The organism is Streptomyces sp. NPDC002133 (assembly GCF_040296405.1).
GTDB lineage: Bacteria > Actinomycetota > Actinomycetes > Streptomycetales > Streptomycetaceae > Streptomyces.
On the sequence record NZ_JBEOXF010000010.1, the window covers coordinates 57,360 to 167,792 of the forward strand.

At 71.7% G+C, this 110,433-nt stretch carries 101 protein-coding genes, 2 tRNA genes and 10 pseudogenes (2 of these 113 running past the window's edge); 53 read left to right on the forward strand and 60 right to left on the reverse strand.

Translation table 11 applies throughout. The annotated features are described in order from the left end of the window. A protein-coding gene (locus ABT078_RS13925) for an alpha-mannosidase (protein WP_351227225.1) crosses the window boundary here: on the forward strand, window positions 1-1,866 show its 3' portion. 1,242 nt of this gene lie to the left of the window's left edge; 1,866 of the gene's 3,108 nt are visible here — the last part of the coding sequence; its start codon lies beyond the left edge, outside the window; the stop codon is at window positions 1,864-1,866. Window positions 1,867-2,282: 416 nt separating this feature from the next. Here the strand turns inward: ABT078_RS13925 and ABT078_RS13930 are convergent, their stop codons facing one another. Next, complete coding sequence (locus ABT078_RS13930; RefSeq protein ID WP_351227227.1) at window positions 2,283-3,248, reverse strand: pirin family protein; 966 nt, start codon at window positions 3,246-3,248, stop codon at window positions 2,283-2,285. Between the two features lie 248 nt (window positions 3,249-3,496). On the opposite strand from ABT078_RS13930, the gene ABT078_RS13935 reads away from it, so the two are divergent. The 4 genes and pseudogenes from ABT078_RS13935 to ABT078_RS13945 form a co-directional block, all read left to right on the forward strand. Then, the gene (locus ABT078_RS13935; RefSeq protein ID WP_351227229.1) at window positions 3,497-3,712 is read left to right on the forward strand and encodes a hypothetical protein; all 216 of its coding nucleotides are present in this window, start codon (window positions 3,497-3,499) and stop codon (window positions 3,710-3,712) included. 247 nt (window positions 3,713-3,959) lie between these two features. After that, a complete protein-coding gene (locus tag ABT078_RS13940; protein ID WP_351227231.1) occupies window positions 3,960-4,310 on the forward strand; it encodes a tetratricopeptide repeat protein in 351 nt (116 codons plus the stop codon). 65 nt (window positions 4,311-4,375) lie between these two features. Then, window positions 4,376-4,541, forward strand: a pseudogene (locus tag ABT078_RS42680) (MFS transporter); the annotation flags it as partial. Further along, window positions 4,539-4,847 (forward strand): annotated as a pseudogene (locus ABT078_RS13945) (anhydro-N-acetylmuramic acid kinase); the annotation flags it as partial. The pseudogenes ABT078_RS42680 and ABT078_RS13945, both read left to right, overlap by 3 nt. On the opposite strand, the gene ABT078_RS13950 reads toward ABT078_RS13945, so the two are convergent. Both ABT078_RS13950 and ABT078_RS13960 read right to left on the reverse strand, forming a co-directional pair. Next, the gene (locus ABT078_RS13950) at window positions 4,824-6,260 is read right to left on the reverse strand and encodes a hypothetical protein (protein ID WP_351227232.1); all 1,437 of its coding nucleotides are present in this window, start codon (window positions 6,258-6,260) and stop codon (window positions 4,824-4,826) included. The pseudogene ABT078_RS13945 and the gene ABT078_RS13950 overlap by 24 nt on opposite strands. Window positions 6,261-6,725: 465 nt before the next feature. Then, the gene (locus tag ABT078_RS13960) at window positions 6,726-8,156 is read right to left on the reverse strand and encodes a dihydrolipoyl dehydrogenase family protein (RefSeq protein ID WP_351227234.1); all 1,431 of its coding nucleotides are present in this window, start codon (window positions 8,154-8,156) and stop codon (window positions 6,726-6,728) included. Between the two features lie 116 nt (window positions 8,157-8,272). Between ABT078_RS13960 and trxA the strand changes: the two genes are divergently transcribed. Beyond that, entirely contained in the window at window positions 8,273-8,686 is a 414-nt protein-coding gene (gene trxA / locus ABT078_RS13965; protein WP_351227236.1) for a thioredoxin, read from the forward strand. A gap of 172 nt (window positions 8,687-8,858) precedes the next feature. Here the strand turns inward: trxA and ABT078_RS13970 are convergent, their stop codons facing one another. The 3 genes from ABT078_RS13970 to ABT078_RS13980 form a co-directional block, all read right to left on the reverse strand. Continuing rightward, on the reverse strand, window positions 8,859-10,295 hold the full coding sequence (locus tag ABT078_RS13970; protein ID WP_351227238.1) for an aldehyde dehydrogenase family protein: 1,437 nt from the start codon (window positions 10,293-10,295) through the stop codon (window positions 8,859-8,861). A gap of 170 nt (window positions 10,296-10,465) precedes the next feature. Then, the gene (locus ABT078_RS13975; RefSeq protein ID WP_351227240.1) at window positions 10,466-10,735 is read right to left on the reverse strand and encodes a hypothetical protein; all 270 of its coding nucleotides are present in this window, start codon (window positions 10,733-10,735) and stop codon (window positions 10,466-10,468) included. A 36-nt stretch (window positions 10,736-10,771) separates the two neighbouring features. Then, window positions 10,772-11,794, reverse strand: coding sequence for a LacI family DNA-binding transcriptional regulator (locus ABT078_RS13980; protein WP_351227242.1), 1,023 nt, complete (start codon window positions 11,792-11,794; stop codon window positions 10,772-10,774). A 735-nt stretch (window positions 11,795-12,529) separates the two neighbouring features. Here ABT078_RS13980 and ABT078_RS13985 point away from each other — a divergent pair. Beyond that, complete coding sequence (locus ABT078_RS13985; RefSeq protein WP_351227452.1) at window positions 12,530-13,231, forward strand: alpha/beta fold hydrolase; 702 nt, start codon at window positions 12,530-12,532, stop codon at window positions 13,229-13,231. 80 nt (window positions 13,232-13,311) lie between these two features. Here ABT078_RS13985 and ABT078_RS13990 read toward each other — a convergent pair whose 3' ends face one another. From ABT078_RS13990 to ABT078_RS14000, 3 genes are all read right to left on the reverse strand, one after another. Then, window positions 13,312-14,643, reverse strand: a complete 1,332-nt coding sequence (locus ABT078_RS13990; RefSeq protein WP_351227244.1) for an MFS transporter — start codon at window positions 14,641-14,643, stop codon at window positions 13,312-13,314. Next, window positions 14,640-15,371, reverse strand: coding sequence for a helix-turn-helix domain-containing protein (locus tag ABT078_RS13995; RefSeq protein ID WP_351227246.1), 732 nt, complete (start codon window positions 15,369-15,371; stop codon window positions 14,640-14,642). The genes ABT078_RS13990 and ABT078_RS13995 overlap by 4 nt, the downstream gene beginning before the upstream one ends. Before the next feature lie 108 nt (window positions 15,372-15,479). Next, window positions 15,480-16,301 carry a TIGR02452 family protein gene (locus ABT078_RS14000; RefSeq protein ID WP_351227248.1) on the reverse strand — a complete coding sequence of 274 codons (822 nt, stop codon included), beginning with the start codon at window positions 16,299-16,301 and terminating at the stop codon, window positions 15,480-15,482. A gap of 136 nt (window positions 16,302-16,437) precedes the next feature. Here ABT078_RS14000 and egtA point away from each other — a divergent pair, with 136 nt between their 5' ends. From egtA to egtD, 4 genes are read left to right on the forward strand one after another with little or no spacing between them, the layout of a single operon-like run. Beyond that, on the forward strand, window positions 16,438-17,688 hold the full coding sequence (egtA, locus tag ABT078_RS14005; RefSeq protein WP_351227250.1) for an ergothioneine biosynthesis glutamate--cysteine ligase EgtA: 1,251 nt from the start codon (window positions 16,438-16,440) through the stop codon (window positions 17,686-17,688). Between the two features lie 16 nt (window positions 17,689-17,704). Then, window positions 17,705-19,018, forward strand: a complete 1,314-nt coding sequence (gene egtB, locus ABT078_RS14010; RefSeq protein ID WP_351227252.1) for an ergothioneine biosynthesis protein EgtB — start codon at window positions 17,705-17,707, stop codon at window positions 19,016-19,018. Then, window positions 19,018-19,773 (forward strand): ergothioneine biosynthesis protein EgtC, encoded by a 756-nt coding sequence (gene egtC, locus ABT078_RS14015; RefSeq protein ID WP_351227254.1) that lies wholly within the window; start codon window positions 19,018-19,020, stop codon window positions 19,771-19,773. The genes egtB and egtC overlap by 1 nt, the downstream gene beginning before the upstream one ends. Then, entirely contained in the window at window positions 19,770-20,732 is a 963-nt protein-coding gene (gene egtD, locus ABT078_RS14020) for an L-histidine N(alpha)-methyltransferase (RefSeq protein ID WP_351227256.1), read from the forward strand. Before egtC ends, egtD begins: the two co-directional genes overlap by 4 nt. Here egtD and ABT078_RS14025 read toward each other — a convergent pair. The 3 genes from ABT078_RS14025 to ABT078_RS14035 all read right to left on the reverse strand — a co-directional run bounded on the left by ABT078_RS14025 (window position 20,627) and on the right by ABT078_RS14035 (window position 23,960). After that, window positions 20,627-21,595: a lysophospholipid acyltransferase family protein gene (locus ABT078_RS14025; RefSeq protein WP_351227258.1), complete on the reverse strand. Its 969-nt coding sequence runs from the start codon at window positions 21,593-21,595 to the stop codon at window positions 20,627-20,629. The two genes, egtD and ABT078_RS14025, sit on opposite strands and share 106 nt — an antisense overlap. Further along, on the reverse strand, window positions 21,592-22,368 hold the full coding sequence (locus ABT078_RS14030; RefSeq protein WP_351227260.1) for a GNAT family N-acetyltransferase: 777 nt from the start codon (window positions 22,366-22,368) through the stop codon (window positions 21,592-21,594). Before ABT078_RS14030 ends, ABT078_RS14025 begins: the two co-directional genes overlap by 4 nt. Before the next feature lie 341 nt (window positions 22,369-22,709). Then, entirely contained in the window at window positions 22,710-23,960 is a 1,251-nt protein-coding gene (locus ABT078_RS14035) for an extracellular solute-binding protein (RefSeq protein WP_351227262.1), read from the reverse strand. Window positions 23,961-24,219: 259 nt separating this feature from the next. On the opposite strand from ABT078_RS14035, the gene ABT078_RS14040 reads away from it, so the two are divergent. After that, on the forward strand, window positions 24,220-24,432 hold the full coding sequence (locus tag ABT078_RS14040; RefSeq protein WP_351227454.1) for a dodecin: 213 nt from the start codon (window positions 24,220-24,222) through the stop codon (window positions 24,430-24,432). Window positions 24,433-24,544: 112 nt separating this feature from the next. Here ABT078_RS14040 and ABT078_RS14045 read toward each other — a convergent pair whose 3' ends face one another. Beyond that, window positions 24,545-25,033: a phosphatase domain-containing protein gene (locus ABT078_RS14045; RefSeq protein WP_351227264.1), complete on the reverse strand. Its 489-nt coding sequence runs from the start codon at window positions 25,031-25,033 to the stop codon at window positions 24,545-24,547. Between the two features lie 41 nt (window positions 25,034-25,074). Between ABT078_RS14045 and ABT078_RS14050 the strand changes: the two are divergent. The 3 genes and pseudogenes from ABT078_RS14050 to ABT078_RS14060 form a co-directional block, all read left to right on the forward strand. Continuing rightward, window positions 25,075-25,320 (forward strand): annotated as a pseudogene (locus ABT078_RS14050) (hypothetical protein); the annotation flags it as partial. Beyond that, on the forward strand, window positions 25,227-27,596 hold the full coding sequence (locus ABT078_RS14055) for an ATP-binding cassette domain-containing protein (RefSeq protein ID WP_351227266.1): 2,370 nt from the start codon (window positions 25,227-25,229) through the stop codon (window positions 27,594-27,596). The pseudogene ABT078_RS14050 and the gene ABT078_RS14055, both read left to right, overlap by 94 nt. Before the next feature lie 133 nt (window positions 27,597-27,729). Next, the gene (locus ABT078_RS14060) at window positions 27,730-28,371 is read left to right on the forward strand and encodes a cysteine hydrolase family protein (RefSeq protein ID WP_351227268.1); all 642 of its coding nucleotides are present in this window, start codon (window positions 27,730-27,732) and stop codon (window positions 28,369-28,371) included. Window positions 28,372-28,401: 30 nt separating this feature from the next. On the opposite strand, the gene ABT078_RS14065 is transcribed toward ABT078_RS14060, so the two are convergent. The 3 genes from ABT078_RS14065 to ABT078_RS14075 are packed head-to-tail and all read right to left on the reverse strand — an operon-like array spanning window position 28,402 to window position 31,797. Further along, window positions 28,402-29,148: a succinate dehydrogenase/fumarate reductase iron-sulfur subunit gene (locus ABT078_RS14065; protein WP_351227270.1), complete on the reverse strand. Its 747-nt coding sequence runs from the start codon at window positions 29,146-29,148 to the stop codon at window positions 28,402-28,404. Beyond that, complete coding sequence (locus ABT078_RS14070; RefSeq protein ID WP_351227272.1) at window positions 29,145-31,091, reverse strand: fumarate reductase/succinate dehydrogenase flavoprotein subunit; 1,947 nt, start codon at window positions 31,089-31,091, stop codon at window positions 29,145-29,147. The genes ABT078_RS14065 and ABT078_RS14070 overlap by 4 nt, the downstream gene beginning before the upstream one ends. 1 nt (window position 31,092) lies before the next feature. Further along, on the reverse strand, window positions 31,093-31,797 hold the full coding sequence (locus ABT078_RS14075; protein WP_351227274.1) for a succinate dehydrogenase: 705 nt from the start codon (window positions 31,795-31,797) through the stop codon (window positions 31,093-31,095). Window positions 31,798-31,881: 84 nt separating this feature from the next. On the opposite strand from ABT078_RS14075, the gene ABT078_RS14080 reads away from it, so the two are divergent. Further along, on the forward strand, window positions 31,882-32,793 hold the full coding sequence (locus ABT078_RS14080) for a LysR family transcriptional regulator (RefSeq protein ID WP_351227276.1): 912 nt from the start codon (window positions 31,882-31,884) through the stop codon (window positions 32,791-32,793). Between the two features lie 165 nt (window positions 32,794-32,958). On the opposite strand, the gene ABT078_RS14085 is transcribed toward ABT078_RS14080, so the two are convergent. The 3 genes from ABT078_RS14085 to ABT078_RS14095 form a co-directional block, all read right to left on the reverse strand. Further along, entirely contained in the window at window positions 32,959-35,130 is a 2,172-nt protein-coding gene (locus tag ABT078_RS14085; protein ID WP_351227278.1) for a putative bifunctional diguanylate cyclase/phosphodiesterase, read from the reverse strand. Beyond that, a complete protein-coding gene (locus ABT078_RS14090; protein WP_351227280.1) occupies window positions 35,127-35,939 on the reverse strand; it encodes an SAM-dependent methyltransferase in 813 nt (270 codons plus the stop codon). Before ABT078_RS14090 ends, ABT078_RS14085 begins: the two co-directional genes overlap by 4 nt. Before the next feature lie 212 nt (window positions 35,940-36,151). Next, window positions 36,152-37,117, reverse strand: coding sequence for an SCO0930 family lipoprotein (locus ABT078_RS14095; protein ID WP_351227282.1), 966 nt, complete (start codon window positions 37,115-37,117; stop codon window positions 36,152-36,154). Window positions 37,118-37,829: 712 nt separating this feature from the next. On the opposite strand from ABT078_RS14095, the gene ABT078_RS14100 reads away from it, so the two are divergent. Both ABT078_RS14100 and ABT078_RS14105 read left to right on the forward strand, forming a co-directional pair. Further along, window positions 37,830-38,594: a bestrophin-like domain gene (locus ABT078_RS14100; protein WP_351227284.1), complete on the forward strand. Its 765-nt coding sequence runs from the start codon at window positions 37,830-37,832 to the stop codon at window positions 38,592-38,594. 193 nt (window positions 38,595-38,787) lie between these two features. Beyond that, entirely contained in the window at window positions 38,788-39,363 is a 576-nt protein-coding gene (locus ABT078_RS14105; protein WP_351227286.1) for a hypothetical protein, read from the forward strand. A gap of 123 nt (window positions 39,364-39,486) precedes the next feature. On the opposite strand, the pseudogene ABT078_RS14110 reads toward ABT078_RS14105, so the two are convergent. Next, a pseudogene (locus tag ABT078_RS14110) lies at window positions 39,487-39,762 on the reverse strand (hypothetical protein); the annotation flags it as partial. 1,309 nt (window positions 39,763-41,071) lie between these two features. Between ABT078_RS14110 and ABT078_RS14115 the strand changes: the two are divergent. Continuing rightward, entirely contained in the window at window positions 41,072-41,731 is a 660-nt protein-coding gene (locus ABT078_RS14115; RefSeq protein WP_351227288.1) for a class F sortase, read from the forward strand. An 89-nt stretch (window positions 41,732-41,820) separates the two neighbouring features. On the opposite strand, the gene ABT078_RS14120 is transcribed toward ABT078_RS14115, so the two are convergent. Further along, the gene (locus tag ABT078_RS14120) at window positions 41,821-42,690 is read right to left on the reverse strand and encodes a polysaccharide deacetylase family protein (RefSeq protein ID WP_351227290.1); all 870 of its coding nucleotides are present in this window, start codon (window positions 42,688-42,690) and stop codon (window positions 41,821-41,823) included. A gap of 115 nt (window positions 42,691-42,805) precedes the next feature. After that, on the reverse strand, window positions 42,806-46,114 hold the full coding sequence (gene lysX / locus ABT078_RS14125) for a bifunctional lysylphosphatidylglycerol synthetase/lysine--tRNA ligase LysX (RefSeq protein WP_351227292.1): 3,309 nt from the start codon (window positions 46,112-46,114) through the stop codon (window positions 42,806-42,808). A gap of 60 nt (window positions 46,115-46,174) precedes the next feature. On the opposite strand from lysX, the gene ABT078_RS14130 reads away from it, so the two are divergent. Beyond that, complete coding sequence (locus tag ABT078_RS14130) at window positions 46,175-46,633, forward strand: universal stress protein (RefSeq protein ID WP_351227294.1); 459 nt, start codon at window positions 46,175-46,177, stop codon at window positions 46,631-46,633. Window positions 46,634-46,741: 108 nt separating this feature from the next. After that, window positions 46,742-48,217, forward strand: coding sequence for an amino acid permease (locus tag ABT078_RS14135; protein WP_351227296.1), 1,476 nt, complete (start codon window positions 46,742-46,744; stop codon window positions 48,215-48,217). A gap of 49 nt (window positions 48,218-48,266) precedes the next feature. Here the strand turns inward: ABT078_RS14135 and ABT078_RS14140 are convergent, their stop codons facing one another. Next, on the reverse strand, window positions 48,267-49,496 hold the full coding sequence (locus ABT078_RS14140; RefSeq protein WP_351227298.1) for a CapA family protein: 1,230 nt from the start codon (window positions 49,494-49,496) through the stop codon (window positions 48,267-48,269). 256 nt (window positions 49,497-49,752) lie between these two features. On the opposite strand from ABT078_RS14140, the gene ABT078_RS14145 reads away from it, so the two are divergent. Together ABT078_RS14145 and ABT078_RS14150 are read left to right on the forward strand one after the other, a co-directional pair. Beyond that, entirely contained in the window at window positions 49,753-50,316 is a 564-nt protein-coding gene (locus ABT078_RS14145; protein WP_351227300.1) for a sigma-70 family RNA polymerase sigma factor, read from the forward strand. Between the two features lie 190 nt (window positions 50,317-50,506). Then, entirely contained in the window at window positions 50,507-51,028 is a 522-nt protein-coding gene (locus tag ABT078_RS14150) for a hypothetical protein (protein ID WP_351227302.1), read from the forward strand. An 18-nt stretch (window positions 51,029-51,046) separates the two neighbouring features. Here the strand turns inward: ABT078_RS14150 and ABT078_RS14155 are convergent, their stop codons facing one another. From ABT078_RS14155 to ABT078_RS14180, 6 genes are all read right to left on the reverse strand, one after another. After that, window positions 51,047-52,258, reverse strand: coding sequence for a sensor histidine kinase (locus tag ABT078_RS14155; RefSeq protein ID WP_351227304.1), 1,212 nt, complete (start codon window positions 52,256-52,258; stop codon window positions 51,047-51,049). Continuing rightward, window positions 52,255-53,988, reverse strand: a complete 1,734-nt coding sequence (locus ABT078_RS14160) for a sodium/solute symporter (protein WP_351227306.1) — start codon at window positions 53,986-53,988, stop codon at window positions 52,255-52,257. The genes ABT078_RS14155 and ABT078_RS14160 overlap by 4 nt, the downstream gene beginning before the upstream one ends. A 22-nt stretch (window positions 53,989-54,010) precedes the next feature. Further along, window positions 54,011-54,391 (reverse strand): hypothetical protein, encoded by a 381-nt coding sequence (locus ABT078_RS14165; RefSeq protein WP_351227308.1) that lies wholly within the window; start codon window positions 54,389-54,391, stop codon window positions 54,011-54,013. A gap of 170 nt (window positions 54,392-54,561) precedes the next feature. Beyond that, window positions 54,562-54,834, reverse strand: coding sequence for a hypothetical protein (locus ABT078_RS14170; protein WP_351227310.1), 273 nt, complete (start codon window positions 54,832-54,834; stop codon window positions 54,562-54,564). Between the two features lie 148 nt (window positions 54,835-54,982). Beyond that, on the reverse strand, window positions 54,983-55,801 hold the full coding sequence (locus tag ABT078_RS14175; RefSeq protein WP_351227312.1) for a LytR/AlgR family response regulator transcription factor: 819 nt from the start codon (window positions 55,799-55,801) through the stop codon (window positions 54,983-54,985). A 76-nt stretch (window positions 55,802-55,877) separates the two neighbouring features. Beyond that, complete coding sequence (locus ABT078_RS14180) at window positions 55,878-56,162, reverse strand: zf-HC2 domain-containing protein (RefSeq protein ID WP_351227314.1); 285 nt, start codon at window positions 56,160-56,162, stop codon at window positions 55,878-55,880. Between the two features lie 116 nt (window positions 56,163-56,278). Here ABT078_RS14180 and ABT078_RS14185 point away from each other — a divergent pair, with 116 nt between their 5' ends. Continuing rightward, window positions 56,279-56,974, forward strand: a complete 696-nt coding sequence (locus ABT078_RS14185) for a zf-HC2 domain-containing protein (RefSeq protein WP_351227316.1) — start codon at window positions 56,279-56,281, stop codon at window positions 56,972-56,974. A 43-nt stretch (window positions 56,975-57,017) separates the two neighbouring features. Here the strand turns inward: ABT078_RS14185 and ABT078_RS14190 are convergent, their stop codons facing one another. The 4 genes from ABT078_RS14190 to ABT078_RS14205 all read right to left on the reverse strand — a co-directional run bounded on the left by ABT078_RS14190 (window position 57,018) and on the right by ABT078_RS14205 (window position 63,137). Continuing rightward, entirely contained in the window at window positions 57,018-57,881 is an 864-nt protein-coding gene (locus ABT078_RS14190; RefSeq protein ID WP_351227318.1) for an Fpg/Nei family DNA glycosylase, read from the reverse strand. A 197-nt stretch (window positions 57,882-58,078) separates the two neighbouring features. Further along, window positions 58,079-59,449 carry a wax ester/triacylglycerol synthase family O-acyltransferase gene (locus ABT078_RS14195; RefSeq protein WP_351227320.1) on the reverse strand — a complete coding sequence of 457 codons (1,371 nt, stop codon included), beginning with the start codon at window positions 59,447-59,449 and terminating at the stop codon, window positions 58,079-58,081. Window positions 59,450-59,592: 143 nt separating this feature from the next. After that, window positions 59,593-61,704, reverse strand: a complete 2,112-nt coding sequence (locus ABT078_RS14200) for a SpoIIE family protein phosphatase (RefSeq protein WP_351227322.1) — start codon at window positions 61,702-61,704, stop codon at window positions 59,593-59,595. A 77-nt stretch (window positions 61,705-61,781) separates the two neighbouring features. Further along, window positions 61,782-63,137, reverse strand: a complete 1,356-nt coding sequence (locus ABT078_RS14205; RefSeq protein WP_351227324.1) for a DUF6777 domain-containing protein — start codon at window positions 63,135-63,137, stop codon at window positions 61,782-61,784. A gap of 149 nt (window positions 63,138-63,286) precedes the next feature. Here ABT078_RS14205 and ABT078_RS14210 point away from each other — a divergent pair, with 149 nt between their 5' ends. Genes ABT078_RS14210 through ABT078_RS14220 form a run of 3 tightly spaced genes read left to right on the forward strand, consistent with a single transcriptional unit; the run spans window position 63,287 to window position 66,077 of the window. Beyond that, entirely contained in the window at window positions 63,287-64,105 is an 819-nt protein-coding gene (locus tag ABT078_RS14210; protein ID WP_351227326.1) for a YndJ family protein, read from the forward strand. Continuing rightward, on the forward strand, window positions 64,102-64,677 hold the full coding sequence (locus ABT078_RS14215; protein ID WP_351227328.1) for a DUF1990 domain-containing protein: 576 nt from the start codon (window positions 64,102-64,104) through the stop codon (window positions 64,675-64,677). The genes ABT078_RS14210 and ABT078_RS14215 overlap by 4 nt, the downstream gene beginning before the upstream one ends. After that, the gene (locus tag ABT078_RS14220; RefSeq protein ID WP_351227330.1) at window positions 64,644-66,077 is read left to right on the forward strand and encodes a lipase maturation factor family protein; all 1,434 of its coding nucleotides are present in this window, start codon (window positions 64,644-64,646) and stop codon (window positions 66,075-66,077) included. Before ABT078_RS14215 ends, ABT078_RS14220 begins: the two co-directional genes overlap by 34 nt. A gap of 80 nt (window positions 66,078-66,157) precedes the next feature. Here ABT078_RS14220 and ABT078_RS14225 read toward each other — a convergent pair whose 3' ends face one another. Further along, window positions 66,158-66,328 carry a hypothetical protein gene (locus tag ABT078_RS14225; protein WP_351227332.1) on the reverse strand — a complete coding sequence of 57 codons (171 nt, stop codon included), beginning with the start codon at window positions 66,326-66,328 and terminating at the stop codon, window positions 66,158-66,160. 297 nt (window positions 66,329-66,625) lie between these two features. Beyond that, entirely contained in the window at window positions 66,626-68,125 is a 1,500-nt protein-coding gene (locus ABT078_RS14230) for an SDR family NAD(P)-dependent oxidoreductase (protein ID WP_351227334.1), read from the reverse strand. Between the two features lie 151 nt (window positions 68,126-68,276). Here ABT078_RS14230 and ABT078_RS14235 point away from each other — a divergent pair, with 151 nt between their 5' ends. Further along, entirely contained in the window at window positions 68,277-69,116 is an 840-nt protein-coding gene (locus ABT078_RS14235; protein WP_351227336.1) for a PP2C family protein-serine/threonine phosphatase, read from the forward strand. A 31-nt stretch (window positions 69,117-69,147) separates the two neighbouring features. Here the strand turns inward: ABT078_RS14235 and glgC are convergent, their stop codons facing one another. The 3 genes from glgC to ABT078_RS14250 are packed head-to-tail and all read right to left on the reverse strand — an operon-like array spanning window position 69,148 to window position 72,304. Then, window positions 69,148-70,365 carry a glucose-1-phosphate adenylyltransferase gene (glgC, locus tag ABT078_RS14240; RefSeq protein WP_351227338.1) on the reverse strand — a complete coding sequence of 406 codons (1,218 nt, stop codon included), beginning with the start codon at window positions 70,363-70,365 and terminating at the stop codon, window positions 69,148-69,150. Window positions 70,366-70,403: 38 nt separating this feature from the next. Further along, window positions 70,404-71,570 carry a glycogen synthase gene (glgA, locus tag ABT078_RS14245; protein WP_351227340.1) on the reverse strand — a complete coding sequence of 389 codons (1,167 nt, stop codon included), beginning with the start codon at window positions 71,568-71,570 and terminating at the stop codon, window positions 70,404-70,406. 14 nt (window positions 71,571-71,584) lie between these two features. Next, complete coding sequence (locus ABT078_RS14250) at window positions 71,585-72,304, reverse strand: (2Fe-2S)-binding protein (RefSeq protein ID WP_351227342.1); 720 nt, start codon at window positions 72,302-72,304, stop codon at window positions 71,585-71,587. Between the two features lie 312 nt (window positions 72,305-72,616). Here ABT078_RS14250 and ABT078_RS14255 point away from each other — a divergent pair, with 312 nt between their 5' ends. Continuing rightward, a complete protein-coding gene (locus ABT078_RS14255; RefSeq protein ID WP_351227344.1) occupies window positions 72,617-73,585 on the forward strand; it encodes a DMT family transporter in 969 nt (322 codons plus the stop codon). Here the strand turns inward: ABT078_RS14255 and ABT078_RS14260 are convergent. Then, a complete protein-coding gene (locus tag ABT078_RS14260) occupies window positions 73,466-74,731 on the reverse strand; it encodes a transglycosylase family protein (RefSeq protein WP_351227346.1) in 1,266 nt (421 codons plus the stop codon). The genes ABT078_RS14255 and ABT078_RS14260 overlap by 120 nt on opposite strands. A 260-nt stretch (window positions 74,732-74,991) precedes the next feature. On the opposite strand from ABT078_RS14260, the gene gnd reads away from it, so the two are divergent. After that, entirely contained in the window at window positions 74,992-76,434 is a 1,443-nt protein-coding gene (gene gnd / locus ABT078_RS14265) for an NADP-dependent phosphogluconate dehydrogenase (protein ID WP_351227348.1), read from the forward strand. A 224-nt stretch (window positions 76,435-76,658) separates the two neighbouring features. Here the strand turns inward: gnd and ABT078_RS14270 are convergent, their stop codons facing one another. After that, window positions 76,659-76,862: a hypothetical protein gene (locus tag ABT078_RS14270; protein WP_351227350.1), complete on the reverse strand. Its 204-nt coding sequence runs from the start codon at window positions 76,860-76,862 to the stop codon at window positions 76,659-76,661. Window positions 76,863-77,106: 244 nt separating this feature from the next. Continuing rightward, complete coding sequence (locus ABT078_RS14275; protein WP_351227352.1) at window positions 77,107-77,451, reverse strand: GNAT family N-acetyltransferase; 345 nt, start codon at window positions 77,449-77,451, stop codon at window positions 77,107-77,109. Between the two features lie 229 nt (window positions 77,452-77,680). On the opposite strand from ABT078_RS14275, the gene ABT078_RS14280 reads away from it, so the two are divergent. The 3 genes from ABT078_RS14280 to ABT078_RS14290 all read left to right on the forward strand — a co-directional run bounded on the left by ABT078_RS14280 (window position 77,681) and on the right by ABT078_RS14290 (window position 79,037). After that, on the forward strand, window positions 77,681-78,103 hold the full coding sequence (locus tag ABT078_RS14280; protein ID WP_351227354.1) for a DUF350 domain-containing protein: 423 nt from the start codon (window positions 77,681-77,683) through the stop codon (window positions 78,101-78,103). Window positions 78,104-78,281: 178 nt separating this feature from the next. After that, window positions 78,282-78,476 carry a hypothetical protein gene (locus tag ABT078_RS14285; RefSeq protein WP_351227356.1) on the forward strand — a complete coding sequence of 65 codons (195 nt, stop codon included), beginning with the start codon at window positions 78,282-78,284 and terminating at the stop codon, window positions 78,474-78,476. Between the two features lie 240 nt (window positions 78,477-78,716). Continuing rightward, window positions 78,717-79,037, forward strand: coding sequence for a DUF6381 family protein (locus ABT078_RS14290; protein ID WP_351227358.1), 321 nt, complete (start codon window positions 78,717-78,719; stop codon window positions 79,035-79,037). A gap of 9 nt (window positions 79,038-79,046) precedes the next feature. Here the strand turns inward: ABT078_RS14290 and ABT078_RS14295 are convergent, their stop codons facing one another. Together ABT078_RS14295 and ABT078_RS14300 are read right to left on the reverse strand one after the other, a co-directional pair. Then, complete coding sequence (locus ABT078_RS14295; RefSeq protein WP_351227360.1) at window positions 79,047-79,607, reverse strand: ATP-binding protein; 561 nt, start codon at window positions 79,605-79,607, stop codon at window positions 79,047-79,049. A 2-nt stretch (window positions 79,608-79,609) separates the two neighbouring features. Next, window positions 79,610-80,008: an STAS domain-containing protein gene (locus ABT078_RS14300; protein WP_351227362.1), complete on the reverse strand. Its 399-nt coding sequence runs from the start codon at window positions 80,006-80,008 to the stop codon at window positions 79,610-79,612. A gap of 160 nt (window positions 80,009-80,168) precedes the next feature. Between ABT078_RS14300 and ABT078_RS14305 the strand changes: the two genes are divergently transcribed. After that, a complete protein-coding gene (locus ABT078_RS14305; RefSeq protein ID WP_351227364.1) occupies window positions 80,169-80,609 on the forward strand; it encodes a rho GDP-dissociation inhibitor in 441 nt (146 codons plus the stop codon). Between the two features lie 49 nt (window positions 80,610-80,658). On the opposite strand, the gene ABT078_RS14310 is transcribed toward ABT078_RS14305, so the two are convergent. Further along, on the reverse strand, window positions 80,659-81,648 hold the full coding sequence (locus ABT078_RS14310) for a DMT family transporter (protein ID WP_351227366.1): 990 nt from the start codon (window positions 81,646-81,648) through the stop codon (window positions 80,659-80,661). A 149-nt stretch (window positions 81,649-81,797) separates the two neighbouring features. Here ABT078_RS14310 and ABT078_RS14315 point away from each other — a divergent pair, with 149 nt between their 5' ends. After that, a complete protein-coding gene (locus ABT078_RS14315) occupies window positions 81,798-82,694 on the forward strand; it encodes a LysR family transcriptional regulator (RefSeq protein WP_351227368.1) in 897 nt (298 codons plus the stop codon). A gap of 124 nt (window positions 82,695-82,818) precedes the next feature. Further along, a complete protein-coding gene (locus tag ABT078_RS14320) occupies window positions 82,819-83,277 on the forward strand; it encodes a Crp/Fnr family transcriptional regulator (protein ID WP_351227370.1) in 459 nt (152 codons plus the stop codon). A gap of 53 nt (window positions 83,278-83,330) precedes the next feature. Here the strand turns inward: ABT078_RS14320 and ABT078_RS14325 are convergent, their stop codons facing one another. The 5 genes from ABT078_RS14325 to ABT078_RS14345 form a co-directional block, all read right to left on the reverse strand. Continuing rightward, window positions 83,331-83,624 (reverse strand): DUF1876 domain-containing protein, encoded by a 294-nt coding sequence (locus tag ABT078_RS14325; protein WP_351227372.1) that lies wholly within the window; start codon window positions 83,622-83,624, stop codon window positions 83,331-83,333. Between the two features lie 101 nt (window positions 83,625-83,725). Continuing rightward, entirely contained in the window at window positions 83,726-85,393 is a 1,668-nt protein-coding gene (locus ABT078_RS14330) for an acyl-CoA dehydrogenase family protein (RefSeq protein ID WP_351227374.1), read from the reverse strand. Next, complete coding sequence (locus ABT078_RS14335; protein ID WP_351227376.1) at window positions 85,383-86,033, reverse strand: TetR/AcrR family transcriptional regulator; 651 nt, start codon at window positions 86,031-86,033, stop codon at window positions 85,383-85,385. Before ABT078_RS14335 ends, ABT078_RS14330 begins: the two co-directional genes overlap by 11 nt. A gap of 176 nt (window positions 86,034-86,209) precedes the next feature. Continuing rightward, complete coding sequence (locus ABT078_RS14340) at window positions 86,210-86,674, reverse strand: hypothetical protein (RefSeq protein ID WP_351227378.1); 465 nt, start codon at window positions 86,672-86,674, stop codon at window positions 86,210-86,212. Window positions 86,675-86,983: 309 nt separating this feature from the next. Then, a tRNA-Pro gene (locus ABT078_RS14345) sits at window positions 86,984-87,057 on the reverse strand. A 219-nt stretch (window positions 87,058-87,276) separates the two neighbouring features. Here ABT078_RS14345 and ABT078_RS14350 point away from each other — a divergent pair. After that, window positions 87,277-87,765, forward strand: coding sequence for a DUF309 domain-containing protein (locus tag ABT078_RS14350; protein ID WP_351227380.1), 489 nt, complete (start codon window positions 87,277-87,279; stop codon window positions 87,763-87,765). Here the strand turns inward: ABT078_RS14350 and ABT078_RS14355 are convergent. Continuing rightward, window positions 87,758-88,072 (reverse strand): annotated as a pseudogene (locus tag ABT078_RS14355) (LUD domain-containing protein); the annotation flags it as partial. The gene ABT078_RS14350 and the pseudogene ABT078_RS14355 sit on opposite strands and share 8 nt — an antisense overlap. A 317-nt stretch (window positions 88,073-88,389) precedes the next feature. Between ABT078_RS14355 and ABT078_RS14360 the strand changes: the two are divergent. From ABT078_RS14360 to ABT078_RS14370, 3 genes and pseudogenes are all read left to right on the forward strand, one after another. Next, entirely contained in the window at window positions 88,390-88,821 is a 432-nt protein-coding gene (locus ABT078_RS14360; RefSeq protein WP_351227382.1) for an SRPBCC domain-containing protein, read from the forward strand. A gap of 132 nt (window positions 88,822-88,953) precedes the next feature. After that, window positions 88,954-89,358 carry a YciI family protein gene (locus ABT078_RS14365; RefSeq protein WP_351227384.1) on the forward strand — a complete coding sequence of 135 codons (405 nt, stop codon included), beginning with the start codon at window positions 88,954-88,956 and terminating at the stop codon, window positions 89,356-89,358. Between the two features lie 91 nt (window positions 89,359-89,449). Then, window positions 89,450-90,702, forward strand: a pseudogene (locus ABT078_RS14370) (RNA polymerase sigma factor). Between the two features lie 154 nt (window positions 90,703-90,856). Here ABT078_RS14370 and ABT078_RS14375 read toward each other — a convergent pair. Next, window positions 90,857-92,086, reverse strand: coding sequence for an MFS transporter (locus tag ABT078_RS14375; protein ID WP_351227386.1), 1,230 nt, complete (start codon window positions 92,084-92,086; stop codon window positions 90,857-90,859). Window positions 92,087-92,146: 60 nt separating this feature from the next. On the opposite strand from ABT078_RS14375, the gene ABT078_RS14380 reads away from it, so the two are divergent. Next, the gene (locus ABT078_RS14380) at window positions 92,147-93,118 is read left to right on the forward strand and encodes an ArsR/SmtB family transcription factor (protein WP_351227388.1); all 972 of its coding nucleotides are present in this window, start codon (window positions 92,147-92,149) and stop codon (window positions 93,116-93,118) included. 6 nt (window positions 93,119-93,124) lie between these two features. Here ABT078_RS14380 and ABT078_RS14385 read toward each other — a convergent pair whose 3' ends face one another. Beyond that, window positions 93,125-93,583: a DoxX family protein gene (locus ABT078_RS14385; RefSeq protein ID WP_502981216.1), complete on the reverse strand. Its 459-nt coding sequence runs from the start codon at window positions 93,581-93,583 to the stop codon at window positions 93,125-93,127. Window positions 93,584-94,175: 592 nt separating this feature from the next. Here ABT078_RS14385 and ABT078_RS14390 point away from each other — a divergent pair. From ABT078_RS14390 to ABT078_RS14405, 4 genes are all read left to right on the forward strand, one after another. Beyond that, the gene (locus ABT078_RS14390; RefSeq protein WP_351227390.1) at window positions 94,176-95,975 is read left to right on the forward strand and encodes a S8 family peptidase; all 1,800 of its coding nucleotides are present in this window, start codon (window positions 94,176-94,178) and stop codon (window positions 95,973-95,975) included. Window positions 95,976-96,206: 231 nt separating this feature from the next. Further along, window positions 96,207-99,236, forward strand: a complete 3,030-nt coding sequence (locus ABT078_RS14395) for a helix-turn-helix transcriptional regulator (RefSeq protein ID WP_502981217.1) — start codon at window positions 96,207-96,209, stop codon at window positions 99,234-99,236. 116 nt (window positions 99,237-99,352) lie between these two features. Then, on the forward strand, window positions 99,353-100,447 hold the full coding sequence (locus tag ABT078_RS14400; RefSeq protein ID WP_351227394.1) for a baeRF2 domain-containing protein: 1,095 nt from the start codon (window positions 99,353-99,355) through the stop codon (window positions 100,445-100,447). Between the two features lie 49 nt (window positions 100,448-100,496). Then, on the forward strand, window positions 100,497-101,024 hold the full coding sequence (locus ABT078_RS14405; protein WP_351227396.1) for a nucleoside-triphosphatase: 528 nt from the start codon (window positions 100,497-100,499) through the stop codon (window positions 101,022-101,024). A 78-nt stretch (window positions 101,025-101,102) separates the two neighbouring features. Here ABT078_RS14405 and ABT078_RS14410 read toward each other — a convergent pair whose 3' ends face one another. After that, window positions 101,103-101,951, reverse strand: a complete 849-nt coding sequence (locus ABT078_RS14410; RefSeq protein ID WP_351227398.1) for an SDR family oxidoreductase — start codon at window positions 101,949-101,951, stop codon at window positions 101,103-101,105. A gap of 115 nt (window positions 101,952-102,066) precedes the next feature. On the opposite strand from ABT078_RS14410, the gene ABT078_RS14415 reads away from it, so the two are divergent. Continuing rightward, window positions 102,067-102,543 (forward strand): MarR family winged helix-turn-helix transcriptional regulator, encoded by a 477-nt coding sequence (locus ABT078_RS14415; protein ID WP_351227400.1) that lies wholly within the window; start codon window positions 102,067-102,069, stop codon window positions 102,541-102,543. Window positions 102,544-102,940: 397 nt separating this feature from the next. Here the strand turns inward: ABT078_RS14415 and ABT078_RS14420 are convergent, their stop codons facing one another. Then, entirely contained in the window at window positions 102,941-103,387 is a 447-nt protein-coding gene (locus tag ABT078_RS14420) for a MarR family winged helix-turn-helix transcriptional regulator (RefSeq protein WP_351227402.1), read from the reverse strand. A 268-nt stretch (window positions 103,388-103,655) separates the two neighbouring features. Then, window positions 103,656-104,369 (reverse strand): SDR family NAD(P)-dependent oxidoreductase, encoded by a 714-nt coding sequence (locus ABT078_RS14425; RefSeq protein WP_351227404.1) that lies wholly within the window; start codon window positions 104,367-104,369, stop codon window positions 103,656-103,658. Between the two features lie 251 nt (window positions 104,370-104,620). Between ABT078_RS14425 and ABT078_RS14430 the strand changes: the two genes are divergently transcribed. The 4 genes and pseudogenes from ABT078_RS14430 to ABT078_RS14445 form a co-directional block, all read left to right on the forward strand. Further along, entirely contained in the window at window positions 104,621-105,238 is a 618-nt protein-coding gene (locus tag ABT078_RS14430) for a TetR/AcrR family transcriptional regulator (protein ID WP_351227406.1), read from the forward strand. A gap of 257 nt (window positions 105,239-105,495) precedes the next feature. Continuing rightward, window positions 105,496-105,936 (forward strand): annotated as a pseudogene (locus tag ABT078_RS14435) (nitronate monooxygenase); the annotation flags it as partial. A 76-nt stretch (window positions 105,937-106,012) separates the two neighbouring features. After that, complete coding sequence (locus ABT078_RS14440) at window positions 106,013-106,474, forward strand: NAD(P)H-dependent flavin oxidoreductase (RefSeq protein ID WP_351227408.1); 462 nt, start codon at window positions 106,013-106,015, stop codon at window positions 106,472-106,474. 69 nt (window positions 106,475-106,543) lie between these two features. Beyond that, window positions 106,544-106,861, forward strand: a pseudogene (locus ABT078_RS14445) (MerR family DNA-binding protein); the annotation flags it as partial. A 303-nt stretch (window positions 106,862-107,164) separates the two neighbouring features. On the opposite strand, the gene ABT078_RS14450 reads toward ABT078_RS14445, so the two are convergent. Further along, a tRNA-Pro gene (locus ABT078_RS14450) sits at window positions 107,165-107,238 on the reverse strand. 192 nt (window positions 107,239-107,430) lie between these two features. On the opposite strand from ABT078_RS14450, the pseudogene ABT078_RS42685 reads away from it, so the two are divergent. Beyond that, a pseudogene (locus tag ABT078_RS42685) lies at window positions 107,431-107,553 on the forward strand (transketolase); the annotation flags it as partial. Beyond that, a pseudogene (locus tag ABT078_RS14460) lies at window positions 107,499-108,020 on the forward strand (transketolase); the annotation flags it as partial. The pseudogenes ABT078_RS42685 and ABT078_RS14460, both read left to right, overlap by 55 nt. Window positions 108,021-108,071: 51 nt before the next feature. Here ABT078_RS14460 and ABT078_RS14465 read toward each other — a convergent pair. The 4 genes from ABT078_RS14465 to ABT078_RS14480 form a co-directional block, all read right to left on the reverse strand. Next, entirely contained in the window at window positions 108,072-108,314 is a 243-nt protein-coding gene (locus ABT078_RS14465) for a chaplin (protein ID WP_351227410.1), read from the reverse strand. A 48-nt stretch (window positions 108,315-108,362) separates the two neighbouring features. Continuing rightward, window positions 108,363-109,346: an ATP-grasp ribosomal peptide maturase gene (tgmB, locus tag ABT078_RS14470; protein ID WP_351227412.1), complete on the reverse strand. Its 984-nt coding sequence runs from the start codon at window positions 109,344-109,346 to the stop codon at window positions 108,363-108,365. Between the two features lie 17 nt (window positions 109,347-109,363). Further along, on the reverse strand, window positions 109,364-109,555 hold the full coding sequence (tgmA, locus tag ABT078_RS14475) for a putative ATP-grasp-modified RiPP (protein ID WP_351227414.1): 192 nt from the start codon (window positions 109,553-109,555) through the stop codon (window positions 109,364-109,366). Window positions 109,556-109,728: 173 nt separating this feature from the next. Then, a complete protein-coding gene (locus tag ABT078_RS14480) occupies window positions 109,729-110,097 on the reverse strand; it encodes an MmcQ/YjbR family DNA-binding protein (protein WP_351227416.1) in 369 nt (122 codons plus the stop codon). A gap of 181 nt (window positions 110,098-110,278) precedes the next feature. On the opposite strand from ABT078_RS14480, the gene ABT078_RS14485 reads away from it, so the two are divergent. Beyond that, window positions 110,279-110,433, forward strand: the start of a protein-coding gene (locus ABT078_RS14485; RefSeq protein ID WP_502981218.1) for a ThuA domain-containing protein. Its footprint extends 3,364 nt past the window's final position; 155 of the gene's 3,519 nt are visible here — the first part of the coding sequence; its start codon is at window positions 110,279-110,281; its stop codon lies off the right edge, out of view.

Below are 110,433 nucleotides of genomic sequence, written 5' to 3' on the forward strand. Positions count from 1 at the left end.
GAGGGCATCGACGGCACCCGGATTTTCACGCACTTCCCGCCGGTCGACACCTACAACGCCGAATTCTCCGGCAAGGAGATGGCGCACGCGGTGCGCAACTACCAGGACAAGGGCGTCGGCACCCGCTCGCTGGCCCCCTTCGGCCACGGCGACGGCGGTGGCGGCCCCACCCGGGAGATGATGGAACGCGCTCGCCGGCTCGCCGATCTGGAGGGCTCGGCGAAGGTCGCGGTGGAGCACCCGGACGCCTTCTTCGCCGAGGCGAGCAAGGAGGTCCCGAAGGACCAGGTGTGGTCGGGTGAGCTCTATCTGGAGCTGCACCGCGCCACGTACACCTCGCAGGCCCGCACCAAGCAGGGCAACCGGCGCAGCGAGCACCTGATGCGCGAGGCGGAGCTGTGGGCGACGACGGCCGCGCTGCACGCGCCGGGGTACCGCTATCCGCACGAGAAGCTGGACCGGCTGTGGAAGACGGTGCTGCTGCACCAGTTCCACGACATCCTGCCGGGCTCCTCGATCGCCTGGGTGCACCGGGAGGCGGAGGCGGAGTACGCGCGGGTCGCGGCGGAGGTGCGGGAGCTGACGGCCGAGGCACTGGCGGCGCTCTCCGGTGGGGAAGGCCTTTCGGTGTTCAACACCAGCCCGCGCGACCGCGCCGAGGTCGTCACGGTGCCTGCGGGCACAACGGCCGACGGCCAGCAGCTCGCCGACGGCTCGGTGGCCGTCTACACCGAGGTCCCGGCGAGCGGCATCGCGCCGCTCGGCTCGTCCGGGACCGCCCCGCAGCCGGTGACCGTCGAGGGCCGGGTGCTGGACAACGGCCTGGTGCGGGTGGAGCTCGCCGCGGACGGCACCATGGCCTCCGTCCGCGACCTGGTGGCCGACCGTGAGGTGCTGGCACCGGACGCCGCAGGCAACCTGCTGCGCCTGCACAGCGACCTGCCCAACTACTGGGACGCCTGGGACATCGACAAGCACTACAGGAACCGCTACACGGACCTCACCGGGGCCGAGTCCGTCACCGTGTCCGAACAGGGTCCGCTGCTCGGCGCACTGCGCGTGGAGCGCTCCTTCGGCAAGGGCTCGCGGATCGTCCAGACGATCGTCGTACGGGCGGGCAGCCGCCGGATCGACATCGAGACGGAGATCGACTGGCACGAGGCGGAGAAGATACTCAAGGCCGCCTTCCCGGTCGACGTCCGGGCCGACCACTCCCGCGCCGAGATCCAGTTCGGCCATGTGCAGCGCCCCACGCACACCAACACCAGCTGGGAGGCGGCCCGGTTCGAGGTCTACGGCCACCGCTGGGTGCACATCGGGGAGCCGGGGTACGGCGTCGCGGTCATCAACGATTCGACGTACGGCCACGATGTCTCCCGCACCACGCGGGAGACGGACGGCGGTACGACGACGACGGTCCGCCTCAGCCTGGTGCGAGCCCCCCGCGTCCCGGACCCGGAGGCGGACCAGGGCAAGCACCGCTTCACCTACGCGCTGCTGCCGGGCGCGACGGTGGAGGACGCCGTCGCCGAGGGGTACGCGCTGAACCTGCCGCTGCGGGTCGGCGCCGCGGCCTCGGCCGCCCCGGTGGTCACGAGTGACAACCCGGCCGTCACCGTCGAGGCGGTCAAGCTGGCCGACGACGGCTCGGGCGATGTGGTGGTGCGGCTCTACGAGTCGCTGGGCGGCCGGGCGCAGGCGGTCCTGCGCCCGGGCTTCCCGCTGGGCGGAGTGCAGGTCACGGACCTGCTCGAGCGCCCGCTCGCGGGACGGCCCGCGGAGGTATCGGCGGCCGGTGAGGGGGAGGTGGCCGTGTCGCTGCGGCCGTTCCAGATCCTCACCGTGCGGCTGACACCCGCGGGCTGACGGTGCGAGGCTCCGCCCGGTCCTCCCCCTGGGCCGGGCGGGGCCCTCATGACGGTTGCTTCCGGCGGGCCGGCGTCGCCGCGTCTCCTCAGCGGTTCGGCCTGTCGGGGAGCGGCGGCGTGAACGGGATCGGAGCAAGCGGCCCCGCATGTCCCGTCGCCGGTGCCGGGCCCGGCCGGGCCCTCTGCGCGGCCGGCTTCTCAGCCGCTGGGTCGGTGCCCGCGGCGGTGCTCCGCGAGACGGTCATCGCGGCCGGGCCGACCGGCCGCACGGCGGCCCTCGTCTCCGAGAGGACGACGGCCGCCGGACAGAGTCGACCGTGTCGGATCACCACGACGCCTCCCCTCCCCGGACCACTCACCCACGCCCCGTGGGCGGTGTGTCATCACGGCGCCGCCCGCGTCGGACGCCGCTGCTCAGCGCACCCTTCCGCGTGGTTTCAGCGCCACCGGCGGCAGTTCGGGAGCGGACAGCCGGCCCCCGTCGTACCCGTGCACGTCCCCGAAGCGGCCGCCCTCCATCCAGTCCCCGCGAGCCTGCTCGATCTCCTCGTGCGACCGTCCGATGAAGTTCCACCACATGACGATCTCCTCCCCGAACGGCTCGCCCCCGAGCAGCATCAGCCCCGCGTCCGACTCCGCGCGCAGCGGCAGCTCCGTGCGCCCGCAGCCCAGGTAGAGCATGGATCCGGGGAGTACCGGCACGCCGTCGACATGGGCCTCGCCCGACATGGACAGGACGGCGTACTCGAAGTCGGGTTCCAGCGGCACGCTGGTCTCGGCCCCGCGGGTGAGTGCCAGGTCCGCGCCGACGAGCGGCGTGTACGTCGTGCCGGGTGAGGAGGCGCCGTCGAGTTTCCCCAGGATGACTGTGGCCGTGAGGCCGGGGGCGGTGACGCGGGGCAGTTCGGAGTGGTGCTGGAAGTGCGGTTCCCCATTGCGGTGGGCCTCGGGCAGTGCGACCCACAGCTGGGCGCCGTGGAGCAGGCGGGCGTGGGGCTTGGGGCTCTCCTCGGAGTGGCTGATCGCCCGCCCCGAGGTCATGAGCCCGAGCTCGAGCGGGCGGATCGTCTGGAGACTGCCGACGCTGTCGCGGTGCAGGACCTCGCCCTCGTGCAGCCAGCTGACCGTCTGCAGGCCCATGTGCGGGTGGGGCGGGACCTGCATTCCGGGCTCGTCGGCGATGTCGTCGGGACCGTAGTGGTCGACGAAGCACCAGGCGCCGACCATGCGGCGGCCGAGGTTCGGGAGCAGCCGGCGCACCTGGGTGGATTCGCCGAGCTGGACATGGCGGGGGGCGAGGAGCTCACGTACCGGCTCGGCGACGACGAAGCCGCGGCCGCCGCAGACCGACAGCGCGGCCTGACGATCAAGATTGCTCATAGGGCCCAACCTAGACCTGTGCGGGGCGGGCCACAAAGCCTCCCCAACTCGCTGATTGCGTACCCGGATGTGACTGACCAGGGTCTGTCCGAGCAGGTCACGGACCATGTCACGGACACTCCCGAGTTGACTGAACGGCTGCGGCCCGCAAAACGCTCCCCCTGCAGAGCAGTTGGCATCGCGGCCATGCCGAGGCCCGAGGGGAGCAGCCGCAAGGGGCAACTTCCGCCCCCTGGCGCGTCACTGTGTTGAACCAGCGACGCACGGTCGGCCGCCCGCCGTACGAGCAGCCCCGACCCGACGGGCAGCCGCTCGCCTCGCGGGACAACCTGCGCATCCACGGCAGGGTCGGGGAGGTCAGCTGTGTCGACGACTCGGGCCGCACCCGCTGGACCCACGGCCCGGGCCGCCCATCCCGGCACACCGTCCACACCTGGACCATCGCCCTCCGCACGCGCGCCTGACGGCGAGCCGATGCGATCGGTCGCCGGCCTCAGCAGGGGCGGTCCGCTGCGCTCGGCCGGTCGGATCACGCAGCTCGGTGGCCACGAAGGCACGACGCCGATGGAGACGCCCTCGGGGCATTTTCCCAGGTCAGCGCGGTGGCAGCGGTCAGCTTCGGACACCACGCGCTATTGTGGAATGTTCAACCACTTCGGTCGGTTGACAAGGCGCCGGGCCCGGGAGCGGGCCCGCAGGGAAGGAGCGCAAGTGAGCAGCACGTACTACGAGTTCGGAACGGCAGCGGACCGCTGGGACCGGGCCCGGATGTTCTTCGACGCCAGGGAGTACGTGACGGCGGCGCGGATCCTCGGCGGGCTGGTGGCCGAGGTCCCGGAGCAGGTCGCGCCGCGGCTGCTGCTTGCGCGGGCGTACTACCACTCCGCGCAGCTGCGGAAGGCCGAGACCGAGCTGCGCGCGATCCTGGAGCGCGACCCGGTGGAGCACTACGCCCGGCTGATGCTGGGCCGCACGCTGGAGCGGCAGGGCAGGGCCGCCGAAGCCGCTCCGCACCTGCGGATGGCGGCGGCGATGTCCGGGGAGTCGCCCGACACCGCGTGACCGGCCGCACGAACCGTTGACAGCGCACGGAGGCGATGGTGTAACCAACACGCACGACCACCTCCGTGCACGGCCCGGCCGAGGCGGCCGCCGGATCCCCGCGATCGCGCAGAGCGCTGATCGCGGGGATCCGTGGGCAACTTCATCGAGTGGTACGAGTTCGGCGTCTACGGCTCCTTCGCCACCGTCATCGCCGCCAACTTCTTCACCCCTGAGGGCGGCAGCGACGTCGCCTCGGGCGGCGGCACCCGCAATCCGACGCTGATGGCCAGGCTCCGCGGGGCCCTTCGCGGCGTCCCGCTGCGCACCTCCGACAGCCTGGGACTGCCCTCGGCGGCCAAGGATGCGTACGCCTTCGCGGTCCTCGGGTTTCTCACCGCCCACGGACTCGCCGGAACGGTGCCGTCGTGCACCGGTGCGCGCCACGCCGGCATCCTGGGTTCGATCACGCCGGGCCGTCGCGGGCTGCGTCTCCCCGAGCCGACGGTCACCGCGCCGGTACGGCTGCGGCTGTCACCCGGCGGACGACCGAGGTGATGCCGGACCCGGTCCCGGAGGCTCCGGACTGTCCACGTCCGGGGCATGCGCGTCCGGGGCATCCGCGTCGCCCGCCGCGAGGAGCTCGACCACGGCCATCGCGAGGAGCCACACGAGCGTGATGCCGATGACGACCCAGCCCGTGGGAAAGCTCCACAGGAGGTACGTGATGACGGCCACGGCGACCAGCACCCAGGTGATCCACGTCCGGTAACGGCGCACGAAAGGCCCCACCGGACCGGTGCGCAGGCCCGCGCGGTCGGCGGTGGAGCGGACGGCGCCGATGCCGGAGTTCCACAGCCCTCGCACGAGCGTGGGCGCCCTGCCCGGGCCGGAGAGCCAGGCGGCAAGCGCGATCACCACACCGAGCGTGGCGGCCGTCCGCACCGTGGTCCGCAGATAGCGCGTCAGCACGTCGTAGACGGACTCGGCGGCGGGCTGGGAGACGCTGTCCGGCAGCGCGTTGAGATACATCACGCGGAAGACGGTCAAGGCGAAGCCCAGCACCAGCGCGGCCACGGCGAAGCCGAGTGCGGCGAGCACCAGGGTGCGCCGCCGGTGCGCGGCGAGCAGCACTCCCGCGGCGATCAGCACCACCGCGAGCACCGGCAGCCAGAACCCGGCGATCTCGAGGAGCTGGAAGGCCGTCTTGACCCTGCCGATGTGGTCGTCCCGCAGGACGGTGAAGTCGGTGTGCACCTCGGGGATCTTCGCGGCCACCGTCAGGCCGTCGTCCACGAGGCGCTGTTTGACCTGGTCGACGACGGGGCCGAGGTCGATGCTCACCGAGTTGTTCTTGATCTGCACCGCGCTGTCGCTGCTGCCGGTCAGCGCCTTGTCCACGGCTGCGTGGACCCGGCGATTGGCTTCGGTCCAGATCCTCGCGAAGGTTCCGGAGGCGATGACCTCCTGCGCCTTGTCGTTCACGAAACTGCGGACGGCGCTCTCCAGCGAGTTGCCGAGCAGACCGAGCGCCGTCTCCAGGCGTGGCCGGTCCGCCGGGGCGACGCCCTCGAGGAGGTTGGCCAGGTCGATGTGCTCCATCACCGCGTCGGTGACCCGCCCCGCCGCGGCCGACTGGATGGCGGGGTCGGAGGCGAGCGGTGCGACCGTGTCGACGTACCGGTCCGTGTTCGCCACCTCGTCAGACGTCCACGCGGCAACGATGGCGAACGGCACGAGGACGCAACCGATGACGATGAGCAGGGCCGCGAAGAACGACCGCGTCCGGTGCCGGGGCGGCCTGGGCGGCCTGGCCGTCTCGAGTGCCGTGATGCGCGTGCGCAGCTGCTCGATCTCGGCGCGCGCATCATCCCCGCCGGGCGACGCCGCGCCACGCCCCCCGGCGCCCGTCCCCCCGCCGGCGCCCGGGCCCTTGCTGGCATCGGGGCCCGTTGCTCCGCTTTCCGACATGGCGCGTCCTCCCCGTACGTGTGGGTGGCTCCAGCTGACCCCGGGGCACGGGCCCACGCGAGCGGACCGGGGCCGCATGAGTGAACGCCGTATCCCGCGGCAGGAACCTCGCCCGTCCGGCCGTGTCCCACTCGCCGCTCCCCCACCCGCGCCCGCACCGCTCCTGCCGCCCTGAGCGCCGCGCCATCGCGCCGGCACGCAAAGAGAGCCTCGGGCGAGGGGCGTTGAGGGAGGCAGACCGTGGAGCGACGTGGGCGTACGGCCGCCGGGCCTGATGAACGTGAGCAACCGGACGGCCGGCGAGGACACGTTCGACAAGGAGCCGTCTCCCGAAGACGGTCAGCCGGGCATGACGGTGGGACACGAAGACCCCCGTGTGGTGCAGTCCTGGGCAGCTCCACCACACCGGAGGTCTTCGCCATGATCAAGACCCGTGAGTGTCAACAACGCTCGTGATCAATACACCTAGCCGCGGTACGTCTCCAGCAGCCGCAGCCACACCTCGCTGATCGTCGGGTACGCCGGGACCGCGTGCCAGAGGCGGTCGATCGGAACCTCGCCCGCCACAGCGATCGTCGCCGAGTGGAGCAGCTCACCCACGCCGGGGCCGACGAAGGTGGCGCCGAGGACGATCTCCCGGTCGAGGTCGACGACCATGCGCGCGCGGCCCCGGTAGTCGTCGGCGTAGAGCCCGGCTCCGGCCACGGCTGCCAGGTCGTAGTCGACGGCGCGCACCCGGCGACCCGTCGCCTCGGCCTCGGCCAGGGACAGGCCGACCGACGCGGCCTCGGGGTCGGTGAACACGACCTGCGGGACGGCGTCGTGGTCGGCGGTCGCGGAGTGCGCGCCCCAGCGGTCCGTCTCCAGGAGCGGGACGTGCCCGGCCCGGGCGGCGATCGCGGCGCCCGCGATGCGTGCCTGGTACTTGCCCTGGTGGGTCATGAGGGCGCGGCGGTTGACGTCCCCCACCGCGTACAGCCACTCCGAGCCCTCGACGCGGCAGCTGTCGTCGACAGGGAGCCAGGAGCCCGGTTCCAGGCCCACGGTCTCCAGCCCGATGTCCTCGGTGCGGGGGGCGCGTCCGGTGGCGAAGAGGACCTCGTCCGCATCGATCAGCTCGCCGTCCTCGAGGACGACGGTGACCGGTGCTCCGCCGCCGTTGCGTTGTACCGCGGCGACGGACACGTTCGTCCGGACCGTGGCGCCGGCCTCGGTGAGCGCCTCGGCGACGTGCTCGCCGACGAAGGGCTCCAGGCGCGGCAGCAGTCCCTTGCCGCGCACCAGCATGGTGACCCGCGAGCCGAGCGCCTGCCAGGCGGTGGCCATCTCGGAGCCCACCACTCCGCCGCCGACGACCACGAGCCGGCCGGGGACGGACCGCGCGCTGGTCGCCTCGCGGCTGGTCCACGCCCTGGCACCGGCGAGTCCCGGCAGGTGCGGCAGGACGGCCCGGCTGCCGGTGCACACGGCGACGGCGTGGCGAGCGGTCAGCACATGGTGCTCGTTCTCCGGTCCCTCGACGACGACCTTCCGGTGTCCGTGGAGGCGGCCGTGGCCGCGGTAGAGGCGGGCACCGATCGAGTCGAGCCAGCCGACCTGGCCGTCGTCCTTCCAGTGGGCCACGTACTCGTCGCGGTGGGCGAGCACCTCGGCCGCGTCCAGCGGGCCCTGGACGGCGTGGCGTACGCCGGGGACCCTGCGCGACTCGGAGCGGGCGATGACGGGCCGCAGCATCGCCTTGCTCGGTATGCACGCCCAGTACGAGCACTCGCCGCCGACGAGTTCGCTCTCCACCACCGCCGTACTGAGTCCGGCGGCCCGGGTCCTGTCCGCCACGTTCTCGCCGGTGGGCCCGGCCCCCAGTACCACTACGTCGTACTCCACGGCTGCCGTCATACGCACAGTGTCGTGCCACGTGTGGGCCGCGGCCACATGGGCAGGCGGAATACGGCCACCCCGTATGTCGTTGTGCGGGGCGGTGCCGAACGGACACCAGGAAGAGGTAGGAAGCAATGAGCACTATCGAGCTCACCAAGGATAACTTCGATCAGGTTGTAGCCGACAATGACTTCTTGCTGATCGACTTCTGGGCTTCGTGGTGCGGTCCGTGCCGCCAGTTCGCCCCGGTCTACGAGAAGGCCTCGGAGCGCCACCCGGACCTCGTCTTCGCGAAGGTGGACACGGAGGCGCAGCAGGAGCTGGCAGCGGCGTTCGAGATCCGCTCGATTCCGACGCTGATGATCGTCCGTGACAACGTCGCGGTGTTCGCGCAGCCCGGTGCGCTGCCCGAGCCCATGCTGGAGGACGTGATCGGCCAGGCCCGCGGGCTGGACATGGACGAGGTACGCAAGTCCGTCGCGGCCGCACAGCAGGGCGCTGCCGCGAAGGACGGCGCTGCCGCCCAGCAGGGCGAAGGCGCGCAGTAGGCCGAAGGCGCTCGACAGAGCGAGCCTCGGCAGGGCGAGGACGCTCGGCAGCAGGTGGACGAAGCCGGGCCCGGGCCGCCGCCGGAACAGCGGCGGCCCGGGCCCCGGACTGTCGGAACGGATGACGCGTCCGGGGCTGCCGGCAGCCCCCCTCGCGGTCCGGTTCCGCCTGTCAGAACGGGTGGCCTGCGGCCTCTCGCCGTACGGTCGTCCAGCGCAGTTCGGTGAAGGCCTCCAGATTGGCCTCGCCGCCGAAGCGCGCGCCGGTGCCCGACGCCGCGACGCCGCCGAACGGAGCGACCGCCTCGTCGTTGACCGTCTGGTCGTTGATGTGGGCGATGCCGGTGGGGATCCGGTCGGCGAGTTCGAGGCCCAGCGCGGCGTCACGCGTGACGATGCCCAGCGAGAGTCCGTACGGGCCCGCGGCCGCGAGCGTCGCGGCCTCGTCGAGGGTGGTGAACGAGCGGACCGGGGCGACCGGGCCGAAGACCTCCTCGGCATACGCGGGGGTGTGGTCGTCGACGCCCGCGAGCACAGTGGGGCGGTAGAACAGGTCGCGATGCGTACCGCCCGCGGCGAGCACGGCACCGCGGGCCGTGCTGGACTCGACGAGGCCGTGGATCCGGGAGAGCTGACCGCGGTCGATGACCGGGCCGAGGTGCACCTGCTCGCGGTGCGGATCGCCGACGGCGAGCGAGTCCGCCTTCGCGGCGAGCCGTTCGACGTACTCGTCGTGGAGCGAGGCGTGCACGAGGTGACGGCCGGTGGTCATGCAGATCTGGCCCTGGTGGAAGAACGAACCCCACGAGGCCTGGGCGACGGCCGCCTCGATGTCGGCGTCCTCCAGGACCACGAGTGCGGAGTTTCCGCCGAGTTCGAGGTGGATGCGCTTGAGATGGCGCCCCGCGGCCTCGCCGACGATACGGCCCGCGGCCGTCGAGCCGGTGAACGAGATGACGGGGACGCCCGGTTCGGCGACGAGCGCCTGGCCCACATCGGCGCCGCCCGGAAGGACGTGCAGGAGATCTCCGGGGAGCCCGGCCTCCGCGAAGACGGCGGCGAGGGACACACCACCGCAGACCGCGGTGCGCGGATCGGGCTTGAGCAGAACGGCGTTGCCGATTGCGAGGGCCGGGGCGACCGAGCGTATGGCAAGGATCAGCGGGGCGTTGAACGGGGCGATGACGCCGACGACGCCGACCGGGACGCGGCGGGTGTACGACAGCCGGGGCTGCTCGCTGGGCAGCACCTGGCCGGTGGGGCGGGAGGCGAGTGCGGCGGCCTCGTAGCACTCCTGGGCGGCGACGTGCAGCTCGAAGTCCGCCTTGCCCGGGATCGAACCGGACTCGCGGACGAGCCATTCGCGCAGCTCGGCGGCGTGCTCGCCGAAGAGGTCCCCGGCCCGGCGGAGCACGGCGGCCCGCACGAAGTGCGGGGTGCGGGCCCACGCGGACTGGGCCGCCGCGGCGGACTGCGCGGCGGTGGACACGTCCTTCGGCGTGGCGAGGTGCACGGCGCCGAGCGTGTCACCGGTGGCGGGCTCGACGACGTCCGACTCACCTCCCGAAAGTCTGACGGGCTGCCACGTCTTGGGATCGAGCAGGGACATGAAGACTCTCCAGTCGCTCGGTTTCGCTCAGTTTCACCCAGTTGAACGCGCAACATCGTAACCATGCGGAAGGCTCCGCGGGCGACCCGGCGGCGAGTGGACACTGCGTCAACTCGCGTGTTGACACGAAGAGTTGGACAGGGAGGCGACCGGAAAAGGGCGGAGGCCCGTCAGTTCGGGGTGTACTCCAGGACCAGTGCGGTGAGCCCGTAGTCCAGTTCCGAGCCGTCCACCAGGAGCGCCTCCACCGTGCGGGTCTCCGGGTCGATGTCGGCCACGATGCCGTGGCCCGCGTAGCGGGGATAGCCCGACGCCCCGGTCGCACCCGTGTACTCCACGGCCGCCGAGCGCACCGCGCTGTCCTCGACCGCCGCCCCGGAGCGGTCGACGACGTGCTCCGGCACCAGCAGGACCACGAAGCGCCGCGGAAGTGTGCTCATGCCACGACGCTAGCCACGCGCCGCCCGCCCCGCACGTCAGGTGGACTCGCGCCGGACGGCCTCCGCGCCCATCAGATCGCGCCGCTCGGGCGCACCGCCCGGATCGCGGACCACACGGTCGACGAGCTCGGCCAGATGCTCCCCGGTGACCATGTCGATCCGCACCGTGCTCAGCCGCGGCCGCAGCAGCCGGCCGAGCAGCAGGTCGTCCGCGCCGATCACGGCCGTCTCGTCCGGTATGCCGATCCCCGTGTCCTGCAGGGCTCGCATCAGGAGCATGGCGTACTCGTCGTTGTACGCGTACACGGCATCCAGGCCGAGGCCGCGCCAGCGCGCCGCGAGGGCGTTCGCCGCGCCCTCGTCGTACGCGAGCGGGAGCGGCCGCACGGTCGCACCTGCGGGTTCCGCCGTCTGCCGGGCGCCGGCCAGCCGGGGCTCCGAGAAGAGATCGAGCCCCGGCTCCTCTGGCATGATCACGCCGATCCGCCGGTAGCCGCGCTCCAGGAGATGCTCCGCCGCCCGGGAGCCGATCTCACGCTGGTCCACGACCAGGGAGTGCGCGCCGTCCACGTGCTGCGGACCGAGCGTTATCACCGCCTTCGCGCCGGAGCGCTTGAGCACCTCGACGCCCTGCGGGGTGAGCGCGATCCCGCCGAGCGACAAGACGGCGACGGGGCGCAGCTCGGCCCAGGCACGGGCCGCGGCGTCGCCGTCGAGGCCGAGGCTCCCGTGCTGCACGACCGTGTAGTCCAGGCGCCGCAGCGCCCACTGGAGCTCGTTGATGAAGCGGCTGTACAGCGGTCCGATCGGGACGTGCGCGGTGGGCAGCAGCACGATGCGGGTGTGCCCGGCGCGCAGACTGCGGGCCGCCGCGTGCGGTACGTAGCCCAGTTCTTCGGCGGCCTCGCGCACCCGGCGGCGGGTGGGTTCGCTGATCCGGACCGACGCGGTGTCGTTGAGCACGTACGAGACGGTGGCCCGGGAGACCCCGGCCAGCCGGGCGACATCTGCACTGGTCGGAACGGAACGTTCTGCTGACTGTCTGGGTGTCTGGCTCATCGCCCTGGGCATCCTTCCAGACCGATCCGGCACCGATCCCGTTCGGGGTCCGGCGGATGGCCGGAATTGAGTGCCGCACAGGGATGACACGCGTCAGTGGCGCGAGAGACCGCCGCGGGAACCGCCCTCTCGTCCGGACGGTCTCCCCATCGGGCCGCAGGCATCCCCGGGCGTCGGGGCGGCCTGCCGGTCGGGACGGTCGCCTGGCCCTGCGGGTGCCGACCGCTCCGACGGCCACCGCACGGGCCACCTCGTTTCGGCGTGATCGTGGCGGTCGCCGCAGTGGTCTTCTCGGCCGCGGCCCGCAAGGAGCGCCCGCCCGCTCGGCAGCCGGCGGTCTCGGGCCGTGGCTCCCGAAGGACCACACCGTGCTGCCCGGCCGGCCTCGAGGCGAGGAGACGGTGGCCGCCCTGATACCCGTCGACGCCGTGGCGACGGCGGTGTCCGGTGGTGGGCGGTCGGCTCGCCGACCGCCACGGCCGACGAAGACTGTTCGTCGATGCCCCGCCGCGCCGGCGGCCGCGGCCATGGTGATTCCCCGCCGTCCCGACGAGCTGGACCGCAGATCGTCGCCCTCTCGTCACGTCCGTGATCGGGTCGGTCAGCGCTGACTGCACGACACTGTTCTTCGCGGCTGCGGTGTTGTCGGTGGAGGGAGCGCTCGCCGTGCGCCGCCCCATCCGCATCGTGCGCGGAAAACGCTCCGTCCATGAACTCACCGAAAGGCACACGACCGTGCGACTCCACACCCACACCTGGGGCGAGGGCGACCGCGTCGCGCTCCTGATCCACGGCATCATGGCCGACCACCGCACCTGGCGCAGGGTCGGACCGGCGCTCGCCGACAAGGGCTACCGCGTACTGGCCGTCGATCTGCGCGGCCATGGCGCAAGCGGTCGCGCCGGCTCGTACACGCCGCAGGACTACGTCGACGACGTGGTCGAGACGCTGCCTGCCGGCGCCGAACTGGCCATCGGCCACTCGCTCGGCGGGCTCGCCCTCTCCCTCGCGGTGGAGCGGCTCGCACCGCGGCGCGTCGTGTACTCCGACCCGGCCTGGTATCTCGCGACGCCCGAAGAGGGCTTCGATCCCGCGCAGTTCGCCGCGTTCAAGGTGACGGCCACACGGGAGCAGATCGTGACGCTCAGCCCGCGCTGGGAGAGCGTGGACGTCGACATCGAGATGGAGACGCTCGCCGCGTGGGACGAGTCGTCGGTGCAGGGCCTTGCGGGCTCGGTCGGCGTGGACCTGCTGCCGGCGAGGCCGGTCGTGCCGTCGCTGGTGCAGCTCGCCGACCCCAGTTTCCTGGTCTCGCAGGATCGGGCCGAGGTGCTGCGGGAGCGCGGCTTCGAGGTCCGTACGGTCGAGGGCGCGGGGCACACGATCCACCGGGACGACTTCGACGGCTTCATGTCGTCGCTGGACGGCTGGATCTGACGGTCCGGATCTCCTGGGAGCCGCAGGGGGCCCGGTGCGCGGACGGGGGTGCGCACCCGGCCCCCGACCGTACGCGGCGGTCAGCGTGCCGACGCCGCGGGCACCGTGACGGTCGGCGATCCGGGCTCCGGCGCCGCGGGGCGTGGGCGGCGGACCCACAGCAGTGCGCCGGCGAGCAGGACGGTCCCGCCGAGCAGCCAGGGCAGCGGGCCTGCCGGCAATCGTCCGACGACCAGGCCGACCAGGGCGCCGATGAGCTGGAGGGCGAGGGACTGCACCGACAGGGCCGTGGCGCGGCCCGCGCTGTCGACGCGGCGGTGCAGGAGGTCGTTCTCGTTGGGGCCCGCGGCGCCGAGCCCGAGGTAGATCAGCCCGTAGCCGGTGGCCGCGAGGACCAGGGCGACCGGCCCGGACCACAGGACGGTGAGGCCGAGCAGCAGCAGGCCGGTTGCGCCCACACCGAGAGCGGCCAGGACCGCGCGCTCTCCGCTGCGCGCCCAGCGGGACAGGAGCGGTGCGGCGTGGCTGCCGAAGGCCGTGCACACGAAGCCCGCGCAGGCGAGCACGGCGAAGAGCACGGCGCCGGACGCCGGCGCGCCGGTCAGCGCGGCGGCACGTCCGGGGGTGAGGAGTTCCACGGTGCCCAGAGCCGCGCCGGCCGCGCCCGCCGTGAGGAGCACCCGGCGTACGAGCGGGTCTCCCGCACCCAGGCGCAGCCCGCCGAGCACGGTGACCGGGACGCCGCGCAGGACGTCGCGCAGCGCGGTGGGGGGCCTGGGCGGTTCGGGCAGCCGTGTGAGCACGTACGCCACGAAGACCAGCCCGACGGCCGTTCCCGCCAACGCCGGTGCGGAGAGCGGGAGTACGAGCCCGGAGGTGGCGTCGGTCAGGCGCGCGCCGAGGTCCGGGCCGAGCCCGAGCAGCCAGGGCAGTGCGCCGCCCGTCAGGGTGCCGAGCGCCAGCGCGGCGGCGGACGCGGTGCCCGCGCGGGCCAGCCCGGTGCGGAGCTCGGCGTCGGGGCCGGAGTGGGCCTGCACGGTGTCGACGTACCAGGCTTCGGCGGGTCCGCTCGACAGGGCGCGGCCCGAGCCCATGAGCACCATGGCGAGCGCGAGCATCCAGACGTCGTTCCCCAGCGCGAGGAGGACGAGGGCGCTCACGTTGAGCACTCCCGCGGCGGCCAGCACGGGGCGGCGCCCGATGACGTCGGAGAGACCTCCGGTGGGCAGCTCCAGCGCGGCGACGGTGAAGGAGTGGACGGCGAACAGCGAGGCGATGGTGGCCAGGGTCATGCCCCGCTCCCCGAGGAGCAGGACCTGTGAGGGTATGTACAGGCCCACGGGCAGCCAGAAGAGGAAAGTGACGGCGGTGAAGCGGCGGCGGGCGGACACGGGATCGAGCGCGCCGGTCATGAGGCGTGTCCGTGCTGCGTGTCCGCGCCTTCCGTGCCCGTCCCCGCGTCCGCGCCCTCCGCGCCTTCCGCGCCCGCCCTCATCACCGCGTCCGCGCCTTCCGCGCCCGCCCTCGTCTCCGTGTCCGCACCACCCGTGCCGTTGTCGCGGGGCGCGACCGGTGCTCCCGCGACGAGGACGACGACCTGCCGGGCTCGGGGATCGTCCGCGTCACGGGCCGCCAGTTCCTCGGCCTTGCGTTCGAGCGTCCGCCGGAGTTCGGTGAGTGACTCGGGGGTCAGCCGGACGATGTCATCGGACACGCCCGACGGTTCGAGCCACTCGGTGCCGAGCCGGCCTGCCGCGACCTCTTCGTCGTACTGGGCCAGGGTCTGCTCCAGATGCGTGAGCTGTGCCCTGCGGCTTGCGGAGACGAACGCCCGGCTGTCGTCCGAGGCGGCCATTGCCTCGTTGCTCCACGACGTGAGCCGGTGCACGGCGCGCCAGCGGCGCTCGCGCCCGTCCCGGTGCTCGGCCTCGGCGACGAAGGCGTACTTGGCGAGCACCCTCAGGTGGTAACTGGTCGAGGCGGACGACTCGCCGGTGCGCACGGCGAGCTCGCTCGCGGTGGCCGGCCCGTGCAACCGCAGCAGCCCGAGCAGCCGGATCCGCAGGGGGTGGGTGAGGGCTTTCAGGGCCGCCGCGTCGTGCTCGGGATCGAGGACGCGCCGGCGCTCTTCGCTGACCATGGCGGCAGCGTAGAGCGGATCAGCCGCTTTCCAAAAGTATTTTTGCAGAATTTCTTTGGGGAAGTTGTCGGGGACCTTCGCCTCCGCCCCGGGACGCGGAGGCGGGCCCTACGCCGCGAGCGTCGAACGGAAGGCCGCCAGGGTGGACTGCGCCGGTGTGCGGTCCAGGACGGCGAAGACGATCTCGTCGAAGTGGCCGGAGAACCGGCCGCCGTCCCGGAGCAGCGCCCGGAACGCGCCCGCGACCTGAGCCGGGTCGTTGCGGAACACCCCGCAGCCCCACGCCCCGAGCACCAGCCGGCGGTAACCGGTCGCCGCGGCGGTCTCCAGGACCCGTTCCGCGCGTGAGGCGAGGGCGGCCGGTATGCGGTCGGCCTCCTCCGGCGCCCGGCTGAGGATCACCCCCGCGTTCGGTGCCGGTGACGTGAGGAAGCCCACCGTGTACGGGGTGTCGAGGAGTCGGCCGCGCTCGTCGCGGAAGACCGGGACGCCGGGCGAGTGGATCACCCGGTCGGAGTAGAAGGGGTCGCGGTCGGCGCGGTGGTGCTCGTAGAACTCCGGGGCGCGCAGCAGCGTGGCGTAGAGCGCGGAGGCGCGGCAGAGCGCCTCCTCCTGCGCCTGTGCACCGTTCAGGAAGCCGCCGCCGGGATTACGGGCCGAGGCGAAGTTCAGGACCGCGACCGGGCCGGGATCCCGGGCCACGAGGCGACGGGCAGCGTCCAGGCTGCTCTCCCCGGTGACCTCACTTAGGCTGAAACGGTCCGTGTCGGGGACCACCGGCACGGGCCCGGGTCCGTACATCCGTGTCCCCTCGACCGCGGCGGACAGTTCCCCGCCGATCGTCACCAAGAGGCCGCCCGGCGCCCGGTAGCGACCTGCTTCGACGATCTCCTGGGTCTGTTTCGCGATCCCCCGCAAACGTGCGCTCATGCCCGGAATCCTCAGTGATCGAACAGGGAGGCAGCAAGCCCATTACGGCCCCCTTACGTCTCGCATGGGCACTCTTGTGCGAACCATCGACGGTGGTTTTAGGTGGTCCGAGCGCCCGCGACAGGAGGAGTCGACCATGGCATCACACGGATTCGGGGACAGTGCCCCGCAGATCACCGGCGACGACGCCGAAGACCTGCTTCGATGTATCTGCTTCAAGACGGGCCCGCCCCGCGCCGTCGGTGTCGAACTCGAATGGCTCGTGCACGAACTGCACCATCCCCACCTGCCCGTCGCGCCGACCCGTCTGGACCGGGCCTTCGCCGGGCTGCGGGACCTGACCCTGGCCTCGGCGCTCACGTTCGAGCCCGGTGGGCAGCTTGAGCTCAGCTCGCCGCCCGCCGCGTCGCTGATGGAGTGCATCGACTCCACCGCGGCGGACCTCGTGGCCGTACGGACCGCACTGCGCGCATCCGGCCTCACTCTGAACGGTCTCGGCCACGATCCCTGGCATCCTCCGCGCCGGCTGCTGCGTGAACCGCGCTACGAGGCCATGGAGACCTGCCTCGACCGCACCGGGCCCGCGGGCCGCTCGATGATGTGCTCGTCCGCCTCCGTCCAGGTGTGTCTGGACGCGGGCTTCGAGGAGCCGGGCCCGCTGGGGCTGGGCCGGCGCTGGCAGCTGGCACACCTGCTGGGTGCGGTGCTGGTGGCGGCCTTCGCGAACTCCCCGGCCGGGGCCGGCCGGCCCACCGGCTGGCGGTCCACCCGGCAGGCCCTCTGGGCGGACCTGGACCCGGTCCGCTCGCTCGCCCCTGCACCCGGCGTCGAGCCGCGCGCGGCCTGGGCGGCGCATGTGCTGGACACGCCCGTGATGTGCATCAGGGCGCCGGAGGGGCCCTGGCCGGTGCCGGAGCGGCTCACGTTCCGGGAGTGGACAAGGACCGGGGCGCCGCGGCCGCCCACCCGCGAGGATCTCGAGTACCACATCACCACGCTCTTCCCGCCCGTGCGCCCGCGCGGCCATCTCGAACTGCGCATGATCGACGCCCAGTCCGGCGAGGACGGCTGGATGGTGCCGCTCGCCGTCACCATGGCCCTGTTCGACGACCCGGAGGCGGCGGAGACCGCGTACCGCACGGTCAAACCGCTCGCCGAGCTCGCCGGTGAGCTGCCCGCGCCCCGCAATCCCCTCTGGCTGGCCGCAGCCCGCGACGGGCTCACCGACCCCGAACTGCGCTGCGCCGCCGTCACCTGCTTCGCCGTCGCACTGGAGGCGCTGCCGCGGCTGGGAGCGTCCACGGCCGTTCAGGAGGCGGTGGCCGCGTACCACGACCGCTACGTCCTGCGGGGCCGGTGCCCGGCCGACGACTTCTCGCTCAGCTAGCCAAGGAGATCAGCTCATGAACGAGTCCCCGGTGGCGACCGATGAGGTGCTCAGGCAGCGGGCCCTGGCGGCGCTGACCACGGCCCGCGCCCGCACCGCCCTGCTCACCACCTGCGTCGACGACCACGAACTGACCGCACAGCACTCCCCGTTGATGTCGCCGCTCGTGTGGGACCTGGCACACATCGGCAACCAGGAGGAGCAGTGGCTGCTGCGCGCCGTCGCCGGGCGGGAGGCGATACGCCCCGAGATCGACTCGGTGTACGACGCCTTCGAGCATCCCCGCGCCGAGCGGCCGTCGCTGCCCCTCCTCTCCCCCGCCGACTCCCGCGCCTACGCCTCCGACGTACGGGGCCGGGTGCTCGACATCCTCGACGGCCATCCGCTGCAGGGCGGCCCTCTCGTCGACTCCGCCTTCGCCTTCGGCATGATCGCGCAGCACGAGCAGCAGCACGACGAGACGATGTTGATCACCCATCAGCTGCGGCGCGGCCCGGCCGCGCTCGAGGCGCCCGAGCCGCCCCGCGGCAGCACGCGCGGGCTGCCGGCCGAAGTGCTGGTCCCGGCGGGCCCGTTCACCATGGGCACCTCCGCCGAGCCCTGGGCGCTCGACAACGAGCGACCCGCGCACCAGCGCCGTCTCCCGGCGTACTTCATCGACACCACACCCGTCACCAACGGCGCCTTCCAGGCCTTCGTCGCCGACGGCGGCTACTCCGACGAGCGCTGGTGGGCGCCCGAGGGCTGGGCACAGATCCGCAAGCACGACATCGGCGCGCCGCTGTTCTGGCGGCACGAGGGCGGGCAGTGGCTGCGCCGCCGGTTCGGGGTCACCGAGCCGGTGCCCGATGACGAGCCCGTACTGCACGTCAGCTGGTACGAGGCCGACGCGTACGCCCGCTGGGCGGGGCGGCGGCTGCCGACCGAGGCCGAGTGGGAGAAGGCGGCCCGCCACGATCCCGCGTCAGGGCGCTCGCGGCGCTACCCGTGGGGCGACGAGGACCCGACGCCCGACCGCGCCAATCTGGGCCAGCGGCATCTGCGGCCCGCGCCCGCGGGTGCCTACCCGGAGGGGGCGTCGCCGCTCGGTGTCCGCCAGCTCATCGGCGACGTCTGGGAGTGGACGTCGAGCGACTTCCTGCCGTACCCGGGCTTCGCGCCGTTCCCGTACCGCGAGTACTCGGAGGTCTTCTTCGGCCCCGACCACAAGGTGCTGCGCGGCGGTTCCTTCGCCGTGGACCCGGTGGCGTGCCGCGGCACGTTCCGCAACTGGGACCTGCCCGTGCGCCGGCAGATCTTCTCCGGGTTCCGTACCGCCAGGGACGCGTGATGTGCCGCCACATCGCCTTCCTGGGCCCGCCGACCGCGCTGGGCGAGCTGCTCGTGCGGCCGCCGCACGCCCTTCTGCGGCAGTCCTGGGCGCCGCGCAGGCAGCGGTACGGGACGGTCAACGCGGATGGTTTCGGCGTCGGCTGGTACGCCGAAGGCGATCCGGTCCCGGCCCGCTACCGCCGGTCGGGGCCGGTCTGGGGCGACCAGTCCTTCGCCGACCTGGCCCGGGTGGTCCGCAGCGAGGCGCTGCTCGCGGCCGTCCGGGACGCGACCTTGGCCGGCGGGGACGGCGAGGCGGCGGCCGCGCCCTTCGCCGCCGGGCCCTGGCTGTTCAGCCACAACGGCGCCGTCAGGGGCTGGCCGGACTCGGTCGCACCGCAGGCCGCCGCCCTGCCGCCCGCCGACCTGCTGTCGCTGGAGGCGCGCTCGGACTCCGCGCTGGTGTGGGCGCTCGTGCTGCACCGGCTGCGCAGCGGAGACGCACCCGGGCAGGCACTGGCCGACACGGTGCTCGACGTCGCCGCGGCGGCCCCGGGATCCCGGCTCAATCTGCTGCTCACAGACGGCACGGCGGCCGCGGCGACGGCCTGGGGCGACTCGCTCTGGTACCTCGCCGAGCCCGGCCGCCGCACGGTCGTGGCGTCGGAGCCGTACGACGACGACCCCCACTGGTGCGAGGTGCCCGACCGCACGCTGCTCACGGCCACCCGCACCGATGTCCTGCTGACCCCGCTCAAGGAGCCGACTGCGTGAGCACGTTCCAGCTGACCCGCACCCTGCCCGACGACGCCATGGCGGCCGCGCTGCGCGCCGATGTGATGCACGGGCTGACCCGTACGCCCAAGGAACTGCCGCCCAAGTGGTTCTACGACGCCCGCGGCAGTGAGCTCTTCGAGGAGATCACCAGGCTGCCCGAGTACTACCCGACCCGTGCGGAGCGCGAGATCCTCGTCGCCCGCTCGGCCCGGATCGCGGCCGAGACCGGCGCCCGCACCCTGGTGGAGCTGGGCTCCGGCTCGTCCGAGAAGACCCGCCACATCCTGGACGCGCTGACGGAGCTGCACAGTTATGTCCCGGTCGACGTGAGCGAGAGCGCGCTCACGGGCGCGGCCGAGGCCCTGCTCGCCGAGCGGCCCGAACTCCATGTCCACGCCCTGATCGCCGACTTCACCCGGAGCCTGACCCTGCCGGAGACCCCCGGGCCCCGGCTGGTCGCCTTCCTGGGCGGCACGATCGGCAATCTGCTGCCGGGCGAGCGGCAGGCGTTCCTGCGCTCCGTACGCGCGATGCTGTCGCCCGGGGACGCGCTGCTGCTCGGCACGGATCTGGTGAAGGAGGAGGCGGTGCTGGTCGCGGCGTACGACGACGCGGCCGGTGTCACCGCCGAGTTCAACCGGAATGTGCTGGCGGTCATCAACAGGGAGCTGGGCGCCGACTTCCCGCTGGACGACTTCGCCCATGTGGCGCTGTGGAACGCGGAGGAGGAGTGGATCGAGATGCGCCTCCGGGCGCGGGACGCGGTGACGGTGAAGATCCGGGAGCTGGATCTGGTGGTGTCGTTCGTCGCCGGTGAGGAGATCCGTACGGAGGTCTCGGCGAAGTTCCGTCAGGAGGGAGTGCGGGCGGAACTCGCGGAGGCGGGGCTGAAGATGTCGGAGTGGTGGACCGACGCGGCGGGCAGGTTCGCGCTGTCCCTGTCGACGGCGGTGTGAGCGGCGACAGCCCGGTGGGCGGAGTGGGCGGTCGTCGCGTCCGCGCCGCCGGCCACCGCGGCGTGCGCGGCCCTGGCGAGTGAGCGGCGGTCGGTGTGGCGGCCCGCGGTGATCGGCGGAAGGATCCTGATCTCCGCGGTGAGCCCACCGGCCGTCGCGACCCGCCACAGCGACGCGGCGAGCGCATCCTCGCCCACGAACGCTGCGGCGCCGACGGGCCGATAGGTGATCCGTACGGGCTGTACGGACGCGCCCGCGTCGATCGCGGCCTGGAACGCGGCATTGCGGAAGCGTCCCTTCTCTCGGCCGCACCACGTCGACCCCTCGGGGAACACGATGACCCGCGACCCTCCCTCGAGGGCGTCCGCCATGGCCCCGACGACCCCGGGCAGTGCCCGCAGCCGGTCCCGGTCCACGAACAGCGTCCCGCCGAACCCGGCGAGCAGCCCGAGCACGGGCCACTGCCGCACCTCCTTCTTGGCCAGCATCCGCCCGGGCAGGACGGCGGCGACCAGAGGGATGTCCAGCCAGGAGATGTGGTTGGGGACCACGAGAGTCCCGGCGGCGGCGCCGGCCTGCGGCGCGAACGCGGGGCCCGGCCCGGAACCGGCTCCCGGCTCCGGGCCCACGACGCGGATCCGCACGCCGAAGGCGCGTATCACCGTGCGGCACCACAGGCCGACCAGACGGGCCCGGCCCGCCGGGCCGAGGGGGATCGCCAGCGGGGAGAGCAGCACGCCTGCGAGTACCGCCGACATGCCCGCGATCAGGCGGGTGATCGCCGTCAGGCGGCCGACCCTGGGCCATCGAGCGGTCGCGCAGTCGGCCGGGGTGCAGGGCGCGACGGGGAGCCAGACGCTCATTTCACCGGAGCCAGGGAGAGGAAGTGGCGGAGGTAGCGGGGGTTGGTGCGGCGCAGCGAGAGCAGGACGTACAGGTCCGCGACGCCGAAGTCGGGGTCGTGGGCGGGCGCGCCGCACACCCAGGCGCCGAGCCGGAGGTAGCCGCGCAGCAGCGGCGGGAGCTCGGTGCGGCCCTCGGGGCGTTCGATGCCGTCGGCGCTCCAGAGCTTGTGCGGGGTGACCCAGTACTCCTCCGGGGCAAGGTGCTTGGCCTTGACGGTGTCCCACGTGGCGGCCGCGAGGGTGCCCCCGTCGGCGAGCGGAATCGAGCAGCAGCCGGCCAGCCAGGTGTGGCCGGTGCGGGTCATGTAACGGGCGAGACCGGCCCAGATCAGGGCGATCACGGCGCCGTTGCGGTGTGCGGGGTGGACGCAGGAGCGGCCGACCTCGACGAGGTCGTCGCGGATGGGCGCGAGCCGCGTGAGGTCGAACTCGGTCTCGGAGTAGAGCCGCCCGGCGACCTTCGCGCGATCGGGGGGCAGCACCCGGTACGTCCCGACGACCTCGCCTGTGTCCTCGTGACGTACGAGAAGGTGGTCGCAGTACGCGTCGAAGGCGTCGATGTCGAGGCCGGGCTCGGGTCCCTCGATCCGGGCGCCCATCTCCCCGGCGAACACCTGGTGCCTCAGGCGCTGGGCGGCGCGGACGTCGTCCTGGTCGCGGGCGAGGGAGACCACGTACCGTGGCTCGGCGGACACGAGTGGTGCGGGGGCGACGGCGGGTGATGCGGGCATGGCGGCTCTCCTCTGCCGGACGGATGCACTGGACCGCGCCTGCGGCGGCCCGGCCCCTAACTAATTCCGTGACCGGCTGGATTCGACATGACGTGGGTGCGGAGCGCGGATGTGCGCCATCTGAATGCCGGGCGACTCCGGCCGGCCCGGCCGGTGACCCGGTCCGGACGGGGCAGCGCGACGCCGGTCCGCATGAAGGACGGACCGGCGTCGGGGAGTCGTTCTCGGAGCGATTCGCGGTGAAATCCGTGGAGATGCCCCGCCGCGATACCCGCGGAACAATACATCAACAATAAGGAGAAACAGGATACTTCAGGAAAACCGGTTGACCCTGGTCCCTCTCACTCGGCGAGCGCCGCCGTGATGCGCTCCGAGGCGCTCTTCGCCTCCTTCTCCGGGTCCTTGCCCTGCAGGACGGCGGTCATGTAGGGCTTGATCGGGTTGTCGGCCTCCACGGCCGCCCACTGCGGCGAGTTGGGAGTGGCCCGCCCCCGCGTCGCGCCCGCGGCCATCGCGGCGGTGGCCGCGTCGCCCTCGACGGCCGACGCGAGGCTCGACTTGTTGGGCACGTAGCTCATGGTCCGCGCGAGCTCCTTCTGCCAGCGTTCACCGGCGAGGGCCTTGACCACCTCGATCGCGGCGCCGCGCTCGCGAGACTTCTCGGGAATGATCAGATCGGAGCCGCCGATGAAGACGGCGCAGGGTCTCTCCGCGGTCTTGCCCGGGATCGGGAAGAACCCGAGTTTGTCCTTGAGCGCGGGGTTCGCCTCCTCGATGGCCTTCGCATGGGACGGGGCCGCGATGATCTGGGCGACGTCGCCCTTGGCGAAAACCCCGGCCTGCGGCGGCGTCTGCTCGTCCGCGTTCTCCGGTCCGTCGCCCAGGGCCTGGAGCTTCCCGTAGAACTCCATGCCCTTGATCGCGGCGGGTGCGTGCAGGGCTCCCGTCCAGACACCGCCCTCGTCGACGGCGATCTCCCCGCCCTCTTCCCAGATGAACCCGGCAAGGGTGTACCAGTCCTGTCCGGAGAGGTAAATGCCCTGGTTGCCGCCGGTGTTGAGCTTCTCGGTGTCCTCGAGCCACCGCTCGCGCGTCTTCGCGGGCTCGTCGATGCCCGCTTGCGCGTAGAGGTCCTTGTTGTAGATGACGACGCGATTGGCGGCGTACCAGGGGATGCCGTACTGCGTCCCGTTGATGCTCCCCGGGTCGGCGAGGCCCGGCAGCCAGTCCTCGCTCCCCAGGTCACGCATGGACTCCAGGGTGAGATCGAGCAGCGCGTTGCTCCCGGCGTACTCGGCGACCTGGGTGTTGCCGACCTCGATGACGTCCGGCGCCTCGTCGCTCTCCAGCGCGGCGGTCACCTTCTTGCCGATGCCGGTCCACTCCTGAAAGGTCACCTCCAGGTCGACGTCGGGGTGCGCGTCCTCGTACTCGGTGACGAAGCGCTCGAGGAACTCGTCGGAGACGCTGTCCTGCATCAGCCAGACGGTGACGGTACGGCCGCCCGGGCCGCCGCCGGGCAGCATTCCGCAGCCGCTGAGCGCTGTCGCGGACACGATGGCTGTGGCGCAGGTCAGAAGACGGTTCTTCACGTAGGTCACCTTTGCGTGATGGCACGGACGGTGGACCCGACGTGGGGGGTTCGAACAGTGTTCGCACGGGCGGGTCACCTTTGCGTGATGGCACGGACGGTGGACCCGACGTGGGGGGATCGAACAGTGTTCGCACGGGCGTTGGCTGGATTTTGGTATGTACCAATCGGGTGGTCAACCCCCCGACACCTCGCGGACCGCTCCGGGGTGAGGCACCGTGGAGGGGAACCACCGCCACAACGACGAGGAGTCCGGCCCCATGTCCCACCACACCTACCGGGTCACCGAGATCGTCGGCACCTCGCACGACGGGATCGACCAGGCCCTGCAGAACGGCATCGCCCGCGCCAAGCAGACCCTCAGAGGGCTCGACTGGTTCGAGGTGACGCAGATCCGCGGAAACATCCTGGACGGCGAGATCGAGCACTACCAGGTCGGCCTGAAGGTCGGCTTCCGACTGGAGGACTCGTAGGACAGGGCTGCACGTCACCCGTTCGGTCGCACTGGGCGCAACGGGTCCCGCGCAGCTGCCGCGTCGGAAGCCGTGGCGCAGCAGCAACGGCGCCGCGCGGGCGCGGTCCGGCTCAGGTGCGGCCCTCGCGCTGCTGGGCGTTCTTCATCGCCTGGGACGTAATGGCCCAGCGGGCGCGTACCACGCGGAAGCCCGCCCGTTCGGCGGCGTCGCAGACGAGTTCGTCGTCGTCGACGAGCATCCGGATCTCGCGGGTGCGGCTCAGGCGCCGCAGGATCTCCAGTTTGGTGGTCCGCGCGGGGCGGCGGTCGTCGTTCCGGCGCATCCAGATGCGGCCCGTGGGCAGTCCGTGCTGCTCCAGCCACTTCACGGTCGCCACGCGGCAGCGCTCGGGACGGCCGGTCAGGTACATGACCTCACACTCATCGGCCGCCTCGGCCACCAGTCGTACGCCGTCGGCGAGGGGTGCGTCGTCGGGGGCGGCGGCGAAGAACCCGTCCCAGTCGCGCGGCTTCCGCTCCAGATAGTGCTGGCGGTGGCCGGTCTCGGCGACGGTCCCGTCAAGGTCGAATACGGCCAGCGGCCTGCTGCTCTGATGCACGGGCCCCAGGGTAAGCGGTCGCGGCGGGGAGCCGGCGGCGCGAGACGGTGATCAAGGACGGCGGCGCGGACGAGGTGCTGGTGACGACGAGCACGTACGACCGCGCCGGGCTGGTCAACTCGTTCCGGCGTCTTGCCGCGTCTCACAGGGCTGACCAGCGCGGATGTCCCGGCCGCTGCCTAGAATCCCCGGTATGCAAGGCCCTCACGATCCGTACGTCCGAGTCCGCGACGCCCGCGAGCACAACCTCAGGAGCGTCGACGTCGACATCCCGCGCGACGCGCTGACCGTCTTCACCGGGGTCTCCGGGTCGGGCAAGTCCTCGCTGGCCTTCGGCACCATCTACGCCGAGGCGCAACGGCGCTACTTCGAGTCCGTCGCGCCGTACGCGCGCCGGCTGATCCACCAGGTGGGCGCGCCGAAGGTCGGCGAGATCACCGGGCTTCCGCCGGCCGTCTCCCTGGAACAGCGCCGCTCCTCCCCCACCTCGCGGTCGTCCGTCGGCACGGTGACGACGCTGTCGAACTCGCTGCGGATGCTGTTCTCACGTGCGGGCGACTATCCGGAGGGCGCCGAGCAGCTGGACTCGGACGCGTTCTCGCCGAACACGGCGGCCGGGGCCTGTCCCGAGTGCCATGGCCTGGGGCGGATCCACCGCACCGATGAGGAGCTGCTGGTTCCCGATCCCTCGCTCTCCGTCCGGGAGGGCGCGATCGCGGCCTGGCCGGGCGCCTGGCAGGGCAAGAACCTGCGGGATGTGCTGGACGCGCTCGGGTACGACGTGGACCGGCCCTGGCGGGAGCTCGCGCAGAAGGACCGCGACTGGATCCTGTTCACGGACGAGCAGCCGGTGGTGACGGTCCACCCGGTGCGCGAGGCGGGCCGTATCCAGCGCCCGTACCAGGGCACGTACATGAGCGCGCGGCGCTATGTCCTGCACACCTTCGCCGACTCCAAGAGCCAGGCGCTGCGCACGAAGGCCGAGCGCTTTCTGACGAGCGAGCCGTGCCCGGTGTGCGGGGGCAGCAGGCTGCGTCCCGAGGCCCTCGCGGTGACGTTCGCGGGACGGACGATCGCCGAGCTGGCGGCGCTCCCGCTGACCGCGCTCGCCGAGGCCCTGACCCTTGGCGCGCGGGACCGGGGCGACGAGACGGCGCGAGTGCTGACGGACGATCTGATGGTCCGTATCGCCACCGTGACCGAGCTGGGTCTCGGCTATCTGAGCCTGGACCGGGCCACGCCCACGCTCTCCAGCGGCGAGCTGCAGCGCCTGCGGCTGGCCACCGCGCTGCGGGCGGGTCTCTTCGGCGTCGTGTACGTGCTCGACGAGCCCTCCGCGGGCCTGCACCCCGCCGACACGGAGGCGCTGCTGGTCGTCCTGGAGCGGCTGAAGGCGGGCGGCAACACGGTCTTCGTCGTGGAGCACCACCTGGACGTGGTGCGGAACGCGGACTGGCTGGTCGACGTGGGGCCGCGGGCCGGCGAGCACGGCGGACAGGTGCTGCACAGCGGGCCGCCCGAGCGACTCGCCGACGTGGAGGAGTCGGCGACCCGGCGCTACCTCTTCGACGTGCGTCCGGCACCCGCGCGGAGGAGGCGCGAGCCGTCGGGGCAGCTCGCGCTGGGCCCGGTCACCCGGCACAATCTGCGCGGAGTCACGACCCGGCTGCCGCTCGGGGTGCTCACGGCGGTCACCGGCGTGTCGGGTTCCGGCAAGTCGACGTTCGTGGGCTCGATCACCGAGGAACTCCGCGGCGTGGAGCGCCTGGTGACGGTCGACCAGCGGCCGATCGGGCGCACTCCGCGCTCCAATCTGGCGACGTACACGGGCCTGTTCGACGTCGTGCGCAAGCTCTTCACCGCCACCGAGGAGGCACGGGCGCGCGGCTACCGGGCGGGGCGGTTCTCCTTCAATGTCGCGGGCGGCCGGTGCGAGACCTGCCAGGGCGAGGGGTTCGTCTCCGTCGAACTGCTCTTCCTGCCCAGTACGTACGCGCCCTGCCCGGAGTGTCACGGCGCCCGCTACAACCCGGAGACCCTCGAGGTCCGCCACGGCGGCCGGAACATCGCCGAGGTGCTCGACCTGACCGTCGAGGCCGCGGCCGAGGTCTTCGCCGACACCCCGGCGGCCCTGCGGAGCCTGCGGGCGCTTCTCGACGTCGGCCTCGGCCATCTGCGCCTCGGCCAGCCGGCGACCGAGCTGTCCGGCGGGGAGGCGCAGCGCATCAAGCTCGCCGCCGAGCTCCAGAGGCTGCGTCGCGGCCACACCCTGTACGTGCTGGACGAGCCGACCACCGGGCTGCATCCCGCGGATGTGGAGGTGCTGATGCGGCAGTTGCACGGACTGGTCGACGCCGGACATTCGGTGGTCGTCGTCGAGCACGACATGGATGTGGTCGCGGACGCGGACTGGGTGATCGACCTGGGGCCGGGCGGCGGGGACGACGGCGGCAGGATCGTGGCCGAGGGTCCCCCGGCGGAGGTGGCGCGGCAGGCGGGCAGCCGGACCGCGCCGTATCTGGCCAGGTCCCTGGGCAGGGGATCCGGCAGCAGCACCGGGTAGAGCGTCACCGCCGCACCGCATGCCCGGGGCCCGCCTCGCAGGCGGCTCGTCACACGTGGCACCCCTGACCGTTCCGTTCTATGGTCGAGCTGACGGGCCCGGTCGGAACGACCCGTCGCAGGGGAGCCTCGGCATGAACGATCCCGGCTACACCAGCGAGAACACCGCACTCCTTGTGGTTGATCCGTACAACGACTTCCTGTCCGAAGGCGGGAAGTTGTGGCCGCGCACGAAGGCGGTCGCCGAACAGGTCGGCCTCCTCGACCACATGCGTCAAGTCCTGGCGGCGGCTCGCGCCGCCGGGTTGCGCGTACTGTTCGTGCCTCACCGCAGGACCGCCCCGGGCGACTACGAGACCTGGGCCTTTCTGTCGCCATCACAGGACGCCACGCGCAAGGCCCTGATCTTCGCGGCAGGTTCATGGGGCGGAGAGTTCCACCCGGACTTCCAGCCGCGCGACGGAGAGCTCCGCGTCCATGAGCACTGGTCCGCGAGCGGCTTCGCCAACACCGATCTCGACTTCCTGCTGAAGCAGCATCACGTCTCACGGATCGTGCTGATGGGCATGCGTGCGAACACCTGCATCGACACCACGGCGCGGTTCGCGCAGGAACTCGGCTATCACGACACGCTCATCAGGGACGCGATAGCCGCGTTCCGCCCCGAGGAGATGCAGGCGACCTTCGAGATCAACGCTCCGGCCTATGCCCACGCCGTCCTCACCGCGGACGAGTTCACCGCGGGCCTGTCCGGCATTGCGACCGCCGGCCCTTGACCACCGCACCGCGCGGGCGTGCCGTGCCGGCTACCGGCCGGCCTTCCGGGTCGCACGCAGCCACTCCTTGTTCATCGCCGTGATCGACGGCATCGGGATGCCCTTCGGGCAGGCCGTCGCGCACTCGCCGGTCAGGGTGCAGCCGCCGAAGCCCTCCTCGTCCATGGCCGCGACCATGTCCAGCACGCGGGTCTCGCGCTCCGGCGCGCCCTGCGGCAGCACATTGAGATGGTTGATCTTCGCCGAGGTGAAGAGCATCGCCGAGCCGTTGGGGCAGGCCGCGACGCAGGCGCCGCAGCCGATGCACTCGGCGTGCTCGAACGCGAAGTCGGCATCGGCCTTGGGGACCGGGGTGGCGTGGGCCTCGGGGGCGGAGCCGGTCGGCGCGGAGATGTAGCCGCCGGCCTGGATGATCCGGTCGAAGGCGGACCGGTCGACCACCAGGTCCTTCACCACCGGGAAGGCCGAGGCGCGCCACGGCTCGACGTCGATGGTGTCGCCGTCCTTGAAGGACCGCATGTGGAGCTGGCAGGTGGTGGTGCGCTCGGGGCCGTGCGCGTCGCCGTTGATGACGAGTGAGCAGGCGCCGCAGATGCCCTCGCGGCAGTCGTGGTCGAAGGCGACCGGGTCCTCTCCGCGCAGGATGAGTTCCTCGTTGAGGGTGTCGAGCATCTCCAGGAACGACATGTCCTGGGAGATGCCGTCCACCTCGTAGGTGGCCATGGCGCCGGGGGCGTCGGCGTCCTTCTGACGCCAGACGCGGAGGTTGAGCCTCATGCGTAGCTCCGCTGGGTGGGGTGGACGTACTCGAAGACGAGGTCTTCCTTGTGCAGGACAGGCGCTTCGCCGGTTTCCGTGAACTCCCAGGCGGCGGCGTAGGAGAACTCCTCGTCCCTGCGCGCGGCCTCACCGTCCGGGGTCTGGGACTCCTCGCGGAAGTGGCCGCCGCAGGACTCCGACCGGTTCAGCGCGTCGAGGCACATCAGCTCGGCGAGCTCCAGGTAGTCGACGATCCGGTTGGCCTTCTCCAGCGACTGGTTGAACTCCTCGCCGGTACCTGGCACCTTGATCCGGCGCCAGAACTCCTCACGGATCTGCGGGATCCGGTCGAGGGCCTTGCGCAGCCCTGCGTCGGTCCGGGCCATTCCGCAGAACTCCCACATCATCTCGCCGAGTTCACGGTGGAACGAGTCGGGCGTGCGGTCGCCGTCGACGGAGAGGAGGAGCTGGAGGCGGTCCTCGGTCTCGGCGAGCACCTCGGCCACGGCGGGGTGGCTGTCGTCGATCGTGTCGTGCTGCGGGTTGCGGGCGAGATAGTCGTTGATCGTCGACGGGAGGACGAAGTAGCCGTCGGCGAGGCCCTGCATCAGCGCGGATGCGCCGAGGCGGTTGGCACCATGGTCGGAGAAGTTGGCCTCACCGATGGCGAAGAGGCCGGGAACGGTGGTCTGGAGGTCGTAGTCGACCCACAGTCCGCCCATGGTGTAGTGCACGGCGGGGTAGATCCGCATCGGCACCTCGTACGGGTTCTCCGCGGTGATCCGCTCGTACATGTCGAAGAGGTTGCCGTACTTCTCCTCGACCTTCGCCCGGCCCATGCGCCGGATCGCGTCGGCGAAGTCCAGGTAGACGCCCTGGCCGCCGGGGCCGACGCCCCGTCCCTCGTCGCAGACGTTCTTGGCGGCCCTGGAGGCGATGTCGCGCGGGACGAGGTTGCCGAAGGAGGGGTAGATGCGCTCCAGGTAGTAGTCGCGCTCGTCCTCGGGGATCTCGTTCGCCGGGCGGGTGTCGCCCTTGGCCTTCGGGACCCAGATGCGGCCGTCGTTGCGGAGCGACTCGCTCATCAGCGTCAGCTTGGACTGGTGGTCGCCGGTGCGCGGGATACAGGTGGGGTGGATCTGGGTGAAGCAGGGGTTGGCGAAGTACGCACCCCGGCGGTGCGCCCGCCACACGGCGGTGGCGTTGGAGTTCATGGCGTTCGTCGACAGATAGAAGACGTTGCCGTAGCCGCCGGTGGCCAGGACCACCGCGTCCGCGAAGTAGGTGTCGATCTTCCCGGTGATCAGGTCGCGGGCGACGATGCCCCGGGCCCGTCCGTCGACGACGATCAGGTCGAGCATCTCCGTGCGCGGATGCATCTCGACGTTGCCGGCGGCGATCTGCCGGGACAGTGCCTGGTAGGCACCGAGGAGAAGCTGCTGTCCCGTCTGGCCGCGGGCGTAGAACGTACGGGAGACCTGGACACCGCCGAAGGAGCGGGTGTCGAGGAGCCCGCCGTACTCGCGGGCGAACGGCACCCCCTGGGCGACGCACTGGTCGATGATCTCGACGGAGATCTGGGCGAGGCGGTGGACGTTCGACTCGCGGGCGCGGAAGTCGCCGCCCTTGACCGTGTCGTAGAAGAGGCGGTGAATCGAGTCGCCGTCGTTACGGTAGTTCTTGGCCGCGTTGATGCCGCCCTGGGCGGCGATGGAGTGGGCCCGACGCGGGGAGTCCTGGTAGCAGAACTGGACCACGTGGTAGCCCTGTTCGGCGAGAGTGGCTCCGGCGGAGCCGCCCGCGAGGCCGGTGCCCACGACGATCACCGTGTGCTTGCGGCGGTTGGCGGGGTTCACCAGCTTGGCCTCGAAGCGGCGGCGGTCCCAGCGTTCGGCGATGGGCCCGGCGGGTGCCTTGGTGTCGGCGATCGAGTCGCCGGTCTCGTAGTTCAGGTAACTCATGTCAGTTCACGACTCCGGTCATGACGGCGACGGGTACCGCGATGAAGCCCAGCGTCAGCACCAGCGCGAGGACGTCGGCGGAGGTCTTGAGAACGCGTTCGCGCCGCGCGCTGCCCACGCCGAGGGTCTGGGCCGCGCTCCAGAAGCCGTGCCGGATGTGCAGGCCGAGGGCGAGCATCGCCGCGATGTAGATGGTGTTGCCGTACCAGGTGGAGAAGGTCGCGAGGACGTTCTCGTAGGGGCGGCCGTGCTGCGCGTTCTCGTTGACGGTGAGCGTGGTCAGGTCCAGCAGGTGCCAGACGATGAACAGGCCCAGGATGATCCCGCCCCAGCGCATGGTGCGCGTGGCGTAGCTCGCGCGGCGCCGCTTGTGCACGTACTTGCTGGGGCGGGCCCTGATGTCCCGCCTGCTCAGCTGGTACGCGGACACGATGTGCAGCACGACGGCCGCGAGCAGGACCACACGGACGATCCAGAGCGCCCACTCGTAGTGCAGGAAGGGCTCGCCGAGCGTGCGCAGCCAGTGGGCGTAGCCGTTGAAGTCGTCGGAGCCGAAGAAGATCTTGAGGTTGCCCAGCATGTGGACGACCAGATAGCCGAGCATGATCAGGCCGCTCACGGCCATGATCGCCTTCTTGCCGACGGTCGATCCCCAGAGGGATCGCGTCATGGACGGTCGTCGGTCCGTCCGCGTTGCCAGAGCCATGGTTACAGACGCTAGGTCCGGGGATGCCGAAAGGTCCAAGACATGGTCCGGCTCATCTCCATAGGCTCTCGCTATCGTGGTGGTATGCAGATCCAGCAGCTTCAGTATTTCGTGGCCGTCGCCGAGACCCGTCACTTCACGCGGGCGGCCGAGCAGGTGCACGTCTCGCAGCCGTCGCTGTCGCAGCAGATCAGGGCGCTGGAGAAGGAGCTGGGGGCGGAGCTCTTCAGCCGGGCGCGCGGGAACATCGCGCTCACGGACGCGGGCGAGGCGCTGCTGCCGCTGGCCCGGCGGATTCTGGCGGACACGGACACGGCCCGGCACGAGGTCCAGGAGCTGGCGCAGCTGCGACGCGGGCGGATCAGGCTCGGGGCGACGCCGAGCGTGTGCACCGGGTTGCTGCCGGACGTGCTGCGCGCGTTCCACGATCTGCACCCGGGGATCGAGCTGCTGATCGAGGAGGGCGGCTCGCACGATCTCGTACGGGAGCTGGCGCGCGGCATGCTCGATCTGGCGCTGGTGGTGCTGCCGCTGCCGCCTCCGGCGCCCGCGCTGACGACGGTGGAGCTGCTGCAGGAGGACCTGGTGGTGGTGTCGTCGGCGGCTGCGGCCGCACCGCGGCGGCCGGTGCGGATCGCGGATCTCCAGGGGCAGCCGCTGGTGATGTTCCGGCACGGGTACGACCTGCGGGAACTGACGGTGGCGGCGTGCCGGGCGGAGGGCTTCGAGCCCTCCTTCACGGTGGAGGGGGGCGAGATGGACGCGGTGCTCGGGTTCGTGCGGGCGGGGCTGGGCATGGCGGTGGTGCCGTGGATGGTGGCGACGCGGGCGGGGCGGGATCTGCGGGTGACGGCGCTGGCCCCGCCCGGCCTGCGGCGCACCATTGCGCTGGCGCACCGCAGCGATGTGGCTCCGCCGCGGGCGGCGCGGGAGCTGCAGCGCATGCTGCTCGGCACCCGGACCGGGGCGCCCACGGGCCTGGCTCCGGACACCTGACGGGCCCCTGCCCGGCGCCCCGGACAGTCACGGTCCCGGGCGGCGCCTGCCGGCGCGCGCGGCAACCGGCCCGGGGACAGGTCGAGAACGTCCCTGGCCGGGGTCCCGCCCCTTGCTACTACGCCGAGCGCGGCCAGAAGCGCGCCCTCGACCGCCCGCGGCCGGCTACACCGCGTCCGCCAGGGTCAGCGCGTGCAGGCGCTCCGGAGGGCCCGGGCGGGCGTAGTACCAGCCCTGGGCGGTGTCGCAGCCCAGTTCGCGCAGCTGCTCGGCCTGCGCACCCGTCTCGACGCCCTCCACCGTGACCACGAGTTCGAGGCTGTGCGCCAGGGAGACGATGCCCTCGACGATCTTGATGTCGACGGGGTCCGCCGGATGCTGCTGCATGCCCTGCGTGAAGGAGCGGTCGAGCTTGAGGACGCTCACGGGGAGCCGCCGCAGGTTGGCCAGGTTCGAGTAGCCGGTGCCGAAGTCGTCGAGCGCTATGTCGACACCCATCTCGGCGAGTTGCCGGAGCGGCTTGAGGAGGTCCTCGTCCGCGCCGATCAACGCCGACTCGGTGACCTCCAGGCACAGCGCCTTCGGCTCCAGGCCGGAGCGCTCAAGGACGTCCACCGTGTCGGCGACCAGCCCCGGGTGGTGCAACTGGGTCGGCGACAGGTTGACGTTGATCCGCAGTGGCCGGCCGGTCCCGTCGACCGGAGCCTGCTCGTGCCAGAACCGGGCCTGCTTCACGGCCTCCTGGAGCACCCAGCGGCCCAGCGGCACGATCAGGCCCGTGTGCTCGGCGAGCGGGATGAACCGGTCGGGCCCGAGTACCCCGTGCTGCGGATGGCACCAGCGCACCAGTGCCTCCGCGCCGTACACACTGCCGTCGCCGAGGTGCACGAGCGGCTGGTACTCGATGAAGAACTCACCGCGCTCCAGCGCCGCCGGCAGCGCCGTGGTCAGCCCGTGCCGGGTGATCGCGCGGGCGTCCGCCTCCGCGTCGGCGAACTCGAAGCGGTTGCCGCCCGCCGCCTTGGCCCGGTACATGGTGATGTCGGCGCTGCGCAGCACCTCCGCAGAGGTCTGCTCCCCCGCCGCCCCCTCGACGATCCCGATGCTGCCCCGGAGGCTGATCTCGCGTCCTTCGAGTGTGACGGGTGCGGCCAGTACGCCCAGGATCCTGGCGGCGAGTTCGCGCACCTCGCGGGCGGTGTCGGCGCCCGTGGTCAGCGCCACGAACTCGTCGCCGCCGAGCCGGGCCACCATCTCGCCGGGCGCGGTGGCGCAGCTCTGCAGCCGGTCGGCGACCTCCACGAGCAGCCGGTCCCCTGCCGAGTGCCCAAGGCTGTCGTTGATCGCCTTGAAGCCGTCGAGGTCGAGGTAGCAGAGCCCGAAGCGGGCGCCTTCTCCAGCGGAGAGCGTCTTCTCCAGCCGCTCGAAGAAGAGCGTGCGGTTGGGCAGTCCGGTGAGCGCGTCGTGCGTGGCCTCGTAGCGGAGCCGGAGGTTGAGCAGCCGGCGCTCGGTGGTGTCCTCCATCAGTGCCAGCTGGTACTGCGGCTTGCCGTCGGCGTCCCGCAGCAGCGACACCGTGAGGTTGGTCCACAGGACGGTGCCGTCGTTGCGGAAGAACGGCTTCTCGACCCGGAAGTGCTCGCGGTCCCCGCGTACGAGCTCCTCGTGCAGCTCCCAGACGTTCGGCCGGTCCTCGGGGTGGGCCCACTCGCTGACCTTCCGGCCGCGGACGTGGTGCTCGAGTCCGCCGAACATCCGGGTCAGGGTGTCGTTGACCTCCAGTACATTGCCCTCGAGGTCGGCGATGCCGATGCCGACGGCGGCGCCCTCGAACACCGCGCGGAAGCGGGTCTCGGTCGCGTGCAGGGCCTGCATCGCGTCGCTGCGCGCCGCGAGCGCCGACCGGGCGATGGCCTCCTGCTCGGCGAGGGTGCGCTCGCGCAGCGCATGGGCGTAGCCGGCCGCCAGTGCATGCTGCAGCCGGGCGCAGCGGGCACGGTTGTCCTCGGCGGACTCCCGGCCGCCTCCGCAGTAGAGGACCAGATACGCGTCGACGACGCCGAGGGTACGGCTGAGCGCGTCCGGGTCGGTGCAGTGCGCGTCGACAAGGGCGGCCCCGACACGCTGGGCAGCGGCGGTGTCGAAGGGACGCGCGTGCAGCGCGTCGCGCAACTGCCGGGCCAGAGGGAGCAGATGCTGTTCGAACTCGGCTCTGGTCAGCGACGTGGCCGTCACCGGGAAGATCGCCCGGCTCCAGATCGTCGCGAACCGCTGGAGTCTGTCCTCCAGGCCGTCCGGGCCCGCCGTGGGCTCCGGTGCCTGCGCCGGCGCCATCACGCCTTGCGTCCCACCCCTGCGAAGCCGGCGAAGGCGTATGGGTCCTCCTGCTCGGTCGGAGCGTCGGGCCGCCATTTCGCCGTCGCCACGAGTCCGGGTTCGACCAGCTCGAACCCGTCGAAGAACCGAGCGACCTCCTCACGGCCGCGCATGATCAGCGGGTTGCGGATGTCCTTGTAGACCTCGACCGCGCCGCCCGCCTGCTCCTGGGGAAGGGGGATGCCTTCGTACGAGGCGTGGGTGACGAAGATGAGGCTGCCCGGCGCCAGCGCGTCACGCAACTCGGCGACGGCGCGCTGCGGTTCGTCGGCGTCGTCGATGAAGTGGAGTACGGCGACCAGGAGCAGGGCGACGGGCCGGTCGAGGTCGAGGAGACGGGCGACCTCGGGGCTGTCGAGGATCTCGCGAGGCTTGCGCAGATCGGCGCCGACGATCCCGGCTCTCTCGTTGCCCTCCAGCACTGCCTGGCTGTGCGCGACGGCGACCGGGTCGTGGTCGACGTAGACCACCCGGGCTTCCGGGTCCGCCTTCTGGGCCACTTCATGGACATTGCCGAAAGTGGGAATACCCGAGCCGATGTCGAGGAACTGGGTGACGCCCTCGCTCACGGCGAAGCGCACGGCACGGCGCATCACGGCCCGGTTCGCCTGCATGATCTTGGGCAGGCCCGGCATGAACTGCATGGCCTTGCGCGCCGCTTCCCTGTCGACCTCGAAGTTGTGCGAGCCGCCCAGGTAGTAGTCGTAAATGCGGGACACACTCGGCACCGATATGTCGATGCCCGGCGGGGCCCAGGCGGGACGCTCCATTGATTTCTCCAACAAGTCGCCACGGACGTACGGCCATGCGCATGGCCGGTGTTCGAGCCGAGGCTACTGATCGCCCGCCAAGAGGGCGAGCAGAAACGGAAATTACCGGTCCGTTCTTGGTCACACATGCCGTCGGCACGTGCGATCGGCCCGCCGTCACGCGGGGGGCGTGAACGGCGGGCCGACAGGGCCGGAAACGCTGCGTGGGGACTCTACTTGGACGCTCCGACCAGCTTTCCCTGGGGCGATACGGCGTACCAGGTACCGCCCACACCCTGGCCGTTGGTGTCACCGGGCTCGGAGTCGCCGGAGTAGGTGTAGATCGGCCAGCAGTCGATGGTCTGCTGCTCGATGCCGTCGGGCCGGTCGAAGGTGACGAAGCCCTTCTTGAGGATGCCCTCGGTGTCGTTCTTGTCGACCGGTTCGACGACCGGCCACTTCTCCAGGCAGGCACCGGTGCAGGCCGTCTTCATCGGCCAGGCGGAGTCCTTCTTGAAGCGGTAGACCGTCATGCCGTTCTTGTCGACGACGATGTCGCCGAGCTTGGGGTCCTTGCGGACGGAGAGGCCCGCGAGGTCGGCGGGCTCGCCGCCCGCCTCTTCCGCAGCGTCCCCGGCTCCGCCCGGTGCAGCCTTCTTTCCGTCGGGGGCCGAGGCGAACCACGTGCCGCCCACGCCCTGGCCGTTGGTGTCGCCGGGCTTGGTGTCCTTGACATAGCGGTACATCGGCCAGCCGCCGATGGTGAGCTGCTTGCTGCCGTCGGCCCGGGTGATCTCACCGATCACCGATTCGTCGGTGCCGGGTGCGGCGGTGACGTCGCCGGCCGCCACGACGGGCCAGGCCTTTGCGCACTCGCCTTCGCAGTTCGACTTCGGAGGGCTGGCCGTGTCCTTGTCGAAGCGGTAGAGGGTGAAGCCCTCGCTGTCGGTGAGGACCTTGCCGAGCTTCTTGCTGTCCACGACGGCGAGTTGACCCGCCGTCTTCGGGGCGGCCGCGGCGTCGGCGCCCGAACCGTAGTCGGAGCCGTAGCCGTCGGCGGCAGGCTGTTGCGCGGGATTGGCCGCACCGACCGCCTGACCATTGGGTGTTGCCGTGCCCTGGTCCTGACCGCACGCCGTCGTCAGCGCGAGTACGGCCGCTGCAGTCACCGCGAGCGAGGCGTTACGCCAGGTATTCATGTCAACTCCCGTTGTGCCTGGTCCCTGTTGTGGCGCCTGGGTGCGCCGTTCATGTCCCTAGGTACGGGCGGGAGGCTGCGAAGTGTTCAACGGCAGCGGAAAAATCTTCCGGAGCCTCAAACCCGGTCCGCCGACAACCCCACCATCAGGCGAATCGGCACCCGTTCGGGCGTGCCCGGGGCAGTTGTGGATCATGCTCACGGGCGTGTACGGATCGCTCCTCGTCGGACGGCTGTTGTCAGCCGCCGCACTCGCCTGGCTACTGGCGGCCCCGGTGCCCGCCGCTGCCGACAACTGCACGTACGCCTCGATCGGCGGCGACGGCTCGGCCTCGGCCGTGGCGGTCGCGGGCAGCGGCCCCTGTACGGCCGGCCCGTCGCCCGCCCCGAAGCCACCGCCACCGCCTCGGCCGGCCCCGCCGCCACCCGAGCCACCACCGCCTCCTCCGCCGCCACCTCCTCCACCACCGCGCGTCGAACCCGAGCCGGCCCCGCCCCCACCGCCGCCCCCGCCTCCGACGCCGTCACCCACGCCCACCGTGCGCACGGTCCCTTCACCGAGCCCGGTCGCGCTCCCCCGCTACCGCAGCCCGCAGCGCGAGGAACGGCGGAAAGGCCCGTCCCTCGTTTCCCTCACACTCCTGGTCACCGCCCCCGCGGTACTCGCCGCGGCCTTTCTGCGTCCCCGCTCCCGTTAGCCCTCGGAGGTATCTGTGTCGGAATGGGCCGTACTGACGATCGCGATGGCGGCCGCGTGCGCGGTCGTCCTGACCATCACGGTCATCAACCACCGCCGGATCGGCGATGACGACGACCCGTCGGAGACCCCCAGCGTCATCGAGTACATGACAATGATGATCGGCGTGGTCTACGCGATCGTGCTGGGCCTCGCCATCGCCGGCGTCTGGGAGGCGCGCAGCGCGTCCCAGGAGTCCGTGCGTCACGAGGCACAGGCGCTGCACGAGGTGTACGCCCGCGCCGAGGTGTATCCGGCCGACGTCCGTACCCGTATCCGGGACGACGTCGACGCGTACGTCAGCCACGTCGTCAACGACGAGTGGCCCGCCATGGTCGAGACGGGCAGCCTCACCGAGCAGGGCACCCGCCTTCTCGAGCAGGTACGGCGGGACGTGACGGACTATGTCCCGAAGACGGACCACGAGGGGCAGGCGTACCAGCCGCTCGTCGACCAGGTCGCGGCGGCAGATGACGCCAGGGGCGCCAGGGGCCAGGGCATCGAGGCGACGATGCCCGGCGTGGTGTGGTTCGGACTGATCACTGGCGCCGTGGTAACCGTTGGCCTGATCTTTACGCTCCAGATTCGCCGGACTTCCCGGGAACTCCTGCTCGCGGGGCTGTTCAGCGCCCTGATCGCTTTCCTCCTCTTCCTCATCTGGGATTTCGACGCGCCGTTCGGCCGTGGCATTTCGGCCACCGCGGCTCCGTTCATCACTCTCTTCCCGCAAATCCTCGACTGAGGGCGAGACACCCGGGTGGCGTACGGCCGATTCACCCGGACGTACGCCATCCGAGTTACACGCGTCCCCCATTCGCCCGTCGGAGATCGCGGGCGTGATAGGGCGCTCCTAGCGTTCCGGGTATCGAGGTGCATTCCCTGCCTTTGTGGAAACCCGTTCCGCAGCTGCTCCTCGGGGACCCGGAGGATTGCTCATGCGCGCGATACCAGTCGCGTCTGCCGCTCTGCTGGGAGCGGCCGCCCTCGCCCTCACCACTCCCTGGGCGACAGCCGACGGCACTGACGGCGCGGGCGGTGCACCCGGCGCGCCGCGCAAGCAGGCGTTCTCGTTCGCCGTCTCACCCAAGACCGTCGTCCCGGGCGGCCAGGTCACCCTGACCGTGTCCGGCTGCAACACCTCGGCCACGGCCTCCTCCGGCGTCTTCGACACCGTCACGATCCCGCCGGGTCTCACCGGCACGGCGACGGTCGACCGGGACGCCAGACGCGGTGCCGTGTACTCGGTGACGTTCACCTGCCGAGGCCAGTCGGGCACGACCGACCTGACCATCGCCGGCGGCACCGGCGTGGCGACGACACGCTCGACGTCCACCTCCACCGCCACCGCCGCCGCCTCCCCCCGGGCCCCCCAGGGCGTCAGGGGCGGCGTCGGCGGCAGTGTCGGGGGGGCCGACACATTCAAGATCATCACCGGTGGCGTGCTCGTGCTGGTCGCGTCCGGTGGCGTCTTCTACGTGGTGCGCAGGCACATGGGAAACCGTCTCCACTGAGCGCCTCGCCACCGAACCTCGGCCCACCGGCCCCAAGAACACGCAGCACAAGCCCGTCGCCCCGAGTCCTGGACCAGGACTCGGGGCGACGGGCGGTTCGGGCCGACCGGGAGGTTCGGCCGGTCATGCCTTTCCGCTGCTCATGCGACGGCGCCTGATGATGTATACGGCGCCGCCGACGGCCGCCGTGGCGACGAGCCCGCCGCCCACGGCCATCTCGGCGGTCGAGGGACCGTGCGAGCCGCCGAGGCCACCCCGCGCGCCTAGACCGGCGAGCACGGTGAAGGTCCGGGTGGCGACCCGATGGCTTTCGCTCTTGCCGTCGTGGCATCGGACGGCGAGGTTGTACACGCCCGGCGTCGCGTTGTCGTAGATGCGGGCCGTGGCGTCGGCCACGCCGCGGAAGTCGTCGCCGTGGTCACCACGGTCGTTGCCGTTGCCGCCGCGCCCCCGGTCGTTGTCGCGGCCGTTGTTGTCACGTCCGTTGTTGTCGCGGCCGTTGTTGTCACGTCCGTTGTTGTCACGTCCGTTGTTGTTACGTCCGTTGTTGTCACGTCCGTTCCCGTTGCCGCCCTGGTCACGGCCGTTGTTACCGTTCCCGTTCCCACCCTGATTGTTCCCGTTCCCGTTCCCACCCTGGTCACGGCCGTTGTTCCCGTTGCCGTTCCCGTTCCCACCCTGGTCACGGCCGTTGTTCCCGTTGCCGTTCCCGTTCCCACCCTGGTCACGGCCGTTGTTACCGTTCCCGTTCCCACCCTGATTGTTCCCGTTCCCGTTCCCGTTCCCGTTGCCGTTCCCACCCTGATTGTTGCCGTTCCCGTTCCCACCCTGGTCACGGCCGTTGTGGCCGTTCCCGTTCCCACCCTGATTGTTCCCGTTCCCGTTCCCGTTGCCGTTCCCACCCTGATTGTTGCCGTTCCCGTTGCCGTTCCCGTTCCCACCCTGGTCACGGCCGTTGTGGCCGTTCCCGTTCCCACCCTGATTGTTGCCGTTGCCGTTCCCGTTCCCACCCTGGTCACGGCCGTTGTGGCCGTTCCCGTTCCCGTTCTCGCCAGAGCCTTCGCCGAAGCCGCTCTCGTCCCAGTCATCGCCGTCGCTGCTCCGGACCCCGGCCCTGTCACGGGTCGCGCCGCCCACCGCACGCTCACCCTTCGAGCCGTGCCCGCCCCGGTTCCCGGAGAGGTTGGCCGTCGGAAAGGCGTTGGACCTCACGGTGCCGCCCTTGTCGCACCCGTCGACAAAGATGTTCAGGATCCCGCCCTGGTGGACCGCGGACGGGGAGATGTTGACGCTGGTGGGGCCGCTGCCACCCTCGTTGGCGGCGGTCAGCGGCGCTGACAGCCCAACGGCCGCGCATGCGGTGAAGGTCACCGCGAGTGTGCGTGAAGCACGCATGGTTGAACCTCCAGTGGAGACGCGCCCCGGAACGGTGCTCCGGGAGATTTGACGAGAACGCCCTCCACCACGAACACTCACCGGCCCGCACATTCGCCGCATTTTGGGACTGGTCCACCCCAGTGAGTCGACACGCCGACGTGAGCACCTCGTATCTGACGGAGTCGCAGGTCACAGACCGTCAGAGGCTCTTATATGACGAAGTACACGAATGGGTCACCCCAAGTGGCCGTACCACCCGTTCGCCCCTCTCCGGTCGCCGCCCGGCCCAGGCCTGCTTAGCGTGCGTGCAGACGATTGAGATGGGAGAACCATGGGCCGCCAGGACTACACCGGCGCACAGTCGAGGAGACGCTCACCCTGGGGCGTACTTGCTCTCGTCATGCTCACCGGCCTCGCTCTGGTCCGGAACGGTATCGATATGGGAATGGGGCCGCCCCAGCCGGCCGTCGCGGCCGCGCTGGACAGCCGCCGCCATGCGGATTCGGTCCCCCTGACGGGGCCCGTCGAGCCGCTGCCGTACGGCCCGGCGTCCCGGATCGCGATCCCCGCGCTCCGGGTCGACGCACCGATCATCGACGTCGGTCTCGACACCAACGGCTGGATCGAGGCCCCGCCCGCGCAGGACCCCAACCTCGCGGGCTGGTACCAGAACGGCGTCGCCCCCGGCCAGCAGGGCACCGCCGTGGTCGTCGGCCACGTCGACAACGCGGCCGGCCCCGCCGTGTTCTACGGTCTGGGCGCGCTCCAGAAGGGCCAGCATGTCGAAGTGACCCGCTACGACGGCAGGGTCGCGGTGTTCGAGGTGTACGGCGTGGAGGTGTTCTCCAAGGACGACTTCCCGGGCGCCCGCGTGTACGGCGACACCGGCACCCCGGAGCTGCGCGTCATCACCTGCGGCGGCGGGTACTCACGGGCCGGTGGCTACGACGGCAACGTCGTCGTCTTCGCCCGCATGATCTCGTCGCAGTGAGCGTTCGAGGGGCCGCCGGCTCGGCCCGCCGACGGCCCCTCGTCCTGCCTGCCGGTCACCGTGCACGCGCAGCGCCCGGCCCGCGTTCCTCAGCGCACCGGCACCCTGATCCGGTACCCGGACCGCAGCAGCTTCGGCAGGTAGCGGCGGAGTGCCGCCACGCTCTGCGAGCGGTCACCGCCCGCGTCGTGCGAGAGGACGACGGCGCCGGGCTCGGCCCCGCCCAGGACGCGGCTGACGATCTTTCCGGTGCCGGGCTCGCGCCAGTCGAGGCTGTCGATCGTCCAGGCGAGGGGCTCCATACCGAGTTCGGCGCCGATCTCGAACGAGTTCTTGTTCCATGCCCCGTACGGGGCGCGGTACCAGAGCGGCGGGCTGCCGAGCGTCTTCTCGATGATCTCGCTCGTGCTGCCCAGTTCGTCGCGGATGCGGGACGCGGAGAGCCTCGGCACCAGCGGATGCGACCAGGTGTGGTTGCCGATCACGTGCCCGTCGTCGGCCACCCTGCGCAGCAGGTCCGGGTGCTCCACCGCCATTTCGCCGCAGACGAAGAACATGGCCCGGACGTCGTGTTTGCGCAGAATCTTCAGGATGTCCGGCGTGTAGCGGGGGTGCGGGCCGTCGTCGAAGCTCAGCACCATGGAGCGGCCGAGTGCCGGCATGCGCAGAAACGGCTCTTGCCGGACCGGAGTCGCCGCCCTCATCAAGGGGTTGGGCACGAACGCCGTCATGGGCTGCAGCCTATAGGCCGAGGCTTTGGGCACCGTGGCTGCCGACTGTGGTCCCGCCGCCGCCTTGGGGTCCGCCGCCTGCGGGCCCGCCGCCGGCGCGGGGGTCGATGTCCGGTTCGGCGTGCGGGTGGCCTCCGTATTGAACAGGGGTGCGGCAGCGGCGGCCGCGACGCAGGCGGCGAAGCCCAGCACCGACCGTCGCGTCGGCGACTTCTGATCCTTCTCCATGAGCAATGGCTGCCACGGGTACCGTTCGGCGGGCCTCAGCAACACCGGTTCGGCGTACGAATGCACCCATTGGGAGCACCGGTCAGTACACCTGTCCGACAAGCCGTCCGAATGATCAGTGACGGCGCACCAGGGGGAACGGGAGGGTGTCACGGATGGTGAGCCCGGTCAGGAACATCACGAGCCGGTCGACGCCCATGCCGAGGCCGCCGGTCGGCGGCATCGCGTACTCGAGCGCGTCGAGAAAGTCCTCGTCGAGCTCCATCGCCTCGGGGTCGCCGCCCGCGGCGAGCAGGGACTGCGCGGTGAGGCGTCGCCTCTGCTCGACGGGGTCGGTCAACTCGGAGTAGGCGGTGCCCAGTTCCGTACCGAAGGCGACGAGGTCCCAGCGTTCGGCGAGGCGCGGGTCGCGGCGGTGCTGGCGGGTCAGCGGGGACACGTCGGTCGGGAAGTCCTTGTAGAAAGTGGGCAGCTGGGTCTTCTCCTCCACCAGCCGCTCGTACATCTCCAGGACGACATCGCCGCGCGTGTCCTCGGGGCTGTGCGGGACTCCGGCCAGATCGCAGAGCCTGCGCAGCGCGTCCTCGTCGGTGTCGGCGTCCACATGGTCGCCGAGCGCGTCGGACAGCGCGCCGTAGACCGTCTTGACCGGCCACGGCCCCGAGATGTCGTGGGCAGCGAGCTTCCCGTCCGCTCCCGCCTTGTGCGCGACAGGTGTGCCGAAGGCGGCGGTGGCGGCGCCCTGGATGAGTTCACGGGTGAGGTCGAGCATCACGTCGTAGTCGGCGAATGCCTGATAGGCCTCCAGCATCGTGAACTCGGGATTGTGCTTGTACGAGACGCCCTCGTTGCGGAAGGTGCGGCCCATCTCGAAGACCTTCTCCAGGCCGCCCACACACAGCCGCTTCAGGAACAGCTCGGGGGCGATGCGCAGATAGAGGTCCATGTCGTAGGCATTGATGTGGGTCGTGAAGGGACGGGCGTTGGCGCCGCCGTGGATCTGCTGGAGCATCGGGGTCTCGACCTCCAGATAGCCGCGGTCGAGCAGCCCCTGGCGCAGTGCCTGTACGGCGCTGGAGCGCGCGCGGACGACACTGCGCGCGTCGGGGCTGGCGACCAGGTCGAGATAGCGGCGGCGGACCCGGGCCTCGGGGTCGGCGAGTCCGCGTCGCTTGTCGGGCAGCGGGCGCAGGCATTTGGCGGTGAGCTGCCAGGCGGTGGCGAAGACGGTGGGTTCGCCGCGGTCGCTCGCGCCGATCTCCCCTGTTGCGGTGATGTGGTCACCGATGTCGGCGTCCCCGGTGAACGTGTCGAGGACGCCGGCGCCCGACGCCTCGCGGGTGAAGGCGATCTGGAGATCGCCGGACCAGTCGCGCAGCACGGCGAACACGACGCCGCCGAAGTCGCGTACAGCCATGATGCGCCCGGCGACGGTGACCTGGTCGCCGGTGCGGGTCCCGGGCACGAGGGACGGGTGTGCGGCGCGGATCGCGGCGAGCGTGCCGGTGCGTGCGGCGACGCCGACCGGGTAGGGGTCGGTGCCCTGCTCGCGCAGCCGCTCCAGCTTGCGATGGCGGATCCGCACCTGCTCGGGCAGTCTGCGCTCTCCCATGGGGCGTACGGTGTCGGGCCCGGCCAGCTCCAGCGCGTCGATCGCCGGCAGCCCCGCCGTGCCGGCCACGGGCGCGGCAACGCCGCGCTGTCGGCCCTTGCCCCAGCGTTTGCGCAGGCTGGGGACGGAGACGAAGCCCTCGGCGATCCCGGAGGCGAGTCCGACACGGGCGAGGGAGCCGGCTTCGCCGAAGCAGAGGAAGCGCGGGTACCAGGCGGGCTGGTATTTGACGTTGGACCGGTAGAGCGCCTCCAGCTGCCACCACCGGGAGAAGAACAGCAGAAGCCGGCGCCAGAGCCGCAGCACCGGTCCCGCACCGATCCTGGCACCCTCCTCGAAGGCCGAGCGGAAGACCGCGAAGTTGAGGGAGATCCGGCGGACGCCGAGCGTCGGGGCCTGGGCGCAGAGCTCGGCGACCATGAACTCCATGATGCCGTTGGGGGCGGTGTCGCGGTCGCGGCGCATGACGTCCAGGGAGATGCCGTCGCGTCCCCAGGGGACGAAGGAGAGCAGCGCGACGAGCCGGTCGTCGGCGTCGAAGGCCTCGACGAGGAGGCAGTCGCCGTCCTCCGGGTCGCCGAGCCGGTCGAGTGCCATGGAGAAGCCGCGTTCGGTCTCGGTGTCGCGCCAGGCGTCGGCCTTGTCGACGACCTGCTTCATCTCCTCGTCGGTGAGGGCGGAGTGGCGCCGGATCCGGGTGGTCGCGCCGAGTCTGCGGACGCGGCCCACGGCCTGCCGGGCGACCCGCATGTCACGCCCGTCCAGGTCGAAGCGGTCGACGTGCAGGATCGCCTCGTCGCCGAGCTGGATGGCGCCGAGCCCGGAGCGTGCGTAGGCCCTGGCTCCGTCCTCGGAGGCGCCCATGACGGCGGGCGCCCAGGCGTAGCGGCGGGCGACGTCCAGCCAGGCCTCGATCGCGGGGGTCCAGACCTCCTTGTCGCCGACCGGGTCACCGCTGGCCAGGGCGACTCCCGCCTCGACGCGATAGGAGACGGCGGCCTTGCCGTTGGGCGCGAAGACGACGGCCTTGTCGCGGCGGGTGGCGAAGTAGCCGAGGGAGTCCTGGGAGCCGTAGGCGCCGAGCAGGGCGCGGATGCGGGGCTCCTCGTCGCCGTGCAGGGCGGCTTCCATGCGCTGGGAGCGAAAGAGCGTACGGGCGGAGTTGAGCAGCGCGAGGGCGCCGAAGAGGCCGAGGAGGAAGAAGAGCGCGCGCGGCGGGGAGCCGTCGAACTGGGCGCCGGAGGCGAGGCCGCCGAGCACGCGGTTGGCGGACCAGAGCAGCCGCTGCTCCGGGACGAGGCTGCCCGGGAAGAGCTCGACGAGTCCCCAGCCGACGAGGATGCCGACGGCGAGTCCGACGATCAGGACAAGGACCGCGTGCCGCAGCGCGCCGCGCCGCGTCAGGGCGTAGAACTCGCGCCGGGCGACGACCAGGAGCGCGAGCGCGAGCAGGCACAGCACGAGGTTGGGGATCCACGCCCAGTCCCGCTGGAGGGCGAGCGTCAGGACGTCGGTGACGACGAGCAGTGCGAGATAGATGACGACCAGCCACCAGGCGGCCTTCTTCCGGGCGCCGATCGCTGCGGCGAGCAGCATCAGGAAGACGGCGTAGGCCAGGTTCGCGCTGACGGGTACGGCGACCTGGTCGAGAAAGGCGGAGACGGGGCTGAGCAGCCTGCGCAGGGGTGCGATCAGCGCGATCAGCGCGCAGTACACCCCGAGCACGGCGAAGAACACCGCGAAGCCGCCCGGCACCTTGCCGAGGAAGCCGCTTCGGGCCTTCGTCGCATGATCCGCCACGCCGACGCTCATGTTCCGCACTCTAGGGAGGCCGCCGCCCGGCCGCCTGTCGGGCGGGATAGCCTCGATGGTGTGACTGAGCAGCCCCAGGGGTTCGAGCGTGGCACCGACGGGCCGAAAGTGATCGTCGCGGGCGTGGACGGTTCCGACTCGTCGCTGCGGGCCGTGTCCTACGCGGCCGGTCTCGCCCGGCGGCAGAACGCCCTGCTCGCGATCGTGTACGTGCAGCCGCTGTTGTCCGCGGGCGCGGCGCTCGGCGCCCCGGTCGTGGACGCGACCGAGGAGATCGCTGAGGGCCTGGTCGCGGAGATCCGCGAGGCGGCGGAGCGGGTACGGGGCATCTGGAACGTGCGCTGGGAGTTCCACACCTTCCGGGGCGATCCCTACAACGGACTGGTGAGGGCCGCCGACGAGCTCAAGGCGGACGCGGTGGTGGTGGGCGCGTCGGAGTCGGCGGGGCACCGGATCATCGGCTCGGTGGCGGTGCGGCTCGTCAAGGCGGGGCGCTGGCCGGTGACAGTGGTTCCGTAATCGGTCCGGAATCATCACTTCCGCTGCCGCATGTCGCCTTCCGTCCCCCGCTCCCCTGGTCCATCATGAGCCGCCGTTGTCCGACAGCGGTCTGCGAAGAGGTGACTCATGGCAGGGCTCCGGATGGGACAGGGCGTACTGCGCCGCAAGCCCATCGAACTGATCGAAGAAGGTCCCCCGGGCGAGCAGCTCACGAGAACTCTGGGCCTCGGGCAGCTCACGGCCATCGGCATCGGCGGCATCATCGGGGCCGGGATCTTCGCCCTGGCCGGAGCGGTCGCCAACGGCACGGCGGGCCCTGCGGTCCTCATCTCGTTCCTGATCGCGGGCGTCGCCAGCGCCGCCGCCGCCTTCTCGTACGCCGAGTTCGCCGGCATGATCCCCAAGGCGGGATCGGCGTACACGTACGGCTACGCGGTCCTCGGTGAGCTGGTGGGCTGGTTCATCGGCTGGGACCTGCTGCTGGAGTACACGGCGATCGTGGCAGTGGTCGCCATCGGCATCTCCGGCTACTTCGGCTTCCTGCTCAACGCGCTGGGGCTGGAGCTGCCCGCATGGATGCTCGGCGCACCCGGCACCGGCGAGGGGCACCAGGTCGACCTGTTCGCGTCGGTGCTCTGTCTGTTCATCGCGTACCTGCTCACGCTCGGGATCAAGAGCGCGGCCCGCTTCGAGACGGTCGTCGTGGTGCTGAAGGTCCTGGTCGTGCTGGTCGTGATCGTCGTCGGCTTCTTCTACATCGACACGTCCAACTACAGCCCGTTCTTCCCGTTCGGCATCAGCGGGGCGTTCACGGGTGCGGCGACGGTCTTCTTCGCGGTGTTCGGGTACGACGCGATGTCGACGGCGGCCGAGGAGTCCAAGGACGCGCAGCGCCACATGCCCAAGGCGATCATCTACTCGCTGGCCATCTCGATGGTGCTGTACGTGCTGGCGTGTCTGGTGCTGACGGGCATGCAGAACTATCAGGACATCGACCCGGAGAGCGGGTTCTCCACGGCCTTCGAGTCGGTGGGTCTCGAAGGGCTCGCGAACGTCATCGCCGTGGGCGCGATCATCGGCATCCTCACCGTCATGTTCACGTTCATGCTCGGGGTGACCCGGGTGTGGTTCGCGATGAGCCGTGACGGGCTGCTGCCCCGCTGGTTCGCGAAGACCCATCCGACGAAGCATGTGCCGGTACGAGTGACCTGGATCGTCGGTGTGGGATCCGCGATCATCGCCGGATTCCTGCCGATCGGCGAGGCGGCGGAGCTGACCAACATCGGCATTCTGCTGGCGTTCGTCGTGGTGTGCATCGCGGTGATCGTGCTGCGCTACAGGCGTCCGGAGCTGCCGCGGTCTTTCCGCTGCCCCGGCATGCCCTTCGTGCCGGCCATCGGTGTCGCGTTCTCGATCTGGCTCATCACGTTTCTGGCGTGGCAGACATGGGCGCGGTTCGCGGTGTGGTTCGCGCTCGGCCTGGTCATCTACTTCGCGTACTCCTACCGGCATTCGGCACTCGCGAAGGCGGAGGCGCCGGCCGGGCCCGGGGCGGGTCCCGGATCGGGGAGCGGGACCGAGGCCGGTCCCGGGCCGCAGTGACCCGAACCGCCCGAGTGAATGGCCCGAGCGCCGGCTTCGGGCGGCGGTGTCAACGCCCCATGACGAGGCCGTCCGTGGCGCCCCCGCGACTCAGGACGACGTCGCGGATACGGTCGCGCACGGCGGTGAGTCGCTCGGCACCGCCGTCGATCGCCGCGTTGAGGTTGACCACGCGACCGGCGGCCGTGTCCATCCACTGCGGGATGAACTCGGCCCTGGTCACCTCCCACCTCCCGCCGGGACGGGCGGGCGGCGCGAAGGTGAAGCGGCCGATGGTGCTCTGGTTGCCGCGCGGGTCGTGTTCGCCCTCGTGGTTCGTCATCGGACCGGCGACCTGGTCGCCCATGCCGTAGACGACCCAGGTGCCGTTGACCCTCTCGTACGCCTGAGGGACGTGGGCGTGGGTGCCGACGACGAGGTCGATGTCGGGACGGTCCGCGGTGCGCGAGGCGGTGAGGGCGCGACCGAGCCGCAGTTGGCGCGCGTCGGGGGCGGTCTGCCATTCCGTGCCCCAGTGGAGGCTGACCACGATGACGTCGGCGCCGGCCCGGCGGGCGGCGCGCGCATCCTCGACGATCTTCCGCTCGTCGATCAGATCGACCGCCCACGGCTGTCCCGCCGGGAGCGGGTAGCCGTTGGTGCCGTACGTGTACGCGAGCTGAGCGATCTTGGCGGTTCCCGCGCGCAACCAGGCCGGCTCCCGGGCCTCGGCCTCGGTGCGGGCCGAGCCCGCGTGCTCGATGCCGGCACGGTCGAGGGCGTCGAGCGTGCGCCGCAGCCCCTCGGCACCGTCGTCCAGCGTGTGGTTGGAGGCGGTGGAGCAGGAGTCGTAGCCGGTGGCGCGGAGGGCTTCGGCGATCTGGGGCGGGGAGGTGAAGGCGGGGTAGCCGGTGTAGGGCCCGTCGTCGTCGCCGTACACCGTCTCCATGTGGCAGATGGCGACGTCGGCGCCGGACACGACGGGAGCGACGCCCGCGAGCATGGGCCGGAACTCGTAGCCGTCGCCCCCTGCGGCCTCCTTCGCCTGCCGGATGACCGAGTCGTGCGGGAGTACGTCACCGCTGGCGACGAGCGTGAAGCCACGAGGGGCCGGGGAGTCGGGTGTGGTCGCCGGCTCGGGGACGGCCTTCGGGACAGGACGGCGGCTTCCGGTGGCTCCGGGCTCGTGGGTGGCAGGACGGGCGCTCCGGGCCCGGTCGGGGCCGCCGCCGCAGCCCGCCGACGGCGCGAGCAGTGCGATGGCCAGGACCACCGCCGTCCGGCGTACGCGTGGGCTCATCGGCGGCTCCGTTACAGGGGACTCAACGGTCAGTCAATCATCAAAGCCGTCAATATGACTTACCCAACCAGAACGGACTACTCCCTTCCGGTCGACCGTTCTCCCTCCCGGTCAACCGTTCGCCGAACCATTCGCCGAACAGTGCGACCGCTCAACGCACGCGCCGGCACAACGCCTGTCCCTCCGCGCCCCGATGCGTTCGTATACGCCACGTAGCAGCGAACTCTCCGGACTACTGTGCGAAAGGATGCCGACGATGGCGACGGCGACCGCGACGGTGACGAGCGCGACGGCGACGACCGACGAGCGGGCCCTGGCTGAGCTGCAGCGCGAACACGGTCCCGCCCTGCTGAGCTTCCTCAGCGGCCTGACGTACGGCGACCAGCAGCGTGCCGAGGACCTCCTCCAGGAGACCCTGGTCAGGGCGTGGCAGCATCCCGAGGCGTTCGAGGGACCGTACGAGTCGATGCGGCCGTGGCTCTTCACGGTCGGCCGACGGCTCGCGATCGACGCCCGCCGCTCCCAGCTGGCGCGCCCCACCGAGATCGGCGACGCCGTCCTCGCCACCACCGCGGACCCCGCGGACGCCGCCGACCGCACGGTCGCCGTGCTCGACGTCCGCACCGCGGTGCAGTCGCTGAGCCCCCAGCACCGGGCCGTGCTGGTGCAGATCTACTTCCAGGGCCGGAGCGTGGCCGAGGCCGCCGAGGCGCTGGGGATTCCGGCGGGGACGGTCAAGTCGCGCTCGTACTACGCCCTGCGACAGCTGGCCCGCTGTCTGCCCGGCTACAGCCGCGCGGCGGTCTCCGCCGCCGCCTGACGGCCAGGACCGGGTCACTTCAGTCTCCGCCGCCCCTTCGGAAGCCTGGCCCCCTGGGGACACGGCTCGGCGTCCCACGGATTCGAAATCTGCCGCTCGAGTTGAGTAAAGAGGGACCCTGACGCGTGTCTCCCGGTGGAGGCTCGTCGTCGACAGCCGTACGGAGCACGTCCGGGAGAAGGTGGAGAGAGTGCTGCCCGAAAGTACGAACGGCACCGGCGGAGGCGGTCTGGCGGTCCCCATGGCCTGGCTGTGCGCCGAGTACATAGCCGACGAGGTGCTGCGCACCGGCGGCCTTGTGGAGACCGGTTCGCTGGAGTTCAGAGCCGGCCGCGAGACCCTCGCCCTGACGGTCTATCTCTGCGAGGGCCCCGAGGAGCCGGAGCTCGTCCGGACGGTGTCCCGCCTCGACGAGTGGCTGTCGCGCACGGCGTACGGGCACCCCTGGCCCGAGTGGGTACGCGAACGGATGGCAGCCCGGGAGGCCTTCGAGCGGGACGTCACAGAACCCGACCCGGACCTGGCGCTGGCACGGGATGCCTGGCGGTGGCTGGAGCGGACCGAGCTGCTCGTCGCCGACCTCGGCGACGAGTCCGGGCTCTGGCACCCGGCCCTGCCGCTGGAACCGGCGGTGGACGAGTCGGCGCAGGTGTGGACGCCGGCGTGGCGGCTCGGGCTGCCGCTGGGACATCTGGCCATCCACCTGTACTGAGCCGCGCCACCCGCAGGCTCAGCGCCCGCCGGAGTTCTTGTGCACGCCCGCCCGGTACTTGGGGATCCGCACGGTGATCTTCGTGCCGGCCCCGATGCCCGTCTCGATGACGAGGCCGTGGTCGTCGCCGTACACCTGCCTCAGCCGCTCGTCGACGTTGCTCAGTCCGATGCCCGACGACCTGGTGACCTCCCCCTCGAGGATGCGGCGCAGTTCGGAGGGGTCCATGCCGACGCCGTCGTCCTCGATCGTGACGACCGCCTCGGCGCCCGCGTCCTGTGCGGAGATCGAGACCCGGCACTCTTCCCTGGAGTCCTCGAGGCCGTGCTTGACGGCGTTCTCGACGAGCGGCTGGAGACAGAGGAAGGGCAGGGCGACCGGCAGCACTTCCGGCGCGATCTGGAGGGTCACCTTGAGCCGGTCGCCGAAGCGCGCGCCGGCGAGCGCCAGGTACTGCTCGATGCAGCGCAGCTCGTCGGCAAGGTGCGTGAAGTCGCCGTGCCTGCGGAACGAGTAGCGGGTGAAGTCGGCGAATTCCAGGAGGAGTTCACGGGCGCGCTCGGGGTCGGTGCGGACGAAGGAGGCGATGGCGGCGAGCGAGTTGAAGATGAAGTGCGGGGATATCTGGGCGCGCAGTGCGCGGATCTCGGCCTCGATGAGCCGCGTACGCGACCGGTCGAGCTCGGCCAGCTCCAGCTGTACGGACACCCAGCGGGCGACCTCCGTGGCGGCCCGTACCAGCACCGCCGACTCCTTCGAGCCGTAGGCGACGAGCGCGCCGAGCACACCCTCCTCTCCGGTGAGCGGGGCGATGACGGCCCAGCGCAGCGGGCACTCCAGATCCTCGCAGTCCGTGCGGATGCTCTGGCTGCGCCCCGAGTCGAGGACGCCGGTGACGCGCCGCATCACCCGCTCCTCGTGGTGGTCACCGCCGAGTCCGTCCCAGGCGAGGACCGTGTCGCGGTCGGTGAGGCACAGCGCCTCGGTGCCGAGCAGGGAGCGCAGCCGTCGGGCCGCCTTGCGGGCGGTCTCCTCGGTGAGTCCGGCGCGCAGCGGCGGGGCGGCGAGGGAGGCGGTGTGGAGGGTGTGGAAGGTGGCCCGCTCGACCGGGGTGCCGAGGTCGAGGTCGGGGTCGGTGTCGCGCCGGGCCGTGAGCCGGCCGAGCCCGAAGCCGGCCGCGAGCAGTACGGCAGCGGCCGCACCGAGCGCCGCCAGCGCCATCGCCGTCATCGATCCGCTCCTTCGGGCTGCTGCCGGCCGACCAGGTCCTCGGGCAGATGGAGGCGTGCCAGGGTGGCGGCCGCCCCGGACGGTACGTACCGGGGCGTCGCGAGCGACACCACCACCATGGTGAGGAAGCCGAGCGGCACCGACCAGACGGCCGGCCAGGCCATCAGCGTGTGCGGCCAGCCTTCGGGGGCGAGCCCGGCGCGGGTCGCCATGACCGCGGTCAGCGCCGCCCCACCGCCGACGACGAGCCCGGCCGCGGCGCCCGGTGGCGTGAGCCGCCGCCACCAGATGCCGAGGACGAGCAGCGGGCAGAACGAGGACGCCGAAACGGCGAACGCCAGTCCGACCGCGTCCGCGACCGGCACATTCTTGGCGACGACGCTCACGGCGAGCGGCACCGCCATCGCGACGACGGTCGCGAGCCGGAAGTGCCGCACGCCGCGCGAGGGAAGCACGTCCTGGGTGAGGACTCCCGCGACGGACATGGTCAGTCCGGACGCGGTGGACAGGAACGCGGCGAACGCGCCGCCCGCCAGAAGCGCGCCGAGCAGATCCCCCGGGATGCCGCCGATCATCCGCTCCGGAAGGACGAGCACGGCCGCGTCGGCCTGGCCGGTGAGGGCGAGTTCGGGTGCGTAGATGCGGCCGAGCGCTCCGTAGACGGGCGGAAGCAGGTAGAAGGCGCCGATCAGGCCGAGCACGACGAGGGTGGTGCGGCGCGCGGCGCGCCCGTTGGGGCTGGTGTAGAAGCGGACGGCCACATGGGGCAGTCCCATGGTGCCGAGGAAGGTCGCGAGGATCAGCCCGTACGTGGCGTACAGCTGATAGCCGTCGCGGCCGCCCGCGAGCGGCTGGGACCAGCTGAACGGGTCGGTCCCGGTGGAGGCCCGCTCGGGTACCTCGGACCCGCGGAGGAAGCTGAGGCGGGTCCCGGCGTCGATGCGGTGCGTGCCCGCGTCGAGGGTGAGCCGGTCCTCGTCGTGCCGGGTGCCGTCGATGCTGCCGAGGACGCCGACGGTGAGCGGCTGCTCCAGCTCGACCCGTACGGTGTCGTCGATCCGTACGACGGTGTGCTCGCGGAAGACGGTGGGCGCGTCGAACCGGGCGCGTGGCGCGTCGTCGCCGAACCAGGCCGCGGCGAGGAAGAGCGCGGGCACGAGGAGTGCGGTGAGCTTGAGCCAGTACTGGAATGCCTGGACGAACGTGATGGAGCGCATCCCGCCGGCGGCGACCGCTCCCGTGACGACGACGGCCACGACGAGTCCGCCGACCCAGTCCGGCGCGCCGGTGAGGATCTCCAGGGTGAGTCCCGCGCCCTGGAGCTGCGGCAGCAGATAGAGCCAGCCGATGCCGACGACGAAGAGGCTGGCGAGGCGGCGCACGACGGCCGATTCGAGCCGTGCCTCGGCGAAGTCGGAGAGGGTGTACGCCCCCGAGCGGCGCAGCGGGGCGGCGACGAGCACCAGGAGGACGAGGTATCCGGCGGTGTAGCCGACCGGGTACCAGAGCATGTCGGGGCCCTGGAGGAGGACCAGTCCCGCGATGCCGAGGAAGGAGGCGGCGGAGAGGTACTCGCCGCTGATGGCGGCCGCGTTCAGACCGGGCTTGACGGTGCGCGACGCGACGTAGAAGTCGGAGGTGGTGCGGGATATGCGCAGGCCGAGGCCGCCTATGAGGACGGTCGTGAGGACGACGAAGGTGACGGCCGTCACCGCGTAGGTCTGGTTCACCGGCTGTTCCCCACGAGCGGCGTCAGCGGCCTTCGACGAGCCCGGTGAAGTCGCGTTCGTTGCGCTCCGCCCGGCGGACGTACCAGCGCGCCACGAGCCACATCACCGGATAGACGACCACGCCGAGCACCACCCAGACGAACGGCTCGGGCGAGGAGAAGGAGCCGAGTACGGCCGCGGGGAACGCGAACAGCAGCGGGAGGGTGCCGACGAGGAGGGCGAGCGCGCCGAGGGCGTACAGGCCCGTGCGCAGTTGGCTGCGCATCAGGGAACGGACGTACACGGTGCCGAGCGGCGTCTGCTCGCTGATCTCCGAGCGGGCAGGGGCATGGCCCGGCCTGCGGCGGGCTCCTCGCGGCACACCCGTGACCACCTCACGGCGGGGTGGCTGCTCTGCAGACATCGTCGTCCGCTCCCGGCATCTCTCGTCGATTCGGCTCGTTCGGACAGGGGTCCGAGGATCTACGGAGTCTATGCAGCGGCCTTGACGGAAGGTAGGCACCGGATGGTCTCGTCCCGGTCTCGGTGGGCCGTGTCCCGGCCTCGGACAGATGGTCCAGGCCGGTCCGGGGATCACTGCCCGGCGCGCTGGCGGGTGCAGTCGGCGAGGGCGATCTCCAGTTCGACGTACGACTCCTCGGCACGGCGGAACGCGACTTCGAGGGCGGCTTCCGCCCGCGTGCCGACGAGCCCCTGCGCGGACTCCTGGATGTCGTAGAGCACGTCGGCCCAGCGGCCGGCCGCGCTTCTGGCCCTGGCGAGGAGCGCCTCGACGTCGTCCGGACCGGCGCGCCGCATCTCCTGCAGACCGCTGAGCTCGTGCAGCAGCACTTCGATATCGCCCATCAGGCCCCTTCTCCCCTTCCCGATCAAGGGTAGGCGGGCCCGGAGGCCGGCAGCACCGATCGCGGTCGCCGCTCGGCCAGTGGCCCGGCCCGTCGCCGTACGGGCCGGGCGGGACGACCAACGGCGGCGCGCAGGCGCCGAACGGTCCTCAGCGGCGCGCGTGGCGCATGAGCAGATCGCGCAGCTGGCGCGCGTGGCGGCGGCTGACCGCGAGCTCCGCGCTGCCCACCCGGACGGTGGTGGCCCCGGCGTCCAGGCGCAGTTCGTCGATGCGGCCGAGGGCGACGAGATGGCTGCGGTGTATACGGACGAATCCGCGGGACGCCCAGCGCTCCTCGAGCGTCGAGAGCGGGATCCGGACGAGATGGCTGCCCTCCGCCGTGTGCAGTCGGGCGTAGTCGCCCTGGGCCTCGACGTACGCGATGTCGTCGATCGAGACGAACCGGGTGACCCCGCCCAGTTCCACCGGGATCTGATCGGGGCCTCCGCCGGGCACGGCCGTCCCCGTCACGGCGGGCGGTGAGTGGGTGTGCGCGGGCTGGGGTACGGGCACGGAGAGCCGGGGCTCGCGCGTCGAATCGGCCAGATCGCTGACCCGGCGCACCGCCTCGGCCAGCCGTTCCCTGCGCACCGGCTTCAGGACGTAGTCCACGGCCTTGAGGTCGAAGGCCTGCACGGCGAAGCCTTCATGGGCGGTGACGAACACGATCAGCGGGGGCCTGGCGAAACCCGCGAGCAGCTTGGCCACGTCGAGCCCGGTCAGCCCGGCCATGTGGATGTCGAGGAAGACGACGTCGATGGCGTCGTCCCCGTCGGGTCCCGCGTCGAGGGCGCGGCTGATGCGGCGCAGCGCCTCGGTGGCGTCGGTGGCCCCTTCCGCACTGCGCACACGGGGGTCGGAGCGCAGCAGATACAGGAGTTCCTCGAGAGCCGGTTTCTCGTCGTCGACGGCCAGTACGCGCAGCATGCTGCGGAGTTTAGGCGCGGGAGGGGCGCGGGACCACGGGTCGGCGGGGGCTACCGGGCCACCGTGGACTCCGGCCCTACGGGGCGCCGGTGCCCGGAGGCCCGGCACCGTCCTCGGGGACGTCGTGGCCGCCGAGGCCGGCCGGGCCGTCGATCCGCTCGATGCCGTCGAGCAGGTCCTCCACCGTGACCGCCGCGAGCAGCGCCCGTGCGTCGGCGAGGTCGAGGCACGCCGTCCGGCACGGGTCGCAGCAGGCCAGATGACGGGCGACGCCCGCGTCCTCCTCGGGGGCGAGCGCGCCGAGCACGTATGCGCCGAGCAGCAGCTCCACATGTGGGCTGCCGGAGGGTGGCACGGTCATGAGTTTCCCCGTTTCTCCACCTGTCGCATGAGCGCGGACGGTTCTTTCTGCGTATTCCAGAGCGACACCACAACACACTACGTACACGACAGCACACGCGAATCGAGGAATGGCCCATGAATCTGCGGGAGCGGCACCGGGACGTGGCCGCCTATGCGCTGGGCATCCTCGATCCCTCGGACGCGTTCCGCTTCGAGGAGCATCTGTCGGAGTGTGTCCTGTGCGCCGTGCGGCTGGCAGATTTCACGCCGACCGCGTCGGCACTGGCCGAGCTCGCCTGTCCCGGTCCCGGGCGCGGGCCGACTCCGGCGCCGTCGCCGAAGCTGCTCGACCGGCTGCTCCACGAGGTCGCGGCACGGCGCCGGCGCAGCTCCCGCCGCAGGCTGCGGCTGGTGGTGGCGGCCGCGGCGCTGATCGTGGCGCTGCCCGCCGTGACGCCGTCCCTGGTGGACGGTGACGGCGCCCGGGGCGGCGGTCCCGATGCGCGGATCGCCGCCACGGACGCGGCGACTGGTGTGTACGGCGCCGTCGATCTCCGCGCAGCGGACTGGGGCACCTCCGTCACCCTCCGCGTGGCACGGCTGCGGGGGCCGCGGACCTGCGAACTGGTCGTGGTCGGCAGGGACGGCAAGGAGCACAGGGTCACCACCTGGTCGGTGCCGAGCGGCGGCCACGGCGTCCCCGGCTCGCCCGGGGACGGGAGTCCGCTGGACCTCGAGGCGGCGACGGCGCTGCGACCGGACGAGATCGACCACTTCGAGGTCCGCACGGTGCGCGGTGCACGGCTCGTGACGTTGAACGCCGGCCACTGACCCCGCTTGTGGCCCGTGACCCCGTGTGCGGCTCGGCCCCGGATCACTTGAGCAACCGGGACATCCGTCGGTCGGCGAGCGGTTTGCCACCCGTCTGGCAGGTGGGGCAGTACTGCAACGACGAGTCGTGGAACGAGACTTCGCGGATGGTGTCGCCGCACACCGGACAGGGCTCGCCGGTGCGCCCGTGCACCCGCAGACCGCTCTTCTTCTCGGACTTGAGATTCCCGGCGGCAAGCCCGTGCGAGCGTTTGACGGCATCGGTGAGCGTCGTGCGCATCGCCTCGTAGAGCCCGGCGATCTCGTCCTCGGTGAGTTTCGACGTGAGTTTGTACGGTGACATCTTCGCGGCGTGCAGGATCTCGTCGCTGTAGGCGTTGCCGATTCCCGCGATGAGGCTCTGGTCGCGCAGTGCGCCCTTGATCTGGCGGCGTTCCCCTGCGAGCAGCGCCGCGAAGGCGTCCCGCCCGAAGCCGTCGGCGAGCGGGTCGGGGCCGAGCCTGGCGACGCCGGAGACCTCGGACGGGTCCCGTACGAGGTGGACGGCCAGCCGCTTCGTCGTTCCCGCCTCGGTCAGGTCGAATCCGTCGCCACCGGTGAGCGCGGCGCGCAGGGCGAGCGGGCCCTTGCCGGGGCGGGGCACTCCGGACGGCAGCACGTCCTTCCACTGGAGCCAGCCGGCCCTGGCGAGGTGGAAGACCAGGTGCAGCCCGCCCGTCGTGGCGACGTCGAGGAACTTGCCGTGCCGGTGCACGGCGGCGACCTGCGTGCCCTCCAGGGCGGTGAGCGGAGGGTCGTACGTCTTGAGGACACTGATCGCCACCGGCAGGACCTTGGCGATCTCCTTGCCGACCAGGTGGTCGTCGAGGAAGCTTCGGAGCGCGTCGACTTCGGGCAGTTCCGGCATGGCTCCAGCCTGCCGTACGCGGCCGCGTGCGGCGAGCCTGTCCGGGGATGCCCCGGGCCCCGTTCGCGAGGGATCCGCCCTCGATTCGGAGCCCGTCCCGCGATTGAGGACGGACTACCGGTCCGCCGGACGGCACCGGCCGCCTGACGGCGGCTGAGGGCTCGCCCCTCACGCCGCGGCGCCCCGCCCTCGCCCTCCTATCGGATCAGCGCCAGCAGGGCCGCGAGTTCGTCCTCCGTGCTGCGCGCGAGGCGGTCGACGTCCGGAAGCGCCTTGCCGTCGGCGACGAGGCCGACGTGCACGTGCCCCCCGTACGTCGTCATCGCGACGGCCAGCGACTGGCCGCGGGCGAGCGGAGCCATCGGGTACACCTCCCGCAGCGGGCAGCCGCCGAGCGACAGCGCCGACCGCGGCAGCGGCACGCTCGTCACGAGCACGTCGAAGAGCATCCGGGCCGCGTTCCCGGCCAGCGGCGCGCCGAAGCGGTGTGCGAGCGGCGGCAGTTGGTCGGCGAGGACAGCGACCGCGCCGGCACCGCGCAGCGGGCCCGCGGCCTTGTTGCGGTCCATGGCGGTCCGGACCGTGTAGAGCCGGACCCAGGGGTCGGGCTCGGTGACGGGCAGCCCGAGCAGATAGGCCGAGAGCTTGTTGCCGGAGCCGGGCCCGCTGCCCGGCCGGCGCCTCGACACCGGGACGAGGGCGCTCGGGTCGCTGAGCGGCAGCGTGTCCCCGCGCTCGGTCATCCAGCGGCGCAGCGCCCCCGCGACGGTCGCGAGGAGCACGTCGTTCGCGGTTCCGCCAACGGTCCTGCGTACCTGCTGGACGTCGTCCAGGGAGAGCACGGACGTGGCGAGACGGCGTGTGCCGCTGGAGGTGGCGCTCAGCGCCGCGGCGCCCCGCGGATCGAGCCGGCCCGCCCGGGCGAGCGAGGCACCGACGAGGGAGGCGCCGACGCCGACCGCCCGGCCGAGGTCCTCGATCCGGCCGCGGGCCATCCCGGCGACCTGCCAGGGTCCCGGCAGCCAGGAACGGGGAGGCACACTGCGGGGCTTCCGGCCGCTCTTGCGGCCGCGTGCCGCGCGGGTGCCGGCGATCTCGTCGAAGATCCCGGCGCCGATGGCGACGGCGCGCATCCCGTCGGCGAGTGCGTGGTGCAGTTTGACGAGCACACCGAACGGGTCGCCGGGACCACCCGTCAGCAGGTACATCTCCCATGGCGGCAGCCCGCGTTCCAGCGGACGCTCCATCAGTTCTCCGGCGAGCCGGGTGGCGGTCTCGGCGAAGTCCCCTGCCGGGAGCCGCACCTGGCGGACGTGGCGGCGCACGTCGAAGTCCTTGTCGACGGCCCAGGCGGCTCCGCCGACGGGCAGGAGGACGTCCCGCACCCGCATCCGCAGCCGGGGGATCGCGGCGGCGCGGGTGGCGAGCAGCTCGAGGATCTCCTCGCTGCCGCGCTCACCGGCCGAAGGCTGGGCGAAGAAGGCCAGCGCGCCGAGGTGCATCGGGTGGTCGGCGGTCTCGAGGTGCCAGAAAGCCAGATCAAGGGGTGCGAGAGGCTCAGCGCTCAAGGGGGTCCTCGTGTACGGGAAGGCCGGAAGACAGGACGTCGGGAAGTACGGAGGCGGAAGGTACGGACGCGGAAGGTGCGGAACAGGAAGACAGGTATATGCAGTCAATCGCCTGCGATCGGTTACGGTCAAGCACAGGAACGTTACATACGGTTACCGTTCGGTAGTGGTGAGGTTGCCGAGCGGCCATGGAGGCGGGCCGGAACGATGAACTCGCACCACACACACTTGCCGCTGCCGCGCGACTCCACACCCCAGACGTCCGCCAGCCGGTCCACCAGCATCAGCCCCCGTCCCGAGACCCCGGACTCGCCCGCCTCCCTGCGGCGCGGCAGGGCGCTGGACGGGTCCTCGACCTCGATCCGCAGCCGCCGCTCCGGCCCCGGCAGCACGCGTGCGGTCACGATGGCGCCGCCGTCCGTGTGTATCAGGGCGTTGGTGATCAGCTCGTCCGCGACGAGCTCGATCTCGTCGGACCGGTCCCCCGCACCCCAGGCCCGTACCGCAGCCCGGATCATGTGCCGGCCGGAGCTCAGCGCCTCCGGGTCGTTCTGGGCGACGTGCTGCTGCAGCCTGCCGCCGGCCTGCGGGGCGCAGGCGCCGTGGCGGCGCAGCAGCAGCAGCGCCACGTCGTCCTCGCCTCCCCGCTCGTCGACCTCCTCGCAGAGCCGGTCGGCGAGCAGCTGGAGGTTCCTGGGGCCGCTGCGGATCGCGGCGGTGAGCAGCTGCATGCCGTCGTCGAGGTCGGAGCCCGGCTGTTCGACGAGCCCGTCGGTGTAGAGCAGGAGGGTCTGCCCGGGGTCGAGTTCGACGGTGGCGACGGGGTACTCGAGCCGGCCGAACTCGGCGGAGAGGCCGAGCGGCAGCCCACCGTTCACCGGAATGCGGCGGCAGTGTCCGTCGTCCTCGCGCAGCAGCGGATCGATATGTCCCGCCCGCACTATCTGGACCACACCGGTCGTCAGATCGGCCTCCGCGTAGATGCAGGTGGCGAAGCGTTCGGTGTCGAGTTCGTGCAGGAAGACGGAGGCACGGGCCATCACCGTCGCCGGGGTGTGCCCCTCGGCGGCGTACGCGCGCAGCACGATGCGCAGCTGGCCCATCACCGCTGCGGCGTGCGTGTCATGGCCCTGGACGTCGCCGATGACCGCGCCGACGCGGCCGCCGGGAAGCGGGATGATGTCGTACCAGTCGCCGCCGATGTCGCGGCCGAGACGGGCCGAGCGGTAGCGGACGGCGATCTGCGCGCCGGGCACGGACGGGATCCGGCGCGGCAGCATCGCCTGCTGCAGCCCCTCGGCGAGGTCGTGGTCCTGCTCGAAGAGGACGGCTCGCTGGAGGCTCTGCGCGATGCTGCTGCCGAGCGCGACCAGCAGATTGCGCTCCTCGGTGGTGAACCCGGTCTTGTCGCGGTAGAGCAGCCCGAGCGCGCCGATGGGCCGGGCCTGGGCGATGAGCGGCATGTACGCGGCCGAGGTGATGCCCAGCCCGCTGATGTGCGGCCACAGCCTCGGGTACGAGCTCGCGAAGTCCTCCTTGGACTCGATGAATCGCGGTGCGAGGGTGCGGATGACCTCGCTCATCGGGTACTGCTCGTCGACCCGGGTGTAGCGCGTGCCGGGCACGAACGAGCCCTCGGGGCCTTCGGCGACCAGGTGGATCCGGCCGGACTCCAGCAGACCCATGACGAGGCTGGTGGCACCGAGGTGCTCGAGCCCGTGGGAGTCCTTGAGCACGTCGATGACGTCCTTGACGGTCCTGGCATGGGCGAGAGCGGCCGTGGTGCTCTCGACGACGCTGGTCTGGCGACGGCGCTCCGCGTCGAGTTCGACGCGCGCGCTGGAGTCGGCGAGCTCCTGGGCCGCGTCGCGGACGATGCCGATGATCCGGTAGGGGCGCCCGGCGTGGTCGCGCTGGACCGAGCCCTGGGTGTGGGTCCAGCGCAGCATGCCGTCGCGGCAGCGGATGCGGAAGTACGCGCCGTAGGTCTTGCTGCCGCCCTTGAGCGCCTGGGACACCAGTCCGTCCAGCCGGGTCGCCTCGCTGGGCGGGACCCGGGAGGTCAGACTCTCGGGGCGCCCGTCGTACTCCGCAGCCGCCATGTCGAATACGTCGAGGGCGGCTTGGTCCAAGTGCATCAGCCCGCTGTCGAGGTCCCAGTCGAAGCTGCCCATACGGTTGAGGGCCAAGCTCAGATCCGGGTGGGCGGGCCAGTCGTCGGGAAGCGACACGGCACCCGCTGCCCGATCAACCATGGTGACACTCTGCCATCATTTGTCCGATTTTTCGAGCGAGCGGGTGGCCCTGGCGGCCCACCCGCTCGACCACCCGCTCAGCCGCGCTCGGCGCCACCGCCGCCCTTGGGCGCCGGCACGGCGTTCCGTGCACCGCCGGGGACGCCGGAGCCCGGAGCTGCCGCGCCAGGACTGCCGCTCCGGTCGCTCCTCGGAGCGCCACCTCGACCCTGACCAGGGGCATCGTCCGGGCCGAAGAGGATGTCGTCGTCGGCCCCGCTCTCCGAGCCGTCCACCGAGCCGCTCTCGGTGTCGAACTCCTCGTACGTGGTCCCGCCGTCCGGCAGCGGCAGTTGGTTGCCGCCGATGGGCGCCTTGGGAACGGGCGCGGGCTGGGGGGCGTCCCCGGAGCCACCGGAGCCGCCCGCGTCGGGAGCCGTCGGCACGCCCTGCCGGTCCGGGTTCGCGTCCGGGAGGACCGGTTTGGGGGCCGTGACGCCGGGACTGGCCTTCCGCTGCGGATTCGCGGCGCTCGGGCTCGCGGCATCCGGGCTCGGCGGGTTCGGACTCGGCGCGCTCGGGTTCACCGGGTTCTGGCCGGCCGCCTGGGACTCGGGCACGTCGGTGACATGGAGGCCGGGGGCGTACGCCGGCGGTACGTCCGGCGCGCGGTCCGCCTCGCCGTCGGTACCGCTCTTCCGCGCCAGCCAGGAGTTGCTCGCGAGGTCGGCGATGATGAGGTTGTCGATCGTCTGCGCAGCGCGGGTGATGACCACGACGCGCCCGCGGTCGTAACCGGGCCATGCCTTGCCCTGCTCCTCGGGCTCGGCGGAGTCGACCACCGGCGAGGCCACCGGGCTGCCGGAGACGCAGCGGACCCTGGGCGAGCCCTGCTCGTCGACGAGGACGGCCGTGCCGCCCTGGAGGACGGACTGGAAGCGGTGGGCGGAACCGTCGCGGTAGTTGTGCCCCGTGACCCGTGCGTCGGCGCGCAGCACCACGGGGGTGAGTCCGCGCAGGAACGCGGGGATGTCCTCCTGGCTGACGCCGGCTCCGTGCGCGAAGGCACGGCCCTTGTTGCCGTCGGCCATGAGCAAGCGGATCTGCTGCTCGACGTCGCAGCTCGCGACCGAGTTCATCCCGCCGTACAGGCCGGGCGTGGAACCCAGCACCGTACGGATGGACCCGAACGCGGCCCCGGACCCGGCCGACGCGGAGGCACGCGGCACCGGGAGCTTCCCGGCGGCGCCCATGACCGTGGCCGTCGAGGGGGTGAAGGGATCGAGACCCTGTTCCAGGGCCGCCTGCAGATGGACCTGCTGCCTGGCTGCCGCGCCTGACTGGCCCGAATCCGTCAGACTGCTGCAGCCCGTGACCAGAGCCGCGGCCGTCAGACCGGCCGACAGCGCGGCGAGCCCGGCGTGTCGGCGATACCTCGGTGAGCGCACGAACATGAACCGCCATCTCCCGCCTGTTTGTGAGTGACCCGGAGTGATCACTCTTGTTCATGCCGCATGCCGGCCAGGCCCGCCACTTGAACACGTTCAAAGAGGGCTCTAGACTCATCAACAGGAATTGAACATGTTCAAGCAGGGGGTGGGGTATGAACGCCCTGGTCAACGCGATCGTGATGCTGGGCATGCTGGTGATCGTCCCGGCAGGCCTCCGCCTCGTCGGGGGCCCTGAGACGGTGCTGCTGCGTCGGCTGTGGCCGCTGCCGGCCGCCGCCGGGGCCGTGGCCCTCTGGCTGCCGCGCGGACCCGTCGCCACGGCCCTGGCCTCGGCGTACGCGCTCGCCACCGTCACCCTCGCCCTGCACGCCCCGGCCAGGCTGCGGCGCACCCGCTCACTCTCGCCCGCCGAGATCGCCGTGCTCACCGCCCTCGCCACTCCCGCGGTCGCCGGTGTCGCCCTGGTCGCCGAGCGCTCCGGGCACCGCCTCTTCGGCTTCGACCTGGAGATCCTGGCGCTGACCGTGCCGCACTTCCACTTCGCGGGCTTCGCCGCGGCGCTGGTCACAGGCCTGGTGTGCGGGGCCGCCGACTCGCCGGCCGGCCGTTTCGCGGCGCTCAGCGTCCCGCTCGGCACGCTGCTCGTCCTCGGCGGCTACTTCGTCGGCGACCGGGCCGAACTGGCCGGGTCCCTCGTCCTGACCGCGGGCATGTGGGCCGTCGCCCTGCTGACCTGGCGCGATGTGCGCACAGGCAGCGCCGAACGGATGACGCGCGGACTTCTCGCGGTGTCTTCGGCCGTTCTGGTGGCGACGATGCTCCTCGCGCTGAGCTGGGCGGTGGGCGAGGCCACCGGTCTGCCGCACCCGAACCTCACCTGGATGGCCGCCACCCATGGTCTCGGCAACGCGCTGGGCTTCGCCCTCTGCTCCGTGCCGGCGTGGCACCGACTGAAGGAGATCACCGCATGAACACCACCGACGGGCTCAGCTACCGCGAGATCGGAGCGACCCGCCTCGGCCCTCTCCCGGACGGCTACCACCATCTTCACCACCGCACCCGCATCGGCCGCGGTCGCGCCGTCTTCGAGGCCGCCGGCAGCGCAGTCACCACCTGGCGCATGCACCGCGAGGCGGGCGCACGGGTGCGGGCCTCCTCGCCGCACGCCGAGCCGGGCACGGCCGTCGAGCTGTCCCTGGGCGCCGGGCCGCTGCGGTTCCGGGCCTCGTGCCAGGTGATCTGGACGGAGTACGAGGCGCTCCGCACCGGTTTCGCGTACGGCACCCGTGCCGGTCATCCGGAGTGCGGGGAGGAGTGCTTCGTCGTGGAGCTCGGGGACGATGGTTACGTCTGGTTCACCGTGCGGGCCTTCAGCAGGCCGGCCACCCGGTACACGCGGCTCGCCGGGCCCCTCGTACCGCTGCTGCAGCGTCTGTACGCCCGCAGGCTCGGCACCGTACTGCGGCGTATCGCGGCCCAGGCCGATACTGGAGGTACCGGAGGTCCGCGATGGAGTGGTTCACGGCACCCGACTACTGGCTGAGCAGGCTGGTCTTCCAGCGGGCGCTGGCCGTCATCTACCTCGTCGGCTTTCTGAGTGCCGCCCTCCAGTTCCGGGCGCTGATCGGGTCACGCGGGATGCTCCCGGTGCCCGGGTACGTGCGTCACGTGCCGATGCGGCGGGCGCCGAGCATCTTCCAACTCCACTACTCGGACCGGTTCTTCGCCTGCTGCGCCTGGGCGGGCGCGGTGCTGTCGGCGGCACTGGTGGGCGGAGCGGCCGACCGGCTGCCGCTGTGGACCGCGATGCTGTGGTGGGCCGTGTTGTGGGCGCTGTACCTGTCGATCGTCAATGTGGGGCAGACCTGGTACGCCTTCGGCTGGGAGTCGCTGCTGCTGGAAGCGGGATTCCTCGCGATCTTCCTCGGGAACGAACGCACCGCACCGCCCGTGCTGGTGCTGTGGCTGCTGCGCTGGCTGCTGTTCCGCGTGGAGTTCGGCGCGGGTCTGATCAAGATTCGCGGCGACGAGTGCTGGCGCAGGCTGACCTGCCTCTACTTCCACCATGAGACACAGCCCATGCCGGGCCCGCTGAGCTGGTTCTTCCACCATCTGCCGGGACCGCTCCACCGGGCCGAGGCCGCGGCCAACCACGTCACCCAACTGGTGGTCCCGGTGCTCCTGTTCGCCCCTCGGCCGGTCGCGAGCGCAGCCGCCGGTGCGATCGTGCTCACCCAGCTGTGGCTCGTGCTGTCCGGCAACTTCTCCTGGCTGAACTGGCTGACGATCGCCCTGGCACTGTCCGCCATCGACGGCTCCCTGGTCACCGGGCCGCATCCGCTGCCCGCCCCGCCGCTCTGGTACGCGGTCGTCGTCATCGCCGTGACCGTCATGGTGCTGGTCCTCAGCTACCACCCGGTGCGCAATCTGCTCTCCCGGCGCCAGGCGATGAACCGCTCCTTCGACCCGCTGCACCTGGTCAACACCTACGGCGCGTTCGGCACCGTCGGGCGGGTGAGGTTCGAGGTCGTCGTGGAGGGCACGGACGAACCGGTGCTGCGCCCCGGCACGGTCTGGCGGGAGTACGCGTTCCATGGCAAACCCGGCGACATCCGACGACTGCCGCGCCAGTTCGCCCCGTACCATCTGCGCCTGGACTGGCTGATGTGGTTCGCGGCACTTTCGCCCGCGTACGCCCGACCCTGGTTCGGCGCCTTCGTCGAGCGACTGCTCGACAACGACCGCGACACGCTCAGGCTGCTGCGCAGCAACCCGTTCCCCGACGCACCGCCGGTGTTCGTCCGCGCCCGGCTCTATCACTACGAGTTCACGAGCTGGAGGCAGCTGCGGGCCACCGGCGCCTGGTGGCAACGGCGCTATCTGCGGGACTTCCTGCCGCCGAGCCGGCTGAGCACGACGGACATATCTGCCGAAAGAGTGTAAACAGTGAGCAAAAAGGATGTAAACAACCTCGTACCCCCCGGCCCGCCGCGGGCCAGGGGGTACGTCATCCAGCAACCGGATCAGTCGATGCCTTGCAGGATGTGCGGTTCCTCGAGGTCGTCCTCGTATCCGGCGAGGCGGATGGGTGCGGACCTGGCCCAGACTTCGAGGCTGCCGATTTCGTCGGGCCTGCCGGCCCGTTCGCCGCGTTCTGCCGGTCGCTGGTCCTGCTTCGTCACTTCAGTTGTCACCGCGCACTCCTCGTGTGTCGCGTAACAGGGGGACAAGGGCAATTCGGTCGCGGTGGCGCCGTTTCCAGGCGGGATCGCGGCCGTGGTTGTGGGCCTGGTCCCAGGACGGTCGAGGGGTTTCGTGGGCCCTCGGTGGCCGTCCGCTGGACACCAGCCTAACCAAATGAGCACCCCTGCGCTCGATGGGGCTCGTCACATCGAGGATTTTTGTACAGGAAAACCCTCAGAAATGACGGCCCATCGGGTACAGGAAACCCCCGGACGGCCCTGCGCGCCCGGGGGTTGCGGCCGAACGGGTTACCAGTTGGCCGGTGCGTAGTCCTTGAGGAAGCAGCCGTACAGGTCCTCGCCGTCCTCGCCGCGCACGATCGGGTCGTAGACGCGGGCGGCTCCGTCGACGAGGTCGAGAGGGGCGTGGAAGCCCTCGGCCGCGAGCCGGACCTTGTCCGGGTGCGGGCGCTCGTCGGTGATCCAGCCGGTGTCGACGGCGGTCATCAGGATGCCGTGGCTCTCGAACATCTCCTGGGCGCTGGTGCGGGTCAGCATGTTCAGCGCGGCCTTGGCCATGTTGGTGTGCGGGTGGCCCGCACCCTTGTAGCCACGGCTGAAGACACCCTCCATGGCGGAGACGTTCACGACGTACTTGCGCTTCGCGGGCGACGCGGCCATCGCCGGGCGCAGCCGGCTGATGAGGATGAACGGCGCGGTCGAGTTGCACAGCTGCACCTCGAGCAGCTCGACCGGGTCGACCTCGGAGACGGTCTGGATCCAGCTGTTGGTGTCGTGCAGATCGGGGACGAGGCCGCCGGCGTCGATGGCGGTGCCCGCCTCGATCCGGGCGAGCGACGCCGAGCCGGAGACCAGCGCGAGCTCGGTGACGTCCTGGGCAGTGAGCCCTTCCGACCGGGGCCCGGGCAGGGCGGCCATCCGGTCCACGGTGCCGCTGCCGAAGGTGCCGATCACCTGCGCGGCGGGCAGCTCACCGGCGGGCAGCGGGGCGCCCTCGGCGGCGACGAGCTCGCTGTACGCCTGCGGGGAGCGGCGCACGGTCTGCGCGGCGTTGTTGATCAGGATGTCGAGCGGGCCCTCGGCGGCGACCGAGTCGGCGAGCGCGACGACCTGCGCGGGGTCGCGCAGATCGATGCCGACGATCTTGAGGCGGTGGATCCACTCATGACTGTCCGGCATCGCCTTGAAGCGGCGGATCGCATCGTTCGGGAATCGCGTGGTGATCGTGGTGTGGGCACCGTCACGCAGGAGCCGCAGCGCGATGTACATGCCGATCTTGGCCCGGCCGCCGGTGAGCAGTGCCCGCCGGCCGGTGAGGTCGGTGCGGGCGTCGCGGCGGGTCCGGCTCTCGGCGGCGCACTTCTGGCAGAGCTGGTGGTAGAAGGCGTCGACCTCGACGTACCGGCTCTTGCAGATGTAGCAGGACCTCGGGCGCTGGAGTATGCCCGCGACCTCGCCGACCACGGAGGACGACGGCAGCAGTCCCTGCGTCTCGTCGTCGATGCGCTCGGCGGAGCCGGTGGCGGTGGCCTCGGTGACCGACCTGTCGTGGGCGGTCTTGGCGGCGCGGCGCTCCTGGCGGCGGCGCTGCTTCACGGTCCGGTAGATGCCGGCCGTGGCCCGGCGGACCGCGATCGCGTCGGGGTGGTCGACCTCGAGGCTGTCGAGCTCCTCGAGAACGCTCAGGCAGACGGCCAGGCGTTCCGGGTCGATGCCCGGCCCGTACTCCTGGTCCGGTGCCTGGTCCCGCCCGCACTCCTGGCCAGGGCCGTCCTGTGTCACCGTCATCGCCGCTGCCGTTCCGTTCGCTGTGTCGCGTGAAGTTTCCAAAAGCGGAACTTTACGTCAGTCGGGGGAGCCGACGCCAAACCGTCTCGTTGCGGACCGTTCCCGGTCGGAGCTGGAGGCGGCTTCCGGAGCATGACAAGATCCCTCATCGATGACTGGGATCACAGGCTGTGTCCTGTGCGGCGGAACGGTCGCCCCCGACGGCCACTGCTGGCATTGCGGCGAGGCGCAGCCGGCTTTCCGCTCGCATGTGGAGATCACGACGGACGACGGCGCGGCAGGAGTGAGCGACCGCGGCAAGCGGCACGGCATCAACGCCGACGCCATGGCCCTGACCAGGACGGGCATGTGGACGATCGGTGTCGTCTGCGACGGCGTGTCCATGTCCCCGCGGGGCGAGCGAGCCGCCCGGGTCGCGGCCGAGGTGGGCGTGACCGCCCTGGCGGAGCGGCTGCGCGCGGGCGCCGTGCCGGAGGTCGCCCTCGACGAGGCCGCTGTCCGTGCAGGCCGCGCGGTCGCCGCCTTGGCCGCGTCGGTGGACGCGGCACCGGCGTGCACGTACGTCGCCGGCATCGCCGGCCCGGAGGGCATCTGGAGCGCCTGGGTCGGCGACAGCCGTGCCCACTGGCTGCCGGACGAGGGGCCGGGGACGGCGCTGACCGAGGACGACACGGGCGAGCACGAGGCTCTCGCCGCATGGCTGGGCGCCGACGCCGGCGAACCTGCTCCGCGCATCCGGAGCTACCGGCCGCCGGGGCCCGGCCGCCTGCTGCTGTGCACCGACGGGCTGTGGCGCTCTCTGCCGGACACCGACACGCTGCGGGGCGTGCTGGCCCGGCGCAGACGCGCACCGGCGGGCGGTGGCGGGCTGCTGGAGGATGCGCGGGCGCTGGTGGATCACGCCCTGGACGCCGGCGGCCACGACAACATCACCGCGCTGCTCATCCCCGTCGCGCCCGCCACGCCCGGCACGCCCGCAGGGCGAGCGTGATCGGGGTGACCGGCTCCGTGGGCGGCGGGAGTCACAGCACGGGTTGCCCCTTCCCGAGTGCGATCACCCCGCCCTTCGACACCGTGTAGAGCTCCTGGTCCCGCTCGGGGTTGACGCCGATCGTCGCGCCGGGCGGGACGTTCACGTTCTTGTCGAGGACGGCGCCGCGCACCACCGCCCCGCGTCCGATGCGGACGTTGTCGTGCAGGACGGAGCCCTGGACGACCGCGCCCGGCTCGACCGTCACGCCGGGTGAGAGGACGGAGCGGGTGACCTGGCCGCGGATCACACAGCCGGGGCTGACGACCGACTCGCTCGCGATCCCGCCCGCGCAGAATCTCGCGGGCGGCAGCTGCCCCGGGTGGGTGTAGATGGGCCAGCGGCGGTTCTCGAGGCTGAAGACGGGCTGGTCGGCGAGGAGATCCATGTGGGCTTCGTAGTACGAGTCGAGGGTGCCCACATCGCGCCAGTAGCCGTGCTCGACGGGGCTCTCCCCCGGCACGTGGTTGCTGTCGAAGTCGTAGAGCTGCGCCGTCCCGCGCTCGGTGAGCATCGGGAGGATCGAGCCGCCCATGTCGTGGACGGAGTGCGGGTCCTCGGCGTCCCGGTGGAGTGCGTCGATCAGCACCTTGGTGGTGAAGACGTAGTTGCCCATCGAGGCGAAGACCCGTCCCGGGTCGCCGGGAAGCCCCGGTGGATCGGCCGGCTTCTCCAGGAAGCGCTCCACACGGGCGCCGTCCGACGCCGGGCTGATGACCCCGAACGACGAGGCGTCGGCGCGCGGCACCCTGATCCCGGCGACGGTGACTCCCGCTCCGCTCTCGATGTGCTGCTTCAGCATGTGGCGCGGGTCCATGCGGTAGACGTGGTCGGCGCCGAACACCACGATGTGGTCCGGCTGTTCGTCGTGGACCAGGTTGAGGGACTGCAGGATGGCGTCCGCGCTGCCGAGGTACCAGCGCGGGCCGAGCCGCTGCTGCGCCGGCACGGGTGTCACGTAGTTGCCGAGGAGGCTGGACATCCGCCAGGTGGTGGTGACGTGGCGGTCCAGCGAGTGCGACTTGTACTGGGTCAGCACGCAGATCCGCAGGATGTCCCCGTTGACCAGGTTGGACAGGACGAAGTCCACGAGCCGGTACGTGCCGCCGAAGGTGACCGCGGGTTTCGCCCGGTCGGCGGTGAGGGGCATCAGCCGTTTGCCCTCGCCGCCCGCCAGGACGATTCCGAGCACCGAAGGTCCACCGCGCATCGCGCCCCCTCACGCCGTCACGCCGTCGGCATCCGCCGTCAGCTCGCCTTGAGCGTCTCCTCGTACACGTCGTACGTGCGCCGGGCCACCTGGTCCCAGCCGAACTCGCGGACGGCGCGCTCCCGTCCCGCCTCGCCCATCCGCCGTGCGGTGGCGGGGTCGTCGAGCACCCGGTTGAGGGCCTCGGTGAGCCCGTTCTCGAAGTCGCGCGGATGCCGGGGTTCGTAGGGTACGAGCAGCCCGGTCAGCCCGTCGTCGACGACCTCCGGGATGCCGCCGACGGCCGATGCGACGACCGCGGTGCCGCAGGCCATCGCCTCCAGGTTGACGATGCCGAGCGGCTCGTACACGGACGGGCAGACGAACACGGCGGCATGGCTGAGGAGTTGGACCACGTCCGCTCGCTGCAGCATGTCGGGGATCCAGTGCACGCCGTCGCGCGCCCGGCCGAGCTCCTCGACGAGCTCCCGGAACTCGGCGCCGATCTCCGGGGTGTCCGGTGCTCCTGCGCACAGGACGAGCTGGGCACCGGGGTCGAGCGCGCGGGCGGCGCGCAGCAGATGCGGGACGCCCTTCTGGCGGGTGATGCGGCCGACGAAGAGGACGAACGGGCGGTCGGGGTCGATGCCGGCGCGCCGCAGCACGTCCGTGCCGGGGTCGGGGCGGTAGAGACCGGTGTCGATGCCGTTGTGCACGACATGGACCCTGGCCGGATCGAGGGCGGGATAGCAGTCCAGGATGTCGGCACGCATCCCGTGGGAGACGGCGATGACGGCGTCCGCCGCCTCGATCGCGGTCCGCTCGGCCCAGCCCGACAGGGCGTACCCGCCGCCGAGCTGCTCGGCCTTCCAGGGCCGCAGCGGCTCCAGCGAATGCGCGGTGACGACGTGCGGGATGCCGTACAGCAGCTTCGCGAGGTGTCCTGCGAGGTTCGCGTACCAGGTGTGGGAGTGGACCAGCTCGCGGCCCGCGAGCGCGGCGGCCATCGACAGATCGACGGAGAAGGTGCGCAGCGCGTCGTTCGCGCCGTCGAGCCCGGCGAGCGCGGCGTGGCGTACGACACCGCCGGCGGCAGCGCTCTCGCCCCAGGCGTGCACGTCGAGGTCGGTCAGGGCCCGTAACTCCCGGGCGAGGAACTCCACATGGACTCCTGCGCCGCCGTAGACATCCGGCGGATACTCGCGCGTCAGCAGTCCCACCCTCATACGTTGATGGTCACTCAGATGCGGCCGGTGCGGAAGACCTCCGGCACGCCCGCCTGGCGTTTCGGCGGGCGGTCGAAGACGCAGTCGCCGCACAGCCCGCCGCCGGGAACGCGGTAGTAGAGGCAGCACGTGGTTCTGCGCAGCGCCGGGCCGTGCACGGTGCCGGAGAGATCGGGGTGGTCCAGCAGCCCGGCGGTGAGGTCCGCGGCGCGCCTGGCGGTCTCGGGGCGGCCCTGGGCCCGGGCCCAGCGGGTCAGCTCGCGCAGCGCTCCGGCGAGTGCCGAGCCCGCGTTGCCCCACAGCAGCCGGGGCGAGATCCGCACGTCGCGGCGGATCGCGTCGGCGAGGGGCACGAGATGGCCGTGGTGGACGGCCTCGCGGATGGCCTCGACGGTGCCGGGCAGGGGCCGTGCCCGCGTCCAGCGGAGGTCGTCGGGCGCGGGGAGGTCCGGGTCCCAGTGCAGGGCCGCGGCCGCCGGGTCGGGGAACTCGCCGTACAGTGCGGCCGGGCCGAGCGCCGTGGACCAGAGCCGGGCCGCGAGCCCCAGATGCGCGATGGAGGCGGCGACCCGGCGCTCAGGGGTGCGCAGCCGGTCCGCGACCCGGTCGACGCGGGCGGTCAGCGGCGCGAGGTCTCCCGCGTACAGGCGGGCGAGGGGCAGGTGCCCGGTGCCGGGCTCACCGGTCCGCACCGCGAAGTACCCCCCGACGGACGCCGACTCGTCCCAGTCCATCCGCTCCCCGCCTCGATGCAGCTGTCCGTTCCAGGTCCCCTTGCCATGTCACGTTGCCATGTCACCTTGCCACGCCATCCTTCACAGCCGCCGGGCAGGACGGTCCGCGGCCCGGTCCGGACCTCGACCTGGACGCCGGAGTGCACTGATTCGATCGCATTTGGCACTGATCTGACGGATAAGGACTGGAAAGTCGCTCGGATTCAGGGCGCGGCGTTGTATTCCCGTAATCGTGTACTCCGTCGGCAGTACGACCAATTGCCTGCTCAAGGACGACGACGGGGGCGGTCCGCCGGGGAGATCGTGGAGACCATGAGCTCCCTCGCACTCTCCGTGCTGCTGTCACTGGTCTCGGCGGTCGCCTACGCGGCCGCGGCGATCGTGCAGGAGCGCGTGGCCGCCGGCGCGTCCGGCAGGCCCTACGCCCTGCTGAGCAACGCCGGGTGGTGGACCGCCGTCGGTCTGAACGGAGTGGGCGGGCTGCTGCATGTGATCGCCCTCGCGTACGGACCACTGAGCCTCGTGCAGCCGCTCGGTGCGCTGACCATCGTCTTCGCGCTGCCCATGGCCGCGGTGTTCGTACGGCGCGGGGCCGGCGCTGCCGCGTGGCGGGGCGCGCTCATGGCGACGGCGGGGCTCGCCGGGCTGCTGGCGCTCATCGGACCCGCGGACTCCCGTGCGCCGGGCGGCGCGGGGCGGCTGGTGCTGGCCGCGGTCGCGTTCGGGGCGATTGCCGCGGTGCTCCTCGCCGCGCACCCGGTGCACCGTCCCGTGGTGCGCGGCGTGGTGCTGGCGGGAGGTGCGGGAGTCGCCTTCGGGGTCGCTTCGGTCTTCACCAAGATCGCCGCGGAGGATCTGACGGAGCTGCCCGGCGGCGCGGTGACCGAGCTTCTGCCGGCTCTGCTGGTGATCGCGGGCCTGGCCGCGGCGGGACTTCTGCTGTCGCAGGCGTCGTACCGGGGTGCGGGCCTGGCCGCGCCGCTGGCGACCGTGACCGTGGTGAATCCTGTCGTCGCCGCGGCGGTCGGCGTCACCCTCTTCGGCGAGGGTTTCCGGTACGGCGCGACGGGCACGGCTCTGGCCGTGGGGTGCGCGGCGGTTGCCGCCGCGGGGCTGGTGCTGCTCACCAGGGAACAGCCCCGCAGGACGGCGGCCGATGCCTCAGATCGTGACGCCGCGCGCCCTGAGGTAGGCGAGCGGATCGACATCGGAGCCGTACCCGGGCCCCGTGCGCACCTCGAAGTGGAGATGCGGTCCGGAGCTGTTGCCGGTGGATCCTGAACGCGCGATCCGCTGCCCGCTCCCGACCTGCTGGCCCTCGCGCACCGTGATGGCCGAGAGATGCGCGTACTGGCTGTACCTGCCGTCGGTGTGCCGGATGACGATCTCGTAGCCGTACGCGCCGGCCCAGCCCGCCGAGACGACCCGGCCGGGGGCGACGGCCTTGACGGAGGTGCCGGTGGGCACGGGGAAGTCCACGCCCGTGTGGTAGCCGCTGCTCCAGGCCGAACCGGCCTTGCGGTAGGGGGTGCCGGGGCCCGCGGCGACAGGAGCGGCATAGCCGCCGGTACGGGTGGCCGGGCGCTCGGCCCGCTCACTCCGCTCCTCGGCCCGCTGCTGCTTCTTCCGCTCCTGCTGCTTCTGCTGCTCCTGTGCCCTCTGCTTCTGCTGCGCCGACCGCTGGTCGGGGGCGGGCTTCGCTTCGGTCCGGGACGTCGGCGGCCGGGAGGTCGCGGGGCTCTCCGGCCGTGCGGGAGTCGCCCGGCGCGGTGCCACCGCGCTCTGCGTACGCAGCCGCTGGCCCGGGAGGATGAGGTCGGGGTCGTCGCCGACGACGGTCCGGTTCGCCTTGTAGAGCGCCTGCCAGCCGCCCCTGACCCGCTGCGTCTCGGCGATCCCGGAGAGCGTGTCGCCTCGGGCCACCGTGTACATCTCGCGCTGGGTGGGGACAGTGGTCGGAGTGGCGGCCGGGGCCGGCTGCTGCTGGGCACGGACGGCCTCGGCCTTCGTCTCGCCCCGGCGCTCCGGGGTGATGCCGGGCGCGTCGCCCCCGCGGGCGAGTCCCGCCCCTACGGAACAGTTCGGCCAGGCGCGCGGCCCCTGCCCCTCGAGCACCTTCTCGGCGACGGCGATCTGCTGGTCCTTGGTGGCGAGGTCGGCGCGCGGGGCGTAGTCCCTGCCGCCGTACTCCTCCCACGTGGACTGGCTGAACTGGAGGCCGCCGTAATAGCCGTTGCCGGTGTTGATCCGCCAGTTGTTCGTGGACTCGCAGGCCGCGACCTTGTCCCAGACGTCCACGGACGCGGCGTCGGCGGTGCCTGCGCCGATCAGCGGCAGGGCGATGCCCGCACCCCCGGCGGTGACGGTGAGCGATGCCCGGTTGATACGGCTCGGCTGGTAGCGACGGTGTCGTCCGCGAACGGCCATGGTCCCCCCTTGAACGCATCAGCAGCCGTCAAAGTTAGGGGCTGGGAACAGGCCGTGACAAGGGTCGTGGAGGAGGCGCCACGTCGCACGCGCGAACCGCCGTGAGCCGTCGTGAGCCCGCCGCGAGTCGCCGCGAGCCTCCGTCCGGGAATCATGCGCCGCTCGGGCGACTTGAGCCCCCATGAACGCGGTGCACCTCGGGCCCGTATCCATACTGGCCACAGGGAGGGGCACTTCCGACCGACTCCAGGAGCACACGCATGAGTGGTACCGCCCAGATCGGCGTCACCGGCCTCGCGGTGATGGGCCGAAATCTCGCCCGCAATTTCGCACGCAACGGCTTCACGGTCGCTGTGCACAACCGGACCGCCGCCAGGACGCGCGAGTTGGTCGAGGCGTTCGGCGGCGAAGGCTCCTTCGTGCCGGCCGAACGCCCCGAGGAGTTCGTCGCAGCACTGGAGCGGCCACGCCGTCTGGTCATCATGGTCAAGGCGGGCGATCCGACGGACGCCGTGATCGAGGAGTTCGCCCCGCTGTTGGAGCCGGGCGACGTCATCATCGACGGCGGCAACGCGCACTTCGCGGACACCCGGCGCCGCGAGCGCGAACTGCGCGAGCGCGGAATCCACTTCGTGGGTGTGGGCATCTCGGGCGGCGAGGAGGGCGCGCTGCACGGGCCGAGCATCATGCCTGGCGGCTCGCAGGAGTCGTACGCCTCGCTCGGTCCGCTGCTCGAGAAGATCGCCGCGAAGGCCCCGGACGGCACGCCCTGCACCACGCACATCGGCCCCGACGGCGCGGGCCACTTCGTGAAGATGGTGCACAACGGCATCGAGTACGCGGACATGCAGCTGATCGCGGAGGCGTACCACCTGCTGCGCTCGGTCGCCGGCTACTCCCCAACGAAGATCGCGGAGACGTTCAGAGGCTGGAACACGGGCCGGCTCGACTCGTATCTGATCGAGATCACGGCCGAGGTGCTGGCGCATACGGACGCGGCCACCGGGAAGCCCTTCGTCGACATCGTCGCCGACCGGGCCGAGCAGAAGGGCACCGGCCGCTGGACCGTGCAGATCGCGCTGGACCTGGGGGTGCCGGTCTCCGGCATCGCGGAGGCGGTCTTCGCCCGGTCGCTCTCCGGGCACGCCGATCTGCGGGAGGCCTCACGCGACCTTCCCGGGCCGGTGCCGCAGCCGCTCGGCGAGGAGGAGGCCGCGCGCTTCGCCGACCAGGTCGAGCAGGCCCTCTACGCGTCGAAGATCGTGTCGTACACGCAGGGCTTTCACCAGATCCAGGCCGGCAGCGACGCCTACGACTGGAACATCGACCTGGGGGCGGTGGCCTCGATCTGGCGGGCGGGCTGCATCATCCGGGCGGCGTTCCTGGACCGGATCCGCGCCGCCTACGACACGCAGCCCGACCTTCCGAGCCTGCTGTCGGACAAGCAGTTCGCCGAGGAGATCGGCGCGGCTCAGAACGACTGGCGTGCGGTGGTGGCGGCCGCCGCACGCCAGGGCGTGCCGACGCCCGGCTTCTCGGCGGCGCTGGCGTACTACGACGCGCTGCGCGCGCGGCGGCTGCCCGCGGCGCTGACCCAGGGCCAGCGTGACTTCTTCGGCGCGCACACGTACCGGCGGACCGACCGCGACGGGTCGTTCCACACGCTGTGGGGTGGCGACCGGTCGGAGGAGCGCACCGGCTGAGCCCGCTCAGCCGGGCGGGCTCGGCGACGGTTCCGGCTCCGGCACCGGGGCCGGGGCCGGCGGCTCCGGAACCGGTCCCGGGGCCGGACCGGGCGGCGGCTCCGGCGGGGGTACGGGGGTGGGGGGCCCCGGTCCCGGTCCCAGGGGGTCCGGTGGCGGAGTCGGGATGGGAGGTGCGGGAGGGGGCTGCGGCTGGGTCATGAGGGGCTCCCGGGGTCGTGGGGCTATGGCTCCAGGTTCTCGCCTTGCGGGTGCCCACGCGCGGCGGATCCAGTCGTCGGCGCGCCCCGGCCGCGGCAGGTGGCGAGGCCGGGGCGCGGGCTGGAGAGCACGGGAAGGGCCGTCGTGGCGCGGTCGGCGGCACCGGCCATGGACGCCTGGACCGGCGCGATCACGGCGTGGCGTACGCCGTCGACGGCCGCCGCCACGGCGTCCGGATGTCCGTCCCGGCGCCGGCCGCGAACAACTCCAAGGCACCGTCGACCAGCTGGGTACGAATCCGCGGCCTGACTGCGCTCCCCACGCTTCGTCGCCGATCAGCGCGATGGTGGGCTCCAGCGTGCTCGCGAGGCCGCGATGGGCGCGGGGGGACGAGCAGCCGGCGGCGCGGAGCCGACGGGCGAAGGCTCGACGGAGCAGGGTCGACGAACGCAGGGTCGGCGGGCAGCGTCGTCACATACCCGGGTGTTCCACAGCCAGCCTCCGCTCCGCCGCGCTCACCAGCTCGGCAGATGGCACGGGCGCCTCGTCGGGGTGGCGCTGCGCCCACTTCGCGGCGTACTGGCAGAGCGGCACGACGGGGACGCCTTCGCGCGCGGCGATCGAGTAGAACTCCCGGACCAGCGAGCCGGCCACGCCCTTGCCCTCGTGCTCGGGCTCCACGACCGTGTGCACCGCGACGAGCGCCGCGGGCTCGCCGCTCATCCTGAAGTAGGCGATGTGTCCGGCGAACACGCCGTCCTCGTAGGCCTCCAGCCGGCCCTTGTCCCGGTCGTCGCGGAGCTCGCGATCTGCCATGACCATCTCCTCGGTCGGATCACCTCGATGCCAGGGCCTGCCACGGAAACCAGGCACGGTGCCATTCTCCGACCGCTCTCCGTCCGCTGCCGCGCCGCCCGAGTGGCGGGGTGGGGGCGAGGAGTGGCGGAGCCCGGGCCAGGAGTGCCCTGGGGTGCGCGCAGGCCGTGCGATACATTTTGCCGCGCCTTGACCACGATCATTATTAGACACGGAGACTGGCTTCTCAATGACGGACATAGTCAACGGACTTGGCCGGGCCACCGCCTACGGTGCCCTCGGCGTGGTCCTGCTGATTCTCGGCATCGTCCTGGTGGACGTGCTGACGCCCGGCAAGCTCGGCCGGCAGATCTGGGAGGAGCGCAACCGCAACGCGGCGCTCCTGCTGAGCTCCGCACTCCTCGGCATCGGCGGCATCGTCTTCACGTCGATCTGGACGACGTACGACGACTTCGGCAAGGGCCTCGCCTCGACGGCCGCCTTCGGTGTGCTGGGGCTCGTGCTCATGGCCGTGGCGTTCCTGATCGTGGACCTGGTCACGCCGGGGAAGCTGGGGGAGACGCTGGTCGAGCCGGAGCCGCACCCGGCGGTGTGGGTGACGGCGTCGTGCAATCTCGCGGTGGCGGCGATCGTCTCGGCATCGATCGCCTGAGCAGGCCGTACGGGTCGCCGACGGCAGACGACGGGCCGGAGTGTCGCGACACCGCGATACCCGGCCCGTCGCCGTGTCCGCACGCACCGTATCCGCACACACGTCCGAGCTGCACGTCAGGCGATACGGGTTGATGCTGGTAGTCAGCCACTCGACATCGGATCGCCCGGAGGCACAGATGAGTCAGGACAAGACCGAAGAGCCGGAGAGCAGGCGGGCGCCGTTGCGGATCTGGACCGGATCGGAACGCCCCTTCGACCCCGAGGACCTGGTGATGGCGTCCGGCCGCGAGCCGACGCCGGCGAACCTGGAACGCGCCCGCAAGGAGATAGAGGAGAAGGGCGCAGCGGCGCTGGAGCGCTACCTGCCCTGACGGGCTCCCGCTGTCCGTGCCGCCCGTCGGGTCGGAGGCGGCGGCACCGGGCGGCAGCTTTCGCGGCTCGTCGAAGCCGCCCCGACAGCAAGGCCCGAACGGCCAACCAGCTGTACGGGATCCGCTTTTCGGCGCTTCGGGGGTGAAAGTCGGCCGTGACCCGTCACGCAGAGCAATGACATGTGATGCGCGTGTGACCCTGTCGTGTTTGCCTGTCACATGGCCCCGGAAGGAGGAGCCATGGCGACAGCAGGTGAACCCTTCAGGACGCCCGAGCAGCTCCGGGTGATGGCCGAGGAGCTGACCCGCGGCGCGGAGCGCTGCAACGATCCCGAGCACCGGGCGCGCCTGCGCCGCAAGGCCGAGCAGTTGCGCGACGAGTGCGAGAACACCGGCACACGCACCGGCGACAGCCGCGGTGGCAGTGAGGACGGCGACGGCGCATCGGCCCCCGGCACGCGCACCGGCGACAGCCGCGGTGGCGGTGAGGACGGCGACGGCGCATCGGCCCCTGACACGCGAGCACGCCGTCCACGGCCGGACCGGAAGCGCGGCGCCTGACAGCGCGGCCTACACGCGGCGAGGCGCCGCGATCTCCGCCCACACCGTCTTGCCGGTGCCGTGCGGAGCGGAGCCCCAGGCGCGGGCGAGCCGCCCGAGGACGACGAGGCCATGGCCTCCGGGTACGGCCGGGTCCGCATGTGGGCGGGGGTGGGGAGGCACGGGGCTCGCGTCGGTGACCTCGATCCGGAGCCGCTCGGACGTGCAGTGGAGCACCAGTTCCTCCGGACCGCCGGCGTGCAGACAGGCGTTGGTGACCAGCTCGGAGACGACCATGAGCACGTCCTCGGTGACGGCCCTCCGCTCGTCCGTCGCGTGCCCCTCGTCCCACTCCCACGCCTCGTCGAACTCCCAGGCCTCGTCGGACTCCCAGGCCTCGTCGAACTCGTGCACCTCGCCGGCCGGGACGTGGTTCCAGGCGTACGCATCGTCGTCCATGCCGCCGTCCGGGAGCCACCCCCAGTCCGCGAGCGCGGCCTGGCTGAAGGCACGGCAGCGCCCCACGGCCCCCCGAGCCCCGGAGAGTACGAGTTTCCGGGTCTCACCCTGCGCCGGAAGTGCCGCGCTCACTGCTACTCCTGCCGGGGCTCCGCCAAGGCCTCACCGAGGCTCGCGTACCGGTGAAAGACCGCTCCGGCGCCCGTGATGGCCAGCATCCGCGCAACTTGGGGCCGCAGCGCCGCCAGCTCGATGCGAGCACCGGTCTCTTTCGCCGCGAGGCGGGCCCGCAGCAGCAGGTTCAAGCCTGTGGAGTCACAGAACAGCAGCTCGGAGCAGTCGACCAGGATCCGTCGCGCGCCGCCCGCGAGGGTGTCGTCCAGGGCCGTGCGCAGCGGTTCGGCCGTGTCGTGGTCGAGCTCGCCCGTGACCGCGACCACCATGACGCCCGGCTCGGGCCCCGGCCGTACGTCGACGGCGAGGCCGCCGCCTTCGCCGGTGTTCCCCGGCCATCCGTCCCGTGCTGACCCCATGCCCGGTTCTCCTGGTCCGTCCGGCCCCCCGGTGACACACCCGACTATGACACCGCCACCGGCTCCCCGCTCCCGCCCGTCGGCGGCCGTGCCACGCTCCGATGACTAGGCTGACATACGGGCCCTTCCTCCTCATGAGCGGCGAAAGCTGGCGTACGCGATGAACTCACCCCGTGATTTCGAGCTGGTTGCTGTGACGATCCAGGTGGACGGGCGTCCCGACATCCCCGTACCGCTGCCTCCCGAGAGCCCGGGCGACCCGGACGGCGAACTGCCGCAGGTGGCTCCGCTCACGCTGAGGGCAGGCACGGAGTTCCGGACGCGACTGGCGTTCACCGTCCGCTCCAAGCACGACATCGAAGGGCTCCGGTACATCGACGAGCGCAGCAGGCAGGGGGTGACCATGACCCACCGGGAGACCCTGCTGGGTGACTACCGGAGCGGTGGCCCGTACGAGATCGTCCTCCCGGCGGAGCATCTGCCGACCGGCCATCTGGCGCGAGACGTGTACGAGGTCACCGGCACGTTCGTCGACAAGGAAGGCAAGGAGCTCGGGCGGGAGACCCACCACTTCGAGATCATCAAGGACTGGCCGCACTGAGACCGGGCGCCGGTGACGGTGTCCTCGCATCGCGGCGCGCGTCACCGCGTCACCGCCGCTGGTCACCGCGACGACCGCCGCCGGTCACCGCGTCACCGCCGCGCGTCGCCTTCGCGTCACCGCCGCCGGTCACCGCGTCACCGCCGCGCGTCATGGCGACGCCGACGAGGACGACGACCATGCCGGCGACGACCCGGAAGCCGATCTGCTCGTCGAGCACGAAGGCCCCGAGCGCCACCGAGACGACCGGCAGCAGATAGCCCACGGTGGCGGCGCTGGTCGCACCCTCGTCGGCGATCAGGCGGTAGTTGAGGTGGAACGTGAGCCCCGTGCCGAAGATCCCGAGGACGGTGACGGCGATCAGGGCGGTCACGTCGGGGCGTACCGCAGTGAGTCCGCCCCCGGCGGGCAGCGCGAGCGCGCCGAGGGCGCTCGCGCTGGCGAGCTGGGCGGCGGAGAGCGCGAAGGGCGCGGTGCCCCTGCCGGTGAGATGCCTGCCCATGTAGGCGAACGCGACGGCATAGCTGGCCGCGGCCGCGAGAAGGGCGAAGGCGCCCCAGCCGATCAGTCCGCTCCGCTGCCAGGGCGCGAAGATCAGCAGTGTGCCGGCAAAGCCGAGCAGGAGTCCAGCCAGGCGGAACGGGCGCAGCGCGCGCCCGCGTTCCGTGCCGATCGCGATGCCGATCAGCAGCGACCACAGCGGAGTTGTCGCGTTGAGCACGCCTGCCACGCCCGAGTCGACGGTCTGCTCGCCGATGCCGAAGAGGAGGAAGGGCAGTGCGTTGCAGAAGAAGGCGGCCACGACGAGATGGCCCCACGTCGCCCGGTCGCGGGGCAGTCGCTGCCGCGCCGACCAGGCCAGGACGAGCAGGACGGCCGCGCCGAGCACACAGCGTGCGACGGTGATCTGGAGCGGCGTCAGGCCGTGGTTCAGGGCCAGTTTGATCCACAGGAAGCCGGATCCCCAGAGCAGGGCGAGCACGCCCATCCGCACCGCTGTCCCCCGCCCGCCGCCGCTCGTTCCGTGGCCGCTCGCCATGAGCTCACTCCCCTGCCCGCTGATGCACGCCGGTGCACGCCGATGCCCGTCGATGCCCGTCGATGCCCGTCGCACCCTCAGGCAACGGTCACGCACCGAACTCGACAGGACAAGTGAAATGTTCTGCATAGAGGATTAACCTGTACTACATGCTTGATGTGAGACGGATGCAGGTTCTGCGAGCTGTCGTCAGCAGTGGCTCGGTGACGGCGGCGGCCACCCGCCTGGGGTACACGCCGTCCGCCGTCAGCCAGCAGGTGGCGGCCCTGGAGAAGGAAGCGGGCATGGCGTTGCTCGAACGGGTTGGCCGGGGCGTCCGGCCCACCACGGCCGGACTGCTGCTCACCGAGCACGCCGCCGCGATCAGCCGGCAGGTCGCGGAGGCGGAGACGGCGCTGGCCGATCTGCGCGAGGGGCGTACGGGCCGGCTGTCCGTCCGTTACTTCGCCACGGCCGGCGCACCGCTCGTGGCGCCCGCGCTCGCCCGGCTGCGCCGCGACCACCCGGGCGTGCAGGTCGACCTGAAGCTCATCGACCCCGACGACCCCCTGCCGGAGGTCAAGGAGTGCCGGGCCGATGTGGCCCTCGTCGTCCGAGCGCACGACCGGTCCGTCGACGGCGTGCGGCTGGAGCATCTGCTGGACGATCCGTACCGTGCCGTCCTGCCCAAGGGCCATCCGCTCGCCGCGAAGCGCGTGCTCGACCTCGCCGATCTCGCCGATGAGCCCTGGGTGGGCAGCGAGTGGCCGGGGCCCTGTCTCGACGCCGTGCTCGACGCATGCTCCGCCGCCGGTTTCGGCCCGGGGTTCGTCGTGGAGAGCGAGGATCACGCCACGGCTCAGGGGTTCGTCGCGGCCGGTCTCGGCATCAGTCTGATCCCGCTGATCGGGCTGCGGAACCCCCATCCCGGCGTGGTCGTGCGCAAGGTGCGGCGACCGGAGCCGGTGCGGGTCATCCACGCGGCCGTACGGGATTCGGCGCCGGCCGAGCCCGCGCTGCGCGTCCTGCTCGACGCGCTCAGGGACGCGGCGGCCGCCGCCACGTAGCGCCGGGACGCAACGTCAGCGGAAGGTGGTGCGGGCACCTTCTCCGGCCGGTCCTGAGCACCGCACACCGCGTTCCGCCGTGCGACGCTTGAGATGAGCCGGCGCGCGGAACGGAGGCCTCCTGATGAACTCTTCCATACGTATGACAGCCGCCCTCTCGGCCGAGCATCGCGCCCGGCTGCTGGAGATCGCCGAAGAGGTCAAGTTTGCCGAGGGTGCCACGGTCTTCGAGGAGGGCCATCGGGCCGACCGCTTCTGGATCATCAGGTCCGGCACGGTCACCCTGCACATGCCGCTGCCGGAGCGGCGCCCGGCCGTGATCGAGGACCTCGGCTTCGGTGAACTCGTGGGCTGGTCATGGCTGTTCCCGCCGTACATGTGGCAGCTGAGCGCCGAGGCGATGACGCCGGTCCGCGCACAGGAGTTCGACGCGCTGACGGTACGCATGATGATGGACGCCGACCCGAGGCTCGGTTCGGCGATCGGGCAGTGGGTCGGCAGAGTGCTCGCACACCGGCTCCATGCGACGCGCGTCCGTCTGCTGGATCTGTACGCGCCGCACGGCAGCGGCTCCACGCTCTGATCTCTGCGGAGCTCCGCCCCTCTGCGACCTCTGCCTGGCGGCCCGGACCGGCTCTACGTCGCGGCCTCGGGCCAGCCGTACGGGATGAGCCCGCCCTCCGGTCCTGCCCCGACACTCTCGAGGTCGCGGTTCGCGACCCGCATCAGCTGGGTCGCGAGGTCCTTCATGGCACGGCTCGCCGCGAGTTCGTCGCCGATCTCCGGGACGTCCACGTCCTGGGGGTTGCACCGGGCAACGCCCTGGCCGGTGTAGGTCGTGGTGCCGGTGTCCAGAACGGCCCTGGCCCTCGTCGTACCGTCCTCCTCGACGAGGACGACGCCGACCTGCCACTCCAGCGTCCGCGTCATGGCGTACCTCCTCACCCGCTCCCCGTGCGGGCCTTGCGGCGCCGCGCGGGGTCCTGTCTTCAGGATCCCTCCGCACGGCGCCGTCCGCGTCCCGAGCCGGCTCAGGCTCCCGCGCCCGCGCCGGGGACGCGGGCGATGATCCCCGCCCGGTCGGCCCCAGTCGGCAGCGTCCCGAAGGCGAGCCCCTGATCCCCGCCCAGCCGGGAGGCGCAGAACGCGTCGGCGACGGCGGCCGGGGCGTGGCGGACGAGGAGCGAGCCCTGGAGCACCAGCGCCATCCGCTCGACGAGCCACCGGGCGCGCAGCTCCGCGTCCTCACCCGGCCGCAGCTCGTCGCGGAGCCGCCGCCAGGCGCCGTCGAGCCGGGAGTCCGCCCCGGCGGCGGCCGTGATCTCGGCGCCGAAGGCCTCCAGCGACTCCGGCTCGCGCGTCAGCGCACGCAGGACGTCCAGGGCTCCGACATTGCCCGAACCCTCCCAGATGCCGTTGAGCGGTGCGTCCCGGTAGAGCCTCGGCATGCCGGACTCCTCGACGTAGCCGTTGCCGCCCAGGCACTCCAGCGCCTCCGCGACCATCGCCGGCTGGCGCTTGCACACCCAGTACTTGGCGACGGCCGTGGCCAGGCGCAGGAAGCTCCGCTCCTGGTCGTCGCCGCGCTGCGCCCGGTCGACCGCGCCCGCGACGCGCAGCGCCAGTGTCGTCGCGGCCTCGGACTCGATGCCGAGATCGGCGACGACGTTGCGCATCAGGGGCTGGTCGAGGAGTTTCACGCCGAACGCCGAGCGGTGGCGCACATGGTGGGCGGCGTGCGTGAGCGCGGTTCGCATGCCGGAGGCGGAGCTGAGGATGCAGTCCAGCCGGGTCATGGTGACCATCTCGATGATGGTCCTGACTCCGCGGCCCTCGGGTCCGACCAGCCATGCCACGGTGTCGTCGAACTCCGGCTCGCTGCTGGCGTTTCCACGGTTGCCGAGCTTGTCCTTGAGTCGCTGGATCCGGAAGGTGTTGCGGCTGCCGTCCGGGAGGACGCGGGGCACGAGGAAGCACGACAGGCCGCCTCGCCCCTGGGAGGGGGAAGCCTGGGCGAGGACGAGGAACAGGTCGTTCATCGGCGCGCTCGTGAACCATTTGTGGCCGCGCAGCCGCCAGGTGCCGTCCGGCTGCGGGACGGCGATCGTGGTGTTGGCGCGCACGTCCGAGCCGCCCTGCTTCTCGGTCATGCCCATTCCGGCCAGCAGTCCCCGTTTGCTCTCGGGGGCGCGCAGCCCCGGGTCGTACACCCGGCCGGTGAGCAGCGGCTCGTACGCGGCCGCCAGCTCCGGGGCGTGCCGCAGGGCCGGGACGACGGCGTAGGTCATGGACACCGGGCACAGATGACTTTGATCGGTGAAACCCCACACCATCAGCCCGGCCGCGCGCGCGACATGGGCGCCGGGCTTGTCCTCCGCCCAGGGTGTGCCGCCCAGGCCTTCGCGGATGGCCACGTCCATGAGCGCGTGGTAGGAGGGGTGGAAGTCGACCTCGTCGATGCGGTTCCCGTACCGGTCATGGGTGCGCAGCACCGGCTCGTACCGGTTGGCCTCGTCGCCCCAGCGCCGCGCCTCCTCCGAGCCGGCGAGCCGCCCCAGGCGGTGCAGGTCCTCCTCGTACCACTCGGCGCCCTCGTTCCGTACGCCCTCCAGCAGCACCGGGTCGTCCGCCACGTCGTGTCCCGCGAGGGGCGGCACCTGGTTGGTCACCTCGTGGGTACGTACGGGATCACTGCGCATCGGAGTCCTCCAACTCACGGGGCGGCGCGGCGGGCAGGGCGCCCGCACAGCGCAGGGACATGGCGGCGAGCTCGGCGACCAGTCGGTCGCCGTCGGAGCCCTCGGCGGGCCCGGACAGCGGATCGACCAGCACCTCGCCGATGGCGCCGGTGAGCGCCGCCGCGGTGACCTCCGGGTCCTGCTCGGGCAGCAGCCCGGCGGCGATGCCCTCCCGGACCACCTCGGCGAACATGCCGCGATAGCGCCGCCGGAACTCCAGCCGCTCGGTCTCGACGGCGGGCTCCGACGGCGCGGCGAGCAGGGCGTACGCCACTCCCCGGCTCTCCAGGGCGCGTCGCGCGAAGACGGTCACGCCGTGCGCGAGCCGCTCGACCGGATCGCCGTCGCTGTCGCGCAGCACCTCACCGAGCACGTCGGCCTCCCGCCCTGCGGCGCGGCGGAACACCTCGACGGCGAGCGCCGCCTTCGACGGGAAGTGCTGATAGACCGAGCCGACCGACATGCCGGCCGCCGCGGCCACCGCGGTCACGGATGCCTGCGCCCAGCCCACTTCGGCGACGACGGTGATCGCCTCGTCCACGAGCCGGTCACGGGCGGCGGTCAGCCGGTCCCGCACCGCGGGGGTCTTGCGATAGGCCATGAAAGAAGTGAACCACCGTTCAGTCCTTCACGCCAGGGCTCGCCTGCCTTTCGCCCCCGACCCGAACCGGACCGCCCACCTGATTTCACCGGCGAGGGCCCCGACGGCTCGTCACAGGAAACGGGCCCGGAGAGATCCGGGCCCGTTTCCTGATGCGCGGCATCACCGCTCAGCGCTCACCGGCCTCCACCACGACCGCCGCCGCCACCGCCGCCGTCACCCCCGCCTCCACCGCGACCGCCACCGTCACCCCCGCGACCGCCGCCGTCACCGCCGCCTCCACCGCGATCCCCGCCATCGCCACCTCGGCCGTTGTCGCCGTAGCCGTTGCCACCGCGGCCGTTGTCGCCGTCGCCACCGCGGCCGTTGTCGTCGTAGTAGTAGCCGCGGTCGTCGTAGTACCCGTAGTAACCGCGGTCGTCGTAGTACCCGTAGTAACCGCGGTCGTCGTAGTACCCGTAGTAGCCGCGGTCGTCGTAGTAGCCGCCGTAGTCACCGCAGTAATAGCGGTAGTCGCGGTAGTCCCAGCCGCTGTAGAACCACTCGGAGCACCTGTAGTCGTCCCTGAAGTCACTCGTCGAGGCCTGAGCTCCACCGACGGGCATCACGCCGATGGCCAGCCCTGCGGCCGCTGCGGACATTGCGGCTACTATCCTGCGACGCATTTCCATGCACCTCCGAGCAATCGGGTGCAAATCACACTTTCAGACTATTTCCACCCTCCTCTCACCTTGGCGCCATGTCAAAGAGAGGAGGGGAGGGCGCCGCACCACAGAAGGGAATTGGGCCGGAGGATCCCGAACGAGGACTCTCAACCAATGGGGCGTTCATTCCCCTTGGGTGCTACAGCGCGCTCACGACGCGAAGCATGCCGTGACTCCGTCGCCCCAAAAAGGTCAAGGGGCCGAATCGGATGCTCCGACACGACCCCTGACCTGCGACTTCGCAAGTCGGGACGACAGGATTTGAACCTGCGACCCCTTGACCCCCAGTCAAGTGCGCTACCAAGCTGCGCCACGTCCCGATGCGCGGACCGTCGGGGCTGAGCCCTGCCGTGCGCGCAGGAGAACATTACCTCACTCCACGGTGAGGATGGACGCGCGAGCCTCCCCGTCGCGGCCCGTCAGGGCGCTTCGGGAAGCGGCGGCCTGACTCGGTGTCATCCCCGGCAGGGACGCCGTCGGTTCGCGCGGGCGGCGGACGCGGGTCTGACAGGCCCCGTCGAGCGAGTGACAATCGGGGCGTGAACAGGACTCCGAGGGACCGCGACGCCGAGGGCAGGGCACGCAGCGCGCGCCCGCGTGACGGGCTGGGGCGACCTCTCCCGTACGGGGAGAGGGGCGTGGAGCGGCAGCCCGAGGGTGTGGCCCGGACCCCGGACGAGACGCTCGTGGAGGCCCAGCGACTGCTGGATGCGGGCAAGCCGTTCCATGCGCACGAGGTGCTGGAGGACGCCTGGAAGTCCGGCCCGGAGGCGGAGCGTGGGCTGTGGCGTGGGCTTGCGCAGCTCGCGGTGGGGCTGACACACGCCGCCCGCGGCAACGCGACGGGCGGCGCGGCACTGCTGGTGCGCGGCGCGGAGTCCATCGCGTCGTACGCCGCGGTCATGCCGTACGGAATCGACGTGGACGGGCTCACCCGCTGGGCAGGCGCGCTGGCAGATGAGCTGCGGCGCAACGCTGCCGTGGTCCCTGCGGCGGAACGGGCGCCGCAGCTGCGCGCCGGCCGGTGACGAGCACGACCTCCGGCGTCCGCGGGCCGTGCACGCCCTCGACGAGGTTGACTTCGATGTCGCCGGTGGCTGACGGCCCGGAGATCCAGGCCGGCGGGCGGTCGGCGGTCGGCCTGGGCAGCGCCTGCGGCACGGAGGCGACGACCTGCTCCTGGTCGTACGCCGCGGATGTGGTGGTCGGGGACATGGGTGATCCGGCGTCGCCCCTGGCCGGCGCCGCCGTCCAGGACGATCGGGCGCGCCGGGGGCCCGGTCTCGGCGATGGAGATCGCGCAGCCCGTGCGACGCTCTCGACGGCGTCGGGTTCCTGGCTGGGGAGCAGGGGGTGGAGGGGCGCGGTCGTGGATCCGACGCCTCGAAGACCGTGTCCACGGTGGGCAGTTCGGCGCCTGCGAGGGTGAGGGGGCGGGTGGTGGTCTGCGGGTAACCCTGACCCGCGGTGTCGGGTCGGGCCCGGACGGGTCGACCGTGGTGTCCGAGGCGGCGCACCGGAGGAAGGGGCCCACCGCAGCCCGGCCCCTGGTCGCGTGATCGCTTCGGCATGTCCCGCGCGGGGAGGAGCGCCTGCCGGCGTCCCCGTGGCACGCTTGGCGCCGATGATCCCGGGCCGCCGCTGGAGTCTCGATGACGAGCCTTGTCTTTGACGTGTACGTTCGCGCCACGCCCCAGCAGCTCTGGAACGCGCTGACCGATCCGGCGATGGTTCCGCGCTGGCGCCTCGGGATGACCTTCAGCACCGACTGGCAGCCGGGCTCTCCGCTGACCACCCGGTCGCCGGACGGCGAGGGCAGCGTGCAGCAGGCGGTGCCCGGGCAGCATCTGTCCTACGACTGGCGCCAGACCGAGGAGCCGGAACTGAACGGAGGCCGTCCGTCCGTCGTGTCCTTCGACCTCGACCCCATGGATGAGGTCACCCATCTGAATGTGGTGCACGGAGGGCTGGACCCCGAGGGCGAGCTCCTCAGAATCGTGAAGCCGGGCTGGCCGATGCTGCTGTCCAGTCTGAAGAGCCTGATCGAGACGGGCGAGCCGTTGACCTTCCCGCAAGGAGACTGACCGGAAGCGCCCGGATCCGCCGTCCGGAAAAAATCTTGCCGAAAAGGTCCGCCGGGATGTCGAAAACGCGGCGTGTGCTTCTACCTGTCCGTGAGAGCGCCACGAGGGCGCCCACAGGACAGGGAGCGGACCATGAAGTACATGCTGCTGATGCAGTTCAGCGAGGCGACCGTCGACTTCCCGCGGATCGACACATGGACGCCGGAGGAGGTCCAGGCGCACATCGCGTTCATGAAGGACGCCACCACGAAGATCGCCGAGGCCGGTGAGCTCGTCGACGGCCAGGGCCTGGCCATGCCGGAGGTCGCCAAGATCGTACGGGCCGGGGCCGAGGGCGGCGCGCCCGTGGTGACCGAGGGGCCGTTCCCGGAGACCAAGGAGTTCCTGGCCGGGTACTGGATCGTGGACTGCGAGACTCCGGAACGGGCGGTCGAGCTGGCCGCGTTCGTCTCGGCGGCGCCCGGGCCCGGCGGGGCCCCGCTGAACATGCCGATCGAGGTGCGTCAGGTGATGTCCGCACCGCCCCAGGAGCTGTGAGCGACACTGACGCCGGAGTCTGTTGAGCGTCGGAGCCATGGGAGCAGTGGGCACTGTGGAAGACGCCGGAGCTGGGAAGGCCACCGCGGCCATGGAAGCCGAACGGACCGCCGAGGACCTGCTGCGCGAGCTGGCGCCGCAGGTCGTCGGCGTGCTCACGCGGCGGTTCGGGGATTTCGACGCCGCCGAGGACGCCGTACAGGAAGCACTGCTGGCCGCCGCCGTGCAGTGGCCCCAGGAAGGGCTGCCGCGAAATCCGCGGGGCTGGCTGATCCAGGTGGCGAGCCGGCGGATGACCGAGCAGGTGCGCAGCGAGCAGGCCCGGCGGCGCCGGGAGGACCTCGCCGTACGGCGGGAGCCCGCCGACCGGCTGATCGCTCCCGCGGCGGACAGCGACGACGGTACGGATGAGGACGACACCCTCACTCTGCTCTTCATGTGCTGTCACCCCGCACTCACACCATCGGCGGCGATCGCGCTCACGCTGCGATCGGTGGGCGGGCTCACGACGACCGAGATCGCGCGGGCGTTCATGGTGCCGGACGCCACGATGGCGCAGCGGATCAGCCGTGCCAAGCAGCGCATCAAGTCGTCCGGCGTGCCCTTCCGGATGCCGGACGAGGACGACCGGCAGCGCCGTCTGGACGCGGTCCTGCACGTCCTCTACCTCGTCTTCAACGAGGGGTACGCGGCCGGGGCCGGCCGGGAGCTGCAACGTGTCGAGCTGTCCGTGGAGGCGATCCGGCTGGCCAGGGCGCTGCACCGGCTGCTGCCCAAGGACGGCGAGGTCGCCGGGCTGCTGGCGCTGATGCTGCTCACCCACGCCAGGAGCACGGCGCGCACAGGACCGGGCGGGGAGCTGGTGCCGCTCGCCGAGCAGGACCGGAGCCTGTGGGACGCCGAGGCCATCGCCGAGGGTGTCGCGCTGATCACCGATGCCCTGCCCAGAGGCCGGCTCGGCCCCTATCAGGTGCAGGCCGCCGTCGCCGCCGTGCACGACGAGGCGAGGACGGTGGAGGAGACCGACTGGCCGCAGATCCTGGCGCTGTACGGGGTGCTGGAGCAGCTTTCCGACAATCCGTTCTACTCGCTCAACCGCGCGTGGCGGCAGCCATGGTCCACGGTCCCGAGGCAGGTCTGCGCCTCCTGGACGCGCTCGAGGACGACGCCCGGCTGACGGGCCATCACCGCCTGTATGTGGTGCGGGCACACCTTCTCGAGATGGCAGGCGAACGCGAGGCAGCCGTCGAGAACTACCGCGCGGCCGCGAGCCGTACGCCGAGCCTGCCGGAGCGGCACCATCTGACGATACGGGCCGCCCGGCTCAGCGGACCGGGTCACTGACGGGACCGCCGCTGGACCGCGCGCGACGGATCCCACGCCTCCGCCCGGGCCGGCCGGTGTCGAGTGCGCCCCGGTCGGGGCCAGGCACCGGACGTCCGCGTCCCCGGCGGCCGAGGGTTCGCTCGGATCGACCCGGGCGGCCGGATCGGTCCGATCAGACCGATTGGCCCGTCCGATCCGTTCGGTTCGTTCGGTCAGTCGGGTCGGTCGGGTCGCTCGGGTCGGGGTCATCGGCACGCAGCCCCGGCGCCAGGGCCAGCGTGACCGCGACCGACGCCAGGGCCATCACCGTCATCGCCGTCGCGGGCGACGTGAACTGGGCAACGGCACCCGCGATCGCGGCACCGACCCCCTGCATGGCGAGCATGCCGGAGGTGTGCAGCCCGAGGGCATGCCCGCTCAACTCCCCAGGGGTCAGGGCCATCAGACGTTCCTGGAGCAGCAGGCTCGCCGCATAGCCGACCGAGGCGAGCACCACGACCGCCATCGCGAGCGGCAGCCCGGGCCGCAGGGCGAAGAGCAGATACGGGACGGCGAGCAGCAGACGCAGCGGGGCACCGAGCCGCTCCCGCCATCGGCGGGGCACGAACCGTCCGACCGCCGTGTCCCCGATGAGCATGCCCAGCGCGGCCGCCGCGAAGAGGAGCCCGGCGTGCGTGGGCGCGTACGGGACGAAGAGGGCCTCGCAACCGACGATCAGCCCGTTGGGCACCCAGAGGGCGAGGTAGACGTAGCGGCGCGGCGTGGACGACCACAGTTGCGCGTTGTTCCGCCAGGTCTCGGTGACCGACGGCCGCCCTGCGGCCCGCGGCGGTCGCTGCGCGAGTCGGAAACGGGCGACGGCCGCGGCGGCGACGTACAGAGCCGCTCCCGCGAGCAGCGTGCCGCGCGGCGAGAGGACGGTGAGGAGCACACCGCCGGTCACGGATCCGCAGATCTGCATCGCGCCGACGGACATGTTGAGGACGGAGCGGCCGAGCAGATAGCCGTCCGTCGTGAGGATCTCGTTGAGGAGACCGCCCCGCACGCCGCCACCGAGGGCCGCGATGGTCCCGAGGCCGAAGAGGATCACGAAGACGGCCCACACGGGCACGCCTGGAACGGCCATGGCCGCCATGGCGAGCCCGGAGACGAGCGGCAGCGCGCACAGCACGGCGCGCGGGGGCAGCCGGTCGGCCGCCGAGAGCAGCGTCGTCGCACCGATCACCTGGGCGAGCGACGGACCGAACATGGCCAGGGCGGAGAGGAGGGGCGAGCCGGTCGCCGCGTGGACGAGCGTGCCGACGGCCAGACCGCTCACCGTCGAGGCCGCGATCTGTGCGGTGGTGTTCAGGAAGAGCGGGGTGTACTCGGGGGCGCGGAAGAGCTCTCGGTAGGTGCGCATGCCAGGGAGTCTCGGTGCTGTGGATGCGCGGGCGTTACTGTTTCGCGAGGAGGCGAAACGATGGGGTGGTGGCGGATCAGCGCGGACACGCTGGCGGGCAGCCGCTTCGCCCTCTCCCCGCTGGCCGAGGCCACGGCGAGCCTGATCGCCCTGGAACGGGGTACGGCCGCTCATCCGGGCGAGCGGCTCTGGCTCGACACCCATCTGCCCGCGTACCGCGAGCGGTTGGCGGCCGAACCGGTCACCGCGCTGCTCGTGCGCGCGGGTCTCGGGCGGCGCTGGATCGCGGACTTCCTGACCCCGGCGCCGACGGGCGACGGGGAGCCGGCTTTCGATGAGGAGCTGGCGCGGATACGCGACGCGTCCGCCGCGCGTGTCCGGGCTGATCTGGAGGTGTCGTCGGGCGGCCCGCTCCCCCGTCCGCTGCAGCGCCCCGATCTCGCCCGGCAAGCGGCAGGGCTGGTGGAGTGGGTCTGGTCGGAGGCCGTACTGCCGTACTGGCCGCGGCGCCGGCGGATCATCGAGGCCGATGTCGTCGCGCGGACCGGGCAGTTGAGCCAGGGCGGCTGGGCCGCCGCGCTGGCCGGCATGCGCCAGGGAATGCGCTGGCTCGGTGAGGGCCGCCTGCAGGTCAACACGCAGGACAATCCGCCGCGCGAGATCTCCGCGGCGGACCTGCTGTTCGTTCCGGTCACTCCGCGCACCGGATGGGTCGCCTGGGACCTGCCGCACCGGTACGCGGTGGTGTACCCGTGCTCGGGTGAGCTGGCCGAGCCGGAGGCGGCGCCGGTGCCCGACGGGCTGGGCCCGCTGCTCGGGCCCGCCCGCGCGGCGGTACTCGTGCTCCTCGGCACGCCGAAGAGCACGACGCAGTTGGTGGCGCTGACCGGGCAGGGGCTGGGGTCGGTCGGCCGCCACCTCAAGGTGCTGTACGAGGCCGGGCTGATCCGGCGGCGACGCGCCGGGCGGTCGGTGCTGTACTACCGGACCGCCGCCGGCGAGGTCCTCGTACAGGCCGGGGCGAAGCCCTGAGCCGGGTCAGCCGATGTGGAAGAGCGGGCCGGTCAGGGTCAGGCCGAGGTCGTGACCGACGTACGAGAAGAACGCGAGCAGCATGAGCGCGGCGCCGCCCAGCGCCACGTCCTTCAGGAACATGATCTGCTCCGTCTGACGCGTCCCGGGGTCGCTCTCCTTCCAGAAGCCGTGCATGACGACGGCGGTCGGGATGCAGAAGACGGCCAGCAGCAGTGACCCCAGGTCCGCCCAGATGCCGAGCAGGACGCTCAGCCCTCCGGCCAGGAGCACCAGTCCGCTGGTCACCGTGGCCGGGACGGGGGCTGGGACGCCCTTTGCGGCGGCGTAGGCGCCCATGGCCTTGCTCTGCATGAGGTGCTGTACACCCGAGGGAAGGAACACCAGCACGAAGAGAATGCGTCCAACCAGCACCAGGACATCCATCGCGACCTCCCGGAATCGGAGCGACTGTCCCGATTTCATTTTCCCACCTCGCGCAACCCCGGCACTCGGACCGAGGCGCCCGGCAGCCCGTACGCACACGCCTCCCTGGACGACGGTGACGGCGCGGGTCCGCCCGCTCGACCGCGGGTCGGCGGTCGCCGTCGAGGTCCGGGCCGGCACCCGGCCCAGCCGCGGCCGGGAAGGATGATCCGGCACCGACGCTCCCGGCAGGCTCCCCGCTCATGCCGGCTTCGTCCGACACCCCGCCACCCGACCGGGACTTGGAGTGATGGCCGCAGGGCACCGACGGCACCGGCCCTTGGGGCCTCCCTCGCGGCGACAAGGGTTTTCCCCGTATCGGGTTCATCTCGCCTTTCCCTACTGTCTGCCGCACCGGCGGTTCCCAGACCCTGACGCGTAGCTGTCAGGTGCATGTAAACACTGGGTTTCGTCCGGTGACGGCTCTTGACCAGGGGCCGTCGCGCCGGCGGCGGCGCGCGGGCGACCCGGCCCGGGGAACCGTGGATCGCACCCCCACACCGCACCACGGTTCCCGCGCCGCCCGTCCGCGCTCCGCAGCGTCTTGAAAGGGAACACCTTGAACGGTTCCGGACGGAGACTCATATCCGTCGTGGCCGCGACCGCCACGATCATCGGTGTCGCCGCCACCTCCGCCGTGGCGCTCGCCGCCGCCCCGGCGGGCCCCTCCCCGAAGCCCGCCCCGGCTTCGCAGTCGATGAACACCCTCCCGGCCGCACCCGTCGAGAAGGTCATCGTCACCTACAAGTCCAGGACGGCCGAGGCCAGTTCCAACGCGGCGGCGAAGAGCGACGCCGCGGCCAAGGGCACCGAGACCGGCGAGAGCCTGTCCTTCGAGCGCCGGCTCGCCGGCGGCTCCGCCCTCGTCGACCTCGGGGGCAAGGCGTCCAAGAAGGACCTCACCGAGGTCATGGACGCCTTCCGCGCCGACCCCTCGGTGGCGTCCGTGGAGCCCGACATCCGTGCCTACGCGATGGCCGTCACCCCGAACGACACCGAGTACACCAAGCAGTGGGACCTCTTCGAGGCCACCGGCGGCATGAACGTACCGGGCGCCTGGGACAAGACCACCGGCAGCGGCGTCACCGTCGCGGTCATCGACACCGGCTACGCCGCCCACTCGGATCTGTCGGGCAATGTCGTCTCCGGCTACGACTTCATCTCCAGCTCGGCGGACGCCCGTGACGGCAGCGGCCGTGATGCCGACGCCAAGGACGAGGGCGACTGGAACGCCACCGACGGCGAGTGCGGCACCGGCTCCAAGGCGAGCAACTCCTCCTGGCACGGCACGCACGTGGCGGGCACCATCGCGGCGACGACCCACAACAGCAAGGGCGTCGCGGGCATCGCGTACAACGCGAAGATCCAGCCGGTCCGCGTCCTCGGCAAGTGCGGCGGTTCGTCGGCCGACATCGCCGACGCGATCACCTGGGCGTCCGGCGGCAGCGTCCCGGGCGTCCCGGCGAACGCGAACCCGGCCAAGGTCATCAACCTGAGCCTCGGCGGCGCCAGTTCCACCTGCCCGAGCGTCTACCAGAACGCCATCAACGGCGCGGTCTCCCGCGGTACGACGGTCGTCGTCGCGGCGGGCAACAGCAACGCCAACGCATCCGGCTTCACCCCCGCCAACTGCGCCAACATCATCAACGTGGCGTCGACCAGTCGCGAGGGCAACCGTTCCTTCTACTCGAACTTCGGCAGCATCGTCGATGTCGCCGCGCCCGGCGGTGAGACCCGCCGCGCGACCGACACGCCCGGCACCGTCACCACCCCCGAGAACGGCGTCCTCTCCACGCTGAACTCCGGTGCGACCACCCAGTCGACCGAGAACTACAAGCCCTACCAGGGCACATCGATGGCCGCTCCGCACATCGCCGGTCTCGCCGCGCTGCTGGAGTCGGCCAAGCCGGCGCTGACCCCGGCCGAGATCGAGTCGGCGATCAAGGCCAACGCCCGGCCGCTGCCCGGCACCTGCGCCGGTGGCTGCGGCGCCGGTATCGCCGATGCGACGAAGACCGTGAACGCAGCCACCGGCACCACCCCCGGCGGTACGACGTTCACCAACGGGACGAATGTCACGATCGGCGACCTCGCCACCGTCTCGTCCTCGATCGCCGTCACCGGCCGCACCGGCAACGCCCCCGCCGCCCTCAAGGTCGACGTGGACATCAAGCACACCTGGCGCGGCGACCTGGTGATCGACCTGGTCGCCCCGGACGGGACCGTCCGCAACCTGAAGGCCTCCTCCGGCTCGGACAGCGCCGACAACGTCCTCGCGACGTACACGGTCGACGCGTCCAGCGAGGTCGCCAACGGCACATGGAAGCTGCAGGTCCGCGATGTGGCATCGGGTGACACCGGCTACATCGATACCTGGAGTCTCACCTTCTGAGACAGCGGCACATCGGAATCATCGCTGGTCAGGGGCGCGTTCGCAGGCACATGCCGCGAGCGCGCCCCGCCGTCGCTCCGGTCCAGACCTGTCCGTATGCCGGACCAGGGGCCTGGACTGCAGCGAAACGATTCGTATCCTCTGCTCGAACGGGCAGGGGGCCCGCGCACGCCGGAAGGTGGTGGTGGGCACGTGACGTCGGCGGATTACCTCCCCCTGCGCCCTGCGGGCGTGGGGGGACCTCCAGCGCCGGTCGGCCGGGCCGACCTTCTCGCCCGTCTCGAAGGGGTCCTGCACACGCGCGGGCGCGCCCTTCTCACGGGCCCCGCAGGCGTCGGCAAGACGGAGCTCGCCCTCGCCACGGCGGCCCGCGCGGAGTCCCGCGGCGACACCGTCCTCTGGCTCGCCACGCTCCCCACCGACCGGTCCATACCGGGTGCGGTGGCGGCCGCGCTGGTGGCCGCCGTCCGCTCGTGCGTCACCTGGCCGGAGGCGGGCCGCCCAGGGGGCTCCCCCGGTGCGGACATGCCCGCCGGACCTGGCGGTTCGGGCGGTACGGGGCGGTCCGGCGCCGTGGGCGGATCCGGGAGCCCCGGTCCGGCGCCGTCCGGCCCGTACGACGTTCTCGACGGGCTGCCCGGCCCCCAGCGCACCGCCGTGGCCATGCTGTGCCGCGAGGCGCCCGTTCCCGAAGGTGGCTGGGACCCCATCGCGCTGCGGCTGGCCCTCGCGCAGATCCTGCGCGCGCTCACCGCCCGCGGACCCGCCCTGCTCGTCGTCGACGGCGTCCAGCACATGGACGCCGACAGCGCCGATCTGCTGCGGTTCGCACTGCATCTCGCGCCGCCGACACTGCGGGTCGTCGCCGTCGAGACCCCGGAGACGCACGGACCGACGACGCACGAGCGGACGGCGCACGAACCGACGACGTACAGGTCCACGACGTACCGACCGACGGCACACGGGCCGAAGTCAGCCCGACCCGGCACCGACACCGACACCGACACCGACACCGACACCGCCGACGGCCCCGAGCCCCTGTGGGTGCCGTCCGAGGCGGACGTCCTCAACGTTCCGCCGCTGCAGGCCGACGAGATCGCCGAACTCCTCATCCACCACCGGCTTCCGTCCCGGATGGCCGGCCGGATCCACCGGGCCAGCGGCGGCAATCCGCGCCTCGCGCTCGCGGTCGGCCGCTCCCTCGCCGACGCCCGTACTCCCGTGCACCACGCCGAGGCGCTGTCCCTGTCGGGCCGCGCCCGCGATCTCGCGCGGCAGTTGCTCGGCGCCGCATCGCCCTCGGTGCGCACCACCCTGCTGCTCGCCGCACTGGCCCTGCGCCCGACCGCGTCACTGATCCGCCGCGCGGGCCGGCCCACCGCCGAGGCCGATCTCGCCACCGCCGAGCGGGCCGGGCTGATCTCGCTCACCGAGGACGGGACGGTGGCCTTCACGGCCGGCCTCCTTCCGTCGACGCTCGTGCACGACGCCTGCTGGACCCGGCGCAGCGAGGGGCACGCCGCGCTCGCCCGGGTCGTCGACGACCCCGTGGAGGAAGTACGGCACCGGGCGCTCGCCACCGATGTCCCGGACGAGCGGCTGGCCGCCGAGGTCGGGGCGGCCGCCGAGACCGCCCGCCGCCGAGGCAACAGCGCGCTGGCCGCCGAACTCGCCCTGCTGGCGGCCGAGTCCACACCCGGCCGCCACGGTGCCCAGCGGATCGCCCGCCTGGTCGACGCCGCCGAGGAAGCCGCGCGGGCGGCCCGCGCCGACCTGGCGATGCGCGCCGCGACGGATCTCCTCGCGCGCGACGCGTCACCGGCCGACCGTGTGCGGGCGCGGCTCGCGGTGCTGGACACGGCGGGTCAGGGGCTGACGGGACTCGACGAGATCTACGTGCACGCCATGGAGGACTCGGAGGGCGACACGGCGCTGCGGGCGGCCGTCCAGCTCCGGCTCGCGGTGAAGCACGTACTCGCCGAAGGCGACCCGGTACGCTCCCGGGCCGCCGCCGTCGAGTCGGCGGCGCTCGCCGCGTCGGTCGGCGACCGGATGACGGCGACGCGGGCGCTGACCGTCCAGGCGCGCATGGAACGGGTCCTGGGCTCGCCGGACGCCGAGCGCGTGCTCGCCGAGGCGCGGGCCCTCGAGATGGTCGAGCGTCCGCTCGGAGTCCGCAACACCGCCCAGATACTGACGATCCGTCATGCGCTCTTCGACGACCGTCTCACCGACGCGCGCGAACAGCTCGGCGCCCTGCTGCCGCTGGTCGAGCGGCGCGGTCCGGTCGAGGACGCGATCGAGCTGTTCCGTACGCTCGCGGAGGTCGAGGCCCGCCAGGGCCAGTGCGCGGCGGTCCTCGCGCACGCCGGACGGTCGCTCGCCCTGACCCTGGAAGCGGGCCTCTCCCCCGGCCCCGCCTGGTACGCGCTGGCCCTCGCCGAGACCGCGGGCGGCAGCTTCGCGCGCGCCGCCAGCTATGCACGGCGCAGCGTCCAGGCCTCCGAGGAGGAGGGCGACCACGTCTTCCTCTCCCGCAGCCTGTACGCACTCGGCCGCGTCCAGCTCGTCACGGGTGACGTGACGAACGCCCTGGACACCCTGCGCCGGGTCCAGTCCGGCGAACGGGCCCAGGCGACCGTCGACCCCTCCATGCTCCGCTGGCACGAGGAGCTGGCCGAGGCACTGCTGGCGAACGACGCCCCGGAGGAGGCCGCGGCTCTGATCGCGGATGTCCGTCCGGTGGCGGAACGCCTCGGCCGCGGGACCGTCCTGCTCGGCTGCGACCGGGCGTACGCGCTGTATCTGGCGGCGAGCGGCAAGCCCGACGAGGCGGCCGGACTGCTGACGGACACCGCCGAGGCCTTCGGCGCCGCGGGCCTGCCGCTCGAGCGCGGCCGGGCGCTGGTGGCGCTCGCCCGCGTGGAGCGCCGCCGCCGTCGGCGGTCCGCTTCGCAGAACGCGCTGCAGGCCTCGGCCGCGATCTTCGAACGGGCGGGCGCGGCGCCCTGGCTGGGGCTGGCCAAGGAGACCCCGGCAGGGGCTCCGGACCCCGCCCCGTCGTCCCGCGGCGGCGCCCTCTCCGCCCTCACGGATGCGGAGCTGCGCCTCGCCCAGCTGGTGGGCCAGGGAGCCAGCAACCAGGAGGCGGCGGCCAAGCTGTATCTGAGCGTGAAGACGGTGGAGGCCCGGCTGACCCGCATCTACCAGAAGCTGGACGTCCGTTCGCGCGCCCAGCTGGCCGCGGCACTGAACGCCTGACCGTCGGCGGCCGCGCTCACCGCACCGTCCGCCGGCGGCCTCTCCTGCCCTTCCGCGCCCGAGCGCGTGCATCATCGAAGTGAGGAGACGGAGGAGACGAGCGACGAGGAGGGGCGATGAGGTTGTCGTTCCTGCAGCCTCTCTACGCGGAGCCCGGCCCGTTCACCTCCGTGTATCTGGACACCTCGCGCGACATCGAGGATCCGGAGCGGGCCATCGCGCTGCGCTGGCGCCGGCTGCGCGACGAGCTGGCACGGCAGGGCGCGGACCGGGCGTCCATCACCGCCGCGGAGCGGGTGGTGGGTGCGGACGCGGAGCTGCCCGGCATGCATGGGCAGGCGATCTTCACGGCCGACGGGGCGCTGGTGCTGGACGGTGAGCTGCCGGCGCCGCCCGCGCACGACTCCGCGCGCTACGGCATGCTTCCCGACGCGATGCCCCTCGTGGTGCAGCACCTGCCGGAGATCCCCTATCTCGCGGTGGTCGTGCACTACGGCGGACTCCCGACCGCCGGGACCGAAGGCACGGTGACCGTGGCCGCCGAGGGCGGGACCTGGCCCGTGTCCAGCGTCGCCCCCGGTGAGCGGCGGCGTCGGCGGGTGCCGGTCGCGCAGTGGCACGACGCCGCGGCCCGGCTCGGCCACGAGCTGGACGCACGGGCGCGGCACGAGGGCGCGGACGCGGTCGTGGTCGGCGGGGACAAATGGGCGTGCAGCGTCCTGGTCCGCCGACTGCCGGAGAGGCTGCGGACCCGGGTGGTGCGGGTGGGCGGCCCCACGCCGACGGACACCGGGCGCGCTCTGCTGGAGGCGCAGCTCGAGGACGTCTTCCGCGGGTGCATGGCCGAGCACGACCGGGCACTCGTGGAGATCTTCGTCGCCCGGCGGGCGCGGGACGGCGCCACGGCCGAGGGCCTGGCCGCCGCCGTCGCCGCGCTCCAGCGCGGCCAGGTCACCGCTCTTCTGTTCAATCCGCACACCGGGTCGCGGCGGCTGCTCTGGGTCGGTCCGCGCCCCACCCAGGTCGCCCTCACCGAGGCGGAGCTCACGTCCTTCGGGGTACGGGCACCCCGCGAGGAACCGGCCGACGAGGCTCTGGTCCGGGCCCTGGTGGCCACGGCCGCCGAGCTGGTCGTCGTACCGGAGAGCGCCCTGCGGCTGCGGGACGGCGTGGGGGCGCTGCTCCGGTACACGGATGCGGGGACGCCATGAGCCCGACCGGGGGACGTGGGCGGCGGACGCGAACGGATCGGAGGACGAGATGCCGACGAGGATCCTGCTCGAAGGGCGCCCGGGTGTGGGCAAGACGACCGCCGTGCGGCGGCTGACCGCGCTGCTGCGCACGCGTGCGCTCGTCGGTTTCACCACGGAGGAGATCCGTCAGGGCGCCGCCCGGGTGGGTTTCGCGCTGGAGACGCTGGACGGCCGGCGGGCCGTGCTCGCACATGTCGGCTTCCCCGGGCCGCCGCGCGTCGGGCGGTACGGCGTCGATCCGCGCGTCATGGACGAGCTGGCGGTGCCGGCCCTGGCGTCGGTGTCCCGGGACCCGGCACCGGGGGATCTTGTGCTCATCGACGAGCTGGGCCGGATGGAGCTGTCCAGCTCAGCGTTCCGGGAGGCCGTCGAGCGCCTGTTCACGGCCGGCATCGATGTCGTCGCCACCGTGCACGCTCACCACGACCCGTTCACCGATGCCCTGAAGCGGAGCGCCGGCATCGAACTGGTCCAGGTGACTGCGGAGAACCGGGACGTGCTGCCCGAGCAGTTGGCGGCACGGCTGGAGGGCTAGGGTCCGTCTCGGTGCGAGGGGCCGTACCGGACGATCCGGTACGGCCCCTGGCGCCGGCGCGTACGGGCTCCGCCGTGGTCAGCGGACCCAGGTTCCGGTGGTGCCGAGCACGGCCGAGCCGTCCAGGTCGGCGAGCTTGGTGCCGGTGAAGCCGCGCGCCCAGTCGGACGTCTGGACACGCAGCGCCGGGTGGTCCGCGGTGAGCACCTCCAGCACGGCCTCGGCGGCCTCGGCCGGAGTCTGCGCGCCGCTGAGGAATTGCGCGACGGTGCGGTTGGCGTAGTGGTGCAGCGCGTCGGCGTAGGGTCCGGCGGCGGCGATCTCGGCCTCGACGTCGATCCCGATGTTGTTGACGAACTCGGTGGCCACGGCGCCCGGCTCGACCAGGGTGACGCTCACGCCGAGCGTGGCGGCGACGGGGGCCAGGCTCTCCATGTAGCCCTCGACAGCGAACTTCGCCGCACAGTAAGCCTCGTTGAAGGGCTGACCGACGACGCCGCCGACGCTGGTGACGGTGATCAGCCGGCCGCCGGAGGCACGCAGGTGCGGCAGGGCGGCCTTGGAGACGTGGAGCACGCCGAAGAAGTTGGTCTCCATGACGGTGCGGACCTCGTCGACGGTGTCGTTCTCCAGGGTGCCGACGTGTCCGGCGCCCGCATTGTTGACCACGGCGTCGAGGCGGCCGAGGTCGGCGATCACGCCGTCGACCGCTGAGGCGACGGACACCTCGTCGGTGACGTCGAGCTGCCGTATGTCGAGCTCGACCCCGGCCTCGGCGGCGGCCTTGCGCAGTGCGTCGGCACGGCCGGTGTCGCGCAGGGTCGCGACGGTGTGCCAGCCCGCCTGCGCCGCGGCGACGGCGGCGGCGAGGCCGATGCCGGAGGAGGTGCCGGTGATCAGAACGACCTTGGAGGGCGTGGAGGACATGGTGGGGCCTTTCGTAGGGGGACGTGGGTGAATCGCCGCACAGCCGGACGATTCAGTGCGTGTACACACACCTTAATCATTATGTGCGTGCGCACGCAACCCGTAAGATCGGAGCATGCCGAAAAGGAAGCTCACCCAGGCGGAGATGCCCGCCGCCGACTACGCCTTCTACGGTCTGGTCTGGGCCGGCACGACCCTCACCGAGCGCGTCGACCGCGCCCTCAGCAAGGCCCACGACCTGCCGGTCTCCTGGTTCGAGGTCATGCTGTGGCTCGCCACCAGCCCGGACCCTGTTCCGGCCTCCGTGCTCGGCAACAGCACCATGCTCAGCCGCAGCCAGGTCTCCCGTGTCGTCGACGCCCTCCAGAGCCGTGGCCTGGTCACCCGGACCCCGTCGCCCCGCGACGCCCGCTCCGTCGAGGTCGCCCTCACACCGGAGGGCCACCACCTCTTCGCCGAGGCCGACGCCACGCGGCGGGAGTGCCTGGCGCCCGTCTTCACCGAGCTCCTCGACCAGCAGGACCTCGAGGCGCTGGGCACGGTGTGGCGGAAGCTCAAGGCCGCCAAGGAGAGCACGGAAGGCCCTGCCTGAGGAGCGGAAACGGACCAGGGGCCGGGCCGGATCACTCGGGCGACAGGCAAGCCGCCGCCTACAGGTCGAGGGCGCACTCGGCCGTGCCACGGCGGACGCCTGGACGGTGAGGGCCGGCCTCGTGGGGCGTCGACGCGAATGCCGTCTCCGGGCCGGCGTTCGGCCGCCGACAGGTCGAGCGGTGCGACTGTGACGTCGTCTGCGCGCCGAACGGGGCAGTGATGCGGACCGGCGTGGAGCGGCACACCTGGCACGTCGTGGGCAGGCGCCGGTCAGGTCGGGACCTCACCGGCGCGCCCGGGCGACACCACGATTGCGCAGGCGCGGATCAGTGCCCCGCATCACGGGCCGCCCTGGACCGGAGGACGACCCGCACCGCGATCGAGCCCGTCAGGGATCAGGCGTGGTCCGCCTGGTCGGAGGTGGCGACCCGCTGGAGCGTGGCGGTGAGCCGAGTGAGGTCGTGACCACCGAAATGGTCGAGGAGGTGCCGTCGCACGCTGGCCAGATGGGTCGGCCAGTCCTGCTCCAGGCGAGCAAGCCCGGACTCGGTCAGCACGGCGTTCCATCCACGCCCGTCTTCGGCACACTTGGTGCGCTGGGCCCAGCCTTGCCGCTCGAGCCGGTTGACGACGCGGGTCATACCGCTGAGCGAGAGGTCGCAGACCGAGGCGAGTTCACTCATTCGCATCTGCTGCTGCGGAGCCTCGGACAGGTACATGAGGGGCTTGTACTCGGAAAGCGGCAGCCCCCCGCCGCGGGTCATGTCGGCATCCACCACGCGCGGTAGCGCGAGCAGCACCCGGCCCAGCGCCCGCACGAACGCCTCCTCGCTCTGACTCATCGGCTGAAGGGGCTGCTCTTTTGACGACATGCCCACACTTTAGCTCCTTGACAACTCAAGGAGCCGACCCATCCTTGACCCCGCAAGCAACACTGCGCCGACCGCCCGAACGACTTCGACGCACGCCGCGAGGGCGCCGGAGGGCCGCCCCTGCCGCGGTCCGGACCGGTCCGGACCGGACACGAGCGAGGTGCCCGGGACAGTCCGGGTGCATCGACCCCTGCCGACCCCTGCATGTCGAGCGGCAGGACGGCGGGTGGCCTGCGCCTCAGTGGCCGGCGATCTGGCCGCCGTCGACGTGCAGGATTTCGCCGGTGACGAAGGGGGCGTTCTCGAGGTAGAGGACCGCGTCGACGATGTCGCTGATTTCGCCCATACGGCCGACGGGGTGGAGGGCGGCGAGGGCGGCGTGGTGCTCCGGGGAGTGCATGGGCGTCCTGATGGTGCCCAGGGCGACGGCGTTGCTGCGGATGCCGCGGGTGGCGTACTCGATGGCCAGGGCCTTGGTGGCGGACTGCAGGCCACCCTTGGTGAGCGAGGCGAGTACCGAGGTCACGTGGGAGTTGGCCTGGTCGGCCAGAGTGCTCGTGATCTGTACCACGTGACCGCCGCCCTGCTCGAGCATGCGCTCCACCGCGAGCTGCGTGATCCGGAAAAAGCCGTTCACGTTCACGCCGAGCACCGCGTCGTAGTCCTCCTCGGTGAACTCGGTGAACGGCTTGGGGATGAAGATCCCGGCGTTGTTGACCAGCGTGTCGATCCGGCCGAACCGCGCCACGCCCTCGGCGATGACGCGTTCCGCGGTGGCGCGCTCGGCGATGTCCCCCGGGACGGTGAGGACGTCCGGGTCCTGCGACTCGGCGATGCTGCGCGAGGTGGCGACGACCGCGTAGCCGAGCTTGCGGTAGGCATCGACCAGCCCGGCGCCGATTCCCTGCGAGGCGCCGGTGATGACCGCGACCTTCTGACCCTGACTGCTCATGATGACCTTCTTCGCATGGGGTGCTATGTGGCGACCAGCCGAAATAACCAACCGGTCGCCTATAAAGTAGGCGACTGGTCGACAATCGTCAAACAGTGGAAATGCGGATTTATCTGCACGATCCACCGAGCGGCCCGCATGCGCACGCCGGTCACTCGGAATTCCCGTGGATCCGACGCCGCGACGACGGTCGGGCCATGTGTAGCCGACCGGTCCAGTAAAACGTAGTCGAGCGGTCGTATACTGGCCCCATGGGACGGACCAGTGATGCCAGAGAGAAGATCCTGAGCGCGGCGCAGTCGCTCATCGAGCTGCGCGGCTACTCCGCCCTGGGCGTGGCCGAGATCTGCAAGGCAGCCGGAGTGCCCAAGGGCAGTTTCTACTACTTCTTCGAGTCCAAGGAGGCTCTCGCGCTGGCCGTCATCGACGAGCAGTGGGCCGGCCAGCGAAGCGACTGGACTCGCATCCTCAACAGCGATGCGGAGCCACTGCAGCGGCTGCGCCGGCTGTTCGAGGAGACGGAAGCCGGCCAGCGCGCGGGTCAGCAGAGCTGCGGAACCGTTTCAGGGTGCATGTTCGGGAATCTCACCCTGGAGATGAGCAACCAGACCGAAGCCGTCCGTAAACGCCTGCAGGAGATCTTCGAAGCCCAGGTCGAGATGGTCGACTCGATCATCACCGAGGCTCTCGAGCGTGGCGAGGTCGCCGTCACCGACACCCGTGAAGCCGCCCGGTCCGTGGTCGCGCAGCTCGAGGGCCAGGTCTTGTTCGCGAAGCTCTACAACAACACGTCCCAGCTCAACGCGCTCTGGACGAACTGCCTGGGGCTGCTGGGCGCTCGCGCGCCGCAGGCGCCGGCCACCACCTGACACGACAGCGGCAGAACTCGATCTGCAGCTGTCGGGCCGGCCGGTGGACCATGGGCGGCCTCGAAAGATCCTCAGGCGGCACGTCGGACCCACACGCCATGTCCGGGGCAGGCCGAGCCCGTCCCGCGCACCGACCGCGTTCGGTTCGCCGTGAGACCTGACAAGGCGAGCATCGCCCCCTCACAAGGAGGAACGCACACATCATGGTCTCGCCACTGGCCGCTCTCGGGGTGAGCACCCCGATCCTGGCCGCCCCGATGGCCGGCGGCCCGACCACTCCCGCACTGGTCACCGCAGCAGCCCGGGCGAACGGCCTAGGGTTCCTCGCCGGCGGATACAGGACGGCTGACGCGCTGGCCGAGCACATCGTCGAGGTCCGCGCCGGCGGGGTCGCCTTCGGGGTCAATCTGTTCGCGCCCAACCCCGTCCCGGTCGATCCGGAGGCCTTCCGTCGCTACGCCCGCGCGATCGCACCCGAGGCCCGGACCTACGACGTCGACGCGCTCTCAGCGGGCATCGTCGAGGACGACGACCACTGGTCGGACAAGGTCGACCTGCTGCTGTCCGATCCGGTACCGGTCGTCAGCTTCACCTTCGGCATCCCCGAGGCAGCCGTCATCGCCGCGCTGCGCGCCGCCGGAACCATGGTCGTCCAGACCGTCACCTCGCCTGCCGAGGCCCGCCTGGCAGCGGACGCCGGTGTCGACATGCTGGCCGTGCAGGCCTCGGCCGCGGGCGGGCACTCCGGCACACTCACCCCGCAGCACATCCCCGGTGCCCGTCCCCCTGACCGACCTGCTCGGCGAGGTACGCCAGGCGGTGTCCCTGCCGCTCGTCGCCGCAGGCGGAGTGGCCACCCCGGCCGACGTGACCGAGGCACTGCGCGCCGGAGCCGCGGCGGTCATGGTCGGCACCGTCCTGCTGCGCGCCGACGAGGCCGGCACCTCACGACCCCACAAGGCCGCACTGGCCGACCCGACACGACGGCAGACCGTGGTGACCAGGGCCTTCACAGGCCGGCCCGCCAGGGCACTGCGCAACCACTTCACCGACCGATACACCGGCCTCGCCCCGGCCGGCTATCCCGCCCTGCACCACCTGACCAGCCCGACGCGCAAGGCCGCCGCTGCAGCAGACGATCCCGAACGGATCAACATGTGGGCCGGTACCGGGTACCGCCACGCCACGGCCGAGCCTGCCGCTCGGATCCTGCAGAGGCTGGCCTCCACACTCTGACCGGCACAACACTCCTCGACACCCCCGGCACCGGTCGTGTCTCGGCCGGCCCGGCGGTCGAGTACGACGATGTGCACCGCGACGACGTGGCGGCGTTCATCGACGCAGCGCTGCACGAGCCGGCCTCAGCAGCATCATCGCCGAGCTCACCTCGGGCGAGACGCCCGTCCCCGACGCGGCCGCCGCGCTCGCGGCCACCACGACCAGCCACCTGAGCTCCTGAGCCGCTTCCCATCCGTCACCACACTCACGCTCGCCGAGATCCGCTCGGTACCGGACCCGCGCGACAGGGGCGAAGCCCCGTGCTGCCACGTCGCCCGGCTGATCGAAGGGCACCTCGACCGGATCGGGAGGCGCATGGCGGAACTCCGCACGACCCAGGCCATGTTGCGCGACCTCGGCCGGCGGGCCGCTGAGACGGACGCGGGGCCTGCTCGGAGGGCGATATCTGCACCATCCTCCGCCGGCAGTGACCGCCGCGACGCGGAGGGTCAGGTGCGCAGCACGTCGGCGATCTCGTGGGCCGAACGGCTGAGACCATCGCACGCCCAGTGCCGGGGGAGTTCCGCGCCCGGCACACCGCACCCGGACGCGGCATGCGAGCACAATGGCGAGCACCAGACCCTCGAACGCACGAAAGGCCGTCTTCCCATCTCTGAGAAGACGACCTCCGACCTGCGGAATGCAGAGTCGGGACGACAGGATTTGAACCTGCGACCCCTTGACCCCCAGTCAAGTGCGCTACCAAGCTGCGCCACGTCCCGATGCCCGTCTGACCTGGGGTTTCCCCCGGCCGATCGCGCACGAGAACCATACCGCACTTCCCCCGGTGGTCACGAACCGTTTGCCGGTCGACCTCAAGTGTGGTTCAAGTTTCACGGTGAGTCGCATGGGGAGCACGCGGCTGAGCACGAAGCGTGGCCACCAGGACCTGACCCACCGGCCCTCGTGACAGCGACGAGAAGCACGGCCCCTCGGCGACCTCCACCCTCGACGCGCTGTGGGTGCTGTACGACCGGGTGCTGACACGCTCGACGGCTGGACCGTCCATGTGCCGGGACACCCCGACGAGGCCGCGGCTCTGCTGCGGAAGGCGGCAGCGGGGGACGACCAGGTGTACGTGCGGCTGCCGCCGAGTCCGGCGGCCGGGCGCTGCCGGTCGACGGCGCCCGCTTCCTGACCGTGCGAGAGGGGCGCGAGGGGTCATGATCGCCGTCGGCCCATGCTGGGCAACGTCCTCGCGGCGACGGGCGGCCTGGATGTGACCGTTCTGTAGGCGACGGCTGTGCGCCCCTTCGACGCGGCGACGGGTGCGCCGGGCGGCCGGCGGCGGGCGGCGGACGTGGTGCTCGTCGAGCCGTACCTCGCCGGTACGTCCACGTCCGCCGCCAACGACGCACTCGCCGACATCCCGCACCGCGTCCTCGGCCTGGGCGTCGCCAGGCGGGAACTCCGCCGCTACGGCCGGACCGACGAGCACCTCACGGCACACGGACCGGACCCGGCGGGCCTGCGGGACCGGATCACCCGGTTCCTGCCCCGCTGAGCGGGGCTCGCCACGGCCGGGCCCGTAGGGCCGCGGCCGGGCGAGCCGCCGTCAGCCGTTGCTGCACGCGTTGCCCACGGCCGGGTTCAGCAGCCCGAGGACGCTGATGGCGTTGCCGCAGAGGTTCACGGGCACGGACACCGGCACTTGCACGACGTTGCCCGACAGCACGCCGCCCGAGTACCACGTGGCACCGATGGCCTCGGCGCCGTTGTCGGCCACGGCGGCACCAGCACCGCCGAAGAGCGCGGCAGCGGTGAGCCCGACGGTCGCCGCCAGAGTGCGCATACGCATGGCTTCTCCTTCACAGAAGCGGTCAGAAGTGTTCAGAGAACGAACTGTTCACAGAACACGTTGACCATCCCCGGTCGATGGGGGCGTCGTAACACCCCTTCCCCCGTTCGGCCCAGCGGCGAGCCAGGCGGCGACGGCCTCCGCGATGGGCTGACCGGTCTCCAGTTCGATGAATCCGAACTGGCCACCCTGGTTGCACTCCAGGAACCACCACACGCCCTCGGCGTCCTCGGCGAAGTCGAACGCGGCGTAGGCGAGGCCGGCAAGACTCGTGTATTCGCGGACGGCACGGTCGATGCGGCCGGGGATCTCCGCGGGCTCCCAGCCATGGCCGGTGCTGCCGTACCGGCCGTCCACCTGGTCGGCCGCGGAGAGCTTGCGGGCGGCGAACAGCCGGCTGCCGACCGAGGTCAGCCGGATGTCGGCCCGCTTGGGTATGTACTGCTGCAACAGCGTCGGGCCGGCCGCCACACCGCTGAAGTCGGTGTCCTGATCGATACGGGTGGTGGGCAGGGCGACCGGAGGGTCGCCGACCGGGGGGCCGGACGCGGACTTCACCACGATGTCCCGGTACTGCGCGGCAAACTGCCGGGCCACACGCGGGAACGTGGTGATGACCGTGGGCGGCACGGCGAAACCGCTGCGGTGCGCCATGCTCAACTGCCAGGGCTTGCACCGCGCCTGCGTCGACACGGAGGGATGGTTCATCCACCGCGCCGTGGCGGAGTAGAGCATTCCGTACAGCGCCTGTTCGGTCTCGGCGGTCAGCCACTCCGAGGGCTCGGGGGCGTGTGCCGCGGGCTCGCCGGGTCTGCGAACCCATATGGAGCGCAGAGCGCCCATGCTCAACAGGCGCCCGTCCATGGACAGATGGCCGTAGAAGTCACCATGGACGTACTCGGCCGAGAGGGCGGCCTCACCGGGCACGTCGGCGGGGTCCAGGCGCACGAGGGGCACGCCCCGCTCGTGGAGCTTGGCGACCACCATGTCCGCCGTGACGTCCTGCCTGCAGGTCAGGATGAGCGCAGTCATGTCTCGTGCCGGTCTGTTCAGTCGTCGAAGTGCGTCTTGGACCCGGCGGTGGACGTGGTCGTGCCGGTGGCCAGGAGCACTGCGCGGTCGTCCACGGCGGGGCGCCCGTCAGGCAGCACGTTCAACTGCAGGGCGGGGTCGTAGCTGTAAGGAACCGTAACCGCTGGACTCACGGCCGGAAGTACGTAGTTCAGTACGAACGGTCGCATGAGTCTCCTTCGTCGACTGTCTGCACACACGTAACTGTACGTAAATAAGTCGTAGGCGGCTCATTACAGTGAGTTAGTACAGGCAGTGACCATGGTGAATGTCATCACATCGGATTCGCTAAACCTTTCGACCCCCGACACTCGTCTTCCTCAACTGCGGTCCGCAGCGATGATCACTGCCCGCCCGCTGACCCCAACTCCGGGTAGGCATCGAGCAGTTTGCGCGGCGCCGCCTGACGCCAGGAGTCGAGCAGGATCGCGTACAACTCCTCCTCGTCGTCGAGCGCCGCGAGCCTCACCCGCATCCAGGCGTAGCCGTCGTCGTGCCCACGGCGGATGAAGAACTTGTCGGGCTCGGAGGCCATCAGCTCCTCCCGGTCCTCCTTGGGGCACTTGACCCCCATCGCCTGATCGTCGTCGTCGAGCGAGGCGAAGATCTTTCCGCCCTGACCGGCCCGGAACGTGGGCATGCCCCAGGCAAGCTTCTCGACCGCCCCTGGCAGCGAGAGCGCGATTCTGCGTACGTCGTCCGCGTTGGCCATGCGACGACCGTACGGTGCGCCACCGACAATCACCGCTCCCGGCCGACGGGCCGTCACCAGAGCCCTCTTCCGACCCATTGACCCCCCGCGACACCGGAACCTACGCTGAGCGACGCACTCCAGAAAGCGCTTTCCGTCATCTGACGACACCCGCAGCCGCCTCACCAGCACCGGGAGCGCCATGAGTAGTCGCAGAACCATGTCACCAGTCACCGCAGGCAAGGCACGCACGGCACACGCCGCACGCACGGCTCGCACCGCCATCACGGCCATCACGGCGTTACTGGCGCTGATCATCGGCCTCGGGGTGGCCACGGCCCCCCGCGCCGAAGCGGC

Excerpts from the sequence above, each read along its gene's own strand:
- ABT078_RS13930 (WP_351227227.1), bottom strand. The coding sequence starts at position 3,248 with ATGAGCAATCTTGATCGTCAGGCCGCGCTGTCGGTCTGCGGCGGCCGC.
- ABT078_RS13950 (WP_351227232.1), bottom strand. The coding sequence starts at position 6,260 with ATGTCGGAAAGCGGAGCAACGGGCCCCGATGCCAGCAAGGGCCCGGGC.
- ABT078_RS13960 (WP_351227234.1), bottom strand. The coding sequence starts at position 8,156 with ATGACGGCAGCCGTGGAGTACGACGTAGTGGTACTGGGGGCCGGGCCC.
- trxA (WP_351227236.1), top strand. The coding sequence starts at position 8,273 with ATGAGCACTATCGAGCTCACCAAGGATAACTTCGATCAGGTTGTAGCC.
- ABT078_RS13970 (WP_351227238.1), bottom strand. The coding sequence starts at position 10,295 with ATGTCCCTGCTCGATCCCAAGACGTGGCAGCCCGTCAGACTTTCGGGA.
- ABT078_RS13975 (WP_351227240.1), bottom strand. The coding sequence starts at position 10,735 with ATGAGCACACTTCCGCGGCGCTTCGTGGTCCTGCTGGTGCCGGAGCAC.
- ABT078_RS13980 (WP_351227242.1), bottom strand. The coding sequence starts at position 11,794 with ATGAGCCAGACACCCAGACAGTCAGCAGAACGTTCCGTTCCGACCAGT.
- ABT078_RS13990 (WP_351227244.1), bottom strand. The coding sequence starts at position 14,643 with ATGACCGGCGCGCTCGATCCCGTGTCCGCCCGCCGCCGCTTCACCGCC.
- ABT078_RS13995 (WP_351227246.1), bottom strand. The coding sequence starts at position 15,371 with ATGGTCAGCGAAGAGCGCCGGCGCGTCCTCGATCCCGAGCACGACGCG.
- ABT078_RS14000 (WP_351227248.1), bottom strand. The coding sequence starts at position 16,301 with ATGAGCGCACGTTTGCGGGGGATCGCGAAACAGACCCAGGAGATCGTC.
- egtA (WP_351227250.1), top strand. The coding sequence starts at position 16,438 with ATGGCATCACACGGATTCGGGGACAGTGCCCCGCAGATCACCGGCGAC.
- egtB (WP_351227252.1), top strand. The coding sequence starts at position 17,705 with ATGAACGAGTCCCCGGTGGCGACCGATGAGGTGCTCAGGCAGCGGGCC.
- egtC (WP_351227254.1), top strand. The coding sequence starts at position 19,018 with ATGTGCCGCCACATCGCCTTCCTGGGCCCGCCGACCGCGCTGGGCGAG.
- ABT078_RS14025 (WP_351227258.1), bottom strand. The coding sequence starts at position 21,595 with ATGAGCGTCTGGCTCCCCGTCGCGCCCTGCACCCCGGCCGACTGCGCG.
- ABT078_RS14030 (WP_351227260.1), bottom strand. The coding sequence starts at position 22,368 with ATGCCCGCATCACCCGCCGTCGCCCCCGCACCACTCGTGTCCGCCGAG.
- ABT078_RS14040 (WP_351227454.1), top strand. The coding sequence starts at position 24,220 with ATGTCCCACCACACCTACCGGGTCACCGAGATCGTCGGCACCTCGCAC.
- ABT078_RS14055 (WP_351227266.1), top strand. The coding sequence starts at position 25,227 with ATGCAAGGCCCTCACGATCCGTACGTCCGAGTCCGCGACGCCCGCGAG.
- ABT078_RS14060 (WP_351227268.1), top strand. The coding sequence starts at position 27,730 with ATGAACGATCCCGGCTACACCAGCGAGAACACCGCACTCCTTGTGGTT.
- ABT078_RS14065 (WP_351227270.1), bottom strand. The coding sequence starts at position 29,148 with ATGAGGCTCAACCTCCGCGTCTGGCGTCAGAAGGACGCCGACGCCCCC.
- ABT078_RS14070 (WP_351227272.1), bottom strand. The coding sequence starts at position 31,091 with ATGAGTTACCTGAACTACGAGACCGGCGACTCGATCGCCGACACCAAG.
- ABT078_RS14075 (WP_351227274.1), bottom strand. The coding sequence starts at position 31,797 with ATGGCTCTGGCAACGCGGACGGACCGACGACCGTCCATGACGCGATCC.
- ABT078_RS14080 (WP_351227276.1), top strand. The coding sequence starts at position 31,882 with ATGCAGATCCAGCAGCTTCAGTATTTCGTGGCCGTCGCCGAGACCCGT.
- ABT078_RS14090 (WP_351227280.1), bottom strand. The coding sequence starts at position 35,939 with ATGGAGCGTCCCGCCTGGGCCCCGCCGGGCATCGACATATCGGTGCCG.
- ABT078_RS14095 (WP_351227282.1), bottom strand. The coding sequence starts at position 37,117 with ATGAATACCTGGCGTAACGCCTCGCTCGCGGTGACTGCAGCGGCCGTA.
- ABT078_RS14105 (WP_351227286.1), top strand. The coding sequence starts at position 38,788 with ATGCGCGCGATACCAGTCGCGTCTGCCGCTCTGCTGGGAGCGGCCGCC.
- ABT078_RS14115 (WP_351227288.1), top strand. The coding sequence starts at position 41,072 with ATGGGCCGCCAGGACTACACCGGCGCACAGTCGAGGAGACGCTCACCC.
- ABT078_RS14120 (WP_351227290.1), bottom strand. The coding sequence starts at position 42,690 with ATGGAGAAGGATCAGAAGTCGCCGACGCGACGGTCGGTGCTGGGCTTC.
- lysX (WP_351227292.1), bottom strand. The coding sequence starts at position 46,114 with ATGAGCGTCGGCGTGGCGGATCATGCGACGAAGGCCCGAAGCGGCTTC.
- ABT078_RS14135 (WP_351227296.1), top strand. The coding sequence starts at position 46,742 with ATGGCAGGGCTCCGGATGGGACAGGGCGTACTGCGCCGCAAGCCCATC.
- ABT078_RS14140 (WP_351227298.1), bottom strand. The coding sequence starts at position 49,496 with ATGAGCCCACGCGTACGCCGGACGGCGGTGGTCCTGGCCATCGCACTG.
- ABT078_RS14145 (WP_351227300.1), top strand. The coding sequence starts at position 49,753 with ATGGCGACGGCGACCGCGACGGTGACGAGCGCGACGGCGACGACCGAC.
- ABT078_RS14155 (WP_351227304.1), bottom strand. The coding sequence starts at position 52,258 with ATGACGGCGATGGCGCTGGCGGCGCTCGGTGCGGCCGCTGCCGTACTG.
- ABT078_RS14165 (WP_351227308.1), bottom strand. The coding sequence starts at position 54,391 with ATGTCTGCAGAGCAGCCACCCCGCCGTGAGGTGGTCACGGGTGTGCCG.
- ABT078_RS14170 (WP_351227310.1), bottom strand. The coding sequence starts at position 54,834 with ATGGGCGATATCGAAGTGCTGCTGCACGAGCTCAGCGGTCTGCAGGAG.
- ABT078_RS14175 (WP_351227312.1), bottom strand. The coding sequence starts at position 55,801 with ATGCTGCGCGTACTGGCCGTCGACGACGAGAAACCGGCTCTCGAGGAA.
- ABT078_RS14180 (WP_351227314.1), bottom strand. The coding sequence starts at position 56,162 with ATGACCGTGCCACCCTCCGGCAGCCCACATGTGGAGCTGCTGCTCGGC.
- ABT078_RS14185 (WP_351227316.1), top strand. The coding sequence starts at position 56,279 with ATGAATCTGCGGGAGCGGCACCGGGACGTGGCCGCCTATGCGCTGGGC.
- ABT078_RS14190 (WP_351227318.1), bottom strand. The coding sequence starts at position 57,881 with ATGCCGGAACTGCCCGAAGTCGACGCGCTCCGAAGCTTCCTCGACGAC.
- ABT078_RS14200 (WP_351227322.1), bottom strand. The coding sequence starts at position 61,704 with ATGGTTGATCGGGCAGCGGGTGCCGTGTCGCTTCCCGACGACTGGCCC.
- ABT078_RS14205 (WP_351227324.1), bottom strand. The coding sequence starts at position 63,137 with ATGTTCGTGCGCTCACCGAGGTATCGCCGACACGCCGGGCTCGCCGCG.
- ABT078_RS14210 (WP_351227326.1), top strand. The coding sequence starts at position 63,287 with ATGAACGCCCTGGTCAACGCGATCGTGATGCTGGGCATGCTGGTGATC.
- ABT078_RS14215 (WP_351227328.1), top strand. The coding sequence starts at position 64,102 with ATGAACACCACCGACGGGCTCAGCTACCGCGAGATCGGAGCGACCCGC.
- ABT078_RS14220 (WP_351227330.1), top strand. The coding sequence starts at position 64,644 with ATGGAGTGGTTCACGGCACCCGACTACTGGCTGAGCAGGCTGGTCTTC.
- ABT078_RS14230 (WP_351227334.1), bottom strand. The coding sequence starts at position 68,125 with ATGACGGTGACACAGGACGGCCCTGGCCAGGAGTGCGGGCGGGACCAG.
- ABT078_RS14235 (WP_351227336.1), top strand. The coding sequence starts at position 68,277 with ATGACTGGGATCACAGGCTGTGTCCTGTGCGGCGGAACGGTCGCCCCC.
- glgC (WP_351227338.1), bottom strand. The coding sequence starts at position 70,365 with ATGCGCGGTGGACCTTCGGTGCTCGGAATCGTCCTGGCGGGCGGCGAG.
- glgA (WP_351227340.1), bottom strand. The coding sequence starts at position 71,570 with ATGAGGGTGGGACTGCTGACGCGCGAGTATCCGCCGGATGTCTACGGC.
- ABT078_RS14250 (WP_351227342.1), bottom strand. The coding sequence starts at position 72,304 with ATGGACTGGGACGAGTCGGCGTCCGTCGGGGGGTACTTCGCGGTGCGG.
- ABT078_RS14255 (WP_351227344.1), top strand. The coding sequence starts at position 72,617 with ATGAGCTCCCTCGCACTCTCCGTGCTGCTGTCACTGGTCTCGGCGGTC.
- ABT078_RS14260 (WP_351227346.1), bottom strand. The coding sequence starts at position 74,731 with ATGGCCGTTCGCGGACGACACCGTCGCTACCAGCCGAGCCGTATCAAC.
- gnd (WP_351227348.1), top strand. The coding sequence starts at position 74,992 with ATGAGTGGTACCGCCCAGATCGGCGTCACCGGCCTCGCGGTGATGGGC.
- ABT078_RS14275 (WP_351227352.1), bottom strand. The coding sequence starts at position 77,451 with ATGGCAGATCGCGAGCTCCGCGACGACCGGGACAAGGGCCGGCTGGAG.
- ABT078_RS14280 (WP_351227354.1), top strand. The coding sequence starts at position 77,681 with ATGACGGACATAGTCAACGGACTTGGCCGGGCCACCGCCTACGGTGCC.
- ABT078_RS14285 (WP_351227356.1), top strand. The coding sequence starts at position 78,282 with ATGAGTCAGGACAAGACCGAAGAGCCGGAGAGCAGGCGGGCGCCGTTG.
- ABT078_RS14290 (WP_351227358.1), top strand. The coding sequence starts at position 78,717 with ATGGCGACAGCAGGTGAACCCTTCAGGACGCCCGAGCAGCTCCGGGTG.
- ABT078_RS14300 (WP_351227362.1), bottom strand. The coding sequence starts at position 80,008 with ATGGGGTCAGCACGGGACGGATGGCCGGGGAACACCGGCGAAGGCGGC.
- ABT078_RS14305 (WP_351227364.1), top strand. The coding sequence starts at position 80,169 with ATGAACTCACCCCGTGATTTCGAGCTGGTTGCTGTGACGATCCAGGTG.
- ABT078_RS14310 (WP_351227366.1), bottom strand. The coding sequence starts at position 81,648 with ATGGCGAGCGGCCACGGAACGAGCGGCGGCGGGCGGGGGACAGCGGTG.
- ABT078_RS14315 (WP_351227368.1), top strand. The coding sequence starts at position 81,798 with ATGCTTGATGTGAGACGGATGCAGGTTCTGCGAGCTGTCGTCAGCAGT.
- ABT078_RS14320 (WP_351227370.1), top strand. The coding sequence starts at position 82,819 with ATGAACTCTTCCATACGTATGACAGCCGCCCTCTCGGCCGAGCATCGC.
- ABT078_RS14325 (WP_351227372.1), bottom strand. The coding sequence starts at position 83,624 with ATGACGCGGACGCTGGAGTGGCAGGTCGGCGTCGTCCTCGTCGAGGAG.
- ABT078_RS14330 (WP_351227374.1), bottom strand. The coding sequence starts at position 85,393 with ATGCGCAGTGATCCCGTACGTACCCACGAGGTGACCAACCAGGTGCCG.
- ABT078_RS14335 (WP_351227376.1), bottom strand. The coding sequence starts at position 86,033 with ATGGCCTATCGCAAGACCCCCGCGGTGCGGGACCGGCTGACCGCCGCC.
- ABT078_RS14340 (WP_351227378.1), bottom strand. The coding sequence starts at position 86,674 with ATGTCCGCAGCGGCCGCAGGGCTGGCCATCGGCGTGATGCCCGTCGGT.
- ABT078_RS14360 (WP_351227382.1), top strand. The coding sequence starts at position 88,390 with ATGACGAGCCTTGTCTTTGACGTGTACGTTCGCGCCACGCCCCAGCAG.
- ABT078_RS14365 (WP_351227384.1), top strand. The coding sequence starts at position 88,954 with ATGAAGTACATGCTGCTGATGCAGTTCAGCGAGGCGACCGTCGACTTC.
- ABT078_RS14375 (WP_351227386.1), bottom strand. The coding sequence starts at position 92,086 with ATGCGCACCTACCGAGAGCTCTTCCGCGCCCCCGAGTACACCCCGCTC.
- ABT078_RS14380 (WP_351227388.1), top strand. The coding sequence starts at position 92,147 with ATGGGGTGGTGGCGGATCAGCGCGGACACGCTGGCGGGCAGCCGCTTC.
- ABT078_RS14385 (WP_502981216.1), bottom strand. The coding sequence starts at position 93,583 with ATGAAATCGGGACAGTCGCTCCGATTCCGGGAGGTCGCGATGGATGTC.
- ABT078_RS14400 (WP_351227394.1), top strand. The coding sequence starts at position 99,353 with ATGAGGTTGTCGTTCCTGCAGCCTCTCTACGCGGAGCCCGGCCCGTTC.
- ABT078_RS14405 (WP_351227396.1), top strand. The coding sequence starts at position 100,497 with ATGCCGACGAGGATCCTGCTCGAAGGGCGCCCGGGTGTGGGCAAGACG.
- ABT078_RS14410 (WP_351227398.1), bottom strand. The coding sequence starts at position 101,951 with ATGTCCTCCACGCCCTCCAAGGTCGTTCTGATCACCGGCACCTCCTCC.
- ABT078_RS14415 (WP_351227400.1), top strand. The coding sequence starts at position 102,067 with ATGCCGAAAAGGAAGCTCACCCAGGCGGAGATGCCCGCCGCCGACTAC.
- ABT078_RS14420 (WP_351227402.1), bottom strand. The coding sequence starts at position 103,387 with ATGAGTCAGAGCGAGGAGGCGTTCGTGCGGGCGCTGGGCCGGGTGCTG.
- ABT078_RS14425 (WP_351227404.1), bottom strand. The coding sequence starts at position 104,369 with ATGAGCAGTCAGGGTCAGAAGGTCGCGGTCATCACCGGCGCCTCGCAG.
- ABT078_RS14430 (WP_351227406.1), top strand. The coding sequence starts at position 104,621 with ATGGGACGGACCAGTGATGCCAGAGAGAAGATCCTGAGCGCGGCGCAG.
- ABT078_RS14465 (WP_351227410.1), bottom strand. The coding sequence starts at position 108,314 with ATGCGTATGCGCACTCTGGCGGCGACCGTCGGGCTCACCGCTGCCGCG.
- tgmB (WP_351227412.1), bottom strand. The coding sequence starts at position 109,346 with ATGACTGCGCTCATCCTGACCTGCAGGCAGGACGTCACGGCGGACATG.
- tgmA (WP_351227414.1), bottom strand. The coding sequence starts at position 109,555 with ATGCGACCGTTCGTACTGAACTACGTACTTCCGGCCGTGAGTCCAGCG.
- ABT078_RS14480 (WP_351227416.1), bottom strand. The coding sequence starts at position 110,097 with ATGGCCAACGCGGACGACGTACGCAGAATCGCGCTCTCGCTGCCAGGG.